Genomic DNA, 115,343 nt, shown 5'->3' with positions numbered 1-115,343 from the left:
AGGCAAGCCAGCTCCCACATTTTGGATCGCGGGGTGGCAGTTAGAGAGCGGCCGGCTGTCAGGCCGTCTTCGCAGGCAAGCCAGCTCCCACATTTGGATCGTGGGGCAACAGTCAGAGAGTGGTCGGCTGTTAGGCCGCTTTCGCAGGCAAGCCAGCTCCCACATTTTGGACCGTGGGGTGACAGTGGGAGAGTGGTCGGCTGTTAGGCCGCCATCGCTGGCAAGCCAGCTCCTACAGTTAGATCGCGGGGTGACAGTTAGATTGTGGGCGGCTGTCAGGCCGCTTTCGCAGGCAAGCCAGCTCCTACATTTTGACCAGTCGTACGCTCATCAAATCAGGCCGGGCGAGACATCACCGCCAAGCGCACCGCCAACACCGTCAACACCGTCGCCAACCGTGGGTGACGCCATGGCTGATCACAAAGGCCATGTTCGGCCCCGGGGACAACAGCAACAACAGCACAGCACCGGAAAAAACCGCCAGGGTCGCCAAGTCGATCATGCTCAAGCCTTCCACCGGGAAAAGCCTGCAGATTAGTCCGAGCATCCAGGGCTGACAGAAAATTGTGCTGGATACATTGCGCTGCGGCAATTGCGAAGGGTCACGAGCAACGACTAGAATGCGAAACATTATCAATTAAGACAGCTGCGCCAGGATGCCCATGTCGAGCGATCACCCACTGGACCATGCCGCCATCGGCCAGCTTTACCAAGCCCATCATTCATGGCTGCGCGGCTGGCTGAGCCGGCGCACCGGTTGCCGTGAACACGCCGCCGACCTGGCCCAGGAAACTTTCGTGCGCCTGCTCAACGCGCGCAAGCAACAGAGCTTGCAGCAACCGCGCGCGTACCTGAGCAGCATCGCCCGCAGCTTGATGATCGACCAATACCGGCGTCGTGAGCTGGAACGCGCCTACCTGGAAAGCCTCGCGCATTTCCCGCAAGTCGAGGTGCCGTCGGAAGAAACCCGCCTGCTGATCCTCGATAGCCTGGAGCGCATCGACCGCCTGCTCGACCAGCTCAAGCCTCGGGTGCGCGAAGCCTTCCTGCTCGCGCAACTGGACGGCCTGACCTGCGCGCAGATCGCCCTGCGCCTCGGGGTGTCCAAGGCCACGGTGGAGCGCGACCTGTCCAAAGCGCTGCACGCCTGTTACCGGTTGCGTTATGCCGAATGCTGACCCACGCCTGGTGGACCAGGCCATCCAGTGGATGATCACGCTGCGCTTCAATGTGGCTGACGACGCCAGCACCGCCGCGTTCGAGCGCTGGCTGCACACCAGCGCCGAGCACCAGCAGGTGTGGCAGCGGGTGGCGACCATGAATGACGATTTCAATCAGCTGCCGGCGCAGGTCGGCCGGCATGCCCTGCGCGGCGCGCGTCAACGCATCAGCCGTCGTGAAGGCCTGAAACTGCTGGGCCTGTTTGCCGGGGCCGCCGGCTTGACCTGGCTTGGCCGCGACTACACGCCCCTGCCCGCCCTGATGGCCGAGCACCGCACCGCCACCGGCGAGCGACGCTGGGTGGGGTTGAGCGACGGCAGCCGGATCCAGCTCAACAGCGCCAGTGCGATCGACACGGCGTTCACCTCCGAACGCCGCCTGGTGCAGTTGCGCCAGGGTGAAATACTCGTGGATACCGGGGTCGACAAACGCCCTTTCTGGGTGCAGACCCGCGACGGGCACCTGCGCGCCCTTGGCACGCGTTTTCTGGTACGCGAGGAGGCCCAGGGCACGCTGTTGGCGGTGCAACAGGGCGCGGTGGCGGTGTTTGCCAATGGCAATGAAACCAACGCCCGCCAGGTACTCAATCCCGGCGAGCACGTGGTGTTCAACCGCAACGGCATTCGCCCGGCCGTCGCCAATGGCCTTGATCCATGGGCCTGGAGCGACGGCGTGATCAGCGCCCACAACATGCGCCTGGACGACTTCCTCGCCGAACTGGGCCGCTACCGCAACGGCCTGTTGCGCTGCAGCGAAGCCGTGGCCGGCTTGCGCGTGTCGGGGACTTATCAGTTGGAGGACACCGATCAAGTACTGGGCCTGGTGGCGCAATCGCTCAAGCTTGATGTCACCTACCGCAGCCGCTACTGGGTGACCGTTTCACCGCGCGTGTAATTTCTCAAAAATAAATGAGGTGAATGCCGATTGCCGCTCGACCTGTAAGAAAAGGCCGATCAACAGGCCGGATCTGTCCACTTTCTTCAGGAGCATTCCGCGGTCATGCAAGCGTTCCCCTCCCCCCGTTCCCCCCTCAAGCGCGCGGTACAGGCCGCCTTGCTTGGCGTCTGCCTGAGCGGCGCCGCGCCACTGGCGGTGATGGCCGACACACCGGCCAGCGACACCCAGGCCCGCGACTGGACCATCGCGTCGGGCCCCCTGGCCAGTACGTTGGACCAGTTCGCGCGCCAGGCCGGCATCAGCCTGTCGTACGATGCCACCAGCGTTGCCGGCAAGACCAGCCCGGGTTTGAGCGGCCGCTTCGATGCTCAGCAGGCACTCGAACAGTTGCTGCGCGGCCAGGGCCTGCAAGCCCAGCGCCAGAGCAACAGCACATCGCTGTTATTGCCGCAAGTGGCCGACAGCGGCTCGCTGAACCTGGGCGCCACCCTCATCAACGCTGAACGCCTGGGCGCCACCACCGACGGCACCGGTTCCTATACAACCGGCGCGGTCACTATCGGCAAGGGCGAACACAGCCTGCGGGAAACCCCGCAATCAGTCAGCGTGATGACCCGCCAATTCATGGACGACCAGAACGTCACCACCATCGATGACGTGATGGAACGCACACCCGGCATCACCACTTACGAGTCGCCCATGGGCGGCAAGTATTTCTATTCCCGTGGTTTCAAGATGCTCGGCCAGTACCAGTACGACGGCGTCCCCCTGGACATGGGCAAGGACTACGTCCAAGCCGACAGTTTCAGCGCGAACATGGCGATTTATGACCGCGTGGAAGTGCTCAAGGGCGCCGCCGGTATGCTCAAGGGGGCCGGCACCGCCAGCGGCGCGGTGAACTTCGTGCGCAAGCGGCCACAGGCCCAGCCCACCACCAGCCTGTCGTTGTCCGCCGGCACCTGGGACAACTACCGCGCCGACGTCGACACCGGCGGCCCGCTGAATGACAGCGGCACCCTGCGTGGACGCGCGGCCGTCAGCCAGCAGACGCGCGGCTCCTATATGGACATCGCCAAGCGCCAGGACCAGGCTTTCTATGGCGCGCTGGATTTCGACCTCACGCCGGACACCACCCTGGGCGTCGGTGCCAGCTATGAAGATGTCGACGCCACCCCGTGCTGGGGCGGCCTGCCGCGCTATGCCGATGGCAAAAGCGCCAACCTGAGCCGCTCGACCTGCCTGGGCCAATCCTGGAACGACTGGCAGAGCCGGCGCACCACATTCTTCGCCGACGTCACCCACCACTTCAACGATGACTGGAAACTCAAGGTCGCGGCGGTCCACAGCCGCAACCTGCAAGACACCAAGTATGCCGCCAGCGAAGGCACCATCAACTATGGCAACCCGGCGCCCACGGCCAACTCCTATGCAGCGTTGATGGACTACGACCACAAGGATTTCGGCCTCGACGCCTACGTGGACGGCAAGTTCGAAGCCTTCGGCCTGCAACACGAACTGATCCTCGGCGCCAACGGCAGCCGTGGCACCCAGGACGACGTATACGCGATCCAGAACCTGCCCAAGCGCCAGAGCATCTACCAACCCGACCACCACTTCCCGGAACCGGCCGACAACACCTTCTGGCCGAACATGTATCGCGGTGGCACGGTCAAGGAAACCGCCACGCAATACGGCACCTACGCCACCTTGCGCCTGCGCCTGGCCGAGCCCTTGATGTTTATCGTCGGCAGCCGCGTGAGCTGGTACGAAAACCGTCGCCAGTCCAACAACCTGGCCTGGGGCGAATGGGCTGTGCAGGACGCACGAACCAAGGAAACCGGCGAAGTCACACCATTTGCCGCACTGATCTACGACCTTGACGAGCACCTGTCGGTGTACGCCAGCTACGCGGATATCTTCCAACCGCAAAGCTCCTACGCCACCGTCGATGGCGCGGCGCTCAAGCCCAAGATCGGTGACAACTACGAGCTGGGGATCAAGGGTGAATGGTTTGACGGGCGCCTCAACAGCTCCCTGGCATTGTTCCGCGCCATCGAGAAAAACGGCGCCGAGTCCGACTACACCACGATGTGCCCGACCTCCGCCGATGGCTATTGCTACACCGACACGGGCAAGGTGCGCGCCCAAGGTGTGGAGACCGAAATCAGCGGCGAATTGCTCGAACGCCTGCAGCTTTTCGGCGGCTACACTTACACCCAGACCAAGTCCCTGAAAAACATCGACAGCAAGGTCGAAGGCGGCTCATCCAACACCTACGTGCCTCGGCATATGCTGCGCGTGTGGGGTGACTACCAGCTTGACGGTACGCTGTCGAAATGGAGCGTCGGTGCCGGGGTCAATGCCCAGAGCAGCAACTACCGCGTGCAGACCATCAAGCTGGAACAGGCCGGTTACGCGACCTGGAGCACTCGCGTGGCATACCGCATCGACGACACTTGGACGGTCGCGCTAAACGGCAACAATTTGTTCGACAAAAGCTATTACAACACGGTCGGCACCGCCTCCTGGGGCAACTTCTACGGTGAACCACGCAATTTCACCGTTAGTTTGAAAGGCAACTTCTGATCCGGCGAAAGCCCCGGTGGCAGGGCACTAAGTGCGCCCTGCCACACCCTCTTTGTCCCCCTTTCCTACCTCGCCTCAAAAAAGGTTTTTCCTTTAAGCAGGAAAAATCTCACATTTGTTCCTACACTCAAAAACACAGCCAATGACCGAGTGTCCGGACAAGGAATGTCAATAAAATGCCGCAAAAAAGACTGATTAACCTGTCTAGCATGCCGCCTCCGCAACACCGTCAATTAGTTGACTGAACACCCAAAGGAAACACTCCTTAAGCCACTACACCCGCGAAATCCACTCAAATGGATAACTGCATTTGGATTGTGCATTTGGATCGGAAAGTTGCGTATTACCCAGCGTAGTCGTTCGACCCGTGTTCTAAGCAGCCTTCTGCTTAATTGAACAAACACTCGAACACTGATGCCTGGAGTGCAATGAGGGATGTTTGTATGCGAGAAAAGTCGTCCGTTGACAGCCTGTTTCTAACGCGCGCCGGTTTTGTTGAGTTCTTTGTTGTTTTCGTCAAATTGATCCATGGCCTCACCGCCATTTTGCCCCCACTGGTCCTGGTGCTCTTCCTGGACCCGATGGACCCTGAACTGCGCGCCCACTTCCTGGGCCTGCTGGTTTTTTTTGCGGTCCTGACCATCATTCTGTTCCAGGCCCTGGGTATCTATTCCGAGGAATTGTTCAGCAACCGCCTGCGCCTGAAAACCAAGATCAAGGCCTGGACGGCGGCTTTTTGCATCCTGCTGTTCATGTACCAGATCCTGCAGTTCTTCCCGCAATTGACCCCGCGCAACCTGGCGGTGTGGTACGTCGTAAGCCTGGGGCTGTTTTGCCTGGAGCGCCTGGTGATGCTGCGCCTGTACAGCCGGCTGATGCGCGCCGGCAAATACCTGCAACGTACCGTGATCCTGGGCTTTACCGACACTGCCGTGCACGTCGCCGATCACTTGCAACGCAACGGTGACATCCGCTCCGGCCTGATCGGCTTCATCGATGACCGCACCGAGCGCATTCCCAAGGAACTGAGCAGCCTGCCCCTGCTGGGCAACACCCGTGACTTGGAAAAGCTGATCCGCGCCGAGCAGGTCAACCAGGTGATGATCTGCCTGCCCTGGGCCGCCGAGCAGCGTATCCATGGGCTGGTCAACCGCCTGCGGCAGTTGTCGGTGAACGTCATGCTGGTGCCAGACATGGCGGCCCTGCGCTACGGCCACAGCAAGATCACCGATGTGGGCGGCATCCTGATGTTCAACACCTCGCAATTGCCACTGCGCGGCTGGTCGCCGGTGATCAAGCGCTGCGAGGACTTCCTGCTCGCCAGCCTGGCGCTGGTGTGCCTGTCGCCAGTGATGGTGGCGACGGCGATCGCGATCAAGCTCGACTCCAAGGGGCCGGTGCTGTTTCGCCAGAACCGTTATGGCTACAACGACAACGAAATCCGCGTGTTCAAGTTCCGCTCCATGTACACCGACCAGAGCGATTTCACCGCTGAACGCCAGACCACCCGCGCAGACCCGCGCATCACTCGCGTGGGCCGCATCATCCGCAAGACCAGCATCGACGAGTTGCCGCAACTGTTCAACGTGCTGCTGGGCAACATGTCCATGGTCGGCCCACGTCCGCATGCCACCGCGACCAAGGCGGCGGGCATTCCCTTCGAGGTGGCGGTAAGCGAATACAGCTCGCGGCACCGGGTAAAACCGGGCATCACCGGTTGGGCGCAGATCAATGGTTACCGGGGTGAAACCGACACCCTGTTCAAGATCCAGAAACGTGTCGAGTACGACCTGGAGTACATCTCCAGGTGGTCGGTGTGGTTTGACTTGTACATCGTCTTCATGACGGTCCCAGCCGTCCTTTCCACCAAGGAAGTCTATTGATGAACACACTCAACGGATTAATTCCCTGCATCATTTCCGGTGGGTCGGGCACGCGGCTGTGGCCGGTGTCCCGGCAGAATATGCCCAAGCCGTTCATGCGCATGCGTGATGGCCAGAGCCTGCTGCAGAAAACCTTCCAGCGCGCCGCCAAACTGCCCGGCGTGGAAAGCGTGCTGACGGTGACCAACCGCGACCTGCTGTTCCGCACCCTGGATGACTACCGCCTGGTCAACAAGGCCCACCTGCCCCTGGACCTGCTGCTCGAACCGTTCGGACGCAACACGGCGGCGGCGATTGCCGTGGCGGCGCTGCATGTGCAGGAACACTTCGGCGGTGAGGCGCAGTTGCTAGTGATGCCTGCCGATCATTTGATCCTCAATGAAGTGGCGTTCGCCGAGGCCGTGACCCAGGCCCGCGACCTGGCCGAAGCCGGCTACCTGGTGACCTTTGGCATCCAGCCCGACCACCCGGAAACCGGCTTTGGCTATATCGAACAAGGCGAGCCGCTGGGCACGGGCAACCGGGTCAAACGCTTTGTGGAAAAACCCGACCTGGCCACGGCCCAGGGTTACCTGGATGGCGGCAAGCACCTGTGGAATGCCGGCATGTTCTGCTTCAAGGCCAGCACCCTGGTGGACGAACTCGCCGCCCATGCGCCCGATGTATTGGAAGCCGCCCGCGCCGCGCTGGAACACAGCCAGAGCCTGCAAAACAAAACCTCACGCCAGCGCGAGCTGGACGCCGAAGCGTTCGGCAGCGCGCCGGATGTGTCCATCGATGTGGCGCTGATGGAGAAGTCCAAGCAAGTCGCGGTGGTGCCGTGCGACATCGGCTGGAGCGACATCGGTTCGTGGGAGGCCCTGCGCCAGCTCACGCCGAGTGACGCCCATGGCAACCAGGTCAACGGCGAAGCGATCTTGCATGACGTGCACAACTGCTACATCGACTCGCCCAAGCGCGTCCTCGGCGCCGTGGGCGTGCGCGACCTGATCATCGTCGACACACCCGACGCCCTGCTGATCGCCGACGCCCACCGCAGCCAGGACGTACGCTACATCGTCGCCGAGCTCAAGCGCCAGAATCACCCGGCGTACAGCCTGCACCGCACGGTCACCCGGCCGTGGGGCACCTACACCGTGCTGGAAGAAAGCAGCCGCTTCAAGATCAAGCGCATCGTGGTCAAGCCCCAGGCCTCGCTGTCACTGCAGATGCACCACCACCGCAGCGAACACTGGGTGGTGGTCAGCGGTGCGGCGCAAATTACTAATGGCGAGCGCGAATTCCTGATCAACGCCAACGAGTCCACCTACATCCCGGCCGGGCACAAACACCGGCTGACCAACCCCGGCATCATCGACCTGGTGATGATCGAGGTGCAGAGCGGCGAATACCTGGGCGAGGACGATATTGTGCGCTTCGATGACATCTACGGGCGCGCCCCCGCAGAAGTGAAAAAATAACATGCGCACCTCACTGATCATCCCGACCCGTAACGCATCCAGCCACTTGGCACGCCTGCTGCCGGCGCTGAAGATGCAAACCCTGCAACCCGACGAAACGCTGGTGGTGGACAGCGCCTCCAGCGATGACACCGTGGCGCGCTTTCGCGCGTTCGGTGCACGGGTGGAGGTGATCGACGCGCGCGACTTCAACCACGGCGGCACCCGGCGCTGGGCCAGCGAACAAGTGGGCGGCGACGCATTGATCGTGATGACCCAGGACGCGATCCCCGCCACCCCGGAAACCTTCGCTAACCTGCTCGCCGAACTGCAGCAGGACCCGCTCAACGGCGTGGCCTACGGGCGCCAGTTGCCACACCCCGACGCCGGTGTGCTGGGTGCGCAGTCGCGGCATTTCAATTACCCGGAGCAGAGCCGCAGCAAGAGCCTGGCCGATGCACCGGAACTGGGGATCAAGACCTGTTTCAGCTCCGACTCGTTTTCCGTCTACCGGCGCAGCGTGCTGCAGGCGGTGGGCGGTTTCCCGGCCGACGTGATCGGCAGCGAAGACGCCTATGTGGCCGCCCGCATGCTGCTCGAAGGCTACAAGGTGCGCTACGCCGCCTCGGCGCTGGTGCATCACTCCCACGATTACACACTCATGGATGAGTTTCACCGCTACTTCGACATCGGCGTGTTCTATGGCCGCGAGCCGTGGATCCGGCAGGCCTTTGGCGACGCGGGGGGCGAAGGCAAGCGCTATGTGGCGGCCGAGCTCGCTGCGTTGCGCAAGGCAGGTGCCTTGCACCGTGTCCCCGAAGTACTGGTGCGCAGTGCGTTCAAACTGCTCGGCTACCGGCTGGGCCATCTGGAGCGCCGCCTCCCCCTCGCCCTCAAGCGGCGCATCAGCATGTTTCCCGGTTATTGGAGGTGAGCATCATGACCTACAGGAAGTCCCCCTTGATGAAACGAACCCTGCTCGTCGTGGCCATGATGGCCCTGGCCGCCTGCAACACGCCGGCACGCATCGTGCCGCCGGACAGCGACACCGTCGAGGCCGGCAAGCGCGCCCTCGACCAGCTTGCCCAACTGCCGCCGGCGGTGGAACGCATCCGCATCGGCGACCAGTTGCGCATCGTGCGCGATGCCGGTGAGATGCCGACGCTGTCGGCGTTCAACGTCAGCACCATCTACGAGCTGACGCTGTACACCGTGCAAACCGACGGCAAGATCAACTACCCGTTCCTGGGGCCGATCCAGGTCGCCGGGCGCCAGCCTTCGGAGTTGGCCAACGAGCTGACCAGCAAGCTCGCCCCGGTGTACCGCGAGCCCCGCGTGACGGTGAACATCAACCAGGCGCCGGGCAGTTCAATCATTGTCGGCGGCGCGGTGAACAACCCGACGGCGGTGCAGATCGCCACGGCCAATACCTTGGAACAAGCGATTATCGGTGCCGGCGGGGTCAGCCCGGCAGGCAACGCCAGCATGGTCGCCCTGCTGCGCGAGGACGCCCAGGGCGCGTATCGCGCGTATTTCCTGGACTTCAGCCAACTGCTCAAGACCGGCCCGAATGGGCGCAAACCCGTGCACCTGCAACGTGGCGATGTGGTGTTCGTGCCCAAGTCCAACGTCGGCGAGCGGATCCAAGGGGTGGACACCTACATGAACCAGCTGATTCCGTTTACCAAGTCCATTGGGGTTGGCTACAACTACACCCGAACCAGCGGCGGCAACAACTAAAGGAGCGACATCCCAATGATCGAGATCCGTTCTTTTCGTGATCTTCTGCGCTTGTTCTTTATCTTCCGGCACGAGTTCAAACTGGCGGCGATTGCCGCGCTGGTGATCATCCTGCTGGGGGCGTTCCTGCTGCCGGCCAAGTACGAGTCCACCGCGCGCCTGCTGGTCAAGCCGGGGCGTGATTCGACCCTGCCCATCGAGATCAGCAACCGCCAGGCGCTGGTAATGCCCAGCACCCAGCGTGACCCGATTGTCGACGAAGAGCGTTTGCTCACCGGTCGCCCCATCGTGCGCGCCGTGGCCGAGCATTACCTGGAAGTGATCGACAGCGCACCGCCACCGGAAGGTTTCTGGAAGCGCACCAAGTACTACGTCAAGAGCGGCGTGGGTGCGATATTCGACGGCATCCGCGTGGTGCTTGAAACCGTCGGCGTGGTGGAAAAAACCACCCCGGTGGAACGCCTGGCCGCCAGCCTGGAAAAGAACTTTGAGGTGAGCCACGCCGCAGGTTCGACGGTGATGGACATCAGCTTCAAGTGGGGCGACCCGGAGATCGCCCAGGCGGTGGTCAAGGATTGGGTCGAGACTTACATCAACGAACGCACCCAGGCACTGGGGCGCAAGAGCCTGTACGCCTTTTATGAAGGCCAGGCGGCCAACAGCGCCACCGAGATCAAGAGCTACAAGCAGCAGATCCTCACCCACTTGAATGAGATCGGTGCGGCGAGCATCACCGACCGTTTGGAAGACCTGTCCGAGCGCATCAACGTGCTGCGCGGCGAGACCTTCAACACCACACGCCTGATCGCCTCGTCCGACAGCGCCATCCAAAGCACGCGCACGCAGCTCAAAGGCCAGCCCAAGGAAGTCACCACGGTGCGCCAGATCGCACTGAACCCGCAGCAGCAGGACTTGCGTCGCCTGCTCAACCAGAAGCTGCTGGAAAAGGCCGACATGATGCGCACCTACACCGACAACGCGCCGCCGGTCAAAGCCCTGGATGCCTCGATCCGTGCGATGCAGGCCCAGGTCGCTAACGAGAGCAATACGGTGCAAGCCTCGGAGAACCGTGCGCCAAACACCCTGGAAATCCACTTGCAGCGCGTGCTGCTGGACGAAACCAGCAACAACCAGGCCCTGCGTACCCAGCTGGTTGAGCAGCAAAAACAACTGCTGAACCTTGAGGCGCAACGCAAGCAAGCCCTGGAGATCGAACCGGAACTGGCACGCCTCTCCCGCGAGCTGAACACCACCGAGCGCAACTACGCGCTGTATGTGGACAACCTGGAAAAATCGCGCATCGACCGCGAGCTGGACAACAGCCAGATCAGCAACATTGCCGTGATCGAAGAAGCCACCCTGAACCCAGGCCGCATCTTCCCGAAAACCCTGGTGATGCTGATCCTGGCGATCCCGTTTGCCATCGTCGTCGGCTTGCTGGTGATCTACCTGTGCTACTTGCTCGACCAGCGCATTCACGATGGCGGCCTGGTGGAACGCAAGTTCGGCCTGCCGCTGTGGACCACCCTGCCGGAGCTGGACACCACCACCGCGCAAAGTACCAACGCGTTCAACGCGAGCATCTACCGGCTGTACAGCCTGCTGCAGCCCAACCGCATTGCCGAACAGGGCCTGGTGCTGGGGCTGACGTCGGCGCGTCACGGCGAAGGGGTGACCTTCGTGGTCGAGCAACTGCGCCAACTGCTGCATGAGAATGGCGTCAATGTGCGAGTCGGTGGGCTGGAAGAAGCTGCGCCGGGCGAGGTGGTGCTGCTGGACGCCTCGGCCCTGCTGGACAACCGCGAAGCCTTTATCACCCTGCGCCGCGCCGATCTGATCGGGCTGGTGGTGGAAGCGCGCAAAAGTACCGTGCCGGTGGTCGAGCATGCGCTGTCGATCCTCAACACCGCGTTCGGCAAGGTCGATGGCATCATCATCAACCGGCGCAAATTCGAAGTGCCGGGCAAAGTGCTGCAGACCATCGGTAAATACCGGGGAGCGTTCTGATGCGCATCGCCCTGCTCGCCCCCTTGCCGCCGGAGAAAAACGGGATCGCCGACTACGCGAACCATTTCCGCACGGCCTTGGAACACCTGGGTGTGACGGTGCTGACGCCGTTGGCCGGTGTGGCGGGCAATGCCGAGGCGATCCAGCAAGCCATCGCCGGCTTCGATTGGCAAACCGTCGACCTGGTGCACGCCGAGCTGGGCGGCGGGCGGCTGGGGGAATTCCTGGCCTTGCGTGAACTGCGCAAGGCTTACCCCCAGTTGCCATTGACGGCCACCGTGCACGACCCGGAGCGCATCGTGTGGCGGCGCGAGCACCTGCCGTTTCCGCTGAACCTGCTGGAGCGCCTGCCCAGCCCGTTGCCCCAGGCAGCCGTGGTGCTGGCCGACCCTCTGACCTTGCGCGAAGAACGCCAGGTCGCCAAGGGCCTGACCCGGCTGGTGACCCTCACCCGCCTGGGCGCCGACTGCCTGAGCCAGCGCATGCACTTGCCTGCCGGCAAGGTGGCGGTGATCAACCACGCCAACCTGGCCATCGCACCGGCCCCGTTGCCGCCGCTCGACACCCTGCACCTGCTGTATTTCGGTTTTATCTACCGGGGCAAAGGCATCGAAGACCTGGTGCAGGCCCTGGCGGAAGTGTTCAAGCAAGACCCCGAATTGCGCGGCCGCGTGCGCCTGACCCTGGCCGGTGGCACCGCTGCGGAAATGGCGTTTGGCGCGGGCGGTAACTACCTGGAGCAGTTGAACGCGCAGATCGCCGCGCTGGGCCTGAGCGACGCCATCGACTGGCGATTGAACCTGCCGGCCGATGACATTGCCCACACCATTCAGGCCCACCATGTGATGGTGCTGCCCTACCGCGAATCGAAAAAACTCGGCCTGCTGGGGCGCCAGCGCGGCACCAGTGGTGCGTTGTCCTGGGCCACTGCCTGCGGGCGCGGCGCGATCACTTCCGATGCGCGTGCGTTTGCCGAGGAAGTCGCCAGCGGCAACGGTGCCATCTACCCCGAGGGCGATGTGGCAGCACTGGGTGAACAGCTCTTGCGCCTTGCGCGCACGCCGCTGCTGGCCCGGGATTGGGCCGAGCGCGCCGGGGAGATTGGCCGCGAACGTGTGTGGCCGTTGACGGCGCAAAAATTCAAGCAGCTCTTTGAGCACGCTATTGCAGGGTCGACCTATGGCGCGTAAGCCCACCTTCTTCGCAACCCTTGCCGTGGTCGCGGCCCTGGGGCTGACGGCGTTCCTGTGGGGGCGCCAGGCGGATGCCGAAAGCCATGTGCTCAAGGGCAGCAAGGAGGTGGTTTGGAAGGATTTCCTGGGAGTGAATGCGCAGTTTCTGTGGTTCAGCCCCGAGCGCTACCAGAAGCAGATTGACCGCCTCAAGGCCCTCGGCCTGGAGTGGGTGCGCCTGGACCTGCATTGGGATCAGCTGGAAACCGCCCAGAACCAATACAAGCTCGCCACCCTCGATGAGCTGGTGGGCAAGCTGCAGCAGAACCAGATCAAGTCGGTGTTCTACCTGGTGGGCTCGGCGCGCTTTATCAGCAGCGCCCCGCCGCTGTCGATGTACCCGGACCAGTACCCGCCGAAAGACCCCGACGTGTTCGCCAACCGCATGGCCTTGCTTTCGCAGCGCTACCCCAGCGTGGATGCCTGGCAAGTCTGGAACGAGCCGAACTTGCTGGGCTTCTGGCGCCCGGCGGCAGACCCGGCAGGCTACGCCACCCTGCTCACCGCCACCGCCCAGGCACTGCGGGCGGTGAACCCGAGCAAACCGGTGGTGGCCGCCGGCATGGCGTTCTTCAGCGAAATGCCCAATGGCCAGACCATGTTCGACGCCCTGGGTGCGCTGGGCGTGGCCAGCCTGAACACGGTGGTGTCCTATCACCCCTACACCCAATTGCCCGAAGGCAATGACCCGGCCAATTTGGACTTCATCGCCAAGACCACCCAGCTCAACCAGGCCCTGCGCAATGGCGGCGTGAACACCCTGTGGAGCACCGAGTGGGGTTGGTCAACCTACAAGGGCCCCAAGGACGCCCAGGACATCATCACCCTGCAGGCGCAGGCCGACTACGTGGTTCGCCGCCTGGCGTTGATGAGCGCGATGGACTTCGACAAGATCTTCCTGTTTACCTTGAGCGACCTCGACCAGCGCGCCAGCGTTCGCGACCGGTCCTACGGCTTGCTGGACATCGACACCAACCCCAAGCCCGTCTACACCGCACTGAAGAACTTCCTCGACGTCAGCGGGCCGAAACTCACGCCGGGCGATCCGCCGGTTGCCGACCAGTTGCCCGACGGCCTGTTCAGCATCGGCTGGACCCGCGCCGATGGCCGCAAGCTGTGGTTCTTCTGGTCGGCCCAGGGTGGCAATGCCCACTTGCCAGGCCTGGCCAGCGCCACCCTGTACGACCCGCTGCGCGGTACCCAAACCCCGGTAAGCGGCACCAGTGGCCTGACCTTGCCGGTCAAGTCGAACCTGCAAATTCTGTTATGGGATTGAGGCCTGCGATGCGCATTTTATGGATCCTGCCCTACTCACCCTGGCCCGCCACCAGCGGCGGCAAGACGCGACAGTTCCACCTGTTGCGCAGCCTGGCCGCGCGTGGGCACCGGATCACCCTGCTGCTGCATGACAAGCACCCCGTGTCACTCACTGACCGCCAGGTGCTGGAGGCGTTTCTCGAACAACTGATCATCCTGCCGCGCCGCCCCTTGCGCAGCATGAAGACGCTGGTGGCCGGGCTGTTCGCGCCCTACCCGCTGCTGGCCAGTGTGAACGGTTTGTCGGGCGCCTTGCAGGACCGGTTCAACCAACTGCTCAACGAGCATTGGGATGTGGTGCAGATCGAGCACACCTACACCTTCCAGCCTTACGAAGATGCGCTGGCGCGCACATCCCAGCCGTTTGTGCTGACCGAGCACAACGTCGAATCGGCCCTGGGCGCGGCCACTTACGACCGCCTGCCGGGCTGGTCGTTGCCGTTCATTCGTTATGACCAATGGCGCTACACGCGCTGGGAACGACGCGTGATGCGCCAGGCCACGCGGGTAGTGGCAGTGACCGACAGCGACGCGCAAACCCTGGAAAAAATCGCCGGCAAACCGGTGTCGGTGGTGGTCAACGGCGTGGACTGCGATCACTTCGCAGCCGCCCGCCCCGACCCGTCGACACGCCGCGTGCTGTTCCTCGGCAACTATGAATACGCGCCCAACGTGGACGCCATCGAATGGGCGCTGGATGAAATCCTGCCCAAGGTCTGGGAACGTTGCCCTGACGCGCGCATGAGCGTGTGTGGCTTTGGTATGCCCGACAGTTGGCGTGAACGCTGGCAGGACCCGCGCATCGAGTGGCAAGGTTTTGTGCCCAACCTGCTGAACCTGCAATCGAGTTGCTCGGTGTTCCTGGCGCCGCTGCGCCATGGCGGCGGTTCCAAGCTCAAGGTGCTTGAAGCGCTGGCCGCGGGCTTGCCGCTGGCGAGCACCGAGCAAGGCGTCTCGGGGTTGGACCTGGTGGAAGGCCTGGACTACCTCGGCGGGCAAACCGCCGCGAGCCTGGCGGACGCCGTGGTGCGCCTGCTGCAATTTCCCGATGCTGCCGCGCCCATGGGTGAAGCCGGCCGCGCCTATGTGCGTCGTGCCCATGACTGGAGCGTCGCCGCCAGCCAATTGGAGCAGGTGTACGCCGCGCTTGCGCCGTTGAATCAAAAGGAGCCGGTATGCGCGTAGGCCTGGATTACCGCACCGTCGGCACCTCGCCGCTATCAGGCATCAGCCGCCAGGTGTACGCGCTGGAAAGCGCCCTGCACAGCCTGCCGGGCATTGAGCTGGAGCGCTTTACCGTGGCGCCCCTGGGCGATGAGACCCGCTTGCGAGCTCACTGCCCCGCCTGGGGCTGCGCCAAGACGGCCATGCACCAACCGCAGAATCGCCTGCGCTTCGAGGCGGGCTTTCTGCCGCGCGCCTTGCGCGAGCAGCGTATCGACCTGTACATCAGCACCTTCAACATGGGCCTGCCGTTGCCGCCCAAACCGAAGGGGCTGCGCACCGTGGTGCTGTTGCACGACCTGTTCCAGATCACCCTCGACAACTATCACGCCAACCGCTTGAAGGCGTTGATCTATAAGACCAGCGATCGCCTGTCGATTGCCTACGCGGTGCACAGTGCCGACCGGGTGTGGACGCCATCGCAGTACAGCGCCGATGAAACCGCGCGGTTGTTCCCCAAGGCCGCGGGCAAGATTCGCGTGCTGCCCAACCAGGTCGATGGTTTTTTCGAACTGGCGGCGGACCTCAGCGCGCGCCAACTGCCCGCACGCTATTGGCTGCTGGTGGGCACCCGTGAGCTGCGCAAGAACGTGCCGTTCCTGGTGGACGCGTGGCAACAGGCGCGACGCCAGTCCCCCGACGTGCCGGAATTGGTACTGGTGGGCAGCCTCGATCATTTGCCCGAAGCCCAGCGTACGCTGCCGGGCATTCGCGCGCTGAGTGGCGTCTCGGATGCCGAATTGCACGCGCTGTACCGCCAGGCCTCTCGCCTGTGGCAACCTTCGTATGCCGAGGGTTTCGGCCTGCCGGTGATCGAGGCCTTGAGCGTCGGCACCCCGGTGGCGGTGGCCAGTGGCACGTCGCTGGATGAAATCACCCCGCCGTCGGCACCGCGTTTTTCGCCCACCGATGGCCCGGCGCTCACGCAATTGATGGTCAACCTTGGCGAGCGGGCCGATGAAGAATCGCCCGAGCAACGCCGCCAATGGGCGGAACGCTTCAACCATCATGCCTATCGCCGGCGCCTGGCCGAACTGATCGAGGAGCTGAAGTGAAAGTGAACCTGCCCGGCCTCTTCGCGATTTTCTTCGGCCTGCTGTTTGGTGCCGTCGCCCTGCTGCTGTCACCGGCCAAGGCGTTCCTTGCCATGATCGGCCTGGCCGGGGCGGTGACTGTCCTGCGCTTTCCGTTCTGGGGCCTGTTGCTGTTTGCCCTGGTTGCCACGTTCATGCCGTACTCCACGGTCAACCTGGGCATTCGCAGCACCGTCAGCGAAGCAATCCTGGCGCTGACCTGGGGCGCGGTGCTGTGGCACAACTTCCTGGCGCGCCTGCCCGATACGCCCAGCCTCACACGCCGGCCCACCGACCAGATGCTGCTGTGGCTGATGCTGTTCAGCGTGTTCCCGTTTATCGTCGGCCAGGTCACCATCCACGCCGACACCAGCGGCGTGGCCAACTGGTTGCGCTGGTTGCTGAGCCTGTCGTCGGTGTTCCTCTGCGCCAAATTGCTGGTGGACCACAAGCACCGCGAATCCCTGGTGATCGCCCTGCTGCTGGGCAGCCTGGCCATGCTGGTACTGTCGATTGCGGTGTTCGTGCGCACACGCTCCGGGGCCGGCATTGCGCCGATCCTGGCGTTGTTCAACTACGGCAACTTCGACATGTTGAAATTCGGCCTGGAGGCCATGTCTTCACGCATGGGCTCACCGTGGATGCACCCGAATGCCATCGGCGGGATCATGGCGTTGCTGTTGCCCCTTGCGTTCTGCTTCGGCATGACCGAGCAAGGCTGGAAACGCGCACTGGGCCTGGGCGTGGCCTGCCTGGGTGCAGCCGCGTTGCTGTTGGCCAGTAGCCGTGGCGCGATGGTCAGCCTGGCGCTGGTGCTGCTGTGGATGGCCACACGCCGGGTACCGTACACCGGGCGCCTGCTGATGATCGGCGCGGCACTGACGGTGGCGCTGGTGATCGCGTATCCGCCGTTGCAGGAACGCCTGGCGACGATATTTTCCTCAAGCAACGCCAGTACCGAAGTGCGTTTCGACGAATACCGCATGTTCCCGCAGGCGGTGGTGTCGTATCCGTTCGGCATCGGCTTCAAGGTCGACCCGCCGGTGCCGGGCACCGATTTGTTGGGCATCTCCAACCTGTGGCTGAACTTCATCTACAAGACCGGCATCGTTGGCATGCTGTTCTTCGTGGCGGTGACCGTGCGCTGGTGGCGTGAAGCGCGCCCGGACAGCGGCCCGATCCGCCTGACCAAGGACAATGCGCTGTGGCTGGGCACCACCGCTGGGATTCTCTCGGCACTGGTCAGCGGCCTGTTTGACCACTACTTCAGCTTTGCCGTGGTGATGGTCGCGCTATTCTGGCTGATGGTGGGCATCAATGTGCTGGAAGCGCGGCGTCTGTTTCCGGCGCGCCTGCCGCAGGTGAAAAACCTGAGCGTGTCCAAACCCGTGCTTGATGGCGCGCAACCCTGATGCTGGGCTCTGCCGTCTGGCTGACGCTGGCGACGCTGCTTGGCCTGTGCCTGGGCTTCGCCCGTGAATGGCTGTTGGTGGCGGCCTGGGGCGCGGGTGAGCGCAGCGATGCGTTCCTGATCGCACTGTTTTTACCCGAAGCGTTGCGCATGTCCTTGGCCGGCGGCGTGCTGAGCGCCGCTGCGTTGCCGCTGTACCTGGCGCGCAAGGACGACGAGCGATTGGGCTGGTTGGCGGTGCTGTTTCCGGCGTTGCTGCTGATCGCACTGGTCACCAGCCTGCTGCTGACACTGTTGGCGCCGTGGCTGGTGCAACTGCTTGGGCCGGGCTTGGCAGCCAGTGCCACGGCGCTCGCCAGCAGTAACTTGCAGATTGTCGCCTGGTGCGTGCCGGGACTGATGCTGCATGCGCTGTTCAGTATTGCGCTGCAAGCCCGCGAACGCTTTGTGCTCGCGGGGTTGGGCTCGTTGCTGTTCAACCTGCCGCCGGTGACCTACCTCGCCCTCGCCGGCACCGCGACCCAACCTCACGCGTTGGCCCTGGCCTGCCTGGCCGGCAGCCTGTTGATGCCGTTGGCGCTGCTGCCGTCGATGTGGTGCCAGGGCTGGCGGCCGTGGCAGTGGCACCTGTCGTTGGCGCCACTGCGGGAGCTGGGCCAACGCATCGGCCCACTGTTGCTGAGCAATGGCGCCAGCCAGGGCCTGGCCTTGATTGAACGGTTGGTGGCGTCGTTGCTGGGTGAAGGCGCGGTGACCTGGGTCAACCTGGCGCGCAAGCTGATGAACCTGCCGCTGATTGCGCTGATGAGCCTTAACCAAGTGTTGCTGGGCATGATGAGCCGCCGCCAGGGCGATGAGCGCCTGGCCCTGCTCAAGCGCGGTCTGGAAACCGCCAGCGTGCTGACCCTGCCCGCCGGCGTCGGCCTGGTGGCAGCGGCCCCGAGCCTGGTGGCGTTGCTGCTGCCCAAGCAATCGCTGGACTCGCCGTTGCCGCTGCTGCTCGCCTGGTTTGCCGTACCACTGGTGTTCGGCGCCTGGAACGCCCTGCTCGCGCGCTACGCCTACGCTGCAGGCGATACGCGCCAGCCATTGCGTTGTGAACTGCTCGGCAGCCTGGCCAATGTGCTGTTGCTGGGCGTGCTGCCGTTTGTGTTCGGCCTGGCCGGGATTCCGCTGGCTGCGCTGGCCGGCGTGCTCTGCACCGCGTTGTTGTTGATGCAACGCCAGGCCTTGCTCGGCGCCCTGCCCTGGGCTCGGAGCTGGCTGCTCAGCGCGGTGCTGATGGGCGTGGCGGCGTTGGCGCTGTTTCGGATTGAAGGCATGTGGCTGCAACTGGGGCTAAGCACCCTGGCTGGCGCGGTGGTATTGCTGGGCATGGCACTCTGGCTGAGACCGTGGCGCAAGGCATGAATGATCGATCAGGACAACTCATATGAAACATCGCTGGATTCAAATGGATATCGCCAAAGGCATCGGCATCCTGGTGATCGTGTTTGCCCACAGTTGGTTCGTCGCCACTTCGCCGGACTTGCTATACCCGGTGCTGGCGTCGTTCATCTTGCCGCTGTTCTTTTTTCTGTCGGGCGTGTTCTTCAAGCCCGAGCAGCCGTTCGTGGAGATGGCGATACGCAAGGCCGATGGCCTGCTCAAACCGTTTTTCTTCACCATGCTCACCTATGTGATCGTGCGCAGCATTCTGCGTGGCCAGCCGCTGTTGCCGGATATCGGCGGTGTGCTGTACGCCTCGGTGGATACCATTCCGTGGCAGGCGCTGTGGTTCCTGCCGCATTTCTGGGTGGCGATCCTGTTCAGTTGGGTGATGCTGCGCCTGATCCAGCGCCTGAAGCTGTCACTGTTGCTCAGTTGCGCGCTGGTAACGCTGCAGTTGATTGTGGGCGTCTGGATGCTGCCGTGGTTCTGGCAGTTGCCAGTCGCGTTCGGCGGGCATACCTGGGTGCTGCCGGGCCTGCCGTTCAGCCTGGATATCACCTTGATCAGCAGCACTTATTTCATTGTCGGCTACCTGCTGCGTGATTGGCTGCGCACCCACGCGGGCTCCTGGCTGACCCTGTTGATTTCGATTGCATTGTTCGTTGTGGTATTCACCTTCACCTGGGACACCATGGACCTGGCGCAGCGACGCTACGACCACTGGTTCTGGACCACCCTGCCGGCCGTGATCGGCGTGTACGCCTGCTGGGCGCTGGCGCGCGTATTGATGGTGTCGACCTGGGTCACGCGGGCCATGACCTATATCGGTCAGAACACCTTGATCCTGCTGATCTTCCACGGCGAGATCCAGCACAAGACGGTCGACCTGCTGGAGCGCCTGGGGCTGCCCGCGTTTGTCGCGGCCTGCGTGGGGTTTGTGGTGGCGGTGGTGGTGCCGTTGTTGATCGGGGAAGTGATCAAGCGGGTGGCGTTCCTGCGGTTTTTCTACTTTCCGTTTCCGGTGCGCAAGGCGCCTGTCGCAAAAACGGCGCCTTGAGGGCGCCGTTCAATCATTGCGTCAGAAAGCGTATTTGACACTGGTCATCAGGTTGCGCGGCGCTCCGTACATGCCGTGGTTGCCGGCGTAGCTGAAGTACTCGCGATCGAACAGGTTATTGACGTTGACCGAGGCGCTCAGCTTGGACGTCAGGTCATAGCGCACCAGCAAGTTGGTGATGGCGTAGCTGCCCTGGCTGAAGGTGTGCAGGTCTTCGCCGACCTTGCTCTGCCAGTTCACTCCGCCGCCCACGGTAAGCTTGTTGAACGCGCCGGGCAAACGGTAGGAAGTGAAGGTCTTCAGGCTCTGGCGCGGCAACGTCGTGACGATGCGTTTGTCGTCGGCATCGGTGCTCACCGCATAGGCATAGCCAGCGGAGGCTTGCCAGCCGTCAGCCAGTTCGCCGTTGAGCTCCAGCTCCACGCCTTCGGTGGTGGTGCCTTGCTCGTTGCGATAGGTGTTGCCGCCCGGGGTGTCGATCCAGATGGCCAGGTTGTCCTGCTCCAGCTTGAACAGCGCCAAGCTGGTGTTCAGCCGCTCGTCGAAGAAGCTGCCTTTGAGGCCGACCTCATACCCTTTGCCCTCCATCGGCGGCAGCGCCTTGTTATTGATGTCGCGCACCCAACTGGCCTGGGGATTGAAGATCTTGGTGTAGCTGGCGTAGGCCGACCAGTTGTCGGTGAGGTCATATACCACGCCGGCGTAAGGGATGTAGACGCCAGTTTCCGATTCGTCAGTGCGGGTCGCCGTGCCGCCGTAGGGTCGATCTTCGGTCTCGCGCTTCCAGTCGATCACCCGGCTGCCGAGGATCACGCTCAAGTCATCGGTCACTCGCAGTCGCGTGCTCAAGTAAGCAGCATATTGGCTCTCATCCACCGAGGATTTACCGGTGACATTGAACGCGGGCTTGACCGACTGGCCATCCCAATTGAACAGGTTGTCGATGGCACCGGCCGGCGAGCCGGAATAGTCGTAATGCCAGCCGCCGTAACTCGGCACGCTTTCATTGTATTTGGACAAGGTGACGCCCGCGATCAGCTCGTGCTCACGCCCGAGCAGGTCAAAGGGGCCGGTGGCGTAGAGGTCGATGTTATCCTGGCGCGGCGTACCGGAGAAACGCACCGGCAATTGAGTGGTACCACTGCCGTTCGCGTTGAGCGAACCGTTGACGTAGTTGAAGACTTCATCGAACTGGTTTTCAGTGTGGGTGAATTCGGCCTTGGCGCTCCAGCCGCTGTCGAACGTCTGCTCAATGGCGGTGAAAAAGCTCGTCTGCTCATGATCGTTGTAGGACCACGCCGGCGCGGTGTTTAGCGAGCGGCTAAGGTTACTGCGCGACTCGTCGGTAAAGCGTGTGGGCAAACCGGAACGCGCCGGCGAATCGACGTCGGTGCGCAGGTAGCTGAAGCCCAGTGTCAGCAGCGTGTCTTCGCTGAGGTCGAACTCGGTGATGCCATAGAGCAGCTGCGTTTCCTGCTTGTAGCGATCGATCCAGGCGTGTTCGGTCTTGTAGTCCGCGACCAGGCGCCCGCGCACATTGCCGGTTTCGGTCAGCGGGCCGGAGACGTCCAGGCCGGTGCCATAGCGGTCCCAGGTGCCGCCTTCCGCCGTGACGCTGGCGCGCGTCTCGGTCGTCGGGCGCTTGCGAATCAAGTTGATGGTCGCCGCCGGGTTGCCCATGCCGCTGATAAGGCCGGTGGCGCCGCGTACGATTTCAACGCGGTCATACATGGCCATGCTCTGGGTGTAGTTGTCCATGCGTGTGGCGGTGGGCACGCCGTCGATTTCGAAGTTCTGGATCTGGAAGCCGCGCGAGAAATAACCGTCACTCTCCGCCCCAAGGCCATCGCGCAACACGATGATGCCGGGAGTGGCATCGAGGGTGTCACTGAGATTGGTGAGACGTTGGTCATCCAGGCGCTGGCGGGTCATTACGGTGAGCGACTGCGGGGTTTCCCGAGGCGTCAGGTTCAGGCGCGTCGAACTGCTGGAGGACTGCGTGGTGTAAGAGCCAGTGCCCTCGGTGGTCGAGCCGGGTGCCTTGCCCGAAATGGACACGGTGCCCAGCTGCAATGCGCCATCGCTCGGGCGCCGCGCCAGTGAGTAAGTGCTGCCGCTGCCATGCACGGCTTGCAAGTTGCTGGTACTGAGCAGGATCGCCAGGCCGGTATCCAGGTCATGCCGCCCGCGCAGGCCTGGGCTGGTCTGGCCGTCGGTGAGCGCGGCCGGATAGGACAGCAGGATCTGGCTGGCCTGGCCGAACTGGTTGAGCGCCTCCGCCAGCGAACCTGGCGGGATGTCGAATTCCACTTGCGGTGCTGCGTGCACCCAGGCCGACGCCAGCAACAGCGGCGTGACCACAGTGACGCTGGCAATGCCCTGCATTACGGCAAGGGCCAATGATGTCTTCAAGCGTATGTTTTTCTTCGGTGTGTGCGGCTGCATGCCCTATTCCCCAGTGAAGGTAGTGTCTGGGGATATAAGTCTCGTGAGATTCGCAAACGGACCACCCAAGCGCGAAATAAATTCACACAAGCTTCTGGCGCGGCTTGAGGGCGACCCAGAAACGGGTGAAATGCTGCACGTCCAGCTTCAGGGTTTGCGCCAGCGCCGCGATAATCCGGTCGGTGTCGGACAGCGGATAGGTGCCGGATACGCGCAAGCCGCGCACCGCGGGATCACACGCCAGGCGCCCGCGACGGTAGCGGCTCAGCTCTTCGAGGAAGTCCTCCAGGCGCATGCCCTGAGCGACGATCATTCCACGGCTCCACGCCAGTTCACCGTCCCGTTGCGGGCGCCGGGCGAGCAAGGTGTGGGCATCAAAACTGATGAGTTCGCCCGCCTGCAGCAGCAGGCTGCGCGACGGGATCTGTGCCGACAGCGCGCCCTGGTCTGCGCCCAATTGGGTAAAGCCATCGCGCTGGCGCACACTGAAGCGACCACTGACCGCACGGGTCAGGCCTTCGGCGGTTTTCACCCACAGCGGGCGGATATCCGTGGGGTTGGGGTCCACCAGGATTTCACCACGCAGCACATGGATCTGGCGTACATCCGCGGTGTATTTGACGTCGATGGCGGTGTCGGTATTGAGCTGCACTTGGGTGTTGTCCGCCAAACCGATGCGCCACTGCTCGCCGACGGTGGTGCTGAAGTCGCTGGTCCAGTGTTGCAGCAGCGCCGCGTCTTTGATGCTCCAAGCGGCGGTGCCTGACGCCAGCAACACGGCGAGGTGCTTGACGACCTGGCGACGTGACAACGCCGGCAACAGCGTCGCGCGGGCCAAGGCTTGATGGGTCGGTGTGCGCACATCCTGCAAACGCTGGAAAAATCGCTGGGAATGTTGCCAGGCCTGTTCATGGGCCGGGTCCTGCTCACGCCAGCGCTGCCATTCGGCGCGGGTCTGCTCGCTGACGTTCGGCACCTGCAGCTCCAGTTGCCAGTGCATCGCTTGCTCGGCGACCTCGATCGATAACGGCACCGGATTCATGACCGCTGGCTGTCCAGCAAGATGCATTGTGCACCCGCCTTGACGATGTAGCGTTTGACCGTGGTGATGCTGGTACCGAGGCGCTCGGCGATCTCGCCGTGGCTCAGGCCATCGAGCTGCGACCACAGGAACGCCTGGCGCACGGGCAAGGCCAGGCGGCTGAGCACTTCATCGAGGGCCATCAGGGTTTCGAGGAGGATCCACTGGGTTTCGGCGTTGGGCGCGGCGTCTTCCGGCAACAGGGCCAAGGCCTGCAAGTAGGCTTTTTCGAGTTTCTGCCGACGGAAGTGGTTGGACAGCACGCTTTGCGCCACTTTCGCCAGGAAGCTGCGCGGCGCGTGGATTTCAAGGGGCTGGTTCTTCGCCAGCAGCCGCAGGAATGTGTCCTGGGCCAGGTCGGCGGCGCTCTGCGGGCAGTTCAAGCGACGCCACAGCCATTGCTGCAACCAACGGTGTTGCTGGCGGTACAAGGTGGCCAGTTCAGTGGGGCTTACCGCAGGAGTCGAAGACATGGAGGCCGCGCGCGAAGAACAAGGCGTAAATGATAACGGTTATCATATTCTTCGCAGAGCTGTTACTGCAAGTTTCTGCTACGGGAGCCGGCTGCCCGGCTCCCGTACAGGGTCAGTCATCCAATGGCTGCGCTGCATGCTTGGCGGGCTTGCCAGGTTTGGCGCCAGCCTTAGCACCCTGCTTCTCCGCTGGTGCGGCAGCGGGTTCAGGCTCGGCCGGTGCAGCGGCTTCTTTCTCGGCCATCGGCATCTGGTCGATGGCGCTGAAGAATGCCTTCAGGTCGAGGGTATCCGGTGGCACGGTCTTCTCGAGTTTTTTCTCGCCGTCCTTGCCCACCAGGATCACTTTGGTACCGCTGCCGGCACCCAGCTTGAGGGCACGGATCAGCGCGTTGGTTTCTGGCGGCGTGAGCTTTTTGCTGTCCTTGGGGTCCTTGGCGAACTTCTCGCCTTCGGCTCCGATGCTGCCGAACTTCACGGTGTAGAACACCATGCTGCGTTCTTCAAAGGACTGCTTGGTCGCAGGCTCGTCCAACTGTTTCTTGAGAGTCGCCAAGGTGTCGTTGCCGGAATCAAGCTCCACCACCACCAGCGGCCGGGCCTTGCCCAAGTCCTGCTTGAGCGGGTTGATATCATCAGCAGCCAACAGCGGCCCCGTAAAAGCCATCAAGGTAGCCAGGGTCAGCGACCGGATGAGCATGCGCACCTCCTTTGAATTCCATGCAGGGTTCTTGAGTTTCATGTCTGCGACAGTCAAATTCAAGGATGATTCCTACACCACTTTAAGAAAGCGTAGGTCAGGACGCCCGCTACGCAAGGGTTTGGTGGCCGCGAGTGTCATTGTTTCTACTGATTGCGGAAACATCATGAGACCTTCCACTGCGGCCAATGCCGAGCAAATACGGGCGCCACAAGGGGGTCGGCATCCACGTGCGCCAGTGACTGGGAAAAGCCCGGCGCCAGGCCGTTCAACACCTCCCGTGCCTCGTCCCAGCGCGACACTGCAGCCGCCATCAAGCCCAGCGCGTTAGGCGTATTGTTGGCGGCAAACAACTGGTCGGCAAACTGATCGGCAAACACCACCCAGGCCTGGTGCAGGTAGCGGCGGGTGCCAGTGACAAGCTGCACCTGCACGGTTTCGTTGACGTTACCGAGCCAGCGTTGCGGGTAGTCGATGATGCCGATGGCCGAGTAGCAATTGGCGGCGATGTACACCAGCCCGCGAATGATCTGCGCGCGGTTGCCGCCCAAGAGCTGGGAGGCGGGAAATTCCAGGCCCAGGTGGATCAGGATCGCAGCGCTTTCCGTCAGCACCTGGCCGTCCGGGGTCACCAGGGTGGGCACCTGTTTGAGCGGGTTGATGCGGGCCAATTCGTCACTGCCCTCGCCCTCCGCCCAGGAGGCTGCGTCTACCCGTCGCCACGGCACCCCACAGCGCTGCAGGGCAATTTCGATCATGCAGGAGCCGGATTCGTCGATGCCATAGAGCGTGTACATGGGCTTTTCCTCCTAGCGTTGCAGTTTGGCCTGCAAGGTGGCCTTCACTTGCGGCCATTCCGAATCGATGATGCTGAAGCGCACCGAGTTGCGCTTGCGGCCATCGGGCATGATGCGTTCGTGGCGCACGATGCCTTCCTGCACGGCGCCGAGCCGCAGGATCGCCGCGCGGGATTTTTCGTTGAGTTCGTCGGTGGTGAATTGCACGCGCACGCAGTCGAGCACTTCGAAAGCGTAGGTCAGCAACAGCAGCTTGGCTTCGGTATTGATGCCGCTTTTCTGCGTGGACAGCGCCAGCCAGGTATGGCCGATCTCCAGCTTGCGATTGACCCGGTCGACCTTCCAGAACCGCGTGCTGCCGACCACTTGGCCGGTATCGCGGCGCACCAGGGTGAAGGGGATCACGCTGCCGGCGTCGCGCCCCGCCAGGGCGGTGTCGATGTATTTATCAACAGTATCCGGGCCCGGTACGTTGGTGACCTTGAGGTTCCACAGTTCGCCATCGGCTGCGGCCTCGAGCAAGGCGGCCTTGTGTTCCCTTTGCAGGGGCAGGAGTTCGACCGTCGTGCCGGTCAGGGTAAGTTGGGTCATGAGGGGCTGCGCCGTCTGGGTGGTCATCAGAGACAGAGAGTGCAGGCTCGCGCCCTGACGAATCAAGCGTTTTAAAACAGGCCCATTTGCCCACCGACCAGGGTGCTGAAATCGTCATTCACGAACGGCAGGATCGCATCGGCGACCGGCTGCAATTGCCGGGTGACGTAGTGGTCGTAGTCGATGGGCGCCTGCCGCACTTCCAAGGGTTCCGGGCCGTTGACGCTGATCACGTAGCTGATCCAGCCGCCGCGCTGGTATTGGCGCGGGCGGTTCAGGCGATCGTTGTACTCATCGGCCAGGCGCGCGGCGCGCACATGGGGCGGCACGTTGCGTTCGTAATCGTCCAGTCGGCGGCGCAGGCGTTTGCGGTAGATCAGCAACTCATCGAACTCGCCGCTGAGGGTACGGCGCACGTAGTCGCGGATGTAGTCTTGGTGGGGCTGGCGATGGAAGATGCGCTGGTAGAGTTCCTGCTGGAACCGGCGAGCCAGGGGCGACCAGTCGCTGCGCACGGTTTCCAGGCCTTTGTAGACCATTTCCTCGCTGCCATCGCTGCGCACCACCAGGCCGGCGTAGCGCTTCTTGCTGCCCTCTTCCGCACCACGGATGGTCGGCATGAGAAAGCGGGTGAAGTGGGTTTCGTACTGCAACTCCAGGGCGCTTTGCAGCCCGAACGCGGTGTGCAGATGCTCGCGCCACCAGTCATTGACGTGCTGCACCAACCCTCGGCCGATGCGGCTGGCGTCCTCCTGGGAATGTGCGCTGCCAAGCCAGACAAAGGTGGAGTCGGTGTCACCGTAGATCACCTCATAGCCTTGGGCTTCAACCAGTTCGCGGGTCTGACGCATGATCTGGTGGCCGCGCATCGTAATCGACGAGGCCAACCGCGTATCGAAGAAGCGGCAGCCGCTCGAACCGAGCACGCCGTAGAAGGCGTTCATAATAATTTTCAGGGCCTGGGACAGCGGTGCGTTGTGTTCACGCTTGGCCACTTCGCGGCCTTCGGAAATCCGCGCGACGATAGAAGGCAGGCAATGCCGTGTGCGAGAGAAACGTGCGCCGCGAAAGCCTTCCACCGACTCGCTGTCGTCAGGGTGCTTGAGGCCTTCGATCAGGCCCACCGGGTCGATCAGGAAGCTGCGGATGATCGACGGGTAAAGGCTTTTGTAATCGAGCACCAGCACGGATTCGTAGAGGCCGGGGCGTGAGTCCATGACAAAGCCACCGGGGCTGGCCTGGGGCGGCTTGTCACCCAGGTTCGGCGCGACGAAGCCCTGGCGGTGCATCAGTGGCATGTACAAATGGGTGAACGCGGCGACGGAGCCGCCGTTGCGATCGGCCGGCAAGCCAGTGACGCTGGCCCGCTCCAGCAGGAACTTGAGCAGTTCGGTCTTGGCGAAAATCCGCGTGACCAGCTCGCAGTCCTTGAGGTTGTAGCGCGCCAGCGCGGGCTTGTCCTCGGCGAACATGCGGTTGATTTCGTCCATGCGCTGGTACGGCGTGGAGATGTCCTTGCCCTCGCCCAACAAGGTCTGTGCGACGTTTTCCAGGCTGAAGGATTCGAAGCTCCAGGTGGCCGAGCGCAGGGCTTCGATACCGTCGATGATCAGCCGCCCCGCCGCAGCGGCGAAGTAATGGTTGCGGCTGCCGTGTTCGCGCCAGGCCATGGGTTCTTCGCCCCGGCCAAGCATGAGCGGCACGTTGAGGCGCTGGGCATGTTCGTGGAGGACGCGCAGGTCGAATTGCACCACGTTCCAGCCGATGATCGCGTCGGGGTCATGCTGGGCGAGCCACGCGTTGAGGCGCTCAAGCAGTTGGGCGCGGGTGTCGCAGTAGTCGAGCTTGAAGTCCACGGCGTCGGTTTTGTTCGGCGGGCCGAGCATGTACACCTGGCGCTCGCCGCAGCCTTCCAGGGCGATGGAATAGAGGTCGCCCTGGGCGGTGGTCTCGATGTCGAGGGACACCAGTTTCAGCGGCGGGCGGTAGTCTGGCGCGGGCTTCATCTGCGCGTCGCAGAGCACGCCGCTGGCGTCGGGCGTGCCGCCAAACCACACGGGTGCGGTGATGAAGCGCTCCATCATGTAGCGCTCGGGTGGGCGCACGTCGCCTTCGTAGACATCAACCCCGGCAGCGCGCAGGCGTTTTTCCACGTCCATCGCCTGGCGGTGCTGGCGCGTGTACAGGCCCAGCACGGGACGGTGATGGAAATCGCACAACTGCAACGGGCGCAATTCGATGTCGCGCTCGCCCTTGAGCAGCCAATCCAACGGTTTGCGATGGGCCTCGGGGATGAACATCACCGAAGTCTGCACGGGTAGGCGGATAAACCTGGGGCCCTGGTCGGTGGCCAGCCAGAAGCTGACCTCCGTACCTGCCGGGGTATCTCGCCAATGCCGGGTCAGGACAAAACCCTGCTGTAAATCCACCGTACCGCACCTCAGGAATCGCTTTCAGGGCGTGATTCTACTCGGCATCCGCGCGCGCAGACCTGAATCTCATAAATTTGTTGCAAGGCGTTAATAATAATTACTATCATTCGCACCGGAGTCGTATCCGCGCAGTGAGGACGCGCAACGCTGTTGCCCTTTTCCTCACATGACGGTTCACCGTCAGGATCGACCATGCCCATCCGTGCCCCCTTCGCTGTGCCATTTCGCCCCACCCTGCTCGCCCTTTGCTGCTCCCTGAGCCTCACGGCCCACGCCGCAACACCCGCCACCCCGCAGGATGCGAACAGCCGTCAGGATGGCAACACACTGGAACTGGGCGCCACCCGTATCAACGCCGAAGCGCCCACTCCAAGCGCTCTGCCCCCGGTATACGCCGGTGGCCAAGTGGCACGCGGCGGTCAGTTGGGTGTGCTGGGTAACCAGGACATCATGGATGTGCCGTTCAGCATGGCCTCCTACACCGAGAAGTTGATTCGCGACCAGCAGGCCGAGACTGTCGGTGATGTGCTGCTCAATGATTCATCCGTGCGCCAGGCGTCAGGGTTTGCCAACCAGGCGCAGACCTTCATGATCCGTGGCCTGCCGCTCAGTGGTGACGACATTTCCTTCAACGGCCTGTACGGCATCCTGCCACGCCAGATCATCTCCACTGACGCCCTGGAGCGCGTCGAAGTGTTCAAGGGGCCCAATGCCTTTATCAACGGCGTAACACCGGGCGGTTCGGGGATCGGCGGTGGCGTGAACCTGCAGCCCAAGCGCGCCGACGATGTCCCGCTGCGTCGCTTCAGCACCGATATCAGCAGCGATGGCCGAGTGGGCGAGCACTTGGACATCGGCCAGCGATTCGGTGAAGACAACCGTTTTGGCGCGCGGGTGAACCTGTCCCAGCGCGAAGGCGATACCGGCATCGATGATGAAAACCAGCGCTCTAAACTGTTTGCGGTTGGCCTGGACTACCGCGGCGATGCGTTGCGTCTGTCCAGTGACTTTGTGTATCAGAAGCAACGCATCAACGGCGGGCGCAACTCGGTGTTCCTGGGCACGGCCACCCATGTCCCGGATGCACCGTCGGCTGACACCAACTATGCGCCGAGCTGGAGCAGCACCAACCTTGAAGACACCCTGGGCATGCTGCGCGCCGAGTACGACTTGAACGACAACTGGACGGTTTATGCGGCAGGCGGGGCCAAGCACACACGTGAAATGGGGCAGTACTCGTCGGTGACGCTGACCGATAACCTTGGCAATGCCCTGGCGAGCCGCTCGACCATTGCCCACGAAGAAGACAACCGCAGCTTGATGGGCGGGCTGAACGGCAAGTTCCAGACTGGCGCTGTCAGCCACCGTCTCAATTTCGGCCTGGCCGGTATCTGGACCCAGGCACGCAACGCTTATGTGTTCAACGCCTCGTCGACAGCGACCCCAACCAATATCTACGACCCGGTGACCGGTGCGCCACCCACCTTGAACAACCCACGCAATACACCGGGCACTGACTTCAGCGACCCCACGATTACCGCCAAGACTTTTGTGCGCAGCGCGGCGGTGTCCGATACCCTCGGCGTCTTCGATGACCGCCTGCTGATCACTCTAGGCGCGCGCCGCCAGCAGATGGTGGTGCAGGGGTACAACTACATGAGTGGCACCCGTACCTCCAACTATGACGAGTCGATCACCACACCGGTCTACGGCCTGGTGTTCAAGCCGTGGGAACATGTGTCCTTCTACGCCAACCGCATCGAAGGCCTCGCGCAAGGCCCGACGACGTCTCCCGTCAACTCGGGAAACCGCACGATCATCGGTGGCGGCCAGGCGTATGCACCTGCGCGCTCCAAGCAGATCGAAGCCGGCGTAAAAGTCGACATGGGCACCTATGGGGCGACGTTGGGTGTGTACCGCATCGAACAGCCTGGAGCCGGTTACGTTCAGGTCATTGATGCTACGACAGCGCGCTACGTGCGGGAGGGCCTGCAGATCAATAAAGGTGTGGAGCTGAATGTCTTCGGCGAGCCGGTCAGCGGCCTGCGCTTGCTGGGCGGTGTGACCGTCATGAAGACCGAGCTCAAAGACACGCAAAACGGTGCCAACGACGGCAACCGCGCGATCGGTGTGCCTTCGTTCCAGCTCAATGCCGGCGTGGATTGGGATGTGCCCGGCCTGCAGGGGGTGACGCTCAACGGCCGCATGCTGCGCACCGGTGGCCAGTACGCCGACGCCGCCAACAACCTGAGCCTGCCCGCGTGGAACCGCTTCGACGTGGGCGCACGCTACAACTTCAAGGTGGCTCAGCGTGATGTCACCCTCGGTGCCACCGTGGAGAACGTCGCCAACGAGAAGTACTGGGAATCGGCCCAGGGCGGTTTCCTCAGCCAGGGCGATCCACGTGTCGCCAAGCTGTCGGCGACTGTGGACTTCTGATCACCCGCGGGTGGCCGCCTTCGCCGCCACCCGCTTGGCGTCACCAATCGTAGGATACTTATAGCGACGCCGTACGCTCCTGCCCGCAGTAGCAACCAAAGGCATAGTTGCAGGACGACACGTACTCGCGATCAAACAGGTTCTGCACGTTCAGGCTCGCTTCCGCGCCATTGAGGGTGGGGCTGACACGGCCCAGGTCGTAGCTGAGGGTGGTGTCGTACACCACGAACGATGGTGTTTTGAAAGTGTTGCCCGAGTCGCCGTACTTCTTGCCGGTGTAACGGGCGCCGCCGCCAAGGGTCAGACCTGCCAGGGCATAGCTGGCAAAGTGGTAATCGACACAGCCACTGGCGGTCCTGGGAGCCTGGGATTCGTGACGGTTGCCCTTATCCCCGTAGTTGCTCTTGGTGTAGAACGAGTCTATGTAAGCCACCGCGCCAATCACTTCGAACTGGCCGATCCGTATCTTGCCTTCAAACTCGACGCCGCGTGAGCGCGCCTCGCCTTCCTGCAGCTGATATTCCGGGTACTCGATATCGCCGGTCAGCACGTTCTTTTGCTTGATCTGGTACACCGACAGGGTCAGCAACGAACTGTCGTTCGGCTGGTACTTCACCCCCGCTTCGTATTGCTCGCCCTCCATCGGTTTGAACGCCGACGCGCCGCGCTGTGGTGCTGACCACCCACTCGGTTGCTGCCGTGCTGGACACCGACGTCGACAAAAGCGCACCGGACGCCAGCGAAAAAACCGGTGTAGTCCGCGCCACCGCCGACAACCCTAACCCGGGCGGTGCAGCCTTCCGCCAAGTGCAGGTGCAATTGAAGATCACCCATATCGACCTGAAGAAAAACCAGGTCACCCTGGAGAATCCGGCCGGTGCGACGAAAGTGCTGAATGTGGAGAAACCGGAGATTCGCGCCGGCCTCAAAGACCTTAAGGTCGGGCAAGGTGTACTGGTGACGTTCACCGACACCCTGGAAATCACCACCGCTCACGAAGGCTGAGTTCGTAGAGCGAGGCGGGCATCAGGTTTGATGCCCGTTGCGGTCAAGCTTGACGGGCTTGGCTCAGGTAAGTTTCGATGTTGCCCATCTGCTCGTCCCAGCCACGGGAATTCATCTTGAAGGCTTTCTGCCGCCGCGCCTCAGGCACTGCGTCAAACCCCGACTCGACCACCCGCAGCAGAATGCCCGGTGCCCGGTCCTCGATGGTGAATTCCACCAGTGTCGGGGTTTCCTGGTCGTAGTCGACGCCCTCCTCCACCGCGAAGGGGTGCCACCAGAACGAGAACAGTGTTTGCGGCAGGATGCGTTCGATTCTGGCCTTCCAGATCACATGCTCGTAACCAGGATAAGTGATCGGCGCCTCAAGGGTTTGCCCGGCAACGAAGGTTTTGCCTCCGAGGGCAATACCAAACCAACTACCGAATTGCTCGGCATCGGTGAGGGCTTCCCACACCTGTTTACGTGAAGCGTTGAGCAGGACTTTTCGTTCGATGCGATCTAATACGTGCATAAGTCACCTCCTCCATTGACAGTAGGCGACATCAAACAATGCGCAACCTTGGGTTGTAAGCAATCATGATGACCCCATCCTTGAACCGGCTATACGTTATGACTGACCCGTTGAATGGAAGTTGCTTCTGTAAAGGCGTGCGCTACCAAGTGGACTGCCTCGACATGCCCATCAGCCACTGCCACTGCGACAGCTGTCGCAAAGTGCATGCGGCAGCATTTGTGGCGACGGCGGGCGTGATGCGGGAGCACTTTCGCTGGACTCAGGGCGAAGCACTGCTGGCGTCATTCGAATCGTCGCCAGGCAAGCTCAGGCATTTCTGTTCGCGCTGCGGCTCGCACCTGATGGCGGAGCGCGGGCACCAACCTCACGTCATTGTGCGGGTGGCGACGCTGGATGATGATCCAGCCGTCAGGCCCACCGCACATATCTGGACATCCCATGCGGTGCCCTGGCTTGCCTATGAAGGCGTAGAGCAGTGGGACGAGTGGAAAAACTGATTAGACCTTCGGGTCTCCGGGTGCTTTAGCCGGCGTCGCGTACTGCGGCTTCAGGTGGCCTTCTTGGTCGAGCAACCAGGCGTCCATGATCTGACGCACTACCGGTCCTGCAACACGACCGCCGGCCTCGCCGTTTTCGATCATCACCGAAATCACGATCTTCGGATGTTCGGCCGGAGCGAAACCGACGAACAAGGCGTTGTCGCGGTGGCGTTCCAGGGTCTTTTCACGGTTGTAACGCTCGCCCTGCTTGATCGCAACGACTTGTGCCGTACCACTCTTACCGGCGATGCGGTATTGCGCGCCTTGTGCGGCAGCGCGGGCAATGCCGCGTGGGTCGTGCATCACCAGCTGCATGCCGTGGTTGACCTGCTCCCAATCATGCGGGTCCTTGAGGACTACGTTGGGCATCGGGTTTTCATCCACGGGGGGCACGCCATTGATGGTCTTGGCCAAGTGGGGCCGATTCCACACGCCCTTGTTGGCGATCAGCGCTGTGGCTTGGGCCAATTGCAGCGGTGTGACCTGCATATAGCCCTGGCCGATGCCGAGGATCACGGTTTCACCCGGGAACCAGGGTTGCCGGCGAGTAGCGCGCTTCCAGGCCTGGGAGGGCATCAGGCCGGCTGACTCTTCGAACATATCCAGCGACACTTTCTGACCCAGGCCGAACTCAGCCAGGTAGTCGTGCAGGCGATCGATGCCGAGTTTGTGGGCTAGGTCGTAAAAGTAGGTGTCGTTGGAGCGCATGATGGCGGCGTCCATGTCTACCCAGCCATCACCGCTGTGGTTCCAGTTGCGGTATTTGTGATCGAAGTCCGGCAGTTGGTAGTAACCCGGGTCGAACACGCGGGTCTGGGCGGTGACGACGCCACTGTCCAGGCCCGCGATGGCGACTTCTGGCTTGATGGTCGAGCCTGGCGCGTAGAGCCCCCGGAGGACGCGGTTGAACAACGGCCGGTCGATGGAGTCATGCAGAGCGGCGTATTCCTTGAAGCTGATACCGGTGACGAACAGGTTCGGATCGAAGCTTGGCTTGCTGACCATGGCCAGCACTTCACCGGTTTGCGGGTCGAGAGCAACCACCGAACCGCGTCGATCACCCAAGGCCTCCTCTGCAGCTTCCTGGAGGTGAACGTCGAGGCTCAGGACAATGTTCTTTCCCGGAATCGGGTCGGTGTGCTTGAGCACGCGCAGTACGCGGCCCTGGGCATTGGTCTCGACCTCTTCATAGCCTACGTGGCCGTGCAATTCGGACTCGTAGAAGCGCTCGATCCCGGTCTTGCCGATGGACTGGGTGCCACGGTACTCCACCGAGTCGAGGGCTTTGGATTCTTTCTCGTTGATCCGCCCTACATAACCGATGGAATGGGCAAAGTGAGCGCCTAGGGGGTAGTGACGAACGAATTGCGGTTCTACGTCCACACCCGGTAGGCGAAACTCGTTCACGGCCAGCAGCGCGATCTGCTCTTCGGTCAGCTCATAAAACAATGTCACAGGAACGAAGGGGTGCCGAGCTTGCTTCAGCGCCTTGTCGAATACAGCACGGTCTTCGGCAGGCAAGTGCAACAAACTGACGATGGCGTCCAACTCGCCCTTGAGGTCGGTGGTGCGTTCACGGGTGATGGTCAGGTTGTAGCTGGGGCGGTTGTCAGCCAGTACGACGCCGTTGCGGTCATAGATCAACCCACGCGTCGGCGTAATAGGCAGTACGTGGACGCGGTTGTTCTCGGAAATTGTGGAGTGGTAGTCGAACTGCACGACCTGCAGGAAGTACATACGCCCTACCAGGGCGCAGGTGATGCCAATAACCAACAACGCGCAGGCAAGCAGGCGCTTGTTGACAAGGCGGTTTTCTTTTTCGTGATCCTTGATCGGTATAGGTTCTGGCATTTCTACAGCATCTCGTTGAAGAAGGTCGACGACGCGTCCTGCGGATGAAAGATCAGTCCCTGTGAAAATGTGCTGCACCATACCAAAAATGCGGAAACACTTTGTATCCATTTGCCCAACGGCAGATTCAACAGTCGCTTTTATGAGGACAATTGTAGGGGAAGAGCTTGCGCTGGCCGGGATGCTACAAGAAGGGATTTTAGGAGAAATGGCGCTTCAGTGGTCTGTTATCGATGACGATGTTGACCAGCAGTGCACGGCAATGATTTTCTACGTACTTTTCGACCGCCCAAAACAAAACCCCATCTGCTTTCGCAAATGGGGTTTCGGAATTTAATCTTGACGATGACCTACTCTCACATGGGGAAACCCCACACTACCATCGGCGATGCATCGTTTCACTACTGAGTTCGGGATGGGATCAGGTGGTTCCAATGCTCTATGGTCGTCAAGAAATTCGGGTACTGAGTCGTGGCCAGATGGCCTCGCTTCAGCAAATTGCGTATGTGACAGCTTTCGGTGTTTTGTGAACGTCGAACTTTCGGTTCATTTCGTCTTCACACACCGCAATCTGATGCTCGTTAGAGTAGTCAAATTGCTTGGGTGTTATATGGTCAAGCCTCACGGGCAATTAGTATTGGTTAGCTCAACGCCTCACAGCGCTTACACACCCAACCTATCAACGTCGTAGTCTTCGACGGCCCTTCAGGGAACTCAAGGTTCCAGTGAGATCTCATCTTGAGGCTAGTTTCCCGCTTAGATGCTTTCAGCGGTTATCTATTCCGAACATAGCTACCCGGCAATGCCACTGGCGTGACAACCGGAACACCAGAGGTTCGTCCACTCCGGTCCTCTCGTACTAGGAGCAGCCCCTCTCAAATCTCAAACGTCCACGGCAGATAGGGACCGAACTGTCTCACGACGTTCTAAACCCAGCTCGCGTACCACTTTAAATGGCGAACAGCCATACCCTTGGGACCGGCTTCAGCCCCAGGATGTGATGAGCCGACATCGAGGTGCCAAACACCGCCGTCGATATGAACTCTTGGGCGGTATCAGCCTGTTATCCCCGGAGTACCTTTTATCCGTTGAGCGATGGCCCTTCCATACAGAACCACCGGATCACTAAGACCTACTTTCGTACCTGCTCGACGTGTCTGTCTCGCAGTCAAGCGCGCTTTTGCCTTTATACTCTACGACCGATTTCCGACCGGTCTGAGCGCACCTTCGTACTCCTCCGTTACTCTTTAGGAGGAGACCGCCCCAGTCAAACTACCCACCATACACTGTCCTCGATCCGGATAACGGACCTGAGTTAGAACCTCAAAGTTGCCAGGGTGGTATTTCAAGGATGGCTCCACGCGAACTGGCGTCCACGCTTCAAAGCCTCCCACCTATCCTACACAAGCAAATTCAAAGTCCAGTGCAAAGCTATAGTAAAGGTTCACGGGGTCTTTCCGTCTAGCCGCGGATACACTGCATCTTCACAGCGATTTCAATTTCACTGAGTCTCGGGTGGAGACAGCGCCGCCATCGTTACGCCATTCGTGCAGGTCGGAACTTACCCGACAAGGAATTTCGCTACCTTAGGACCGTTATAGTTACGGCCGCCGTTTACCGGGGCTTCGATCAAGAGCTTCGCGTTAGCTAACCCCATCAATTAACCTTCCGGCACCGGGCAGGCGTCACACCCTATACGTCCACTTTCGTGTTTGCAGAGTGCTGTGTTTTTAATAAACAGTCGCAGCGGCCTGGTATCTTCGACCGGCATGAGCTTACGGAGCAAGTCCTTCACCCTCACCGGCGCACCTTCTCCCGAAGTTACGGTGCCATTTTGCCTAGTTCCTTCACCCGAGTTCTCTCAAGCGCCTTGGTATTCTCTACCCAACCACCTGTGTCGGTTTGGGGTACGGTTCCTGGTTACCTGAAGCTTAGAAGCTTTTCTTGGAAGCATGGCATCAACCACTTCGCTAACTAAAAGTTAGCTCGTCATCAGCTCTCGGCCTTAAGATCCCGGATTTACCTAAGATCTCAGCCTACCACCTTAAACTTGGACAACCAACGCCAAGCTGGCCTAGCCTTCTCCGTCCCTCCATCGCAATAACCAGAAGTACAGGAATATTAACCTGTTTTCCATCGACTACGCTTTTCAGCCTCGCCTTAGGGACCGACTAACCCTGCGTCGATTAACGTTGCGCAGGAAACCTTGGTCTTTCGGCGTGGGTGTTTTTCACACCCATTGTCGTTACTCATGTCAGCATTCGCACTTCTGATACCTCCAGCAAGCTTCTCAACTCACCTTCACAGGCTTACAGAACGCTCCTCTACCGCATCACTTACGTGATACCCGTAGCTTCGGTGTATGGTTTGAGCCCCGTTACATCTTCCGCGCAGGCCGACTCGACTAGTGAGCTATTACGCTTTCTTTAAAGGGTGGCTGCTTCTAAGCCAACCTCCTAGCTGTCTAAGCCTTCCCACATCGTTTCCCACTTAACCATAACTTTGGGACCTTAGCTGACGGTCTGGGTTGTTTCCCTTTTCACGACGGACGTTAGCACCCGCCGTGTGTCTCCCATGCTCGGCACTTGTAGGTATTCGGAGTTTGCATCGGTTTGGTAAGTCGGGATGACCCCCTAGCCGAAACAGTGCTCTACCCCCTACAGTGATACATGAGGCGCTACCTAAATAGCTTTCGAGGAGAACCAGCTATCTCCGAGCTTGATTAGCCTTTCACTCCGATCCACAGGTCATCCGCTAACTTTTCAACGGTAGTCGGTTCGGTCCTCCAGTTAGTGTTACCCAACCTTCAACCTGCCCATGGATAGATCGCCCGGTTTCGGGTCTATTCCCAGCGACTAGACGCCCTATTAAGACTCGCTTTCGCTACGCCTCCCCTATTCGGTTAAGCTCGCCACTGAAAATAAGTCGCTGACCCATTATACAAAAGGTACGCAGTCACAGAACAAAGTCTGCTCCCACTGCTTGTACGCATACGGTTTCAGGATCTATTTCACTCCCCTCTCCGGGGTTCTTTTCGCCTTTCCCTCACGGTACTAGTTCACTATCGGTCAGTCAGTAGTATTTAGCCTTGGAGGATGGTCCCCCCATATTCAGACAAAGTTTCTCGTGCTCCGTCCTACTCGATTTCATGACTAAGAGATTTTCGCGTACAGGGCTATCACCCACTATGGCCGCACTTTCCAGAGCGTTCCGCTAATCTCAAAGCCACTTAAGGGCTAGTCCCCGTTCGCTCGCCACTACTAAGGGAATCTCGGTTGATTTCTTTTCCTCAGGGTACTTAGATGTTTCAGTTCCCCTGGTTCGCCTCTTGCACCTATGTATTCAGTACAAGATAACCATCTTATGATGGCTGGGTTCCCCCATTCAGACATCTCCGGATCAAAGTCTGTTTGCCGACTCCCCGAAGCTTTTCGCAGGCTACCACGTCTTTCATCGCCTCTGACTGCCAAGGCATCCACCGTATGCGCTTCTTCACTTGACCATATAACCCCAAGCAATCTGGTTATACTGTGAAGACGACATTCGCCGAAAATTCGAATTTCTCAATTAAGAGAACTCACAAATTTTACCTTAGCCTGATCCGTTACCAGTGAAAGTAACGTTCAGTCTATCTTTCTATCACATACCCAAATTTTTAAAGAACGATCTAATCAAAGACTAGAAATCAACATTCACCATCACTTGGATGGAATGCTCATTTCTAAGCTTTCAAAACTTTCAGAAGCAGTAGTGGTGGAGCCAAACGGGATCGAACCGTTGACCTCCTGCGTGCAAGGCAGGCGCTCTCCCAGCTGAGCTATGGCCCCGTATTTCTACAGGCGTTTCCCACACAAAATTGGTGGGTCTGGGCAGATTCGAACTGCCGACCTCACCCTTATCAGGGGTGCGCTCTAACCAACTGAGCTACAGACCCAATTTCGGGCTGCTTCTTATCGTCTTCTTCAATGAATCAAGCAATTCGTGTGGGAACTTATGGAGCAGCTGATGTCGTCGATTAAGGAGGTGATCCAGCCGCAGGTTCCCCTACGGCTACCTTGTTACGACTTCACCCCAGTCATGAATCACACCGTGGTAACCGTCCTCCCGAAGGTTAGACTAGCTACTTCTGGTGCAACCCACTCCCATGGTGTGACGGGCGGTGTGTACAAGGCCCGGGAACGTATTCACCGCGACATTCTGATTCGCGATTACTAGCGATTCCGACTTCACGCAGTCGAGTTGCAGACTGCGATCCGGACTACGATCGGTTTTATGGGATTAGCTCCACCTCGCGGCTTGGCAACCCTCTGTACCGACCATTGTAGCACGTGTGTAGCCCAGGCCGTAAGGGCCATGATGACTTGACGTCATCCCCACCTTCCTCCGGTTTGTCACCGGCAGTCTCCTTAGAGTGCCCACCATAACGTGCTGGTAACTAAGGACAAGGGTTGCGCTCGTTACGGGACTTAACCCAACATCTCACGACACGAGCTGACGACAGCCATGCAGCACCTGTCTCAATGTTCCCGAAGGCACCAATCTATCTCTAGAAAGTTCATTGGATGTCAAGGCCTGGTAAGGTTCTTCGCGTTGCTTCGAATTAAACCACATGCTCCACCGCTTGTGCGGGCCCCCGTCAATTCATTTGAGTTTTAACCTTGCGGCCGTACTCCCCAGGCGGTCAACTTAATGCGTTAGCTGCGCCACTAAAAGCTCAAGGCTTCCAACGGCTAGTTGACATCGTTTACGGCGTGGACTACCAGGGTATCTAATCCTGTTTGCTCCCCACGCTTTCGCACCTCAGTGTCAGTATTAGTCCAGGTGGTCGCCTTCGCCACTGGTGTTCCTTCCTATATCTACGCATTTCACCGCTACACAGGAAATTCCACCACCCTCTACCATACTCTAGTCAGTCAGTTTTGAATGCAGTTCCCAGGTTGAGCCCGGGGATTTCACATCCAACTTAACAAGCCACCTACGCGCGCTTTACGCCCAGTAATTCCGATTAACGCTTGCACCCTCTGTATTACCGCGGCTGCTGGCACAGAGTTAGCCGGTGCTTATTCTGTCGGTAACGTCAAAATTGCAGAGTATTAATCTACAACCCTTCCTCCCAACTTAAAGTGCTTTACAATCCGAAGACCTTCTTCACACACGCGGCATGGCTGGATCAGGCTTTCGCCCATTGTCCAATATTCCCCACTGCTGCCTCCCGTAGGAGTCTGGACCGTGTCTCAGTTCCAGTGTGACTGATCATCCTCTCAGACCAGTTACGGATCGTCGCCTTGGTGAGCCATTACCTCACCAACTAGCTAATCCGACCTAGGCTCATCTGATAGCGCAAGGCCCGAAGGTCCCCTGCTTTCTCCCGTAGGACGTATGCGGTATTAGCGTCCGTTTCCGAACGTTATCCCCCACTACCAGGCAGATTCCTAGGCATTACTCACCCGTCCGCCGCTCTCAAGAGAAGCAAGCTTCTCTCTACCGCTCGACTTGCATGTGTTAGGCCTGCCGCCAGCGTTCAATCTGAGCCATGATCAAACTCTTCAGTTCAAACATCTTTGGGTTTTTAAGAAACCCTAAACTTGGCTCAGCAATCGTTGGTTACATCTTTGATTTCTCGCGGAGTAACTTGTGATGCTGATAATCTTGTTGACTATCAGTCTGACTCCACAAGCACCCACACGAATTGCTTGATTCAGTTGTTAAAGAGCGGTTGGTTAAGATCTTTCGTCTCAACCGAGGCGCGCATTCTACAGCAGCCTCATTTGCTGTCAAGTGATTATTTTCAGAAGTTTTCGAAGATTTCTTCAACAACTTCAACCACTTGCGCTTCCGATCTCTCGTTAGCGGGAGGCGAATTCTACAGCGTTACACGCTGCTGTCAACACCTCTTTTTCTCCGCTTTCGACCGAGAAGATCGAAACGTTAATAGAGCCAAACAACACTGCTCTACCAACTCCTTCTGGGCTTCGATGAACTGAAGCAAGTCACTGTCGAATTCTGCGTAACTCTTTGTTTACCAAGGAGTTTTCCGTTTCGACTGCGCCGGAAGTGGGGCGAATTATAGACTTCCAGAATCTGCCGTCAACCCTTAATTTGGTTTTTCTATCAAAGAACCAGAAAACCTCCAGGACCACCCTTTATAAGCCACCGAATAGGATAATTGAGCAATATATTGCTCAACGTCGAACAGTTAAGCATCATAGCGCCCATGCTTCTCTTAATATGACTTTGGACGAACACCCCCAATGACCACCTCCTCCCGCGGCCTGGCCTCGACGTTATTCCCTGTCGGCCTGCTGTTGATCGCCATGGCGTCCATTCAATCCGGCGCCTCGCTGGCCAAAAGCATGTTCCCTGTCGTCGGTGCACAAGGCACCACCGCCCTACGCTTGATTTTCGCCAGCGTAATCATGTTGCTTCTATTACGCCCGTGGCGCGCAAAGCTGACGGCCAAATCCCTTCGTACCGTCATCGTCTACGGGATGGCGCTCGGTGGCATGAACTTCCTCTTCTATATGTCCCTGCGCAGCGTGCCTCTTGGAATCGCGGTCGCCCTAGAATTCACCGGACCGCTCGCCGTCGCCATCTACGCCTCTCGGCGTGCCGTCGACTTCCTGTGGATCGCCCTGGCAATCGTCGGCCTGCTCTTGCTCATCCCCATGGGGGAAACCAGCAGCGGCATCGACCTATTGGGTGCAAGCTACGCGTTGGGGGCAGGTGTCTGCTGGGCGCTCTACATTCTCTACGGCCAGAAAGCGGGTAATGACAACGGCGTGCAAACAGCGGCTCTCGGCGTGATGATCGCGGCGTTGTTTGTCGCACCTATCGGCATCGTCCACGCAGGCAGTGCATTGCTGACGCCCGCACTGATCCCGGTCGCCATCGGTGTCGCCATCCTGTCCACCGCCCTGCCCTATACCCTGGAAATGGTCGCGCTCACACGCCTGCCCGCCCGTACGTTCGGCACGCTCATGAGCATCGAACCCGCTTTCGGTGCCCTTTCCGGCCTGTTTTTCCTGCACGAGCACCTCTCCCTCGCACAATGGCTGGCAATCACTTGCATCATCCTGGCCTCCGTAGGAGCCACCGTGACGATGCGCAGCGAGTCAAAGCCGTTGGTGCCCGCCGATTGAAGTCTGTTTGAATGTAGCTCTGGTATTTAGCGCGCATTTAGGCCATGTTTAAGCCGTAAACGAATGTCATTCATGGAGAATTTCGACAAGGACAGCGCGAACGCTACACCCGAGAGCGAGTAGAGCCGGCCCATAGCATTGCGAGGCGGCTATTAAGGATAGGAATGAAGCGAATTTTGATACTGTTAATGGTCATGGCCATTGCTGGCTGTGCCGCGACCACCAAGACAGAAGTAAAACGTGGCAAAAAAGGGCTGCATATCAACTGCTCCGGCCTGTCTTCTTCCTGGGACCAGTGCTACACCAGTGCAACCAACTCGTGCGGCGCCAAGGGCTACCGGGTAATCGCAAAGTCCGGTGACAATTCCGAGGAACCCGGGGACTACCCCTTCGGCCTCAACCCCGCCGGCTACACCAGCCGCAGCATGATCGTCATCTGTAAATAGTTGCTCGAGCAGTCACCCCCTGACTGCTCCTATTTAAATTCCAGATACAAATCCAGCCCTTCGCAGCGCTGCGTCTAAACTCCTGCTCGACTATCGAGCCAACGGAGTTCCCATGACGCACAACAAGAAAATCGTATTGGTAGTGGGCGCCGGTGATGCAACCGGCGGCGCCATTGCCAAACGCTTTGCCCGCGAAGGCTATGTGGCCTGCATGACACGCCGCAGTGCCGACAAATTGCAGCCGCTGGTAGACAGTATTCAAGCTGCAGGCGGCGAGGCCCATGGGTTCGCCTGCGATGCGCGCAAGGAAGACGACGTCATCGCACTGATCGAACACATCGAAACCGACCTGGGCCCCATCGAGGCCTTCGTGTTCAACATCGGCGCCAACGTACCGTGCAGCATCCTCGAAGAAACCGCGCGCAAGTATTTCAAGATCTGGGAGATGGCCTGTTTTTCGGGTTTCCTGAATGCACGTGAAGTGGCCAAGCGCATGGTCACTCGTAATCGCGGCACCATCCTGTTCACGGGCGCCACCGCTGGTTTGCGCGGCAGTGCAGGCTTTGCCGCATTCGCCGGGGCCAAGCACGGAATTCGGGCGCTCGCGCAGAGCATGGCGCGGGAATTGGGCCCCAGGAACATCCACGTCGCCCATATCGTGGTCGACGGCGCCATCGACACCGACTTCATTCGCGACAATTTCCCGCAGAAATACGCGCTCAAGGACCAGGACGGCATCCTCAACCCCGAGCACATCGCCGATAACTATTGGTACCTGCATAGCCAGCCACGCGACGCCTGGACCTTCGAACTGGATCTGCGCCCCTGGAATGAAACCTGGTAAGCACGCCCCCATAACAATAAGCAGCGAGCATCAACCATGAGTAAAACCCTGGAATTCTTCTTTGACCTCGGCAGCCCTGCCACTTACCTGGCCTACACCCAACTGCCGGCGTTGTGCGCGGCAACCGGTACGCGGTTGGTGTACAAGCCCATGCTGTTGGGCGGCGTGTTCAAGGCCACTGGCAACGCCTCTCCAATCACCGTTCCTGCCAAGGGCCGCTACATGTTTGATGACTTGGCACGTTATGCCCGTCGCTATAACGTGCCGCTCCAGTTCAACCCGCATTTTCCCATCAACACCCTGGTATTGATGCGCGCGATCACTGGCGTCCAATTGCACCACCCTGAACGTTTCCTGGACGTTATCGATTGCCTGTTCCGCGCCCTCTGGGTCGATGGCCGTCACTTGGGAGACCCCACCGTGGTAGCTGCCGTGCTCACCGAGCACGGATTTGACCCGGATGAGCTGCTGGCACTGGCTAATGACGAACGTATAAAGGCTGCCCTCAAAGACAACACCGAACAGGCCGTTCAACGCGGCGTGTTCGGTGCACCCAGCATGTTTGTAGGCAAACAGTTGTTCTTTGGTCAGGACCGTCTGGATTTCGTGCGCGAAGCCTTGAGTTAGATCTCGATCGCCAAGCGCCCTTGCGCGCCGCTTGCGAGCAGATCGTAAGCGGCGTTTGCGCTGTGCAAATCGAATTGACGCCCATCCATGATCGGCTTGAGCTTGCCGGCATCGATCAATCGCGCGGCCTCGGAAAGGATCTGCCCGTGATGTTCACACCCTTTTGCGGTCAACAACGGTAACAGGGTAAACACGCCAGAGTAGCTCGCCCCACGAAACGACAATGGCGCCAGGCTGTGCTGCCCCCATCCCAGGCAACTCACTACATGACCGTAATAGGTCCTGGCCGCTCGGAAGGATGCATCCAGCGTCTCTCCGCCGACGGTGTCATACACAATGTCGAAACCTTCACCCGCGGTGTACTGCGCGACATAGGCTTCAACCGTCTGCTGCTGATAGTCGATGAACGTTGCGCCCAGCCCCTCGATAACCGAGCGATGCCTGGCAGAGCCAGTGGCATACACCTGAGCGCCATAGGCAAGCGCCAATTGCACCGCGACATGCCCTACACCACCGGCACCACCCTGGATAAACACTTTGTGTCCAGAACCTACCTGGGCCCGGTCCACCAACCCCTCCCATGCCGTAATCAACACCAGCGGCAACACCGCCGCTTCACGCATGCTCAAGGTCCCGGGTTTCTTCGCCAGCAAACGAGCATCAACTGCCGCATATTCCGCCAGCGAGCCCTGTGCGCCGCCAATCCCGGTTGCCAACGCATACACATCATCGCCTACCTGCCACTCACCGGCGCCCGGGCCGACGGCTTCTACGGAGCCCGCCAAGTCCACCCCCAGTACCGCCGGCAAAGGTTGGCGGGCATGGGCAGCCTGGCCTGCGCGAATTTTGCCGTCCAATGGGTTAAGGCCACTGGCGCGAATCCTGACCAGCCCGGACTACCTGGCCGGCCATCCCGCACCGCAAACCCCGCAGGCGCTCAGCCAGCACAACTGCCTGCTCTTCAACCTGCTCAGCAGCCAGAACCAGTGGGTGTACGAAAAGGAGAACACACGGCACAGCGTGCGCATCACCGGCAACGCCCAGAGCAACAATTCCGAAGCGGTGCGGGAAATGGTGTTGACGGGGCTCGGCATTGCGCTGTCGCCCCTATGGTTGTTCTACGACGATTTGAAGGCAGGCCGTGTGGTCGCGCTGTTGCAGGATTACACCGCGCAATCGCTGCCAATCCATGCAGTTTCGGCGCCCAACCGTCGCCAGTCAGCCCGGGTCAAGGCGTTCGTCGACTATATGGCCGACGCCCTGGCCCAAGCCCCTGAACTGCAGCCGATCAAATAGCCGCGGTGCGTACCTGCAGCCACTCAAGCGCGGCACCACTGAGCAAAGGGCTCAACCGCGCACGCACCTCAGCGTGGTAAGCGTTGAACCACTCGCGCTCGTCCGCCGTCAGCAGCGTGGGCTCCAGGCAGCGCGTATCGATCGGGCACAAGGTCAGGGTTTCAAACTTGAGGAACTCGCCGAACTCGGTCTTGCCCGCTTCGCGGTTGAGCACCAGGTTCTCGATGCGCACGCCCCAACGACCCGGACGGTAAGTACCCGGCTCAATGGAGGTGATCATTCCTGGCTGCATCGCCGTTTGCGGCGCCGTGGCAGCCTGATAGGCAATCACTTGCGGACCTTCATGCACGTTGAGGAAATAACCTACGCCGTGCCCGGTGCCGTGGCCGTAGTCCACGCCTTCCGCCCAGATCGGCGCGCGGGCAATGGCGTCCAGCAGGGGCGACAGGATCCCTTTCGGGAAGTGTGCACGGGACAAGGCGATCACGCCCTTGAGTACGCGGGTGCAGTCACGCTTCTGCTCGTCACTCGGCGTGCCGATAGGCACCATCCGCGTGATATCCGTGGTGCCACCCAGGTACTGGCCACCCGAGTCAATCAGCAACAAGCCATCACCTTCGATCAGCGCATGCTCTTCTTCAGTGGCATGGTAATGCGGCATCGCGCCATTGGCGTTGTAGGCCGCGATGGTGTTGAAACTCAGCGATACATAACCGGGGCGCCGGGTGCGCGCGGCGGTCAGGTGCTCGTCGATAGTCAGTTCGGTGATGCGCTCACGGCCCAGTGCGCTGTCCAGCCAGGCGAAAAATTCGCACAGCGCCGCGCCATCCTGCTCCATGGCTTGGCGGATATGTTCCGCGTCGGCCAGGCTCTTGCGGGACTTGGCTAATGTGGTCGGGTTAAGCCCTTCGACCAGCTTGACACCAGCATCCAAGTTTTCCAGCAGGCCAGCGGTGACACGAGCAGGGTCGACCTGCAAGCTGGCGCCCGTAGGCACCGCGCGCAACGCGTCAGCCACTTCGCTGTAATCGCGCAGCGTCACGCCATCCTGCTCCAACACCGCCCGCAGCTCAGCATCGACTTTGCTCAGTGCCACGAACAACGTGGCCTGCTGCTGATTGATCAGCGCAAAGGACACAAACACCGGGTTGAAGGAAACATCACCACCGCGCAAGTTGAACAGCCAGGCGATGTCATCCAGGGTTGCAATGAAATGCCAATCGGCGCCCTTCTCTTTCAAGGCGGCGCGCAGCGCGGCGAGTTTTTCACCTCGGCTGACAGTGGCCTGCGGTGGCAAATGTTGATAGATCGGCTGGTTCGGCAACGCCGGGCGGTCTTGCCAGACTTCATCCAACAGGTCGATATCCGTACGCAGTTGTGCGCCGCGCTCTGCCAGCTTGGCGCCCAGGGTGCGCGCCGAGGCCACGGCCATCACCGCACCGTCCACGGCGACTACGCCACCTTCCGGCGTCTGCTCGGCCAGCCACTCCAGCGGACCGGGTTGGCCCGGCTGCAGCTTGACCAATTCGATGCCGCTGCCCTTGAGTTCCTTGGTCGCCTGTTCCCAGTAGCGGCTGTCGGCCCACACACCGGCGAAGTCTGCAGTGACAATCAGCGTCCCCACCGAACCATGAAACCCCGACAACCATTGCCGCCCCTGCCAGTAACCCGGCAGGTATTCGGACAGGTGCGGGTCGGCCGACGGCACCAGCAGGGCGTGAACGCCCTCGCGGCTCATCAGTTCACGGGTATGCGCCAGGCGCTGGGGAACCGTTCCATGGGTCAAGGGCTGCGTACTCATTGTGTCTCCTGCTAACCACGAATAATTATTATGTGTTGCGATAAATGAATCAGACCGCCCAGAAGGCCGGTGCACTGGCCAGGGATGCTTTGATCAACTGCACCGCCTGGTCGATATCCTGTTCGGTGGTAAACCGGCCCAGGCTCAAGCGAATCGTACGGCCAGCACTGCGTGCATCATGGCCCAGGGCAAGCAGCACATGGGACGGCGCATTGCTCGCCGAATTGCAGGCGGACGTCGCAGAGAACGCGATCCCCGCACTCAACCCAGCGGCATTGAATTCGCCTTCACTGAACGTGAGACTCAGGGTGTGTGGAACACGTTGCGTGGCGCTGCCATTGAGGCGCACGCCGGCTACCGACGCCAACTGGTCCAGCAGGCGTTGGCGCAGAGCCACGATCACCGCCTTTTCTTCGGCAAAAGACGCCGCCGCCAAAGCAAACGCGGTGCCCATGCCGGCAATCTGATGCGTTGCCAACGTACCGGAACGCAGGCCACCTTCGTGGCCGCCGCCGTGAATCTGCGCCAACACTTTCTGCTGCGCCCGCGGGCCGACATACAAAGCACCAATACCTTTGGGGCCATACAGCTTGTGGGCCGAAAACGACATCAAGTCCACCGGCCACTGCGCCAGGTCGATCGCCACCTTGCCCGCCCCCTGCGCCGCATCCACATGCAACAACGCACCGTGCTCACGCACGCGAGCGCCGATGGCAGGGATGTCGTTGAGGGTGCCCAATTCGTTATTCACCAGCATCAGCGACACCAGGAAAGTGTCCTCGCGCATGGCTTCACTGACAGCATCGGGGCTGATCAAGCCATCGGCATCCGGCACCAGGTAGGTCACGGCCACGCCGGCTTCCTGCAGTTGTCGCGCGGTATCCAGGGTGGCCTTGTGTTCGATCTGGCTGGTGATGATATGCCCACCTGCCACGCCCCGCGCCTGGGCCACGCCCTTGATCGCAAGGTTGTTGGATTCCGTGGCGCCGGACGTCCAGACGATTTGTTCCGGGTTGGCACCGACCAACTCGGCCACCTGACGACGCGCCTGTTCAACCGTTTGCCGAGCCGCTTGGCCGAACGCATGGGAACTGGACGCAGGGTTACCGAAATTGGCATTGAAGCCCAGACACTCGACCATCACCTGGATGACCCGCTCGTCCACCGGGGTGGTGGCGGCGTAGTCGAAATACAACGGACGTTTATTCATGACGTTAAAAACTCGCAGAGCAGGTTCCCGAGAGCAGCGTCTCAGGGGCACGGACCGGGACAGAGGTCGTCAGGTTTAACCGATCGAATGCCATTAAAGAAGGACCACTTTATGTAAATGTGCGTAGGAACGCTCCTGAAATTCAGCTTAACAGGCTGAAGTCGCCCCATGGAAAACAAAAAGCCCGAGGTTCCTAAAGGGAAACCTCGGGCTTTTTGCCGCTGGACGCGGGCTCAACTGGGACGACCATGCAGGGTCACGCTGCGTTCGGCATTCATTTCACCCTGGCGATCAAAGCCGAAGGGTTTCTGTGGCTGGCCGGTCAGTGCAGCGCGCTGCTGTTGATATTCATCAAAGGACAAACCACGACGACTCAGCGCTTCCAGGGCCAACTGTTTGGTTTCTTCGGCAGTGTAAGGGCGCAGTTCTGGCGATGGATGGGTCGCACATCCGGCAAGGACAGCACTGACAATCAATAAGGAAACAGCGAGGAATCGGTTCATGGCGGTGGCCCTGCAAAAGGAGGTTTCGAGTCAATGAACACAGGCTACTCCCGCCCTCGCGCAGGGAAAAATCACCTGCCGTGATAGTTGCTATCAACCGCTTGAGCAGCTTCGATAGCGACCCCTTTATATTTCCTTATGATCTATAAATATGGAAATACGTTCATTTACGGAATAAAAGTAACCCTCTATAAATGGTGCTGCACCGCGACAGCACTGTTGCCCACGCAACTGTTGCGCTAGCAACAGTCATTCAACAAATCACCAGGCAGCCAACACCCGCACTTTTCAGCAGTGAGCCTGCAACCCGCGTCTTTCAAGGCCTGCACCCATTGGTACAGCTCTTGCTCAACAGGTTGCACCCACCTGCTATGAACCACTGTTGAAAAAGGAACTGTTCATGACCCGTCCCCTGAATGTCGTTGCCCTCTCTGGCGGAACCTGGCGTCCGTCCCGCACCCTCGTACTGACCCAGGCTGTACTGGCTGAACTCGCTACGTTGCTGCCGATCGAGACCACCCTGATCGAGCTGGGCGACATCGCTCGGCCTCTCGGCGGCGCGTTGTCGCGCAATGAAGTGCCCGCCGACGTCGAGGCGCAACTGTTAGCCATCGAACAGGCCGACCTGCTGATCGTCGCGGCGCCGGTCTATCGCGGCTCCTACCCTGGTTTGCTCAAGCATTTGTTCGACCTGATCGGCCTCAACGCGTTGATCAACACACCCGTGCTCCTGGCTGCAACCGGCGGCAGTGAACGTCACGCGCTGGTCCTCGATCATCAGTTGCGTCCGCTGTTCAGCTTCTTCCAGGCGCTGACCCTACCCATCGGCGTGTACGCCACCGAGGCGGACTTCACCGACTACCAAATAACCAGCGAACTATTAAAAGCCCGTATTCAACTGGCGGCAGAACGTGCAGCACCGTTGTTCACTGCGCACTCCCCCTCTCTGCTGAAAATCGCGTAAGGATTTGTCATGGATGTTTTCTGGTTTTTGCCCACTCACGGCGACGGTCATTACCTGGGCACCACACAAGGTGCAAGGCCGGTCACTCTCAATTACCTGAAGCAAGTCGCACAGGCGGCTGACAGCCTGGGTTACCACGGCGTGCTGATTCCTACCGGGCGCTCGTGCGAAGACTCTTGGGTCATCGCCTCGGCGCTGGTGCCGTTGACCGAACGCCTGCGCTACTTGGTGGCCATTCGTCCGGGCATCATCTCGCCCACTGTCTCGGCGCGCATGGCGGCGACCCTGGACCGCCTGTCCAACGGCCGCCTGCTGATCAACGTGGTGACCGGCGGCGACCCCGACGAAAACCGCGGCGACGGCAGTTTCCTTGACCACAGCGAACGCTACGAAGTCTCCGACGAATTCCTTCAGATCTGGCGCCGCGTATTGCAGGGCGAATCAGTGGATTTTGAAGGCAAACACCTGCGCGTACAGAACGCCAAGGCGCTTTATCCGCCAGTACAGAAGCCCTATCCGCCGCTGTATTTCGGCGGTTCTTCCGATGCCGCCCACGACCTCGCCGCCGAACAGGTCGATGTGTACCTGACCTGGGGCGAACCGCCGGCCGCCGTCGCGGAAAAACTCGCGGATGTGCGTGAGCGCGCCGCACGCCACGGGCGCACCGTGAAATTCGGCATCCGCCTGCATGTTATCGTACGCGAGACCGAAGAGGACGCCTGGAAAGCCGCCGACAAGCTGATCGAGCACATCAGCGACGAAACCATCGCCGCCGCGCAAAAATCCTTCTCGCGCTTCGATTCCGAAGGCCAGCGCCGCATGGCCGCCCTGCATGATGGGCGCCGCGACAACCTGGAAATCGCCCCCAACCTGTGGGCCGGCGTCGGCCTGGTACGCGGCGGTGCCGGCACCGCGTTGGTCGGCAACCCGCAGCAGGTCGCCGAGCGCATCAAGGAGTACGCCGACCTGGGGATCGAGAGCTTCATCTTCTCCGGCTACCCGCACCTGGAAGAAGCCTATCGCTTTGCCGAGCTGGTGTTCCCGTTGCTGCCGGAACCCTATGCCAGCCTTGCCGGGCGCGGCGTCACCAAACTCACTGGCCCGTTCGGCGAAATGATTGCCAACGATGTATTGCCGACGACAAAGGCCTGAACCGCTGCTCTGCTGTAGGAGCCGGCTTGTTGTGGTGAGTGGGGCTTGTCCCCCGACGGGTTCGCCGCCGATGCAAGGGGGCTGCTTCGCAGCCCAGCGCAGGGCAAGCCTGCTCACCACAGCAAGCCTGCTCACCACAGCAAGCCAGCTCACTTCAGCAAGCTTGCTCACCACAGCAAGCCAGCGCCTACAAGGCAAATAGAGGAAACCCCGTGACAGCCAAACCCCACAGCGTCCTGCCCTCCCCCTTGCAGACCGCCAAACTGCTGGCCGCCGAATTCGCCCTCACCGCCGTCGAGCGTGACGAGCGCGGCGGCACGCCCAAAGCCGAACGCGACGCCCTGCGTCAAAGCGGCCTGCTGGCCATGAGTATTCCCACCCAGTACGGCGGCCTCGGCGCGCGCTGGAGTGACACCCTCGGCATCGTGCGCGAATTCGCCAAGGTCGACAGCTCGATCGCCCATGTCTTCGGTTTTCACCACCTGATGCTCGCCACCGTGCGCCTGTTTTCACGCCAGGACCAATGGCAGCCCTGGTTCGAACAGACCGCACGCAAAAACTGGTTCTGGGGCAACGCCCTCAACCCGCTGGACACGCGCACGGTGGTCAAGGATTTCGGCGGCTGGCGCGAGTTTTCCGGTAAAAAGAGCTTCTGCTCCGGCGCCAGCGACTCGGAAATGCTGATCGCCTCGGCGGTGGATGAAACCGCCGGCGGCAAACTGCTGATCGCCGCCATCCCCAGCGGCCGCAGCGGCATCACGTTGCACAACGATTGGAACAACATCGGCCAGCGCCAGACCGACAGCGGCAGCGCGAGCTTCGAACGGGTGCGCGTCGAAGAATCCGAACTGCTGCTCGACCCTGGCCCGCTCAGCACGCCCTTTGCCTGCCTGCGCCCGTTGATCGCCCAGTTGACCTTCACGCATATGTTCCTCGGTATTGCCGAAGGCGCCTTCGAAGAAGCGCGCAACTACACGCTCACCGAAACCCGTTCGTGGCATAAATCCAGTGCCGAAGATGTGCGCCAGGACCCTTACGTACTGCACCACTACGGTGAATTCTGGGTCGCCCTTGAAGGTGTGCGCCTGCTGGTGGAACGCGCCACCGAGTTGCTCGACCAAGCCTGGGCAAAGGGCCCGAACCTCAGCGAAAACGAGCGCGGCCAACTCGCTATCGCCATCGCCACCGCCAAGGTCGCCGCCACCCGCCAAGGCCTCGACCTGTGCAGCCGCTTGTTCGAAGTCACCGGCGCGCGCTCGACCCACGCATCGCTGCGCCTGGACCGTCATTGGCGCAACCTGCGCACGCAAACCCTGCACGACCCGGTGGACTACAAGCTCCACGAACTCGGGGATTGGGCGTTGAACCAATCCCTGCCGATTCCAACGTTCTATTCCTAAGAGAGGTGCCCATGCAGCTTTTGACCCTACCGCCCTCGCCCGCCCTCGCGACGTCGATCCGCGCCACGGCCCAGGTCTTTGAAGACCCCAAATCCCAGGCGCTGCTCGACCATATCCAGCAAGTGGCGCCCAGCGAAGCCAGCGTGCTGATCATCGGCGAGACCGGGACCGGTAAAGAGCTGGTGGCACGGCATATCCACAACCTCAGCGCGCGGCGTAACCGGCCATTCGTGGCGGTAAACTGCGGGGCGTTTTCCGAATCCCTGGTGGAAGCCGAGCTGTTCGGCCACGAAAAAGGCGCCTTCACCGGCGCCCTCAGTGCCAAGGCCGGCTGGTTCGAAGAGGCCGACGGCGGCACGTTGTTCCTGGATGAGATCGGCGATTTGCCGATGGCGATCCAGGTCAAGCTGCTGCGCGTCCTACAGGAACGCGAAGTTGTACGCCTGGGGTCGCGCAAGAGCATTCCGATTGATGTGCGGGTGCTTGCCGCCACCAACGTGCAACTGGAAAAGGCCATCAACGCCGGGCATTTCCGCGAGGACCTCTACTACCGTCTCGACGTGGTCAGCCTGGAGCTCAGCCCCTTGCGTGACCGACCAGGCGATATTCTGCCGCTGACCCGGCATTTCATCGAAGCCTACAGCCAGCGCCTGGGTTACGGGCCGATCACCATCAGCCGCGAGGCCGAGCAAAAACTCAAGAGCTACAGTTGGCCGGGCAACATCCGGGAGCTGGAAAACGTGATCCACCACACCCTGTTGATCTGCCGCGACGGCGTGATCGAACGCGACGATTTGCGCCTGTCGAACATGCGCATCGAACGTCAGGACGACAGCCAGCACGGCACTGACAACAGCGCCGAAGCGTTGCTGGCGCGGGCCTTCCAAAAGCTGTTCGAGGAACAGGCCGGGGCCCTGCATGAAAAGGTCGAGGACGCCCTGCTCCGCGCCGCCTATCACTTCAGCCATTACAACCAGGTGCACACCGCCAACCTGTTGGGCTTGAGCCGCAACGTCACGCGCACACGCCTGATCAAGATCGGCGAGCTGGCGGTGAACAAGCGCCGTCCAGGCGAAAACGTGCAGGGCGAGCGCATGTTGCACCTATCCATTTAGTCGGCAGTGCAACGCGTTGTCATGGCTGCGCTCGAAACTTCGCAGCACCTGGAATGAGCCGAAGGTCACGGCCGTGGCCTGGTGGGCGCGAATCAGCGTCCAGAAATCCTCCTCACCGTGCTCGAAGCATTTGAAGGCCGCCTCGCCATCCTCGCGCGAGCGCCATTGCAGGTAATTGAGCACCCGCCGGCCGTCATCGCTGACTTGCACACTCGCATTGATAAAGCCGCCATGGCCTTGGGCCAGGCGTTCGCTTTGAGTGGTCAACGCCGCCACCAGGGCACGTTGCTGCCGGGGCTCGATCTGAAACTCGATCAATTGAGTGAAGCTGCGACTTTTCTCTGATACCTGCATGAACACTCCCCTTTCTCTGTAGGCAGAATCTTGCGATTCGATGCCAGGCAGGGTAAAACCTCTAGTTAAGTCAAGGTCAAGCGCTGTTTGGGAGTTTTTTCATGCTCAACAAGGAACTCACCGTCGGCCAACTCGCCGCCCGCAGTGGCGTCGCGGTCACGGCCCTGCATTTCTATGAAGCCAAGGGGCTGATCAAGAGCAACCGCAATGCCGGCAACCAGCGCCGCTATCCACGGGATGTGCTGCGCCGTGTGGTGGTGATCAAGATCGCCCAGCGTTTGGGCATACCACTGGCAACGATCGGCGAGGCGTTGCAGGCCTTGCCGGATGGGCGTACGCCCACGGCGCAGGATTGGGATCGTTTGTCCGCACTGTGGCGGGAAGACCTGGATGAGCGCATCAATAAACTGATGCTGCTGCGGGACAAGCTCAATGGCTGTATTGGGTGCGGGTGCCTGTCGATGGAGGCGTGTCCGTTGCGTAATCAGGATGACAAGCTCGGCGAGTGCGGGCCAGGTGCACAGTTGTTGGAGCCCACCCCCAAATCCTGAAGTGACAATCCAATCAAGGTGGGAGCTGGCTTGCCTGCGAAAGCGGTGTATCAGTAGCAGATGTGCAAGCTGACCCACCGCTTTCGCAGGCAAGCCAGCTCCCACAGTTGATCGGTGTTGGACTCAGAACCCAGGGGCGATCTGGCCTTTGTAACGGGTCAGGATGAACTGGCGCACCTCATCGGAATTCAACGCCTTCGCCAGCTTCTGGATACGCGGGTCGTTGATGTTGTCCGGCCGCGCCACCAAATACTCGACGTACAAGGATTTACCCTTCTCCACAATCAACGCACTGTTGGTATCGATCCCCGCCTCCAGCGCGTAGTTGGCAAACACAAACGCCAGGTCCACCTGGCTCACCGAGCGGGCCAGCAAGGCGCCTTCCAGCTCACGAATTTTCAGGTGCTTGGGGTTTTCCACGATATCGCGCGGGGTGCTCAGGGTGTTGCTCGGGTCCTTGAGCTTGATCAGGCCGGCTTCATCCAGCAGCACCAAGGCACGGCCGGTGTTGACCGGGTCATTGGGGATCGACACGGTGGCGCCATCCTTAAGCTCCGAGATGTTCTTGATCCGCGTCGAATACGCACCAAACGGCTCGATATGCACACCCACCACCGGCACCAGGTCGGTGTGACGGGTCTTGTTGTAGTCATCGAGGAATGGGCGGTACTGGTAGTAGTTGGCGTCGATATTCTTCAGCGCCAATTGCTGGTTGGGCTGGATAAAGTCGGTGAAGACCTTGATCTGCAGGTCTACGCCCTCCTTGGCCAGCACCGGTTTGACGAACTCGAGGATTTCCGCGTGAGGCACAGGCGTAGCGCCCACCACCAGCCTTTCATTGGCAAAGGCATTCAACGACAGGACAGCAGCCAAAATGGCCAGGGACTTTTTCATACATGCTCCGAAGGCAGTTGTTATAGGAATCAACGGCGGCTGTAACGCGCCACCAAACGGTCACCGGTCATTTGCAGGGCCTGCACCAGCACCAACAGCAACACCACGGTGACCACCATCACATCGGTCTGGAACCGCTGGTAGCCGTAGCGAATCGCCAAGTCACCCAGGCCGCCGCCACCGATCACGCCGGCCATGGCGGTGTAATCCACCAGCACAATCGCGGTCACGGTCACCGCCGCCAACAGCCCACCGCGAGCCTCCGGCAATAGCGTGTGGCGGATCACCTGCCAGGTACTGGCGCCCATGGATTGGGTGGCCTCGACGACACCGCGATCCACTTCACGCAGCGCGGTTTCCACCAGCCGCGCAAAGAACGGCGTACAGCCCACCACCAGCGGCGGAATGGTGCCCGGCACGCCGAGGGACGTGCCCACCAGCAAGGTGGTCAGCGGGATCAACACAATCAGCAGGATGATGAACGGCAGCGAACGCAGCACGTTGACCACCACTGACAGCAACCGATACACCACCAGCGCCTCATGCAACTGGCGCTTGCCGGTGAGAAACAACAGCACGCCCAGCGGCAACCCCAGCAGCACGGTAAAGCCCAGTGCAGCCACGAGCATGCTCAGGGTTTCCAGGCAGGCTTGGCCGATGTCGGCCCAGTAGATGTTCTTGAACAGTTCGGCCATGCATCACGACCAATCGTGGCGCGGTGGTTTGGCGCCATTGAGCAACCAGTTGCCCACCACGTGGTATTTCCAGCGCACCGGGTCGTGCAGGGTGTGCACCCGTGCGTTGCGCCAGTGGCGGTCGAAGTTGTGCTTTTTCAAGGTCGAGCGAGTGCCGCCCAGTTCGAACAGCTTGTTGCTGGCTTCGATGGCGATTTCGGTGGTGAGCACTTTGGCGCGGGCGACGGCCAGGGAGGCCTGGGCGACATTCTCTTCATTCGGTGCCGGGCGAGCGGCGTCGAGGGCCAGGCCGGCGCGGTCCAGCAGCGCTTCGGCGGCTTCGAGGCGAATGTCCAGGGCGCCCACCTGGATGATGGTCAGCGGATCCTGACTAGCCTTCTCCACGCCGGCATCAATCCATGGGCGGGCGAATTGCTGCACGAACGCCACCGTGTCGCGCAAAGCGGCACGGGCGATGCCGGCGTCGATGGCGGCGGTGGTCAGCTGTGCGAAAGGGCCGGCAAGCGTCGGCGAATCGTAGGATTTATGTGTGGGAAACAGATTGAACGCCGGCACCCGCAGATCCTGTGCCAGCACCGTCCCGCTGGAAGTGGTGCGCTGGCCCATGCTGTCCCAATCGTCGACCACCACCAGCCCGGCAGTGCCGCGCGGAACGAAGGCCAACTGCGCGTTCTGCTGTTCATCCAGCGCCAGCACTGCCAGCCAATGGGCGTACAACGATCCGGTGCAGTAGCCCTTGCGCCCGTTGATCAGATAGCCGTCGCCTTCGCGGCGAATAGTGGCCTGGATGTCCTGCACGTTCTTGCCGCCGGTTTCCGACAGTGCATTGGCAAACCGATGACCTTGCAGCGCCAGGCCGAAGAAATGCGCCTGCTGCTCGGGTGTGCCCTGCAGGCGGATGTCCTCCAGCAAACAGTAGTGGTTCTGCGGGATCTGCCCCAATGACGGGTCGGCCGCCGAAATAATCGCGATCACCTGGGCCAGCACCGCGTAAGACACCTGCGCGCCGCCAAACTCGCGCGGCACGCTGATGCCCCACAGGCCGCTGTTGGAATACAGGTCCACCACCTCGGCGGGCACCTGGCGAGTGCGGTCGCGCTCGGCGTCCTGTTCCAGGAGCACGGCGGCGACGCGGTGGGCGACGGCAATCGCCTCGGCTGCATCGCGGATCAACGCGGCATGGGGCGTGTGGATCGGGTAATCGGCAGACACAGGCAGTACAGACATACAACGCTCTCGGGCGAATGGTTTGCCAGAGGGATTGCAGCTTCTGTGCCGGGCCCGGAAACCGGCAGTTTGCCGGTAAAAACACGCCCCGTGCCCGCTTATAGCGCAGCAATCTGCCTGTTCGCTGTTGCCTGGCAAACACCTCGTCGGTTGCCCGCAGGCCACGCCATACGTGGCCTATAGTGAAAAGGCCGTGCCTCCACAACCACAACAACCCGAGGAGAACGAAATGAGCGTTAAACCCATTCCCGAGGGTTTCCACAGTGTCACGCCCTACCTGGGCGTCGAAAAAGCTGCCGAAGCCATCGAGTTCTACAAGAAAGCCTTTGGCGCCATCGAAGCCATGCGCCTGGACATGCCCGACGGCAGAGTCGGCCACGCCGAGCTGCGCATCGGTGACTCGCCGATCATGCTGGGTTCACCCTGCGATGAAAGTGCGTTTGGCAGCCCGCGTGATGGCCACACCAGCGTCGGTTTACATGTGTATGTCAATGACGTCGACGCGCAATACAAACAAGCCATCGCAGCCGGTGGCACACCGATCTCCGAACCCAAGGACCAGTTCTACGGCGATCGCTCCGGCACGCTGAAGGATCCATTCGGCCATGTGTGGTTCCTGGCCACCCACAAGGAAGACCTGACTGAAGCGCAGATTCGCCAGCGCGCGATGGAGATGTTCAAGCAAGCCTGAATCTACAGAGCCATACACATCAAATGTGGGAGTGGGCTTGCTCGCGAATGCGGTGTGCTAGTTCTGGATGCACTGGCTGATCCACCGCATTCGCGAGCAAGCCCGCTCCCACACTGGATTTTCGATGATCAGGAGATCCACGCTCCTACACACTTCATGAACAACCCCTCCACGTTTTTGCCCTTGCCCCGAACGCCGCGTGATTCCAGGATGCAGGCACTCATTACAAGGAGTCATTCCATGTTCGCCGGATTCCAAAAAGACCAGTGCCACGTCAACGGCGTGGACATCAGCTACCGCAAAGGCGGCACAGGTCCCGGTCTGCTCCTGTTGCACGGGCACCCGCAAACCCACGTCATCTGGCACAAAGTCGCCGAACAACTGGCTGAACACTTCACCGTGGTGGCCGCCGACCTGCGCGGCTATGGCGACAGCAGCAAGCCGCCGGCGAGTGACGACCACTCCAACTATTCAAAACGCGAAATGGCCGGGGACGGCGTCGAGCTGATGAAGGCCTTGGGCTTCGCACAGTTCTCGGTGCTGGCCCACGACCGTGGCGCCCGCGTTGCCCATCGCCTGGCCCTGGACCATCCCACCGCGGTGCAGCGCATGGTGCTGCTGGACATCGCCCCTACCCTGTCGATGTATGCACAGACCGACGAAGCCTTCGCCCGCGCTTACTGGCACTGGTTCTTCCTGATCCGCCCGGCGCCGTTGCCCGAAGCCTTGATCGAAAGCAACCCGGCGCTGTACCTGCGCAGCGTAATGGGCAGTCGCAGCGCCGGGCTCAAGCCGTTTACCGATGAAGCCTTCGCCGAGTACCTGCGCTGCCTGCAACTGCCGGGTGCCGCCACCGGCATCTGTGAGGACTACCGTGCTGCCGCCGGTATCGACCTTGAGCACGACCAGGCGGACATCGACGCCGGTCACCACCTGAACCTGCCGTTGCTGGTGATGTGGGGTGCCGAAGGCACGGTCGGCCGCTGTTTCGAGCCGCTCAAGGAATGGCAGAAAGTCGCCACCGACGTGCGCGGCAAGGCCCTGCCGGCCGGCCATTACATCGCCGAAGAAGCCCCCGAGTTGCTGCTGGGCGAAGTCCTGAGCTTCCTTCGCTGAACCACTTAGTAACCCCGTGACCTGACCCACCCGCCTCGCAGGCTGCCAATGGCCTGCGACGGGTTCGCTTTGCCCCAAGAAACGTACCGAGATAATAACAATGACAATCAGAAAACTGCTGGGAACCCTGTATATCCAGGTGCTCATCGCGATCGCGCTGGGCGTGTTGATCGGCCATCAATGGCCGCAGATCGGCATCGACCTCAAGCCCCTCGGCGATGGCTTTATCAAGCTGATCAAGATGATCATCGGCCCGATTATCTTCTGCACGGTGGTCTCCGGCATCACCAGCATGCACGACGTGAAACAGGTGGGCCGGGTCGGCGGCAAGGCGCTGCTGTACTTCGAGGTGGTCTCGACCATCGCCCTGTTGATCGGCATTCTCGCCGCGCACCTGCTGCAGCCGGGCGTGGGCTTCAATATCGATGTGAAGACCCTCGACAGTTCGGCCATCGCCGGTTTTGTCGGCCAGGCCGAACATGGCGAAGGCGTCACCGGGTTCCTGCTGCATGTGATCCCCGCAACATTCTTCGATGCGTTTTCCAAGGGTGAAATCCTGCCGGTGCTGTTCGTCTCCGTGCTGTTTGGCGTGGGCCTGGTGATGGTCGGTGAAAAGGCCCGGCCACTGGTGGGCGTGATCAATCAGGCCAGCGAAGTGTTCTTCCGCATCGTCGGCATCATCAGCCGGGTCGCACCGATCGGTGCTTTTGGTGCGATCGCCTTCACCATCGGTAAATACGGTGTCGGTTCGTTGCTGCCCCTGCTGAAACTGGTGGGCACCTTCTATGTCACGGCGTTTTTCTTTATTGCCGTGGTGCTGGGCAGCATCGCCCGCAACGCCGGGTTCAGCATTTTCAAGTTGATGGGCTACATCAAGTCGGAGCTGTTGATCGTGCTCGGTACCAGCTCGTCGGAGTCGGCATTGCCGCAACTGATCCAGAAACTCGAAAGCCTGGGCGCCTCCAAGGGCGTGGTGGGCATCGTGGTGCCGACCGGCTACACCTTCAACCTCGACGGCACCAACATCTATATGACCCTGGCGGTGCTGTTCCTGGCCCAGGCCACCAATATCCACTTGCCACTGGAGCAGCAGTTGACCCTGTTGGCGGTGGCCATGCTGACCTCCAAGGGCGCAGGTGCGGTGGTCGGTGCGGGCTTCGTGGCGCTGGCTGCCAGCCTGGCGGTGGTGCCGACGGTGCCGGTGGCGGCGATGGTGTTGATCCTCGGCGTCGATCGCTTCATGGCCGAATGCCGCTCGTTGACCAATATCATCGGCAACGCCGTGGCTGCCCTGGTTGTGGCCGCCTGGGAAGGTGAGCTGGACCGCGAAAAAATGGCCCCCATCGCGCTCAAGCGCGGCCGACATGCTCGGGCTGCCGAGGCTGCGGCCCAGGCCAAGGTGGCCGCCGAGTAAGCGACAACACCCGGGCGTGCCGGAAGGCGCGCCCAAGCGGTGCTATTCTGGCGGCTCATGCCGCCACGCCTGTTTCTGATGACTAACAAGAAAGATACCGTGCCCCTACCCGAAGACCTGCGGGTGTTCCTGACCGTGATCCGCAAGGCCGGCTTCGCAGCGGCAGCCGATGAGCTCGGGCTGTCGCCCGCGTATGTCAGCAAGCGCATCCAGATCCTCGAGACCACCCTGGCCACCCGCTTGCTGCACCGCACCAGCCGGCGCATCGCCCTGACCGAAGACGGCGAGCGAGTACAGCGCTGGGCCGTGCGCATCCTGGAAGACTTCCAGCAACTCTCCGATGAACTCTCCGACGCCCACGACAGCCCCCGTGGGCGCCTGCATTTGTGCAGCAGTTTCGGCTTCGGCCGCAACCATGTGGCCCCGGCCCTGTCGCTGCTGGCAGAACAATACCCGGACCTGGAAATCCGCCTGGACCTGTTCGACCGCGTGGTGGACATCGTCAGCGAAGGCTTCGACCTGGAGATCCGCGTGGGCGATGACATCCCCGGCCAACACATTGGCCGCCGGCTGGTGAGCAACCGCCGCGTACTGTGCGCCGCCCCGGCTTATCTGCAGCGCCGTGGCACACCGCAACAGTTGAGCGACCTGGAACAGCATGACTGCCTGGTGCTCAAGGAGCGCGATAACGCGTTTGGCATCTGGAACCTGGAACGCGACGGCGCCCAGGAAAGCGTGCGGGTGCGTGGGCCGCTGTCATCGAACAATGGCGAGATTGTGCTGCAGTGGGCACTGGATGGGCGCGGGGTGTTGCTGCGCTCGATGTGGGATGTGAAGCCGCTGCTGGAACAAGGCAAGCTGGTGCAGGTACTGCACGGTTACACCCAGAGCGCCAACGTGTGGGCGGTGTACCCGACACGGTTGGCGTATTCCGGGAAGCTGCGCGCCTGCGTGGAGTTCTTGCAGGAGCATTTCAAAGGGTTGTCGATTTAGATGTGTAGACCCGATCAACTGTGGGAGCTGGCTTGCCTGCGATAGCGGTGGGTCAGCTACAGATGCATCAACTGACAGTCCGCCATCGCAGGCAAGCCAGCTCCCACATTGGGATTGAGGTGTGTCAGTTAAGCCAGGGATTGGCTGCCAGGTGCTGGCGTTCGAAGGCCTTGATCTCGTCACTGCGCTGCAAGGTACTGCCGATGGCGTCCAGGCCAAGCAGCAACGCCGTCTTGCGCAACGTATCAATCTGGAACCCGATCACCTCGCCGTTCGCCAGGCGAATCTGCTGGGCTTCAAGGTCGACACTGATCTGCGCCTGGTCTGCCTGGCTGACGGTCTTGCCCAACGTTTGCAGCAGCGCCTCGTCCAGGGTAATCAACAACACCCCGTTGCGCTGGCAGTTGTCATAGAAAATCCCGGCAAAGCTGCTGCCGATCAAGGCGCGGATGCCCATCTGTTTCAGCCCCCACACCGCGTGTTCACGGCTGGAGCCGCAGCCGAAGTTCGGCCCTACCACCATGAAACTTGCGCCCTGCCAGGCCGGCTGGTTCAGCACAAACTCAGGGTTGGGCTCGCCGGAGGGCAAGAAGCGCAAGTCGAAGAACAGCCCACGGTCCAGGCCGCTGCGGTCGATGCCCTTGAGGAACTGCTTGGGCATGATCACGTCGGTGTCGATATTGGCCGCCAGCATCGGCGCGGCCTTGCCGGTGACCAGGGTGAACGGTTGCAGGCTCATGGGCGCGCTCCAAAGTGGCGGATATCAGTGAGGCGGCCAGTAATGGCGGCGGCGGCGACCATCGCCGGGCTCATCAAATGGGTGCGTGCGCCCGCGCCCTGGCGGCCTTCGAAGTTGCGGTTGGTGCTGGAGGCGCAGCGGTCGCCGGGGGCAAGCACGTCATCATTCATCGCCAGGCACATCGAGCAGCCGGACTGGCGCCATTCAAAGCCGGCGTCGATAAAAATCGCGGCCAACCCTTCGGCTTCAGCCTGGTCACGCACTTCGGTGGAGCCCGGCACGATCATCGCCCGTACGTGCTCGGCCACGTGCTTGCCGCGCACCACACTGGCGGCGTCGCGCAGGTCCTCGATGCGGGCATTGGTGCAGGAGCCGATGAATGCATGGCTGATGACGATATCGCTCAGCGGCATGCCGGCTTGCAGGCCCATGTAGTTGAGGGCGCGGCGCATGTCCTGGCGCAGGATCAGGTCACTGACGTCCTGCGGGTCGGGCACGCGGGCGCCGATGGGCGCGGCCTGGTCGGGGCTGGTACCCCAGGTGACCATGGGCTCCAGGGTAGTGGCGTCGAGTTGCACCTCCTGGTCGAACACCGCGTCGGCATCCGAGTGCAGCAAGCGCCAGCCCGCCAGCGCCTGGTCCCACAACTCGCCTTGCGGCGCACGCGGCTTGCCCTTGAGGTAGGCGAAGACTTTTTCATCGGGCGCCATGAACGCGCCCCGCGCACCGGCTTCCACCGCCATGTTGCAGATAGTCATGCGTGCCTCGACGCTCAACGCATCGATGGTCGCGCCGCGAAACTCAATGGCGTAGCCAGTGGCACCCGAGGCGCCGATCTTGCCGATCAGCGCCATGATCACGTCCTTGGACGTCAGGCCCGGCGCCAGTTCGCCGTCGACGCTCACGCGCATTGTCTTCAGGCGCTTGTAGACCAGGGTCTGGGAGGCCAGCAGGTGTTCGATTTCCGAGGTACCGATGCCAAACCCGAAGGCACCCAGGGCACCGTAGGTGGTGGTGTGGCTGTCACCGGCGGCAATCACCATGCCCGGCAGGATAAATCCCTGTTCCGGGGCGATCACGTGCTCGATGCCTTGGCGCTTGTCGAGGATGTCCAGCAGTTCGATGCCGAAGTCCCGGCAGTTCTCGGCCAGGTAGGACACCTGCCGCGCCCCGCCGGCATCCGGCATCGCCGCGATGCGCTTGGGCGTGGTGGGGTTCACATGGTCGACCACGGCCAGTGCCGTGCCGGGGCGCCATACATTGCGCCCGGCTTCGCGCAGGCCGCTGAAGGCCTGGGGGCTGGTGTATTCGTTGATCACCTGGCGATCTATATAAAGCAGGACATGGCCCTGGTCATCCAGGGGGCACACCGTGTGGGAGTCGATGTGTTTGTCGTAGAGGGTTCTGGCAGTCATTTTTCCTGGGCTCACTTTTGTAGGCGCTCACTCAACGGCATGAACTCATCCTACGCAGCCCCACCGCCCCATCAATGGCGCCAGGGTGATGACTGGGAACATGTTTCGTGTTCGATCGAGGCGTTAAAACGCCCTGAATGTGAACCTGAAACATTTTCTTTCATATCCGGGTTAGGGATTTCTCATTCTCATCCGTCTTAATTTAGATACAGCCTGTCGCGTCAGCAAAAGCTACGACTGGCCTTTTCCGGGCCTCCACTGCCCCCCTCCGATCAAGACCCTCATTCACATGTCGAAGAAGTCACGCTCCAAACTCTGGTTTCTCGTACATAGCTGGCTGGCATTGCCCATCTGGTTCTTTGTACTGATCGTCTGCGTCACTGGCACCCTGGCGGTGGTCAGCCAGGAGATCGTCTGGCTGGCCAACCCGGATATCCGCGCGAGCAAGCCGACGGATGATGCCGAACCGCTGAGCTATGACCAGGTGATCGCCGCGATCAAGCGCGATGAACCGCAGGTGTTCGTCCAGTCGATCAGCCGCCCCGACGAATCCCATTTCGCCCTCAGCGTCGACCTCAGCTACCCCGACGGGCGCTCGGTAGAGGTCTACGTCAATCCCTATACCGGTGCGATCCAGGGCATCAGCCCGTCCTTCAACTTCCAGCAATTCACCCGCGCCCTGCACGGCTGGTGGCTGGTGCCATTCACCAATGGCTACAGCTGGGGCTGGTACCTGGTGTCGGCACTCGGCATCCCGCTGCTGGCGTCGCTGGTCACCGGGCTGGTGGTGTACAAGCGTTTCTGGAAGGGCTTCCTGCGGCCGACTCTGCGTATCCGCCACGGCGCACGGATTTTCTGGGGCGACTTCCACCGCTTGAGCGGGATCTGGTCGATCTGGTTCATCGCGGTGATCTCGGTCACCGGCATCTGGTTCCTGATCCGGGCGTTCCTGGGCGACAACCAGATTTCGATTTCCACCGAACCGGTCATCCCGGTGATTGCGCGTGAGAAGGTGCCGATGTCGGCGCCCGGCGTGCCGGCCCCGATGATTCCGGTAGACGAGGCAATCAAGATCGCCACCCAGCGCATCCCTGGCCTGGAGGCGAGTTTTGTCAGCCTGCCGCTCAACGCCTACAGCCACCTGCAGATCGGCGGCCGGGGCTGGTACCCGCTGATGTTCCAGACCGCGCAGATCAACCCGTATGACGGTGAAGTCGCTGCGGCGCATTTGCTGTCCGACCGCTCGAAGCTGGAGTTCGTTACCGAGTCCATGCGCCCCCTGCACACCGGCGACTTTGGCGGGATATGGATCAAGCTGATCTGGGCATTCTTCGGCCTGATCATGAGCATGATGGTATTGAGCGGCCTGCTGATCTGGACCAAGCGCACCGCCCTGGCGACCCTCAATGCCCTCAAGCGCGAAGCCAAGACCCAAAAACAGCCGGCGTCCATCCCGGCCTTGCAGGCTGAAACTTCGGAGGCCAACTCATGAGCAAGGTCGCTGCCGTACCGCCATCGTCACTGCGGGCCTTCTGGCTGAAGTGGCGCTTTCATATCAATGTGCTGCTGTTGCTGGTGCCCCTGGGCTTCATGCCCAAGTACTTCGCCGACGCCGCGTTGTTTCGCGGTGACACCGGCATCGGCGAGCGCGTGGCCGGTGAAGTGCAGGTAGGCCCCTGGAGCCTGACCCTCGCGGAGTTTCGCAATGAAGGCCCGCGCCCCGACCCGGCCGGCCCGATGAAGTTTTTCAATGCCGCCCTGTGCGACACCTGCGCCAACCAGGTCAAGGCCACCTACCTGCGTATCGGCAAGCCTCGCAGCCTGCGCGCCGCCGGGGTGATCTTCTTCGGCACCCCATACCGCATGGGCGCCGGCCTGCCGATCCCGGAACGCACGCCAGCCGATGCCGAACTGTGGGTCACCATGGAAGGCTGGGACGGCAGCATGCACCAGGGTTCCATCCCGTTGAGCCAGGCCTCGCCTGCCACTATTGCCTGGCTGAACAAGCAAGGAGTTAAACCATGACTTTGATGCGCCTGACCCGTGCCTGCGGCGTTCTTTTGCTGAGCGCCGGCTTCAGTACTCTTGCCCTGGCCCACAACCCGATGTGCGAGTGCAAGGAAATCCCCGGCGAGCAGATCCAGTGCAAAGGCGGCTTCTCCGACGGCAGCGGCGCGCCCGGCGTGACCCTGGACGTGATCGGCTACGACGAAACCATCCTGATGCCCGGCAAGCTTGGCGAGGACTCGACCCTGACCTTCAAGAAGCCGTCCGCCGAGTTCTATGTACTGTTTGATGCGGGCCCAGGCCACGTGGTGGAAATCGACCAAGCGGATATCCAGCCGCAATGAGTACCACACAGGTTGTACGCCCCGCCGGTGCCGGCCACGAAACCCTCTATGTACTGTTGTTGTGCCTGATCATCCTTGCGGTGGCGGGTTCGGTGATCGCGCTGCACGGTGAATCCCAGGAAGTGGCGGCAATACCCAGCCACCAATTGGATGCCCGTCGCGACCTGAGCGCCGCCGAGCAAGGCATTTACGCTGACCTGCGGGTGACCCTGGATGAAATCCAGCTGTTGCAGCAGGAACAAAGCGCCCTGCCGAGCCCGGCGCAACTGGCCGAAGAAGGTTTCGCGCCATTTGCCCAGGACGCCAGCTCGGTCAGCCGGGGTGATCATCGTTGGCAGTTGCTGGAACCTTCGGCCTACCTGGGTTTGAGCCAGGCGCCCGCCACCAGCGGCTCGCTGTTGATGCGCGTGCACGGGGCCGAGCCGGATATCTGGCTCAATCGCCAAGCCAACCTCGCCGCTCCCTCCGACCTCACTGACCAGGCGCTGATCGCAGCCGGCTGGCAGCAAGTGGTTGCGCAATTCGATGCCGGCGTCACCCGCCAGCACCGTCACTGAACGAGAAGACCGATTGCCCATGTCCATTTCATCTCCCCTGTTGCGCCTGCTGCTGGTTGGCCTGTTCAGCCTGATGCTCGCCCCGCTCGCCAATGCCGAGGCGAGTAAACGCCTGCGAATCGGCATCACCCTGCACCCTTATTACAGCTATGTGGCCAATATCGTCGGCGACAAGGCCGAGGTAGTGCCGCTGATTCCGGCCGGCTTCAACCCGCATGCCTACGAGCCACGCGCCGAAGACATCAAGCGCATCGGCACCCTGGACGTGATCGTGCTCAACGGGGTCGGCCATGATGATTTCGCCGACCGCATGATCGCCACCAGCGAACGCCCGGATATCCCGGTGATCGAGGCCAACGCCAACGTGCCGCTGCTGGCCGCCACCGGTAACGCCGCGCGCGGTGCGGGCAAGGTGGTCAACCCGCATACCTTCCTGTCGATCAGTGCGTCGATTGCCCAGGTCAATAACATCGCGCGCGAACTGGGCAAACTCGACCCGGACAACGCCAAGACCTACACCCAAAACGCCCGCGCCTACGGCAAGCGCCTGCGCCAGATGCGCGCCGATGCCCTGGCCAAGCTGACCAGCGCCCCCAACCCGGACCTGCGCGTGGCCACCGTGCACGCGGCTTATGACTACCTGTTGCGCGAATTCGGCCTGGAGGTCACTGCCGTGGTCGAGCCGGCCCACGGGATCGAGCCAAGCCCGAGCCAGTTGAAGAAAACCATCGATGAACTGCGGGCCCTGGACGTGAAGGTGATCTTCTCGGAAATGGATTTCCCGTCCACCTACGTCGACACCATCCAGCGTGAATCCGGGGTCAAGCTGTACCCGCTGTCGCACATTTCCTACGGCGAATACAGCGCCGAGAAGTACGAAGTGGAAATGACCGGCAACCTCAACACTGTGGTTCGGGCCATCCAGGAGTCGGGGGCATGACAGCAGCAGAGCAACTGAAGGCGGTCAGCGTCGGCCCGACCCTTGAGTTCGACAGGGTATCGCTGACCCTGGGTCGCACCGTGATCCTCGATAACGTCAGTTTCCAGGTACAGCCAGGCAGCATTCACGCACTGGTCGGCCCCAACGGCGGCGGCAAAAGCTCGCTGATCAAGACACTGCTGGGCCAGACACCTCATCAGGGACGGTTAAGCCTGCACTGGCCAGCCACGCCCGGCACCATTGGCTATGTGCCCCAGGCCCTGGAGTTCGACCGGGGGTTGCCGATGACCGTGGATGATTTCATGGCGGCCATGTGCCAACGGCGTCCGGCGTTTCTGGGCCTGTCCAAGCATTACGCCGGCGCGATTGGCGATGCGCTGGAGCGCGTCGGCATGCAAGACAAACGCAAGCGGCGCATGGGCGCGCTGTCCGGCGGTGAGCGCCAGCGTGTGTTGCTGGCCCAGGGACTGATCCCGGCGCCGCAGTTGCTGGTACTGGATGAACCCATGTCGGCCCTCGACGAAGCGGGCATCCAAGTGTTCGAACGACTGCTCAATGACTGGCGCCTAGCCGGGATCACCGTGCTGTGGATCGAGCATGACCTGGAAGCGGTGGGTCGCCTGGCCGACCGTGTGACCGGCCTGAACCGCCGCGTGCTGTTCGACGCTACGCCTAAAGAGGCGTTGACCCCGGACCGCCTGCTCACCCTGTTCTCCACTCACCCTCGGAGCCCGGCGCAATGAGTTATGAAGCCTTTCGCTTGATGGTCCAGGGCTGGGCCTCTTCCGGCTATTTGCCGGAGGCGCTGGCCTACGGTTTTGTGGTCAATGCCCTGCTCGCCGGTTTGCTGATCGGCCCGGTGCTGGGCGGCCTGGGTACGCTGGTGGTGGTCAAGCGCTTCGCGTTTTTCTCCGAAGCGGTCGGCCACGCGGCGCTGACCGGCGTGGCGGTAGGCATCCTGCTCGGTGAACCCTACACCGGCCCGTATGGCGCGCTGTTCGGCTACTGCCTGCTGTTCGGCATCCTGCTCAACTACCTGCGCAACCGCACCGGCCTGGCGCCGGACACCTTGATCGGTGTGTTCCTGTCGGTGTCCCTGGCGCTGGGCGCAAGCCTGCTGCTGATCCTGGCGGGCAAGATCAACGTGCACATCCTCGAGAACGTGCTGTTTGGCTCGGTGTTGACGGTCAACGGCAACGACCTGCTGGTGCTGGCAGTGGTCGGTTCGCTGGTGATGGCCCTGGCGCTGCCGCTGTACAACCGCATCATGCTGGCCAGCTTCAACCCGCAATTGGCGGCGGTACGCGGTGTAGCGGTGAAGACCCTGGACTACCTGTTCGTGATTCTGGTGACGCTGATCACCGTCGCGGCGGTCAAGGTCATCGGCGCGATCCTGGTGGGTGCGCTGCTGGTGATTCCCGCCGCTGCGGCGCGCCTGTTGAGCCAGTCGCTCAAGGGTTTCTTCTGGGTCTCGGTCGCGATTGCCACCGTCAGCACCCTGTGCGGGATCCTGCTGCCGATCATCTTCGACCTGCCCGTGCCGTCCGGTGCCGCCATCATCCTGGTCGCCGGAATCGCCTTCGCCCTGGCCGCCATCGCGCGCGGCACGGTGCCCAGCCTTAAAGGGAATCTTGGATAATGCGCTCCGTTCTTTCTCCCCTGGCCCTGGCCATCGCTTGTTTGTTCACCACGCCGTTGATGGCGGTTGAAGCGGCCAAACCGGCTGCCCACGCGGCAAAGCCGGTCAAAGTGCTGGCCTCGTTGCCGATCACCTACGGCCTGGCTGAAGTGCTGCTCAAAGGCACCGACGTGCAGCTTGAACGCGCCGCGCCGGCCAATCTGCCCGGTTCGCGACAAGTGTCCTACTTCACCGGCCGTGGCGCCCCAGCCCTGAATAAGTTGGCGCTGGATGCCGACGCCGCCATCGGCCTGCGTTCGCTGTGGGCCGATGACCCGCTGTACCCGGTGGCGCGGCGCAGCAATATCCGCATCGTCGAAGTCGACGCCGCACGCCCGGTGGACGGCGGCTTGCCCGGCATCGCAGTGCAGCCTGGAGTCACCGATGGCCTGAATAGCCAGCCCTGGCAATCGAGCAACAATATGGGGCGCATGGCCGACGTGCTGGCCGCCGACCTGAGCCGCCTGGCCTCCACTGCCAAACCGAAGATCGATGCTAACCTCGCCGCCCTCAAGCAGCGCCTGCTCAAACTCACCGCCGATAGCGAAGCGCGACTGGCCAAGGTGGATAACCTGAGCGTGGTCAGCCTGAGCGATCATTTCGCGTACTTGGTCAGCAGTTTGAACCTGGAAGTGCTGAGTACCGATGCGCGGCCGGACGCTGACTGGACGCCTGAGGCATTGCAGAAACTCAGTGCCGAGTTGAAGGACAACGAGGTGGCGGTGGTGCTGCATCATCGTCAGCCGAGTGAGGCGGTCAAGGCGGCGGTGAGCGCCGGGGGGGCGAAACTGCTGGTGTTGAATGTGGACGGTGCAGAGCCGGTGACAGAGTTGGAGACTAATGTGGACGAGGTGATCAAGGCGCTGATGCCGTAGCCATGTTTCTGAGACCGGTCGGCCTAGCAGCCGACCACTCTCCAACTGCTGCCCCGCAATCCAAATGTGGGAGCTGGCTTGCCTGCGAAGGCGGTCTCACTGCCGACCATTCTCCAACTGCTGCCCCGCAATCCAAATGTGGGAGCTGGCTTGCCTGCGAAGGCGGCCTCACTGCCGACCATTCTCCAACTGCTGCCCCGCAATCCAAATGTGGGAGCTGGCTCCTACACTGCGATCGCTCACCGCTGAATATCAGATCACATCCACGCCAACGTGGATGGCATCATGCCGCCAGAACTCCAGGTCGCAGTCAATCAAACGCTGGTGCTGGTCATAGTTGACCCGGGCGATCCGCAAGCCTGGGCTGCCCACTGAGACGCGCAACGCGGCGGCAGCTTCCACTGGCAGTGATGTCGGCACGATTTCAAAGCGCACGCGCCCGTAGTGGAGGTCGTACTTGCGCGCATACAGTTCAGTCATCGACTGATTCAAATCGCAGTCCAGAATCCCCGGGAAATACTGCGGGTTCAGGTAGTGCTCCACATACAAGACCAAACGCCCATCGATCCGCCGGCCCCGGCAGATCTGGATCACGCTGGACAGCGCCGGTAATTGCAACCAGGCGCACACCGCTGCCGACGCCGGTTGCAGCCGCGCGGAGATCACTTCGGTGGACGCCACCCGCCCCTGGTCGCTGACCATGGCGTGAAAGTGGCTGCGTTGCATCAGGTTGTAGGCCAGCCGTGGCGGCGAGACAAACCAGCCGCGCCGCTCCTCGCGATAGATCTGGCCCTGGGCCTCCAGTTGTAACAAGGCTTCCCGTACCGTAATCCGAGTGGTACCAAACAACTCGCTGAGCTTGCGCTCGGCGGGCAGTTTGCTGGCAGGCGGCAGCAGGCCATGGTCGATCTGCTCTTGCAGCGCCAGGCCGATGGATGTCACCGCCTTGATTGCCTCATCACGCATCAACGTTACCTATCTGGACTAGACCAGCACCGACAAGGTGCACAAACCGCTCCGTAAATGGGCTTGCACGGTTGCCTGCCAGCCTAGGCATTACAGATGACCGACAGATGACAGTCCGTGTGCATCCCCATAGCACACCCTGCAATACATCGGCCAAGTCCCGGCCCTGCGGGCACTTGAGCATGGTCTACGCTAACTCTGCGACTAGCGACATCAGCGATTTAAAAACGACATCGACATGAAACTGTCATCCATCGAGCCTAGATTGGCTCAGGTATTGCTGACCTAGACCAACACCACCGCAAACGTCGACAAAAACGCAGCGTTGAAAACGCCCAAAGGAGCTTCGGATGAAACAGCTTTTCCTGGCATCACTGTTAGGCTCGACCATTGCCATGTGCACCGCCGCCATGGCCGCTGATACCGATCTAAAAACTCTTGAAGCCGCCGCGAAAGCGGAAGGCGCCGTCAACAGCGTCGGCATGCCCGATGACTGGGCCAACTGGAAAGGCACTTGGGAAGACCTCGCCAAGACCTACGGCCTCAAGCACATCGACACCGACATGAGCTCGGCCCAGGAAATCGCCAAGTTCAAGGCCGAGAAAGACAACGCCAGCGCCGACATCGGCGACGTAGGCGCAGCGTTCGGTCCGATTGCGGTGAAGCAGGAAGTCACCCAGCCGTACAAACCGTCCACCTGGGCCCAGGTCCCGGATTGGGCTAAAGACAAGGACGGTCACTGGGCATTGGCCTACACCGGCACCATCGCGTTTATCGTCAACAAGAAGCTGCTGCACGGTTCTGAAGTGCCCACCAGCTGGGCTGACCTGCAGAGCGGCAAGTACAAGGTCTCGATTGGTGACGTAAGCACCGCGGCACAAGCGGCCAACGGTGTACTGGCAGCCGCCATCGCCAATAAAGGCGACGAAAAGAACATCGCCCCCGGCCTGCAGTTCTTCACCAAGATCGCCCAGCAAGGCCGTCTCTCGCTGTCCAACCCGACCATCGCCACCATGGAAAAAGGCGAAGTCGAAGTGGGCGTGGTCTGGGACTTCAACGGCCTGAGCTACAAGGCCAAGATGGCCAACCCGGATGACTACGTGGTGCTGATCCCCTCGGACGGTTCGGTGAAATCCGGCTACACCACCATCATCAACAAATACGCCAAGCACCCGAACGCCGCCAAGTTGACACGCGAATACATCTTCAGCGACGCCGGCCAACTGAACCTGGCGAAAGGCAATGCACGTCCGATCCGTGCCGAAACCGACCTGAAACTGCCGGCTGAAATCGCCAAGAACCTGATCCCCGGCGAGCAGTACACCAAGGCCAACCCGCAGCCGATCAAGGATGCCGATGCCTGGGAAGCCACGTCCAAAAAGCTGCCACAGCTGTGGAATGAACAGGTCATCGTAGAAATGAAGTAATCGAAGCAAACCTCTGTAGGAGCCGGCTTGCCGGCTCCTACCGATCTGATGCCCCCTGATCCAAGCCCATCTGTTGCGGAGCGCCAGCCCCCATGAAGCACACTGTCATCCTTGTCGTGCTCGACGGCCTGAACTTCGAGGTTGCCCGACACGCCATGGGGCACTTGCAGGCCTATGTCGGCGCAGGACGCGCAGCCCTCTACAAGCTGGAATGTGAACTGCCCGCCCTGTCCCGCCCGCTGTATGAATGCATCCTGACCGGCGTACCGCCGATCCAGAGTGGCATCGTCCACAACAACGTCTCGCGCCTGTCCAACCAGCGCAGCATTTTCCATTACGCCACCGACGCCGGCCTTACCACGGCGGCGGCGGCCTATCACTGGGTCAGCGAGTTGTATAACCGCACGCCCTTTCTCGCCGCCCGCGACCGTCACACCGACGACAAGGCGTTGGCGATCCAGCACGGGCATTTCTACTGGAATGACCACTACCCGGATTCCCACCTGTTTGCCGACGCCGAAAGCCTGCGCCTCAGACACGCGCCTGACTTCCTGGTGGTGCACCCGATGAACATCGATGACGCCGGCCACAAGCACGGCCTCGATACCGCGCACTATCGCAACAGCGCACGGGTGGCCGACATCGTCCTGGCCGACTACCTGCAAGGCTGGCTCGATGCCGGTTACCAAGTGCTGGTAACCGCTGACCACGGCATGAACAACGACCGCTCCCACAACGGCCTGCTGCCGGAAGAACGCGAAGTGCCGCTATTCGTGCTCGGCGACGCGTTCAGCCTGGACCCCAGCGCCGCGCCGAAACAGATCGAGCTGTGTGGCACCGTCTGCGAACTGCTGGGCGTGCCCCACGACAAACCTGTCTGTCGGGAGCTGTTGAAATGATCCGTGGCAAATGGCTGGCGCTGATCTGCCTGGTGCCGTTCGCACTGTTCTTTATCGTGTTCGAAATTGCCCCGCTGGTGTGGGTACTGATCAACAGCCTGCAAACCGAGGAAGCTGGCTGGGGCGTGGAAAACTTCACGCGGATCTTCAGCTCGAAGTTCTACCTGCAAGCGATTCAGTTCAGCCTTGAGATCAGTTTCTACTCAAGCATCTTCGGCATCATCATTGCCGTGCTGGGCAGTTACTCGTTGCGCCGGGTGGATTCGCCGTTGCGCAACTTCGTGACGGCCTTTGCCAACATGACCAGCAACTTTTCCGGTGTGCCCCTGGCTTTCGCGTTCATCATCCTGCTGGGGTTCAACGGCAGCATCACCCTCATGCTCAAGCAGGCGGGGATCATTCAGGACTTCAACCTGTACTCCAAGACCGGGTTGATCATCCTCTATACCTACTTCCAGATTCCATTGGGTGTGCTGCTGCTTTACCCGGCCTTCGATGCATTGCGCGAAGACTGGCGTGAGTCAGCGTCCCTGCTGGGCGCTAGCGGCTGGCAGTTCTGGCGGCATATCGGCCTGCCGGTGCTGACCCCTGCCTTGCTCGGCACCTTCGTGATCCTGCTGGCCAATGCCCTCGGCGCCTATGCCACGGTCTACGCCTTGACCACCGGCAACTTCAACGTACTGCCGATTCGCATCGCGGGGCTGGTCTCCGGCGATGTGTCCCTCGACCCGAACCTGGCCAGTGCCCTGGCCGTGGTGCTGGTGGTGCTGATGACCGTGGTCACCGTGGTCCATCAACTGCTGCTCAAGAGGAGCTACCATGTCTCGCGCTGAAGCCGGCCCGGCCTCCCTCTACCACCGCGTGGTGGTGTACCTGTTGTTTGCGATCTTGGTGTTGCCGCTGATCGGCACCTTCGTCTATTCCATCGCCAGCAGTTGGTCGGCGACGATCCTGCCCGCCGGTTTCACGGTGAAATGGTACGTACAGCTGTGGAGCGACCCGCGTTTCCTGATGGCCTTCGGGCAATCGTTGCTGGTGTGCGTGGGCGCACTGGTGCTGTCGGTGGTGTTGATTTTGCCGCTGCTGTTCGTGGTGCATTATCACTTTCCCAAGCTGGATGCGCTGATGAACATCCTGATCCTGCTGCCTTTCGCGGTGCCACCCGTGGTGTCGTCGGTGGGTTTGCTGCAGCTGTATGGCTCCGGGCCGATGGCGATGGTGGGCACGCCGTGGATCTTGATCGGCTGCTACTTCACCGTCGCGCTGCCGTTCATGTACCGGGCGATCACCAACAACCTGCAGGCGATCAACCTGCGCGACCTGATGGACGCCTCCCAACTGCTCGGTGCCAGCACCTGGCAGGCGGCGATCCTGGTGGTGCTGCCCAACCTGCGCAAAGGCCTGATGGTAGCGCTGTTGCTGTCTTTCTCTTTCCTGTTCGGCGAGTTCGTGTTCGCCAACATCCTGGTGGGCACCCGCTACGAAACCCTGCAGGTCTACCTGAACAACATGCGCAACAGCAGCGGCCATTTCACCAGTGCCGTCGTGATTTCCTATTTCTTCTTTGTGCTGGTGCTGACCTGGGCCGCCAATATCTTGAACAAGGACAAAAGCCAATGAGCTTCGTCAGCGTCCAACACCTGCAAAAAGGCTACGCCGGCACCCCGGTGTTCAGTGACATCAACTGCGAGATCGCCAAGGGCGAGTTCGTCACCCTGCTCGGCCCGTCCGGTTGCGGCAAGTCCACGCTGTTGCGTTGCATCGCCGGGCTGACCTCGGTGGACAGTGGCAAAATCCTCCTTGATGGCCAGGACATCGTCCCGTTGAGCCCGCAGAAACGCCATATCGGCATGGTGTTCCAGAGCTATGCACTGTTCCCCAACATGACCGTGGAACAGAACGTTGCCTTCGGCCTGCGCATGCAAAAGGTCAACGCCGACGACAGCCACAAGCGCGTGCAAGAAGTGCTGCAATTGGTCGAGCTCAAGGACCTGGCGGGCCGCTACCCGCACCAGATGTCCGGCGGCCAGTGCCAGCGCGTGGCCCTTGCCCGCTCGCTGGTCACCCGCCCGCGCCTGTTGTTGCTGGATGAGCCGCTGTCGGCGCTGGATGCACGCATTCGCAAGCACCTGCGCGAACAGATCCGCCAGATCCAGCGAGAATTGGGGCTGACCACCATCTTCGTCACCCATGACCAGGAAGAAGCCCTGACCATGTCCGACCGGATCTTCCTGATGAACCAGGGCAAGATCGTGCAGAGCGGCGATGCCGAAACCCTCTATACCGCGCCTGTCGATGTGTTCGCCGCCGGCTTCATCGGCAACTACAACCTGCTGGACGCCGACAAGGCCACCCAGTTGCTGCAACGCCCAATCAACAGCCGCATCGCCATTCGCCCGGAGGCCATCGAACTGAGCCGCGACGGCGAACTGGACGCCCTGGTGCGCAGCCACAGCCTGTTGGGCAACGTGATCCGCTACCGCATCGAAGCGCGCGGCGTGGAACTGGTGGTGGATGTGCTCAACCGATCGGCCGACGACCTGCACCCGGACGGGCAACGCCTGGCACTTTCCATCGACCCCAGTGCCCTGTGTGAAGTAGCCTGATGCAACGTTTCATTTGAGAGAGCATGACGGATGGCATTGGTAATTTTTGATCTGGACGACACCCTCATCCACGGCGACTGCGCCACCCTGTGGAGCGAGCAGATGGGCCGCCTGGGCTGGGTCGACCCCGAGTCGTTCATGCGCAAGAACAACGAGCTGATGGACGCCTACAGCCAGGGCAAGCTACGCATGGAAGACTTCATGGACTTCAGCCTGGAGCCGATGATCGGCCGCACGCCGGAAGAAATCGAGCACTTGGTGGAGCCCTGGGTCGAGGACGTGATCGAGCCTCTGATCTACAGCGACGCCACCAAGACCATCGCGCGCCATCGCGCCAATGGCGACCGGATCCTGGTGATCTCAGCGTCGGGCACGCACCTGGTCACGCCGATTGCGGCGCGGATCGGCATTGATGAAGTGTTGGGGATTGAACTGGACGTCAGCCATGGCGTGTACAGCGGGCGTACCGCGGGTGTACTGACGTACCGTGAAGGCAAGATCACGCGTCTGCTGGCGTGGTTGGAACAGGAAGGTGAAACGCTGGAAGGCGCGTATTTCTATTCGGACTCACGCAATGATCTGCCGTTGCTGCTGAAGGTGGATCATCCGCAGGTGGTGAACCCGGACCCGGTACTGCGCGAACACGCCGAAAAAGCTGGCTGGCCAATCCATCACTGGACCTGAAACCGACTTCACTGATTTGAAATGCGATCAAATGTGGGAGCAACTGTCTTGATGACCATATCTTGGCCATCGCTTTCAAAGACAGCCAAACTCCCACAGCTTCAAGCCGTGTGACCTTCAACGACACATCGCTGCCGATTTAGGCAGCGTGTTCTTTCCATTCAGTCCTATCACGCAGCATTGCGTTCAGCCGGATTAACAAAACACGCATGCATGCGATTAGCGCAACTTTTGCGCATTTTCCTTTGCCACGCAGTGCTTTATAGGGTGCCTGGAATTCAGGCTGGTCCCGAATGACGACCCAGCAGGCCATGTATAGCGAGCGACGTGCGGAAAACCTTCCGCCACGAATGTGACGCGCGCCTATGTGCTTCCCACTGTCGTTGTTATACGGCGCGAGGCCCGCTAGGGCAGCGATCGGACGCTTGCCAACCTCACCCAACTCCGGCAGGTATGCCATAAGGCTAGCCGCCGTAACGAGCCCGATCCCCTTAACTGAACACAGGCGTTCGACTTTTTCGCGGTCTAACACGTTGGCGCTTTGACGAATCAACTGGTCTATCGCGTTCACAGCCTTGATCAGGTAGTCGATATGACTCTGCAACGCTGGTTTTACTACGTCGCATGAGGCCGTTTTCAGGCGCCTTTTGTCATCGTCTCTCTGCTGAATAAAGTTTTCTCGCTGTTGGACTAACGCGCGCAACTCGTCATGTTTCGGGCTGGTGATTCGGCTGTTTGGCGAGTCGAGTACCGCTGCGAACTGTGCAACGGACTTTGCATCTATCGGGTCGGTTTTGGCTTGTTGGCCCATCGCCGTGGAAAAACTCTTGGCTCGACGGGGATTGATGCAGATGACGTTGAGGCCCGCAGCCTGGAGCGCCTTCATGACTTTGCGCTCGTAACCGCCAGTGGCCTCCAACAGCACGCGGCCGACCTGGTGAAGCAATAGCCACCCAATCAACCCAGGGAAATCATCTTCGGCGTTAGCGCAACTTACCCCAACGTCAATCAGATTAACTCGAGCCTCAAGGCTGTCCTTGGAAACATCAATGCCTGCTGGATAGGAAAACATAGCCAAACCCTCTTACACTCAAAGTGAGAGCGCTCTGGCTTGGCCCACGCTTGTAACTGTTCGAGGTGGGCTCGTTCAACTGTTCGGGCTCATGTCCAGAGCGGAGAAGTGAGTGGCAGCATGGGCTCCCACACGTGCTTTAAGCACTTCGGGCATTCAGCTTGCCACTCACCCTCTCACCTTCAGCTTAATCCTGTCTCAAGACACAAGCGGGCTTGCTCGCGAATGCGGTGTGTCAGATGAAACATTCTTCACAGATACACCGCCTTCGCGAGCAAGCCCGCTCCCACATTTGGACTGCATTCCAAATTGAGATCAGTTCAAGGCCTCATCTATCACCAACACCAACTTCCCGGAAATCTGGTTGGTCGCCAACTCGGCAAACGCCGCCTCGGCATCCTTGATCGGGAAGGTCTTGGCCAGTTGCGGGCTCAGCCGCCCTTCGACAAACAGCGGCCATACATGCTGGCTCAAGTCGCTGAACAGGTCCGCCTTGAACTGATCACTGCGGCTGCGCAAGGTCGAGCCTAGTAGCTGGATACGCTTGCCCAGCACCTGGGCCAGGTCCAGTTGCGCGTCGCGACCGCCCATCAATCCGATCAATACCCAGCGCCCATCGAGGGCCAGCAGCTTGATGTCCAGTGCTGCATAGTTGCCACCGACCGGGTCGAGGATCACATCGAACGGCCCGAAATCCCGCAGCCCTTCGAGCCCGTCGGTCCGTACCACACCGCCCTGGGCGCCAAGTTCCTCGCAGTAGGCCAGGCGTTCCGCCGAGCCGACGCTGACCCAGCACGGGCTGCCAAACGCCTTGCACAGCTGGATCGCCGCCGAGCCCACGCCGCTGGCGCCGGCATGCAACAGCACTTTCTCACCCGGCTTGAGGCCCGCCAGTTGGAACAGATTGAGCCACGCCGTGCTGTACACCTCAGGCAGCGCCGCCGCTTCAATCAGCGACAAACCTTCCGGCGCGGGCAGCACGTGGCGCGCATCCACCACCACTTCTTCGGCCATGCCGCCACCGGCGAGCAGTGCGCAGACGCGGTCGCCGACTTGCCAGGATGAGCCCGCCCCCACTTCGCTGATCACCCCGGAACACTCCAGGCCCAGTACGTGACTGGCGCCTGGTGGTGGTGGATAAAGCCCTGCACGCTGTAATAAATCGGCGCGATTGAGGCCCGCTGCCGCCACGCGAATGCGAACTTGCCCTACATCGCAGGTAGGACTGGGTTCTTCCAACCACTCCACATGACCGTCAACGCCTTGCAATGCTTTCACAGTGCCTCCATAGTGAGTCTGGACTGAGCCCGTAGCTGTATCGCCGGGCTTTTTGCATTATGCGACCGGACCATATGGAACCGGCTCCCTCAAAGACGGCCTAATATGCGTTATCAATTGCCCCCGCGTCGAATCAGCATGAAGCATTTGTTCCCCAGCACCGCCCTCGCTCTTTTCATTGGTCTCGGCTTCGCGTCGATGTCGACCAATACGTTCGCAGCCAACAGCTGGGACAACCTTCAGCCGGATCGCGATGAGGTGATTGCCAGCCTTAACGTCGTCGAGTTGCTCAAGCGCCATCACTACAGCAAGCCGCCGCTAGACGACGCGCGCTCGGTGATCATCTACGACAGCTACCTCAAGCTGCTGGATCCGTCGCGCAGCTACTTCCTGGCCAGTGATATCGCCGAGTTCGACAAGTGGAAGACGCAGTTCGACGACTTCCTCAAGAGCGGCGACCTGCAGCCCGCCTTCACTATCTACAAGCGTTACCTGGACCGCGTCAAAGCGCGTCTGGACTTCGCCCTGGGTGAGCTGGACAAAGGCGTCGACAAGCTCGACTTCACCCAGAAGGAAACCCTTCTGGTGGACCGCAAGGACGCGCCTTGGCTGACCAGCACCGCCGCCCTCGACGACCTGTGGCGCAAACGCGTCAAGGACGAAGTGCTGCGCCTGAAGATCGCCGGCAAAGAGCCGAAGGCCATCCAGGAGCTGTTGACCAAGCGCTACAAGAATCAACTCGCGCGTCTGGATCAGACCCGTGCCGAAGATATCTTCCAGGCCTACATCAACACCTTCGCGATGTCCTACGACCCGCACACCAATTATCTGTCGCCAGATAACGCGGAAAATTTTGATATCAACATGAGTCTGTCGCTGGAAGGCATCGGTGCCGTCCTGCAAAGCGACAACGACCAGGTCAAGATTGTGCGCCTGGTGCCGGCAGGTCCGGCGGACAAGACCAAGCAGGTCGCCCCGGCCGACAAGATCATCGGTGTTGCCCAAGGCGACAAAGAGATGGTCGACGTGGTCGGCTGGCGCCTGGACGAAGTGGTCAAGCTGATCCGCGGGCCGAAAGGCAGTGTGGTGCGCCTGGAAGTGATTCCGCACACCAATGCGCCAAACGACCAGACCAGCAAGATCGTGTCCATCACCCGTGAAGCGGTGAAGCTCGAAGACCAGGCTGTGCAGAAGAAAGTCCTCAACCTCAAGCAGGATGGCAAGGACTACAAGCTGGGCGTGATTGAAATCCCGGCCTTCTACCTGGACTTCAAGGCCTTCCGTGCTGGCGATCCGGACTACAAGTCCACCACCCGCGACGTGAAGAAAATCCTCACTGAGCTGCAGAAGGAAAAAGTCGACGGCGTGGTAATCGACTTGCGCAACAACGGCGGCGGCTCCCTGCAGGAAGCCACCGAGCTGACCAGCCTGTTTATCGACAAGGGCCCGACCGTGTTGGTACGCAACGCAGACGGCCGTGTCGACGTGCTCGAAGACGAGAACCCGGGTGCGTTCTACAAAGGCCCGATGGCATTGCTGGTCAACCGCCTCTCGGCGTCGGCCTCGGAGATCTTCGCCGGCGCCATGCAGGACTACCACCGCGCGCTGATCATCGGCGGCCAGACCTTCGGCAAAGGCACCGTGCAGACCATCCAGCCGCTGAACCACGGCGAGCTGAAACTGACGCTGGCCAAGTTCTACCGGGTTTCCGGGCAGAGCACCCAGCATCAGGGCGTACTGCCGGACATCGATTTCCCGTCGATCATCGACACCAAGGAAATCGGCGAAAGTGCCCTGCCGGAAGCCATGCCGTGGGACACCATCCGCCCTGCGATCAAGCCGGCGTCGGATCCGTTCAAGCCATTCCTGGCGCAGTTGAAGGCTGACCACGATACCCGCTCCGCCAAGGATGCCGAGTTCGTGTTCATCCGCGACAAGCTGGCCCTGGCCAAGAAGCTGATGGAAGAAAAAACCGTCAGCCTCAATGAAGTGGACCGCCGTGCGCAGCACTCCGACATCGAGAACAAGCAACTTGTACTGGAAAACATCCGCCGCAAGGCCAAGGGTGAGGATCCACTCAAGGAACTGAAGAAAGAAGACGAAGATGCACTGCCGGCCGAGGCTGACAAAACCAAGCCGGAAGATGATGCCTACCTGGCCGAGACAGGCCGGATCCTGCTGGACTACCTGAAGATCACCAAGCAGGTGGCCAAGCAGTAAATGATGGCGATTTAATGTGAACGCTCCTTGGAGTGTCATCATATAGACATCATTCTGTCGTGAAATGAAGGACCGCAGGTTTCAAGCCTGCGGTCCTTTTTTTTCGATCGAGATCGCCATGACCATGACCGAACAGCTGAATGCATTGGGCTCAATCCTGGCTCAAGGCAGTTTGCACAGCCTGTTCCAACCGATCATCTGCCTTTCTGAACGGCGCATTCTCGGCTACGAAGCCCTCAGCCGTGGCCCCTCCAACAGCCCGCTGCACTCCCCCGTCGCCCTGTTCTCGGTGGCCGGCCATGCCGGGCGCCTCAGCGAACTGGAAATGGCCTGTCGAGAAAGCGCCTGTCGACGCTTCAGCGAACAGAAGCTGCCGGGCAAGCTGTTCCTGAACATTTCGCCGGAATCCTTGATGGAAACCGCGCACCAACCGGGACGCACACTGCAACTGCTGCGCGACTTCGGCATTCCCCCCAGTCAAGTCGTGATCGAACTCACCGAACAAACGCCGACCGATGACTTCGACTTGCTGCAAACCGCCCTGCATCATTACCGTGACATGGGGTTTGCCATCGCACTCGATGACCTGGGCGCCGGGTATTCCAGCCTGCGACTGTGGTCGGAGCTGCGCCCGGATTACGTGAAGATCGACCGGCACTTTATCGATGGCATCCATCAGGACGCGCTCAAGCGCGAGTTCGTCGGCTCCATCCTGCAGATCGCCAAGGCTTCGCGTGCCCAGGTGATTGCCGAAGGCATTGAGTTGCCCGAGGAATTGGCGGTACTGACGGAGATGGGCGTGGACCTGGTCCAGGGCTACCTGCTCTGCCGACCGCAGGAGCAACCGCCACAGGAAGCACGCTTGATGCTGCCTAAGCCCGACAGCGCCAACGTGGCGCTGAATGATGAAGGCAGTGACCTCAGCGCCCTGCTCAGCGAACAACCGGCGATGGACCAGGACACCGCCACCGCCCAGGTGCTCGAAGCGTTCCGGCGCCAGGCCAACCTCAACTCCCTAGCGGTCCTGGATGGGCGTGGGCACCCGATCGGTATCGTGCACCGGCACTTGTTGTCGGACGCGCTGCTCAAGCCGTTCGCCACCGACCTGTTTGCGCGCAAGCCCATCAGCCGCTTGATGAGCACCGACTTCCTGGCGGTGGAGCTGAGCCAGTCCCTGCAACAGGTCAGCCGCTTGCTCACCAGCCGCGCGCGGCAACGTATCGAAGAAGATTTCATCATCACCCTCAATGGCGACTACTTGGGCCTTGGGCGGGTGATCGATGTGCTCAAGCTGATCACTGAACTGAAGATTCAACAGGCGCGCTACGCCAACCCGCTGACCCTGCTGCCGGGCAATGTGCCGATCCAGCAATGCCTGACTCGCCTGCTGCAACAACAGCGGGAGTCGGTGATCTGCTACGTGGATATCGACAGTTTCAAGCCGTTCAATGACATCTACGGCTATGGGCGTGGGGATGAGGTGTTGTTGTGCCTGGCGCAGTGCCTGAACGACCGCGTCGATCCCAGCCGCGACTTTGTCGGGCATATCGGTGGCGATGACTTTTTACTGGTGCTCGGCCCGCAGGATTGGCGCAAGCGCCTCAACCAGCTGCTGGACGACTTCCACACCCAATGCCGACGCTTCTACCGCGCCGAGCACCTGGATGCCGGCTGTTTCGTGGCGCTGAACCGCCAGGGCGTGCGCCAGGAGTTTGCGCTGCTGTCGCTGTCCATCGGCGTGGTGCATTTGTATCCACAGGCCTGTGGACAACTCGATGCCAGCCAGTTGGCGGAACTGGCCTCGCAAGCCAAACACCATGCAAAGGACATGGCCGGCTACAGCATCCATGTGATCGACAGCATGGACGCGCTAGCCCAGGCGCTTTAGGCCTCGGCGGATTCCGGATACTCGTATTCGAACACCCGCACCACTTCCGATGCATGCCAGGAGGCAGCGGCCACGCCATCCGACGGCCCACTGAAACGCCCCAGGCGCTCCACGCATTCAAAAAACCCGGTACGCGGCAAGCGGCTGGCCCCCTGGCTGATCACCAGCGAGCTGCGCAACGGCTGCTCGGCCTTGGCGTCCAGCGCCGCCAGGTGCTCCAGGGCGGCAGCCAGGGTTTGCATGGCCGGTGTGGGAAATTGCAGGCGCTCCAGCAGCGCACGGTAAGTCAGCAGATGGCGCTGGCGGCGCGCCTGGTCCAGTTCGTTGAGTAACCCATCCCAGTGTTGACGGCTGATACGTAGGCTCAAGATTCATCCCTCCAACCTGCAACGCCCAATTCCCAGGCCAGGCTGCGGCGGATCGCGGCATCCGGCTGGCGCTCACCACTTTCAATCAATCCAAGGTATGACGGGCTGATACCCACGGTACGCGCCAGGGTCTCGATCGCCAGGCCCTTGGCTTCGCGCAAGCCGCGCAGGTCTGCGAGCGGGCGCAGGTCCTGGTCGGGGACGGCTTGGGCAGTCGATGCAGACGGAAGTAGCGTTGGTTGTAGCTGACCGGCAGCTTTTAGCAGCGCCTGGTACTGGTCCCATGGCAACACCGCGTATTCGGGTTCGCCATTGCGTGAAATTATCTGAATATCCATGACTGCCCCGTAGGATAACTGCACTTACTTAGTAAGCTCTTTCCTTAGGAGTGTAATCCTAACAGCCACAAAGGTCGCAGGGGGATAGCCACGTCATGGGTTTTTTTGCGGGTTTTCCTTGGCCAGTAGCGATGGCGTCGCAGGCAGGCGCTCAACCACGGCGAGCTTCTCCGGGCGTTGGGCATCACGCCAGGTGCGAAAGGCGCTCAGTTCGCCTTCCAGGGTCTTCATGACCCATGCCAGCACGGCAATGTCATCGAGCATGCCGAACATCGGGATAAAGTCCGGGATCGCATCGATCGGGCTCAGGAAGTACATCAGCCCCGCCACCACCGAGATCAGCGCCTTGGGGCTGATCGACCGGTATTCGCCGCGCCAGTAGGCCAGGCACAGGGCTTGGAGCAACTTGAGATCATCCTTGAGCTTGCCCAGCCGGTTGCCCTGGCTCGAGCCTTTGGCGGCGACCGCGAACAATAGCGTCGGCAAGCGCCCGCGACCCAGGAGGCGTGCGGCCATGGGCAGGAAACGGGTGAAATTGAAGGGTGGTTTCATGGGTCACTCCAGTTCCAGGCGACATAAAAGGTTATCCACACAAATTGTGGATAACCTTGTGAACAGAGCCTATTTTCTGGCCTGAAAGCCACGTAGTACAAGGCTTGCAGTCAGATCGGGCGTTTTTTGCGCACATAAAAAAAACCCAAGATTTCATTGACTTGGCATTGATGTGCGGCTACCCGTACTCGAGTCTTATATCAGACTGTTACCTGCCACAGACGTTCGTTTGGATCTGCACTGGCTTCAATGTGGGAGCTGGCTTGCCTGCGACTGCGGCGTTTTGTCATAGAGGGCTGGCTGATCCACCGCTATCGCAGGCAAACCAGCTCCCCCATTTAGAAATGTGCACCTCCCAGAAACAACAACGCCCCGTCGATACGGGGCGTTGTGTGTTCAGGCGCCGATTACTTCTTGGCGGCAGGTGCAGCAGGCGCTTCAGCCTTGGCTGGGTCCTTGATGGCCAGCAGCTCCAGGTCGAAAACCAGCACGGAGTTGGCTGGAATCGCCGGGCTCGGGCTCTGTGCGCCGTAGGCCAGGTCGGAAGGAATGTACAACTCGACCTTCTCGCCCACGTGCATCAGTTGCAGGCCTTCGACCCAACCCGGGATCACGCCGCTGACCGGCAGGTCAATCGGGCTACCGCGATCCACGGAGCTGTCAAAGGTAGTGCCGTTGGTGAGTTTGCCGGTGTAGTGCACAGTCACCACGTCAGTCGGCTTAGGCTGAGGGCCGTCGGCTTTCTTGACGATCTTGTACTGCAGACCGGAAGCGGTGGTGACGACGCCGTCTTTCTTGGCGTTGTCTTCGAGGAATTTCTTGCCGGCGGCTGCCGACTCTTCGCTCATTTTGGTCATGCGTTCTTCAGCACGCTTCTGCAGTGCGGCGAACGCTTCAACCAGTTCGTCGTCTTTGAGCTTCTGCTCTTTCTTGCCGACAGCATCTTCGATGCCTTGGGCTACTGCTTTGGAGTCCAGGTCATCCATGCCTTCTTGGGCAAGGCTCTTGCCCATGTTCAGGCCGATGCCGTAGGAAGCTTTCTGCGCCGGGGTTTTCAGCTCTACGCTGGTCTGCGAATCACAACCCGCAAGTACCAGGCTAACCAGGGCCACCGCCGCCGCCAACCGATGCTGTTTCATGCTATTTCCTTGTTCATGCGCCAAAAGGGCATTCGAATAAAGTCGCGAGCTTATCAGGCGGCCACGACCAATGGCTACCGGCATGTGAGCAGGAAACTTCTGATAAGTTCACGTGTTTAAAAGCATTTTCATTCATGATGTAGGCCCGCGACGGATCGCGGACCGCCTGTTCCCAGGCTCATGGCCACTTGCCGCACCCGTGGCGTGGTGGCATAACAGCGCTACACCTCGACAAGGCCGAGACAAGGATAGCCATCTTGCGCATTTTTTCCCGTGTTTTACTCCTGATACTCACTGTGCTGGGCATCGTCCTGGCTGTGGTGCTCTACTACACCGTCAACCCCAAGCTGCCGGACTACACGCCCGTGGAGCAGGTCCACTACCAGGACCAATGGAGTGCCGCCGACCGCCAGACCTATTACTTCACGCCCCAGGGCACCCAAGTGAAAGGCCTGCACTACGATTGGTTCACCGCCCTGGAACTGCCGTTTTCCGAGCGACGCTTCGCCGCGCCGGAGTACCTGGCGCGCTTCGGTTTCCTGGTCGACCCCAAACAAGTGCCCACCACGCAAAACCCTGGCAACCTGCCCGTGGGTTTCGCCCGGCATAAAAACCCCGGCAGTAACGTCGACTACCTGGACATCACCTGCGCCGCCTGCCATACCGGCGAACTACGTTTCAAAGGCCAGGCCCTGCGCATCGACGGCGGCTCGGCCCAGCACGTGCTGCCCTCCAGCGTCCCGACCCTGCGCGGCGGCAGTTTTGGCCAGGCCCTGGTCGCCAGCCTTGCCGCCACCTATTACAACCCGTGGAAGTTCGAGCGCTTCGCTCGCCACGTGCTGGGGGATCGCTATGACGCAGAGCACACACAACTGCGCCAAGACTTCAAGCAGTCGCTGAACCAATTCCTTAAGGTGGCCTGGAACGATACCCACCGTGGCCTCTACCCCACCGAAGAAGGCCCTGGCCGCACCGACGCCTTTGGCCGTATCGCCAATGCCAGTTTTGGCGATGCCATTTCCCCGGACAATTATCGCGTCGCCAATGCCCCCGTGGACTACCCGCACTTGTGGGATATCTGGACCTTCGACTGGGTGCAATGGAACGGCTCGGCCCAGCAGCCCATGGCACGCAACATTGGTGAAGCCTTGGGTGTGGGCGCGACGCTGACCTTTTTCGACGCCGCCGGCCAGCCGCTCCAGGGCGATGCGCGTTACCCGTCCAGTGTTCGGGTGCGCGACCTCAACCTGATCGAAGAAACCCTGCAACGCCTCAAGCCACCGACCTGGCCCGAGGACCTGTTCGGCGCCATCGACAAGCCCCTCGCCGCCCAAGGCCGCGCGCTGTTTGCCGAAAACTGCGCCGGCTGCCACGTGCCCAGCATCACCCAGGAAAATGGCCGCCCGGTGCAGGCCCTCAAAATGCTGCCCGTGGACTACATCGGCACCGACCCCGGCACCGCCAGCAACATTGCCGACCAACGCTACGACCTCAGCGCCCTGCAATGGGACCCGGCGGAACTGGCCAGGCTCAACGTCGAGTTGCACCCCACCCCGACCGAGCCGCTGGACCTGAAAAAGATGTCCGTGGCCAAGGGCCTCGCCTACGTCACAGCCTTCGTCGAAGAGCACGCCTACCGCGCCGCCGGCGTGACCCCTGCCGAGCGCCCGCGCCTGGACGGTTACGGCCTGCCCATCGGCGTACGCGAGTTGCGCGCCTACAAGGCACGGCCGCTGGCTGGCGTGTGGGCCACCCCGCCGTTCCTGCATAACGGCTCGGTGCCGACGATCTACCAGTTGCTCTCGCCCCAGGACGAGCGCAGCACCACCTTCTATAAAGGCACGTTCAACTACGACCCGCGTCATCTCGGCTTCGAGACCGAGGCGTTCAAGAATGCCTTCCTGTTCGACACCCGGATCACCGGCAACCACAACAGCGGCCACGAATTCCGTGCTGGCGCTCGTGGCAACGGCGTCATCGGCCGTGGCCTGCTGCCGCAGGAACGCTGGGCGCTACTGGAATACCTCAAAGTGCTGGGCGGCCCGCTGGAGCAACAACTGCCATGATGATTCGATCCCGATACGACCAACCCTCCCTGCTTGCCCGCCTCTGGCTGCGCATCGGCGCGTTCCTGGGCAAGACCTTGCTGTGGCTGGTGGGCCTCGGCCTGCTTGGCTGGCTAGCCGCTACCGCCTGGTACGCCTGGCAGCACAGCGGCCCGGTGTCGCCGAACGAGCAGATTCCGCCCGGCGAGGCCGCCATGACCCAGGGCATCATCCAGACGGCGGTGCGCATCGTTGACCAACACCGCGAAGGCACACGCTACCTGCGCGATGCCCACGCCAAGGCCCATGGCTGCGTGAAGGCCGAAGTCAGCGTGCTGGCCGATCTCGACCCGGCATTGCGCCAGGGTGTGTTCGCCGAGCCGGGCAAGACCTGGCAGGCGCTGATACGGCTGTCCAACGGCAACGCCTATCCGCAGTTCGACAGCATTCGTGATGCACGGGGCATGGCCCTCAAGCTGCTGGACGTGCCGGGCAAGCAACTGCTGGCCGACCAGCAGACACGCACGGAACAGGACTTCGTGATGTTCAGCCACCCGAACTTCTTTGTCAGTGATGTGGCGGAATACGCACAGAACATCGGCGCCCAGGCGGATGGCAAAAAAGTGCTGGCGTTCTTCCCCAAAGTCGACCCGCGCAGCTGGCAAGTGCGCCACTTGTTCATCGCACTGGCCACCTTGGCGCCGGCACCGGCCAGCCCGACGCAGACCACGTACTTTTCGGTCTCGCCCTACAAGTTTGGCGCGGCCAACGCCAAGTTCCGTGTCGCGCCTGACCCGCAAAGCTGCCCGGAGTATGTGTTGCCCAAGCAGAATCAGGACCTGCCGAATTTTCTGCGCAGTGCGTTGAACCAGCAGCTGTCTACCGACCGTGTACCGGCGTGTTTTGTGTTGCAGGTGCAGCGGCAGAATCCGCAGAAGTTCATGCCGATTGAAGACACCAGTATTGAATGGAAGGAGAGTGATGCGCCGTATGAGACGGTGGCCAAGGTGCAGGTCCCGGCGCAGGATTTTGATACACCTGAGCAGAACCTGGCGTGCGACAACCAGTCTTTCAACCCCTGGTTCGGCGTAGCAGAGCATCGCCCCATCGGCGGCATCAACCGCTTGCGCAAGGCGGTGTATGAAGCGGTCAGCGATTACCGCCACAGCCGCAACGCCCCGTAAAAAGTGCGTAACAATAGGCCCGCCCGCATAAGGATTGCGTCGGGTCTATTGAGCCGCTTTCTCCCCACCTCTACCGTGAAGACCTACTCCATCACCTGTAGGAAACCACCGTGGAAAGCTCAACTCTCGGCATGCTCGTACTCACCCTGATTGCAGTGTTCGGCACCGCGTCTTTTTGTTTCGAGCACTTGGCGACGCGTCAGACCCGCAAGAAAAAAACCGGCCAACGTTGACCTTCAGCCAGATCACTCGACCTCGGCAGCCTTGGCCAGTAACCATTGACGAAAACTGCGCGCAGCCGACGGCGGGTTGCGGTGGTGGGGTTGCATCAGATGCAGGCGGCCCCGGCTGTGCATGGTGTGAGGCAAGGCCATTTGCAGGCGCCCGGACGCCAGATCGTCTTCCAGCAGACTCTTCCAGCCCAGGGCAACGCCGTGCCCCATCACCGCCGATTGCATCAACAGTTGATAGCTGTTGGTACGCAATGCATGGCGCGGGGTGTAGTAGTCGGCGCCGGCGTCGGCGAACCAGTCGGTCCAGGTCAGCCAGTCATGGTAGTGGTCCTCGACGATCAACAAGGTGTGAGCGTGCAACAAGTGGTGCAGATCGCGAATCGGGCCGTGGCGTTCAATGTAGCCGGGGCTGCACACGGTGATGACCTGCTCGCTGTCGAACACCGGCGACAACTCCAGGCCAAGGGGCGCGGCCAGTTCATCCAGGTGATAGAACAGGCCCAGGTCATATTCGCTGACGTCCAGGTGGCTGGGGCTTTCGCTGCACAGGATGCGGATGTCCAGGTCCGGGTGCTCGCGCTGGAATTGCGGTAACAGGCCGGCGAGCCAGATCGAACTGATGGTGGGCGTGCTGGCCAGGGTCAGTTGGCGGTCGGCGCCACGCCGGCGCAACTCGGCAGACTCACGGTCGAGCTCACGCAACAGACGCTGGATGGTGCGGAAATATCGGACCCCGGCGGGTGTCAGGCTCAGGCCCTGGGCCAGCCGGTAAAACAGCGGGCGGGCCAGGTCTTCTTCGAGGCGCTTGACCTGGCGGCTGACCGCACTCTGGGTCAGGTTCAGCTCATGGGCCGCCTGGGTAAAGCTCAAATGGCGGGCAGCCGCCTCGAAGGTCTGCAGGCAGTTGAGGGGCGGAAGATCGACGTTTCGGCGCGACATGAGCAGGTCCATTGGCAGTCACGGGCCTGGGTTTGCCCAGGCCCGCAGAGATCACGTTGGCAGGCATCCTGCCAGTTGCCCGCTCACAGCGCGACCCTGGCCACGCGTTTACTCCATTGCCGACGGTGTTCCAACTGGCCGTTTTCCCAGGCGGTCTGCTCCGCTTCGATGTAGAACCACTCGGCATCGGCGTGCACGCTCAGCAGGCTTTCCACTTCCACGGCCCACTGGTCACGGCCCACGCGGTAGTGCCACTGAATATCGGCACGCGTCGACAGCGGGTCCCAGGGCAAGGTGCGGTATTGCTCGGTGCAACGCTGGTCCACCGACAGGCCGTGGTCGATAAAACGCACCGCGCCCAGGTCATCCTCGATTTTGACGCAGACTTCACCACTGCCGACATCTTCGATCAACGTGCGTTTCGGCGCGGCGGCGCGCAGGATTTCCATGGCGACCGGGGTCGCCGCCTGTGGCGCTTCGAACGGGCAGTCCACCGCCGTGCCGTTGAATACCGGCAGTTGCAGGCTTTGCAGCGTCGGCAGCAAGGTCAGGGTGGTCAGCTCGCGACTCGGCCACAGCAGCGGAAAACTCGCGGTGCTCAACGCCAGGCGTAAACGGTAGCCGGTGGGTAGGCGCATGCCGATGTGATCGAGGTTTAACTGCACGTCCATCGGTTCATTCGGAACTACAGGTGTTACGTGGGAAAGGTCCTCGCGCAGCGTGAGATTGAGCACGCCGTAGCTGATCTGCGTGACGTGGCCCTCCGGGGATACTGCGTTCAACCGGGCCACCAACTGACCACAGGATGTGTCACTGGCCACGCGCAGCTTGAGGCGCGCATCACCGAGCAGCGCCAAAGGTTCGGTCAAGGGTTGGGAGTCAAAGCACAGCGAGTGGGCATCATCACGGCGCTGGTCCGTCGGGCCATCGGGGCCAAACCAGATCGCGCAGTATTCACCCTGGTGCAAGCCGGTGGTCAGCGGCGAGCAAATGCTTTGCGGTGCGGCCAAAGGTTGGATGCCCGCATTCAAGCCGTGTTCGCCGAGGCTGAAATCGCGCCATTGCACCTGCGGATCCGGCCAGCCCGCTGTCTGCACCCAGATACCCGGCCGTTCAGCGTAACTGCCCTTCGGCGGCAGAACATCCTGTAGGTAAAAAGTGCAGGCTGCGTCATCCATCACCCCGTTATCGACGCCCTTGAGCCAGTGATCCCACCAGCGTTTGGCTTCTTGCAGAAAGCCGATGGCCGGATTGGGCACGGCGAAATGCGGGTATTTATGAATCCAAGGACCGATCATGGCCTTCTTCGGCCCTGGCAGGTTTTCCATCAGGCGCGAGACGGTATTGCGGTAGGCATCGCCCCACCCGCCCACGGCATAGACCGCTGCCTTGATCTTCGAATAGTCCTCGCACACCGAGCCATGGCGCCAGTAATCATCACGGGTCTGGTGCTGCAGCCAGGTCTCGGCGAGCAACGGCATGGCGTCCAGGCGTTGGTGCCAGAGATCTTTCCAGCCATCGCCGACCAGCACAGGATCGGGCACGGCAGCGCTGAAGTTGAGCATGGTGGCGGCCCAGCCGAAGTTCTCCATCAGCAGGTTGCCGCCCTTGTAATGAATGTCGTCGGCAAAGCGGTCATCGGTGGAGCACAGGGTGATGATCGCCTTCAGCGCCTCGGGCTGGCGCGCCGCGACTTGCAGGCCGTTGAAGCCGCCCCAGGAGATGCCCATCATGCCGACATTGCCATCGCACCAGGGTTGCTGGCACAGCCAGTCGATCACTTCGAGGGCGTCTTCCTGTTCCTGCAGCAGGTATTCATCGGCCATCAACCCCTGGGATTCGCCATTGCCACGCATATCCACACGCACACACACATAGCCCTGCCCCGCCATCCACGGATGGGTCAGCGCATCACGCACGGCAGTGCCATCGCGCTTGCGGTACGGCAGGTATTCCAGGATCGCCGGGAAGGCCTGCGAGCCGGCGACTTCGGGCAGCCAGATACGGGCAGCCAGTTGGGTGCCGTCCTTCAAGGGGATCAGGCAGTGCTCGATTTCACGGACCTTGTAGGCAAACTCGGTAACGATTTCCATCGGTAACTCCAAACGCGTTTATTGCGAACAAACGGCTCCCCCACGCCCGCAGGGGAGCGCGTGGGGAGGCACACAGGTGGTTGGGTCTAGCGGGCAAATTCCGCCACGGGGCTGGTGCCGCGCAGCTCGGGCTCGGTGGCCGGCCGGACGTTTTTCACATCGAGCAGCGCCGGGTTCTTCAGCCAGAAGATCAACGAGGTACTGGCCAGCAACACCAGGATCATGCCCGGCAAGCCGCCGAGGTTGGAGAGCATCTTCACCCCGTCGATGCCGACAAACGCGACCATCACCCACGAGACCGAGCCGATGATCAGGCCCCAGACAATCTTCAGCAGCGGGTTGCCGTCCAGGTCGGAATCGGCGGTCACGCCTTTGCTGCACAGGTTGGCGATCACGTCGGTGCTGGAGTCGGCCGCGGTGACGAAAGAGATGAACGCGACAAACAGCAGGAACGCGATCATCAGGCCACTGGCCGGCAATTGCTGGAACATCTGGTACAGCACATGCTCCACGCCCTGCTCGTTCAACACCCGGTTGAGGCTGCCGTCGCCCAGCGCATCGAAGTACAGGCTGGTGCCGGAGAAGATGCAGATCCACACCGCCGTGAACAACGCCGGGTAGAGCATGTTGATATGGATGAATTCACGCACGGTATAGCCACGGCCTATCTTGCCGAGGAACAGCGCACTCACCGGCGCCCAGGCAAACCACACCGACCAGTAGAACACCGTCCAACTGTACGGCCAGGTGTCGCCACTGGCGGCGCCGGTGAACAGGCTGCGGCTGAAGAAGGTGTCGAGGTACACGCCAAGGGACTCGACGCCGAGGCTGAACATGTACAAGGTCGGCCCGCACAGCAGCACGAACATCCCCAGGGCCAGCATGATCCAGGTGTTGAACGAGGACAGCATCACAATGCCTTTTTGCAGGCCGCTGGCGGCCGAGGCGACAAAGGTGATGACGATGATCGCAATGATGATAGCCAAGCGAAACGGTGTGGTTTCACCGCCAATGTATTGGGCCAGGCCACCGGCCAGGGTCAGCGCACCCGTGCCGAGGGACGAGGCCATGCCGGCCACCAGGGCGAACATCGCCAGGGTGTCGATCAGCCCGGCGTAGCGCTTGACCCGCGCCGCACCCAGCAGCGGCTCAAGCATGGCGCCGATGGAGAAGTTGCTGCGACGGTTATAGAACACCAGCGCAAACACCAGCGAGGGCACCAGGTAGATGGCGTAGGGAGTGATGGTCCAGTGCAGGAACATCGTCGACATGGCAAAGCTCTTGGCCGCCGAGCTGCCCGCTTCGATTGGCTGGCTGGTGGGTGGGCCGTACAGGTGATAGAGCGGTTCGGCGGTGGTCCAGAACAGCACGCCCACTGCCAGCGTGGTGCACAGCGCCACCATGAACCAACGCCATTTGCTCAGCAGGGGCTGGGCTTCTTCACCGCCGATGCGCACCTTGCCCAGCGCGGAGAAGTAGACGATAGCGGTCAGCACGACCATCGCAAACGAGCCGGCGCTGAACAGCCAAGAGAAGTTTTTCAGGATCAGGTTGTTGAGCTGTTTGCTGACCGCCAGGAAGGCATTCAGGTCGACGTAGCTGGCGATCACCGCCGCCAGCAGAATCAGGAAAGTTGGCCAGAACACCAACGGACGCAGTGGATATTTCATGTAGAGCCATTCCCCTTGCAGACTATTTTTATGTGAATGAGCGGGTACGGCAGCATCCTGCTGCCAGTCACTCGCCTGGAAGTCTTCGCGTGGCTATTAATAAACGTTTAAGCGGCCGAGGGCGCAATCAACCAATGTGCATGGGGGTATTCCCTCACGTCATGGCGCACCAGCACAGTTCAGGGCAACTAGGCAGTGCACAATGGCAAGGCGCCAGGAGGATAAATCGCGGACGAAAAAAAGCCCGCTCAATGAGCGGGCTTCTTGTGGTGACCTGGCGTTCAGCGTTCCAGGTAACCGAATATGGCGCAGCGGACGGGACTCGAACCCGCGACCCCCGGCGTGACAGGCCGGTATTCTAACCGACTGAACTACCGCTGCGCGTAACACATGAAGCGAATGGTGGGTGATGACGGGATCGAACCGCCGACCCTCTGCTTGTAAGGCAGATGCTCTCCCAGCTGAGCTAATCACCCTTCGTTTCGGTGTGGGCGGCATCATACACTAAAAATCCGCAATGTCTTGATTTAAATGCACTTTATTTGAAATATTTTCTCGTCCAGAGCAAACCCCAGCAAAAACGGGCTTCTGCGCCCTCAAACGCGAGTCTATTGCGTTTACCCGTGGCTTGGCGGCACAATTAAAAACCATTCTCAATAACGCCTGAGCCACGCCTATGTCTGTGGGTGAACCGCCATTCCAACGGGAAATTACCCAGCTCTACAGCGAGCATCATGGCTGGCTGCTCACCTGGCTACGCCGCAAACTGGGCTGCCGGCAGAACGCAGCCGACCTGGCGCAGGATACCTTTGCACGCATTCTGAACGCGCGCGAGTCTGTCGCCGGCATTCGCGAGCCCCGGGCGTATTTGAGCACCACCGCCAGGCGCCTGCTCATCGACCAGGCGCGGCGCAAGCAGATCGAACAGGCCTACCTGCAGGAACTGGCCCTCACCGTGGACGCGCTGGAAGGGTTTCAATCCCCGGAGCAGATCCACACCACCCTCGAAGCCCTCGAACAGATCGCGTTTATCCTGGAAGGCATGCACGAATACTCGCGCCAGGCATTCGTGCTGTATTACCTCGAAGAAATGACTCAACAGCAAATCGCCCGACAGCTCAAGTTGTCGGAACGCACCGTGCGCAAATACCTGATCAAGGCGCTCATGCATTGCGGCCACAGTATGGACACTGATTGAGCATGCCGGACGCCCACCCACAGATCGAACAACAAGCGGCCGAATGGCTGCTGCGCCTGCACGACGGCGAACTGAACGAGGCCCAGCGACTGGCGTTCGAGTGCTGGAAACAGCAAAGCCCGCAACACGCCGCAGCGGCCGCCCGCATGGAAGCCGTTATCGCCCGCATGCAGGCACTGCGTGGCAAAAAAGCCCCGGCACGGGCGGCGCTGAACGCAGCCTTTGCCCAGCCCAAAAACCGTCGACGCAAGAACGCCGTGCGCGCGCTGGTAGTGGCCTGCAGCCTGGCGATTCCGGCAGCGGCGCTGCTGATCAGCCCTTATCCGCAGCAATGGATGGCCGATGTGCGCAACGGGCCAAGCCAATGGCAAACCCTGCAACTGGCGGATGGCTCAACGCTGACCCTCAACGGTATCAGCGCGGCAAACCTGCATTTCGATAGCAAACAACGCCGTATCGAATTGCTGCAAGGCGAAATCCTGGTGCAGGTGGCCCACGACACCACGCGGCCGTTTGTCGTGCAGACGCCTCAAGGCACCCTGCGAGCGCTGGGCACACGGTTTGTGGTCAAGCGAGACGGTGATGTCACCGTGCTGAGCATGCTCGAATCCCGCGTGGCCGCACACAGTGCCAACGGCGAGCAGACGCTGGAAGTCGACGCAGGCTCACAAGCCTTGATGCGTTCCAGCGACGTTCGCCTGGCCGGCACTGTCGACCCGACCAGCATCAACGAGGCCTGGCGTCGCCATCAACTGGTCGTGGAGAACAAGCCATTGCCCGAGGTCCTGGACGAAATCGCCCGGCATCGCGCCGGCCGCGTGCAATTTGATCGCCGTGCGCTGCAAGGCCTGCGAGTGTCTGCCGTGATCCCGCTGGATAACAGCGACCATGCCTTGCAATTACTCGCGCAAACGTTGCCGATCCAGGTGCAGGCCTTCACCCCTTGGTTGATCGTGGTAAGCCCCGAGACACCGCCCAATAAATAATTATTCGCATTTGCTTCCGGTTTTTTCGAGGCTGCCCGTCAAGGAAGGTAATTCGACACATAAAGGACTGCCTTCACCATGCACACCCCTTCCTACCCGCGCGGACGCTTTCGGCTCCTGAAAAGCGCGCCGCTGTCCCTGGCCATGCTCACCGCCACTACGCTGAACATCAGCATGGCCCAAGCCGATGCCGTCAGCGTCGCAGCCCAGACCTACGACATCCCCGCCGGGCCGCTGGGCAGTTCGCTCAACCGCTTCGCCCAGCAGGCCGGTGTGGCGATCGTGTTCCAGTCCCACGAACTGGAAGGCCTCAAAGGCCCAGGCCTGAAAGGCAATTTCGCGATCCAGGACGGTTTCGACAGGTTGTTGCAAGGCAGCGGCTACCGCGCGGTAAAAGGTGATCAGGTCTATGCTCTGCAACCCGCCCCCACCGCCGGCGACGGCAGCCTGGAACTGAGCCCGACCCAGGTCAGCGGCAACCAACTCGGCAACGTCACCGAAGACACCGGTTCCTACACGCCCGGCACGATCGCCACCGCCACGCGGATGGTGCTGACGCCCAAGGAAACCCCACAGTCGGTGTCGGTGGTCACCCGCCAGCACATGGATGATTTCGGCCTGAACAACGTCGATGACGTGATGCGCCACACACCCGGCATCACCGTTTCAGCCTTCGACACCGAGCGTACCAACTACTACGCCCGGGGCTTCTCGATCAATAACTTCCAGTACGACGGCATTCCGTCCACGGCGCGCAACGTCGCTTACTCGGCGGGCAACACCCTGAGCGACATGGCGATCTATGACCGTGTCGAAGTGCTCAAGGGCGCCACTGGCCTGCTGACTGGCGCAGGTTCGCTGGGCGCGACGATCAACCTGGTGCGCAAGAAGCCCACCGCCGACTTCAAGGGGCATGCGACCCTCGGTGCCGGTTCCTGGGACAATTACCGTAGCGAGCTGGATGTCAGCGGCCCCATGACCGAAAGCGGCAACGTGCGTGGCAGGGCCGTAGCGGCCTACCAGGACAAACATTCGTTCATGGACCACTACTCGCGCCAGAGCCCGACGTACTACGGCATCATGGAGTTCGACCTGTCACCCGATACCCTGCTCACGGTCGGCGGTGACTATCAAGACACGCTGCCAAAGGGCTCTTCGTGGTCGGGCAGTTTCCCGTTGATCAACTCCAGAGGCGACAGCAATAGCGTCAAGCGCTCGTTCAACAACGCTGCCGACTGGAGCAGTTGGGAGCAATACACCCGCACCGTATTTGCCATGCTCGAACACGACCTGGGCAATGGCTGGGTGACCAAGCTGCAACTGGATCACAAGATCAACGGCTACCACGCCCTGATGGGCTCGATCCAGGGTGACCAGCCGCAGCCCGACGGCACCGCGCAACTCACCTCGGGCAAGTACACCGGGGAAACCGTCAGCGATTCCGCCGACCTGTACGTGAGCGGTCCCTTCAGCCTGGGCGGTCGCGAACATGAACTGGTACTGGGCGGCTCTATCAGCGCCTCGGAATGGAAAGGCAAAGGCTACTGGAACCTCTCCCCCAATATCGTCGACTTCAACAACTGGCACGGCCACGCCACGATACCGGACTGGGGCCGCGCGCAATCACTGACCGACGACACCGTGCGCCAGACAGGCGCTTATGTGACTACCCGCCTGAACCTCGCCGACGACCTCAAGCTGCTGCTGGGCGGGCGTGTGGTCAACTATCAGGTCACGGGCTACAACCCCAACTACCGTGAGTCCGGGCGTTTCGTCCCTTACATCGGTGCGGTGTACGACCTCAACGACACCTATTCGGTCTACGCCAGCTACACCGATATCTTCATGCCGCAGGAGAATTACAACCGCGATCGAGACAACAAGCTGCTTGAGCCGGACGAAGGCCAGAACTGGGAACTGGGCATGAAAGCCGACTTTTTCGACGGTCGCTTGAACGCCAGCGCGGCTTACTTTGAAATCCACGAATCCAATCGCGCACTGTCGGATGACGAGTACAACAACCAGACGCCCATCCCGAACAACTACGCCTACAAGAGCAGCAAGGCCGTCACCAAAGGTTATGAGCTGGAGATGTCCGGCGAGATTGCCCCTGGCTGGCAACTCCAGGCCGGCTACACCCACAAGGTGGTGCGCGACGACAAGGACGAGAAGATCTCCACCTTCGAACCTGAAGATCAGGTCAAGCTGTTCACCACCTACAAGCTCAAGGGCAACCTGGACAAGCTGACCGTCGGCGGTGGCGTGCGCTGGCAAAGCGTGGGCTGGCAGGACATCTACAACAACCCGCACAGCCAATACGAAGAGTTCTCCCAGGATGCCTATTGGCTGGTGGACCTGATGACCAAATATCAGGTCAGCAAAAACCTGTCGGCCACGCTGAACGTCAACAACCTGTTCGACAAGCACTACTACACCAACATCGGCTTCTATAACTCCGCCGCTTACGGCGAGCCGCGCAACTTCATGGTGACCACCCGCTGGGATTTCTAGCCCCCAATAAAAAACGCCGCCGATCATTGAAAATGATCGGCGGCGTTTTTATCGGCTTTTGCAAAGCCCAGACAGCAAAAAGCCCGCTCAATGAGCGGGCTTCCTGTGGTGACCTGGCGTTCAGCGTTCCAGGTAACCGAATATGGCGCAGCGGACGGGACTCGAACCCGCGACCCCCGGCGTGACAGGCCGGTATTCTAACCGACTGAACTACCGCTGCGCGTAACACATGAAGCGAATGGTGGGTGATGACGGGATCGAACCGCCGACCCTCTGCTTGTAAGGCAGATGCTCTCCCAGCTGAGCTAATCACCCTTCGTTTCGGTGTGGCGCGCATTCTACGGAGCGACCCTGGGTCTGGCAAGCACTTTCTTAAATCTTTTTTTTGATAGCTTCCAATGGCTTAGGCAGGGTTGGCCTGGGGCGTTATCAAGACAATAATGCCCCCCTTTGTATAAAGGAGAGACTCACCCCATGTGGTTCAAGAACCTGCTTATCTATCGCCTGACCCAAGATCTGCCTGTTGATGCCGAGGCGTTGGAAGCGGCCATGGCCACCAAACTGGCGCGCCCGTGTGCAAGCCAGGAGTTGACCACTTACGGTTTCGTCGCGCCTTTTGGTAAAGGTGAAGACGCTCCCCTGGTTCACGTCAGCGGTGACTTCCTGCTGATCGCCGCGCGCAAGGAAGAACGTATCCTGCCGGGCAGCGTGGTGCGTGACGCACTGAAAGAGAAAGTCGAAGAGATCGAGGCCGAGCAAATGCGCAAGGTCTATAAGAAGGAACGCGACCAGATCAAGGATGAAATCATCCAGGCTTTCCTGCCCCGCGCCTTTATCCGTCGCTCGTCGACCTTCGCGGCCATCGCGCCGAAACAAGGCCTGATCCTGGTCAACTCCGCCAGCCCGAAACGCGCCGAAGACTTGCTGTCGACCTTGCGTGAAGTGATCGGCACCCTGCCCGTTCGCCCACTGACGGTAAAAACCGCACCGACGGCGGTCATGACCGACTGGGTCACCACCCAGAAGCAGGCCGATGACTTCTTCGTCCTCGACGAATGCGAACTGCGCGATACCCACGAAGACGGCGGCATCGTGCGCTGCAAGCGTCAGGACCTGACCGGCGAAGAGATCCAGCTGCACCTGACCACCGGCAAAGTCGTGACCCAACTGGCCCTGGCCTGGCAGGACAAGCTGTCCTTCATGCTCGACGATAAAATGACCGTCAAGCGCCTGAAGTTCGAAGACCTGCTGCAAGACCAGGCCGAACAGGACGGCGGTGAAGAAGCCCTGGGCCAACTGGATGCGAGCTTTACCCTGATGATGCTGACGTTTGGCGACTTCTTGCCGGCGCTGGTTGAAGCATTGGGCGGTGAAGAGACTCCGCAAGGTATCTAAACCGTGTGAAATTCAAAATGTGGGAGGGGGCTTGCCCCCGATAGCATTCTGTCAGTTAAAACACCTATGACTGACAGACTGCAATCGGGGGCAAGCCCCCTCCCACATTTGATCGAATCCAACAAAAAAGGACATCCCCATGCGCGCACTCGCCGCCTTGAGCCGCTTCGTCGGCAATACCTTCGCCTACTGGGTGTTGATTTTCGCCGTCGTCGCCTTCCTCGAACCCGGCTGGTTCATTGGCCTTAAAAGCGCCATTGTCCCGCTGCTGGGCCTGGTGATGTTCGGCATGGGGCTGACCCTCAAACTCGATGACTTCGCCGAAGTCGCCCGCCACCCCTGGCGTGTGGCATTAGGCGTGGTTGCGCATTTCGTGATCATGCCGGGCGTGGCGTGGTTGCTGTGCCAGGCCTTCCATCTCCCCCCGGAAATCGCCGTCGGCGTGATCCTGGTCGGTTGCTGCCCAAGCGGCACCTCGTCCAACGTGATGACCTGGCTGGCCCGTGGCGACCTGGCGTTGTCGGTGGCCATCGCCGCCGTCACCACCCTCCTCGCCCCGCTGCTCACGCCAGCATTGATCTGGCTGCTGGCCTCGGCCTGGCTGCCGGTGTCGTTCATGGAGCTGTTCTGGTCGATCCTGCAAGTGGTGTTGCTGCCGATCGTGCTCGGCGTGCTGGCGCAACGCGTGCTCGGCGATCGGGTTCGGCATGCGGTCGATGTGCTGCCACTGGTGTCGGTGGTGAGCATCGTGATCATCGTCGCGGCGGTGGTTGCCGCCAGCCAGGCGAAGATCGCCGAGTCGGGCTTGTTGATCATGGCCGTGGTGATGCTGCACAACAGCTTTGGCTACCTGCTGGGTTACTTCACCGGCCGCGTGTTCAAGTTGCCGTTGGCGCAGCGCAAGTCGCTGGCGCTGGAGGTGGGCATGCAGAACTCCGGGCTGGGCGCCGCGCTGGCCAGTGCGCACTTTTCGCCGCTGGCGGCGGTGCCGAGTGCCCTGTTCAGTGTCTGGCACAATATCTCCGGTGCATTGCTGTCGACTTACTTCCGCCGCATGAGCGAAAAGGAAGACCGTCGCGCCCTGGAGAACACGCCGCAAACTTGATCAGCCGAGCACTTTTCGGCACTCTAACGCGCTTCGCGGGGACGACCCCGCGACGCGCTCAAGCGACTACTCCGGGGACGACCCCACCTAGTGTTAGGAGGTCATCATGTCCTGGATCATTCTGTTTTTCGCGGGTCTGTTTGAAGTCGGCTGGGCCGTCGGCCTGAAGTACACCGACGGTTTCAGCAAGCCACTCCCCACGGCCCTGACGATTGCCGCCATGGCCATCAGCCTTGGCCTGCTGGGGCTCGCCATGAAGGAACTGCCGCTGGGCACCGCCTATGCCATCTGGACCGGCGTGGGTGCAGTGGGCACCGTGATCGCTGGGATTATCCTGTTTGGGGAATCCATGGCGTTGTTCCGTTTGGCCAGCGTGGCGTTGATCATTTGTGGGCTTATTGGCCTGAAAATCTCCACATAACCCTTGTAGGAGCCCGCTTGCGGGCGATGGCGGCCTAAAGATAGCCATCGCCGGCAAGCCGCGCTCCTACAGGACCGTGCCGCGCAGCTGAGTAACTTTCTCCTGCAACTGCGCCGGGGTCGCCGACTCGACCGCCACCGGCTCGCCCGCCACCAATACCACCCGCGACCAGATGCGATGAAAGAAGCCCTTGTTCGGATCGCGGCTGAAGAAACTCCCCCACAACCCCTGCAACGCCATCGGAATCACCGGAACCGCGGTTTCTTCAAGGATGCGCGTCACGCCCCCGCGAAACTCGTTCATCTCGCCATTGGCAGTCAGCTTGCCCTCCGGGAAGATGCACACCAACTCCCCTTCCTTCAAATACTGCGCAATGCGCGTGAAGGCCTTTTCGTAGATCTGGATATCTTCGTTGCGCCCCGCAATCGGAATCGCCCCGGCGGTGCGGAAGATGAAGTTGAGCACCGGCAAGCGGTAGATCTTGTAGTACATGACGAAGCGAATCGGCCGACGCACCGCGCCGCCAATCAACAGTGCATCCACAAACGACACATGGTTGCACACCAACAACGCCGCGCCTTCATCCGGGATCGCCTGCAGGTTGCGATGCTCCACGCGGTACATGGAATGGCTGAGCAGCCAGATCATGAAACGCATGGTGAACTCGGGGACGATCTTGAAGATGTAGGTGTTGACCGCGATGTTGAGCAGCGACACCACCAGGAACAGTTCCGGGATCGACAGCTTGGCCACGCTCAGCAGCAGGATCGACACGATGGCCGAGACCACCATGAACAGCGCGTTGAGAATGTTGTTCGCGGCGATTACGCGCGCGCGTTCGTTCTCGGCGGTACGCGACTGGATCAATGCATACAGCGGCACGATGTAGAAGCCGCCGAATACACCCAGGCCGAGGATATCGAACAGCACCCACCACGCCTGGCCGTAGCTGAGTACGGCAAGCCAATCGTTGGCCTGGACGTTCTGCGGGAAGCCGCCGGAGTGCCACCACAGCAGCAGGCCGAACACCGTCAGGCCGAATGAACCGAACGGCACCAGGCCGATTTCGACCTTACGCCCGGAGAGCTTTTCGCAGAGCATCGAACCCAGTGCGATACCCACCGAGAACACCGTGAGGATCAGTGTCACCACGGTCTCGTCGCCGTACAACCACTCCTTGGCGTAGGCCGGGATCTGCGTCAGGTAGATCGCACCGACAAACCAGAACCACGAGTTGCCGACGATGGAGCGCGAAACGGCCGGTGTTTGCCCCAGGCCCAAGCGCAGGGTGGCCCAGGATTCGCTGAAGATATTCCAGTTCAAGCGCAGTTCCGGGGTCGACGCGGCCGCGCGCGGAATGCTGCGGCTGGCCAGGTAACCCAGCACCGCTACGCCGACAATCGCCACGGACACCACGGGGGCGTAATGGGTGGACGACATCATGATCCCGGCGCCGATGGTGCCGGCCAGGATCGCCAGGAACGTGCCCATTTCCACCAGGCCGTTGCCGCCGACCAGCTCATCGTCATGCAATGCCTGGGGCATGATCGAGTACTTCACCGGGCCGAACAGCGCCGAGTGAGTGCCCATGGCAAACAGCGCGAGCAGCATCAGCTCCAGGTGGTTGGTGAGGAAGCCCGTCGCGCCCACGGCCATGATCACGATCTCACCGATCTTGATCGCGCGGATCAACGCGTCCTTGTTGAATTTCTCGCCAAACTGCCCGGCCAGGGCCGAGAACAGGAAGAACGGCAGGATAAACAACAATGCGCAGAGGTTGACCCAGATCGAGCGGTCACCGTCGATAGTGAGCTTGTAGAGAATGGCCAGGATCAGCGATTGCTTGAAGATGTTGTCGTTGAAAGCGCCCAGCAACTGGGTGATGAAAAACGGCAGGAAACGCCGTGTGCGCAGCAAGGTGAATTGCGAGGGGTGGCTCATCGTCCGTGTTCCTGCGTGGCCTGTTTTTTGTAAAAGCGTTCAGGCCACGACTTTACCTAATCCTGCTTACTTATTCGCTAGTCCCGCAATGCACGGCGAAACAAAAAGCTCACCTTTATAGGCGCCCTGCACAGTGCGCTTGGCGACGATCAGCCACATCAGCGCCAATGCCACCACCAGCACGCTGCCAAAAACGCTGAAGAACCCAAGGTGCAGCAGGCTCGCCAGCTTCAGCGTCGCCAGGGCATACACGCCCAGCGGGAAGGTGAAACCCCACCAACCGAGGTTGAACGGGATACCGGCGCGCAGGTAACGCAGGGTGATCAGCACCGCAATCAGCATCCACCACAGGCCGAAGCCCCACAACGTAATGCCCGCTACCAGGCCGAGGCCGTTGGCGATCTCACCAACACCCGGCAAGCCATTGGCCGCAAAGATCGCCGGCGCATCGCCCCCCAGCAGCAACATGCCCAGCGCACCAGTGCCGATGGGACCCAGGGCCAGCCAACTCGACGCGGCCATGTTGGCGTGGGGCAGTTTGTGCAGGGCCATGCGCAGCATCAGAATGGTCAGGATGCTGAACGCCACCGGCAACGAAAACGCCCACAGCACATAGCTGGTCACCAGCATCACCAGTTGCGAATGCGCGTCTGCCAGGTGCGGTGCGAGCAGCCCACCACTGGCCGCGGCAACTTCAGCGGCAACCACAGGCAGCAGCCAGACGGCGGTCATCTGGTCGATGCTGTGTTCCTGGCGTGTGAACATCATGAAGGGGATAAGCACGCCGCAGGCCAGGGCCATGGCCACGTCCAGCCACCACAGGGTTTCAGCCAGCGGTATCACACCGGCGCCCCAGCGCGGCAGGCCAAATAACAGCAAGCCGTTGAGAATCGTCGCGAGACCCATGGGGATGGTGCCGAAAAACATCGAGACGGTGGAGTGACCGAAAATGCGCCGCGCCTCGTGGAAAAACATCACCCAGCGGGCCGCGTACAACACGCTGAACAACACAAATAGGCCAACAGTGAACAACCACAACGCCTCGGCGATGGCGTGCAGGCCAGGCAGGTTGACTGGCAACTGCGCCAGGGCCAGTGCGAGCACACCAGTGCCCATGGTGGCGGCAAACCAGTTCGGCGTGAACTGGCGGATCACTTCCCGTGGACGGGTCAGGTGACTGAAGGGTTTGTAACTGATGCTATTCGAACAGGTCATGATGGCAATCCTCTTCCTCGCATGAGGGTGAGACCATGGTAGAACCGAATCGAATATCTATATAACGGGTAATATCTCTATCTGTTATCTACTTTACCTATATATCGTCAGACGCTGCCTTCGCACTCGATCACCAGAATCCGCGCCGGCCCTTGCGGGTGGGCCACGTGTTCGGTGCCGACGCTGGCGTAAAAGATGTCCCCGACGCCCAGCTCCGCCACCTGTTCGAAACCATTGTCGCGGTAGTGCATCTGCACCCGGCCATCGAGCACCACAAACACTTCTTCGCCGTCGTTGATATGCCAGCGATACGGCTGGTCGGTCCAGTGCAGGCGCGTGGTGATGCCATTCATGTTGGCGATGTCCAGCGCCTCCCAGGCACGGCTGCCGGTGAAGTCCTTGCTGCGGATGATCTTCATGCGCGAATCTCGATCAGGCGGATACGGGCACTGATTATTACCCATCAGCCGCCTGTCGTCGCCCGCACGCGCGCCGAATCCTGCAACAGCAAGGCAATGAGCGCACCGACAGCCAGCAGGATGAGGACCGCGCCGTAGCCGTCGGTGGTGGCGATCAGGCCAAAGCTGCGAATCAGGTTGCCCGCCAGTAACGAAGGCAAGCAGAACGCCAGGTAGCTCAGCACATAGAACGCCGACATCAGCCCCGCGCGCTCGTGGGGCAAGGCCAACGGCACCACACTGCGCAAGGCGCCAAGAAAGCCCGCGCCAAAGCCACTGCCGGCGATCAGCGTGGCGATGAAGAACAGGGGCAGGCTGGCGCTGTGCACCGCCGTGAGGATCAGCGTTACACCGATGGCCAGCAAGCCGGCGCCGAGACGCAGCACCTTGTCGGCCGGACGATTACGCAAGGTAAAGATCATCAACGCGCCGCTCAGGGTCAGCACGGCCACCAGGCCGCCACCGATCAGGTTGGAGGTAGACCCGGTGGCGGCCCGCACCAGCGACGGGGCCAGTGACAAGTAGAAGCCACCCATCGCCCACACCGCCACATCCACCGGCAATGAAAGCCACAACGCCCGGCGCGCCTGGGGCGGTACATGCAATGTTGGGCGCAGCGACGCCAGTGCGCCGGGGATGCGGCTCACCGTTTCCGGCAGGCGCCATACGTAGAGGGCCTGCAACAGCATCAAGGCCAGCAACGTCCAGTAGATCAACTGGGTCGGAAGGGGCGCGAATTCCACCAGCAGACTGCTGCCCATCGCCCCGCAAGCCATGCCCAAGAGCGGCGCCACGCTGTTGACCAGCGGGCCCTGTTGGCGGTCGGTGTCGAGCAGTGCCGCGCCCAATACGGCGGTGGCCATGCCAGTGGCAAACCCTTGCAACGTGCGGGCGGCAATCAGCCAGGCCACGCTGCCTTCATTGATAAACAGCAGCATCGCCAGCATATCCAGAAGCAGCGCAGCAAAAATCACCGGCTTGCGCCCCAGGTGGTCCGACAAAGAGCCGACGGTCAACAGTGCCGCCAGCAGGCTGAGGGCGTAGACACCGAAGATCAGCGTCAGCATGCCTGCCGAAAAATGCAGGCCTTCCTGATACAGGTGGTACAACGGCGTCGGCGCACTCGAAGCGGCCAGGAAGGTCAGCAAGGTGATCGCGAGAAACACCAGGCTGGAACGATGGGAAACAGGACTGGACATGCACACGCTCCGCTAAAGCTAATATTTTGCTTTTGCAGAGTGTGCTACCCGCCAGCGCTTAAAGCAAATTCTTTGTGTTAAGGTCACAAACATGGCGATAAAAGAAGGCCTTCGCCCGGGGGGCCGCAGTGCCCGGGTACAAGAATCCGTCCATTCGGCGGTGCGTGAACTGCTGGAAGCCCACGAGCGCTCCAGCGTCACCGTGCCCATGATTGCCACACGCGCAGGCGTCACGCCCTCGACAATCTACCGGCGCTGGGGCGACCTCTCCGTGCTGCTCGCGGACGTGGCCCTGGCACGCATGCGCCCCGACAGCGAACCCGCCAACACCGGCAGCCTGCGCGGCGACCTGCAGGCCTGGGCCGAGCAATACCTGGATGAAATGAGTTCGGAGCCGGGCCGCAACATGATGCGCGACCTGCAGTGCACGATCACGCCGGGATACTGCGTGAGCATCCTGAGTGGGCAGTTGCAGGCGATTGTCGATCGCTACCCGCAAAGCACGCCGCCAAGCGTGGACCACCTGATCAACCTGATCGCAGCGCCAACGGTGTTTCGCATTCTATTTTCGAACGCCCCGCTGACAGTGCAAGAACTGCACGCCCTGATCGAACTGGCACTCAACGCCTGAACCTCCCCTGTAGGAGCCGGCTTGCCGGCAATGGCATAACGCGGGGTGTACCTGCGGTACCGAGCCGCCTGCATCGCCGGCAAGCCAGCTCCTACACCTACCTGCCTTTGATCCAACCACTCAGGCCGGCTGTCAGGCCGCCTTGCTTTTGATTTTGATCTTAGGCGCCCCATCAAACACGCTGGCCGGAATTCGACAGGGATTTGAGGGGTAAACCGGCAGGGATGCCGGTTTAGCCGCCCCGCGCCATGGATGGCGCGTGGCGGCGGCCCCCCAAATCACTGTCGGATTACGGGCACACCGAGCCTAGGCGAGGTGCCGAGTGTTGGGGCAAGAGCCCTTTGGTTACTTTGGGGCTCTTTTCCAAAGTGACCCGCCGTAAGGGCGGAACCCATACCAGCCGTTACCCAAATAACGGATATGTACCCGATCAGATCCAACATCCAGGTCGGCTGTCAGGCCGCCTTCGTAGGCAAGCCAACTCCCACAGCGGTGCAAAAAAAAACGGCCTCATCTGAGGCCGTTTTTTCATTGCAGATCGCTGCTCAGGTACGCATCCCACGCCCGCTCACCAACAACCGCGCACAGCCGATATACAACACCACCGTGGCGACGATCATAAAGGTGATCGCCACGCTGATCTTGATATCCGACACCCCCAGGATGCCGTAGCGAAAGGCGTTGACCATGTGCAATACCGGGTTGGCCAGCGACACAGTCTGCCAGAACGGCGGCAGCAGCGTGATGGAGTAGAACACCCCGCCCAAGTAGGTCAGCGGCGTCAGCACAAAGGTCGGGATGATCGAAATATCATCGAAGTTGCGCGCAAACACAGCGTTGATGAAGCCCAGCAGCGAGAAGATCGTCGCAGTCAGCACCACCACCAGAATGGTGACGCCAAGGTGATGCACCTGCAAATGCGTGAAGAACAACGACAGCAGAGTCACGATCACGCCCACCATCAGCCCGCGCAGCACGCCACCCAGGGTGTAGCCAATCAGGATGGTGTGCGGCGACACCGGCGACACCATCAGTTCTTCGATCGAGCGCTGGAACTTGCTGCCGAAGAAACTCGAGACCACGTTGCCGTAGGAGTTGGTGATCACCGACATCATGATCAGGCCCGGCACGATGTACTCCATGTAGGTGAAGCCACCCATGTCGCCGATCTGCCGGCCAATCAGGTTACCGAAGATCACAAAGTACAAGACCATGGTGATCGCCGGCGGCAGCAGGGTCTGCGGCCAGATCCGGGTAAAGCGTTTCACTTCGCGATAAACGATGGTTTGCAGCGCGACAAGGTTGGGTTGCAGTTCGGAACTCATACCGCCACCTTCGCCAGATTTTTCTCCACCAGGGACACGAACAACTCCTCAAGGCGATTGGTTTTGTTACGCAGGCTCAGCACTTCAATTTGCTGGGCCGCCAACTGGGTGAACAGCGCGGTGATGCCCATGGCCTTGTCCACCTGCACTTCCAGGGTGTGGCTGTCGACAAGCCGGCTCGGGTAGCCCAGCAATTGCGGCGGCACCGACAGATTGTTCTTCAAGTCGAGCAAAAAGGTTTCCACATGCAACTGACCCAGCAGGTTACGCATGCTGGTGTTCTCGACGATGGTGCCGTGGTCGATGATGCCGATGTTGCGGCACAGCTGCTCAGCCTCTTCCAGGTAATGGGTGGTGAGGATGATGGTGATGCCCTTCTCGTTCAGCTCGGTGAGGAAGGTCCACATCGAACGACGCAGCTCGATGTCCACACCAGCGGTAGGTTCATCAAGGATCAGCAGGCGCGGTTCGTGCACCAGTGCGCGAGCGATCATCAGGCGGCGCTTCATGCCGCCGGACAACGAACGCGAAGGCACATCGCGCTTGTCCCACAGGCCCAGTTGGGTCAGGTACTGCTCGGCGCGTTCCTTGGCGACTTTCGCCGGGATGCCGTAGTAGCCCGCCTGGGTCACGACGATGTCGAAGGTCTTTTCAAACTGGTTGAAGTTGAATTCCTGGGGCACCACGCCGATGGAGCGCTTGAGCGCCGCCGGGGATTTGTCCAGGTCGTGACCGAAGATATTCACCGAGCCGCTGGTCTTGTTGACCAGCGTGGAGAGGATACCGATGGTGGTGGATTTGCCGGCGCCGTTAGGGCCGAGCAAGGCGAAGAAGTCACCTTCGGCGACGTCCAGATCGATACCACTCAGGGCCTGGAAACCGTTGCCGTAGGTTTTGGTTAGCTGCCGGATGGACAGAGCGGAACTCATATCGGAATACGCACCAAAGAAGGGAATAGAAAGAGTAGATGGGGGCGCAGCCCAGGTAGTTCAACGGCGGCGCATGACAAGCATGGTGCTTGCCCGCGCCGCACAAGTACAGTCACCCGTATTAATAGTGGGTATTAAGTCAACGCAGTCATGACCGCCTTGCGGTAGGCCGGGCGCTGTTGCAGGCGCTGGTACCAGGCCTCTAGATGGGGCATTGCCGGCCGTTCGATGGGCATTTCAAACCAGGCGTAGATGAAGCTGCCCAGGGGGATATCGCCCATGCCGATCTCCTTACCCGACAGATACGGCTGTGTAGCGAGCGCCTGGTCGACGGTGTTGAGCACATCGATGCAGGCCTGGCGCCCGGCGTGGATGGTGTCCCAGTTCTGTTTTTCCGCCGGGGTGCGCAGTACGCCCCAGAACACGATCTTGAACGGTTCGGCAAAGGTGGAGGTGGTCCAGTCCATCCATTTTTCGGCGTTGGCGCGGGCCTTCAGGTCACTCGGGTACCAGTTGGAGGCCTGCTTGGCGCAGAGGTAGCGCACGATGGTGTTGGACTCCCACAGCACAAAGTCGCCGTCCTCGATCATCGGCACCCGGCCATTGGGGTTCAACGCGCGGTAGTGCGGCGTGTCGACCACACCAAAAGCCCCGCCCGCATCAATTGCCTCATAGTCCAGGCCGAGTTCTTCGGCGCACCACAGTGCCTTCCTGACGTTTGATGAATTTTTACGACCCCAGATTTTCAGCATGACCGCGCCTTATTGTTGATGAACATGGCTTGATGAACGCAGCAGCATACGCCGGTTCACGCGCGGCTTAAATCGCTCTGCATATCGCCCAGCAGGGTCGGCATGTCCTCGCTGAACAAGTGGGGATAACACTGCTGAATATGCGCGAAGAAAAACGCCTCGGGCACGTCAGGAAATTGCCCGTGGTCGACCACGTATTCCATCGAACGCTGGCCCTGGCGGTTGAACGCGTGGAAGACACTGTCGTTGACGCCGTCGAAGTCCAGCGGCGGAACGTCGAACACATCGCACAGTTGCTGGTTGAACGCGGGCGTGGCCTTGACCCAGCGACCCTGCAGGTAAAGCTCGGTATAACCGTGCATGGCAAACACATCACTCTTGAGCAAGGCGAGCAGGCGCGGCGTCGACAAGTGATTGCGCACGTCCGCCAGGCCGATGCGCGCCGGGATGCCGCAGTGGCGGGCGCAGGCCGCCAGCAAGGTGGCTTTGGGCACGCAATAACTTTCGCCGCTGGCCAGGGCGAAGCTGGCGTTCAAGGTGCCTGGGTCACGGCTGAAGGTGTAGGGGTTGTAGCGAATCGCCTCACGCACGGCGTAGTAAAGGCTGACTGCCTGGTCACTAGAAGCCGCGCGGGTTCCGCGATGTTTTTCGGCGAACTCCACCACCGCAGGGTGGTCACTATCGATGAAGCGGCTGGGACTCAGGTACATATCCATGAGCGTGATCTCCGGGGTAAGCCTGGAGTTTAACGACAGGTCTGCCACAGCGATAACGACGAATCGGCCAAATGTCGGCGCCTGTTGCCAGGTGCTCCCAGTACAACTTGTAACACCCTGATCACCCCGCTTGCTCGGATGCCGACTAAGCTCCCTGGTGGTTTCGCCCCTGGTTTCACGGAGGATTGAATATGCTGTTGTTGTGGATACTGGTGCTGGTAATCGGCATTGCCTACCTCGCACACCGCCGCGTCGCCCCGCTGCCCGCACTGGGTGTGGTCGCCGTCTACCTGCTGGCGATGGGTGCCTGGAGCCACGCACCGGGTTGGCTGCTGCTGATCTTCTGGGTGTTGATCGCCGTCGTGGCCGCTCCCCTGCTGCTGCCCGACCTGCGTCGCCAATACTTCACCAAACCGCTGTTCAGCTGGTTCCAGAAAGTCCTGCCGCCGATGTCCGAGACCGAGCGCGACGCTATCGACGCCGGCACCGTGTGGTGGGACGGCGAGCTGTTCAGCGGTCGCCCCGATTGGGACAAGTTGCTGGCCTACCCCAAGGTCCAACTGACCGAAGAAGAACAAGCGTTCATCGACGGCCCTACCGAAGAACTCTGCGCCATGGTCAGCGACTGGGAAATCGGCCAGGCCATGGACCTGCCGCCGGCGGCCTGGGAACACATCAAGACCCACGGCTTCTTCGCCCTGATCATTCCCAAGGAATATGGCGGCAAGGGCTTCTCTGCCTATGCCCACTCCCAGGTCGCGATGAAACTCGCCACCCGCAGCGGCGACCTGGCCTCGACCGTGATGGTGCCCAACTCCCTCGGCCCGGCCGAGCTGTTGCTGCACTACGGCACCGACGAACAACGCAACCACTACCTGCCCCGCCTGGCCCGTGGCGATGACATCCCGTGCTTTGCCCTGACCGGCCCGCTGGCCGGATCCGATGCCGGCGCCATGCCCGACACTGGCGTGATCTGCAAAGGTGAATGGGAAGGCAAGGAAACCCTCGGCCTGCGCCTGAACTGGGAAAAACGCTACATCACCCTCGGCCCCGTCGCGACCCTGCTGGGCCTGGCCTTCAAGGCCCATGACCCGGACCACCTGCTGGGCGAAGAGGAAGACCTGGGCATCAGCCTGGCGCTGATCCCGACCGACACGCCCGGCGTGGAAATTGGCCGTCGTCACCTGCCCCTGGGCGCCGCGTTCATGAACGGTCCCAACTCCGGCAAGGATGTGTTCATCCCCCTGGAGTTCCTGATCGGCGGCCAGGAAATGCTCGGCAAGGGCTGGATGATGCTGATGAACTGCCTGTCCGTGGGCCGTTCGATCTCCCTGCCTGCGGTGGGCACCGGCGCGGCCAAGTTCACCAGCCTGGTGACCGGCCAATACGCCCAGGTGCGCGAGCAATTCAACGTGCCGCTTTCCGCCTTTGAAGGTATCCAGGAAGCCCTGGCGCGCATCGGCGGCAACGCCTGGCTGATGGACAGCGCACGCATGCTCACGGCCAATGCCGTGGACCTGGGGGAAAAACCGTCGGTCCTCTCGGCGATCCTCAAGTACCACCTGACCGAACGCGGTCGCGAGTGCATCAGCCACGCCATGGACGTGCACGGCGGCAAAGGCATCATCATGGGCCCGAACAACTACCTGGGTCGCAGCTGGCAAGGCGCGCCGATCTTCATCACCGTGGAAGGCGCGAATATCCTCTCGCGCAACCTGATGATCTTCGGCCAGGGCGCGATCCGTTGCCATCCATTCGTGCTCAAGGAAATGGCCCTGGCCGGCCGCGAAGACCACGACCAGGCGCTGAAGGAATTCGACGGCCTGCTGATGCAACACATCGGCTTCGCCGTGAGCAACGCCGCCAGCACCCTGGTGCTGAACCTCGGCGTGGGTCATTTCGAGAAGGCTCCGGGCAATCGTTTGAGCCAGGGTTACTTCCGCGCGCTCAACCGTCAGGCTGCCGCCTTCGCGCTGTTGGCCGACCTGAGCATGATGCTGCTGGGTGGCGAGCTGAAGCGGCGCGAACGCCTGTCGGCACGCTTGGGTGATGTGCTGAGCCATATGTACCTGGCGTCGGCTGCACTCAAGCGGTACCACGACCTGGATTCGCCGGACCACCTGGAACCGCTGTTCGCCTGGGCCATGGAAGAAAGCCTTGGTGAATCCGAGCGTGCACTGGATGAACTGCTGAGCAACTTCCCGAACAAGGTGCTGGGTTGCCTGCTGCGGGTCATCGTGTTCCCGTTCGGGCGTCGCCATACCGGGCCGTCCGATGCACTGGATGCCGAAGTGGCCGCGGTGATCGGCCGTGCCAAAGGCGATCCGACCCTGGAAGAGTTGCTGGCCGGCTGCTACCGCCCGCAATCGGCGGAGGACCCGGTGGGCGCCCTGCAACATGCCTACGACCTGCTCGGCGCCAGCCATCCGCTGCAGAAAAAACTGCACACCGCGCTCAAAAGCGGCCAGGTCAAGCCGACTGCCGGGGAACACGCTATCGATGCGGCGCTGCACGCCGGCGTGCTGCAACCCGCCGAAGCGCAAACCCTGCATGACGCTGAAGCAGCGCGGCGCAAGGTGATCGACGTGGATGACTTCAGCAAGGAAGACCTGACCCAGGCTGAGGGCAAGGTCCGCTGAGTCGAGCGGTCATATAAATACGGGCGCGAGAGCTATATACTCTCGCGCCCGTTTTTGCTTTAGAGGACTTATCTCGTGTCCAACGTCGTTGCCGATCATCTCGTCTTGCTCGACCACTTGCGCAGCATCCTGGTTGCCGTCGGCGAAGCCGAACAGGTGCCCGAGGAAAGCCACACATTGTTCCTGGAGCGTTTCGACGAATTGCGCGCCCTGCTGCCGATCGACCCGATCGAAAGCCAATACCTGGGCCAGGACCTGATGAGCCAGGTCATCCTGCGCTACCCGCAAATTGCCCACCTGGTGCCGCGCGACCTGCTGTGGTTCTTTGGCGGTGACTGCCTGCACTTCATGCCCGACGAAGAACTGGACCTGTACCAAGCCCTGGAAGAACGTCGCTTCGAAGCCGAACAGAACGACGAACCGTTCGACTGGAACCAGGAAAAACAGCTGCTGGCCATGCCGGACGACCAAAGCAAGCACTGATTCCCTTGTAGGAGCCGGCTTGCCGGCGATGGCGGCCTTGAGTCCTGCACTGGGTTCAAGGGCCAATCGCCGGCAAGCCGGCTCCTACAGTTTCGACCGCATTCCTACCGTTTGCGCAACGTCGGCTCCTCCGCCATGCACGCCACCAGATAATCAATAAACACCCGCAACTTCGGCGGCAGATACCGCGTGGGCGAATGCAGCAACCATGCCTCGCCATGGTACGACGCAATAAAGTCCCACCCTGGCAACACCTGCACCAACCGCCCCTCCTCCAATGCATGCCGCGCCGTAAAGTACGGCAAGCTGCCAATGCCCACATGTTGCAACACCGCATCCAGCCGCACCCCTGTGTGGTTCGCCGCGTAACGCCCGCGCACTGCGACCGTCACCGCCTTGCCGGCCTGGCGAAACTTCCAGCGTGAATCCCCCGGCGTCTCTCCCAGGTAGATGCAACTGTGTGCCAGCAAGTCCTGGGGGTGGCCCGGTGTTCCATGCTCGGCCAGGTACTGCGGGGTCGCGCACAACAGATGCTCGATCGGCAGCAACTGCCGGCCGACCAATCCCGGTGGCGGGCTGTCGGTGATGCGGATGCTCAGGTCGACGTTGTCATCAATCATGTCCACCTGCCGGTCCTCAAGGATCAGTTGCACATCCACCTTGGGATAACGCCGCAGGAACTCCGGCATATGCGGGTGCACCACAAAGCGCCCCACTGCCTTGGGCACGCTGACCCGCACCAGCCCTTCGGCCTCATGGGTGAACTGGCCGCTGATCTCCATGACCGAACGCGCCGCGTTGACCATCTCCTGGCACCGCTTGAACACCTCTTCACCACCCTCGCTCAAACGCAACTTGCGCGTGGTGCGTTGCAGTAACCGTGTGGCCAGGGCCTTCTCCAGGCGCGAGATGCTGCGGCTCACCGATGAAGGCGAGGCGCCCATTTGCCGGGCGGCTTCGGAGAAGCTGCCGGTTTCCACTACTTTGACGAAAATCGCCATTTCGCCCAGCAATGGCAACGGTAGATTGATGCTCATGGTGCACAGGTCCATTGATAATTGAGCGGATTATCACCCATCTACGCACTATTTATACTGCCGGTAGAACCCTGATGCGGATGTAGATCATGACCGAGCGCCTGTTTTTCACCCACGACCACCTGACTGCCGAGCTGGAGGTGTTGAGTTGTACACCCCATGAAGACCAGTTTGCGGTGATCCTGCAATCGACGATTTTTCACCCACAGGGCGGTGGGCAACCCTTCGATACCGGTTGGCTCGGTGAGAGCAGCGTGCTGCGCGTGATCCAGGAAGGCGATCGCGTGGTGCACTACGTCGACCGCCCGCTGGCACCTGGCCCGATCACTGCGCGGGTGGATGAACAGCGTCGCGCGCTGCACACTCGGCTGCATTCCGCGGGGCACTTGATCGGCAGCGTGGGCGAGACCCTGGGTTGGATGCCGATCA

The 115,343-nt window shown here is 61.0% G+C and carries 96 protein-coding genes, 6 tRNA genes, 3 rRNA genes and 5 pseudogenes (1 of these 110 running past the window's edge); 61 read left to right on the top strand and 49 right to left on the bottom strand.

Annotation, left to right across the window (positions count from 1 at the left end; genetic code table 11):
• Window positions 1-388: 388 nt before the first annotated feature.
• Window positions 389-502 (bottom strand): annotated as a pseudogene (locus KUA23_RS10270) (LysE family translocator); the annotation flags it as partial.
• A 160-nt stretch (window positions 503-662) separates the two neighbouring features.
• On the opposite strand from KUA23_RS10270, the gene KUA23_RS10265 reads away from it, so the two are divergent.
• From KUA23_RS10265 to KUA23_RS10195, 15 genes are all read left to right on the top strand, one after another.
• Window positions 663-1,178: a sigma-70 family RNA polymerase sigma factor gene (locus KUA23_RS10265; protein WP_078047746.1), complete on the top strand. Its 516-nt coding sequence runs from the start codon at window positions 663-665 to the stop codon at window positions 1,176-1,178.
• A complete protein-coding gene (locus KUA23_RS10260; protein ID WP_252993872.1) occupies window positions 1,165-2,115 on the top strand; it encodes a FecR domain-containing protein in 951 nt (316 codons plus the stop codon). Before KUA23_RS10265 ends, KUA23_RS10260 begins: the two co-directional genes overlap by 14 nt.
• A gap of 105 nt (window positions 2,116-2,220) precedes the next feature.
• The gene (locus KUA23_RS10255) at window positions 2,221-4,704 is read left to right on the top strand and encodes a TonB-dependent siderophore receptor (RefSeq protein WP_252993871.1); all 2,484 of its coding nucleotides are present in this window, start codon (window positions 2,221-2,223) and stop codon (window positions 4,702-4,704) included.
• A 443-nt stretch (window positions 4,705-5,147) separates the two neighbouring features.
• Entirely contained in the window at window positions 5,148-6,587 is a 1,440-nt protein-coding gene (locus tag KUA23_RS10250; RefSeq protein WP_078047743.1) for an undecaprenyl-phosphate glucose phosphotransferase, read from the top strand.
• Entirely contained in the window at window positions 6,587-8,047 is a 1,461-nt protein-coding gene (locus tag KUA23_RS10245) for a mannose-1-phosphate guanylyltransferase/mannose-6-phosphate isomerase (protein WP_099493852.1), read from the top strand. Before KUA23_RS10250 ends, KUA23_RS10245 begins: the two co-directional genes overlap by 1 nt.
• A 1-nt stretch (window position 8,048) precedes the next feature.
• The gene (locus KUA23_RS10240; protein ID WP_252993870.1) at window positions 8,049-8,960 is read left to right on the top strand and encodes a glycosyltransferase family 2 protein; all 912 of its coding nucleotides are present in this window, start codon (window positions 8,049-8,051) and stop codon (window positions 8,958-8,960) included.
• 29 nt (window positions 8,961-8,989) lie between these two features.
• Window positions 8,990-9,766 carry a polysaccharide biosynthesis/export family protein gene (locus KUA23_RS10235; RefSeq protein WP_078047740.1) on the top strand — a complete coding sequence of 259 codons (777 nt, stop codon included), beginning with the start codon at window positions 8,990-8,992 and terminating at the stop codon, window positions 9,764-9,766.
• A gap of 15 nt (window positions 9,767-9,781) precedes the next feature.
• A complete protein-coding gene (locus tag KUA23_RS10230; RefSeq protein ID WP_078047739.1) occupies window positions 9,782-11,773 on the top strand; it encodes a GumC family protein in 1,992 nt (663 codons plus the stop codon).
• A complete protein-coding gene (locus tag KUA23_RS10225; protein WP_252993869.1) occupies window positions 11,773-12,963 on the top strand; it encodes a glycosyltransferase in 1,191 nt (396 codons plus the stop codon). Before KUA23_RS10230 ends, KUA23_RS10225 begins: the two co-directional genes overlap by 1 nt.
• Window positions 12,953-14,281 carry a GH39 family glycosyl hydrolase gene (locus KUA23_RS10220; protein WP_100491134.1) on the top strand — a complete coding sequence of 443 codons (1,329 nt, stop codon included), beginning with the start codon at window positions 12,953-12,955 and terminating at the stop codon, window positions 14,279-14,281. Before KUA23_RS10225 ends, KUA23_RS10220 begins: the two co-directional genes overlap by 11 nt.
• Before the next feature lie 8 nt (window positions 14,282-14,289).
• On the top strand, window positions 14,290-15,507 hold the full coding sequence (locus KUA23_RS10215) for a glycosyltransferase family 4 protein (protein WP_252993868.1): 1,218 nt from the start codon (window positions 14,290-14,292) through the stop codon (window positions 15,505-15,507).
• Entirely contained in the window at window positions 15,498-16,601 is a 1,104-nt protein-coding gene (locus tag KUA23_RS10210; RefSeq protein WP_252993867.1) for a glycosyltransferase family 4 protein, read from the top strand. The genes KUA23_RS10215 and KUA23_RS10210 overlap by 10 nt, the downstream gene beginning before the upstream one ends.
• A 2-nt stretch (window positions 16,602-16,603) precedes the next feature.
• Window positions 16,604-18,031, top strand: a complete 1,428-nt coding sequence (locus KUA23_RS10205; protein ID WP_252994270.1) for an O-antigen ligase family protein — start codon at window positions 16,604-16,606, stop codon at window positions 18,029-18,031.
• Window positions 18,031-19,440, top strand: a complete 1,410-nt coding sequence (gene murJ, locus KUA23_RS10200; RefSeq protein WP_214498405.1) for a murein biosynthesis integral membrane protein MurJ — start codon at window positions 18,031-18,033, stop codon at window positions 19,438-19,440. The genes KUA23_RS10205 and murJ overlap by 1 nt, the downstream gene beginning before the upstream one ends.
• A gap of 22 nt (window positions 19,441-19,462) precedes the next feature.
• Complete coding sequence (locus tag KUA23_RS10195) at window positions 19,463-20,518, top strand: acyltransferase family protein (protein ID WP_028619520.1); 1,056 nt, start codon at window positions 19,463-19,465, stop codon at window positions 20,516-20,518.
• 21 nt (window positions 20,519-20,539) lie between these two features.
• On the opposite strand, the gene KUA23_RS10190 is transcribed toward KUA23_RS10195, so the two are convergent.
• From KUA23_RS10190 to KUA23_RS10160, 7 genes are all read right to left on the bottom strand, one after another.
• Window positions 20,540-22,903, bottom strand: coding sequence for a TonB-dependent siderophore receptor (locus tag KUA23_RS10190; RefSeq protein WP_252994269.1), 2,364 nt, complete (start codon window positions 22,901-22,903; stop codon window positions 20,540-20,542).
• Between the two features lie 142 nt (window positions 22,904-23,045).
• Complete coding sequence (locus KUA23_RS10185) at window positions 23,046-24,005, bottom strand: FecR domain-containing protein (protein WP_028619518.1); 960 nt, start codon at window positions 24,003-24,005, stop codon at window positions 23,046-23,048.
• A complete protein-coding gene (locus KUA23_RS10180) occupies window positions 24,002-24,517 on the bottom strand; it encodes a sigma-70 family RNA polymerase sigma factor (protein ID WP_028619517.1) in 516 nt (171 codons plus the stop codon). Before KUA23_RS10180 ends, KUA23_RS10185 begins: the two co-directional genes overlap by 4 nt.
• A 112-nt stretch (window positions 24,518-24,629) precedes the next feature.
• On the bottom strand, window positions 24,630-25,217 hold the full coding sequence (locus KUA23_RS10175) for a DUF4174 domain-containing protein (protein WP_252993866.1): 588 nt from the start codon (window positions 25,215-25,217) through the stop codon (window positions 24,630-24,632).
• 164 nt (window positions 25,218-25,381) lie between these two features.
• A complete protein-coding gene (locus tag KUA23_RS10170) occupies window positions 25,382-26,014 on the bottom strand; it encodes a glutathione S-transferase N-terminal domain-containing protein (RefSeq protein WP_252993865.1) in 633 nt (210 codons plus the stop codon).
• Between the two features lie 12 nt (window positions 26,015-26,026).
• A complete protein-coding gene (locus tag KUA23_RS10165; protein WP_028619514.1) occupies window positions 26,027-26,605 on the bottom strand; it encodes a GNAT family N-acetyltransferase in 579 nt (192 codons plus the stop codon).
• Window positions 26,606-26,676: 71 nt separating this feature from the next.
• Entirely contained in the window at window positions 26,677-29,034 is a 2,358-nt protein-coding gene (locus KUA23_RS10160) for a DNA polymerase II (protein WP_078047730.1), read from the bottom strand.
• A gap of 195 nt (window positions 29,035-29,229) precedes the next feature.
• Between KUA23_RS10160 and KUA23_RS10155 the strand changes: the two genes are divergently transcribed.
• Window positions 29,230-31,476, top strand: coding sequence for a TonB-dependent receptor (locus tag KUA23_RS10155; protein WP_252993864.1), 2,247 nt, complete (start codon window positions 29,230-29,232; stop codon window positions 31,474-31,476).
• Window positions 31,477-31,534: 58 nt separating this feature from the next.
• On the opposite strand, the pseudogene KUA23_RS10150 reads toward KUA23_RS10155, so the two are convergent.
• Window positions 31,535-32,161: pseudogene (locus KUA23_RS10150) on the bottom strand (TonB-dependent siderophore receptor); the annotation flags it as partial.
• Here KUA23_RS10150 and KUA23_RS10145 point away from each other — a divergent pair.
• Window positions 32,149-32,481 (top strand): annotated as a pseudogene (locus KUA23_RS10145) (hypothetical protein); the annotation flags it as partial. The pseudogenes KUA23_RS10150 and KUA23_RS10145 overlap by 13 nt on opposite strands.
• Before the next feature lie 43 nt (window positions 32,482-32,524).
• On the opposite strand, the gene KUA23_RS10140 reads toward KUA23_RS10145, so the two are convergent.
• On the bottom strand, window positions 32,525-32,992 hold the full coding sequence (locus KUA23_RS10140) for an SRPBCC family protein (RefSeq protein ID WP_099493863.1): 468 nt from the start codon (window positions 32,990-32,992) through the stop codon (window positions 32,525-32,527).
• A 98-nt stretch (window positions 32,993-33,090) separates the two neighbouring features.
• On the opposite strand from KUA23_RS10140, the gene KUA23_RS10135 reads away from it, so the two are divergent.
• A complete protein-coding gene (locus KUA23_RS10135; protein ID WP_078047727.1) occupies window positions 33,091-33,492 on the top strand; it encodes a GFA family protein in 402 nt (133 codons plus the stop codon).
• On the opposite strand, the gene mrdA is transcribed toward KUA23_RS10135, so the two are convergent.
• From mrdA to KUA23_RS10105, 6 genes are all read right to left on the bottom strand, one after another.
• Window positions 33,493-35,385 (bottom strand): penicillin-binding protein 2, encoded by a 1,893-nt coding sequence (gene mrdA, locus KUA23_RS10130; protein ID WP_100491140.1) that lies wholly within the window; start codon window positions 35,383-35,385, stop codon window positions 33,493-33,495.
• 337 nt (window positions 35,386-35,722) lie between these two features.
• Window positions 35,723-35,838 (bottom strand): 5S ribosomal RNA (gene rrf / locus KUA23_RS10125).
• A 157-nt stretch (window positions 35,839-35,995) separates the two neighbouring features.
• Window positions 35,996-38,887 (bottom strand): 23S ribosomal RNA (locus KUA23_RS10120).
• Between the two features lie 249 nt (window positions 38,888-39,136).
• Window positions 39,137-39,212, bottom strand: a tRNA-Ala gene (locus KUA23_RS10115).
• 30 nt (window positions 39,213-39,242) lie between these two features.
• A tRNA-Ile gene (locus KUA23_RS10110) sits at window positions 39,243-39,319 on the bottom strand.
• An 82-nt stretch (window positions 39,320-39,401) separates the two neighbouring features.
• Window positions 39,402-40,938 (bottom strand): 16S ribosomal RNA (locus tag KUA23_RS10105).
• Together the 16S, 23S and 5S rRNA genes with 2 tRNA genes alongside form the textbook arrangement of a ribosomal RNA operon.
• 698 nt (window positions 40,939-41,636) lie before the next feature.
• Between KUA23_RS10105 and rhtA the strand changes: the two genes are divergently transcribed.
• The 4 genes from rhtA (at window position 41,637) to KUA23_RS10085 (ending at window position 44,441) form a co-directional block, all read left to right on the top strand.
• Window positions 41,637-42,524, top strand: coding sequence for a threonine/homoserine exporter RhtA (rhtA, locus tag KUA23_RS10100; protein ID WP_214498500.1), 888 nt, complete (start codon window positions 41,637-41,639; stop codon window positions 42,522-42,524).
• 164 nt (window positions 42,525-42,688) lie between these two features.
• On the top strand, window positions 42,689-42,970 hold the full coding sequence (locus KUA23_RS10095) for a hypothetical protein (RefSeq protein ID WP_016980214.1): 282 nt from the start codon (window positions 42,689-42,691) through the stop codon (window positions 42,968-42,970).
• 112 nt (window positions 42,971-43,082) lie between these two features.
• Window positions 43,083-43,814, top strand: a complete 732-nt coding sequence (locus KUA23_RS10090; protein ID WP_099493829.1) for an SDR family oxidoreductase — start codon at window positions 43,083-43,085, stop codon at window positions 43,812-43,814.
• Between the two features lie 36 nt (window positions 43,815-43,850).
• Window positions 43,851-44,441, top strand: a complete 591-nt coding sequence (locus KUA23_RS10085; RefSeq protein WP_078047724.1) for a 2-hydroxychromene-2-carboxylate isomerase — start codon at window positions 43,851-43,853, stop codon at window positions 44,439-44,441.
• Here KUA23_RS10085 and KUA23_RS10080 read toward each other — a convergent pair.
• Window positions 44,438-45,331, bottom strand: a pseudogene (locus tag KUA23_RS10080) (zinc-dependent alcohol dehydrogenase family protein); the annotation flags it as partial. The gene KUA23_RS10085 and the pseudogene KUA23_RS10080 sit on opposite strands and share 4 nt — an antisense overlap.
• Here KUA23_RS10080 and KUA23_RS10075 point away from each other — a divergent pair.
• Window positions 45,324-45,737: pseudogene (locus tag KUA23_RS10075) on the top strand (substrate binding domain-containing protein); the annotation flags it as partial. The pseudogenes KUA23_RS10080 and KUA23_RS10075 overlap by 8 nt on opposite strands.
• Here KUA23_RS10075 and KUA23_RS10070 read toward each other — a convergent pair.
• From KUA23_RS10070 to KUA23_RS10060, 3 genes are all read right to left on the bottom strand, one after another.
• Complete coding sequence (locus KUA23_RS10070; RefSeq protein ID WP_252993863.1) at window positions 45,730-47,538, bottom strand: aminopeptidase P family protein; 1,809 nt, start codon at window positions 47,536-47,538, stop codon at window positions 45,730-45,732. The pseudogene KUA23_RS10075 and the gene KUA23_RS10070 sit on opposite strands and share 8 nt — an antisense overlap.
• Before the next feature lie 49 nt (window positions 47,539-47,587).
• A complete protein-coding gene (locus KUA23_RS10065) occupies window positions 47,588-48,748 on the bottom strand; it encodes a cysteine desulfurase family protein (RefSeq protein ID WP_252993862.1) in 1,161 nt (386 codons plus the stop codon).
• Between the two features lie 233 nt (window positions 48,749-48,981).
• Window positions 48,982-49,251, bottom strand: a complete 270-nt coding sequence (locus KUA23_RS10060; protein WP_252993861.1) for a hypothetical protein — start codon at window positions 49,249-49,251, stop codon at window positions 48,982-48,984.
• A gap of 400 nt (window positions 49,252-49,651) precedes the next feature.
• Between KUA23_RS10060 and msuE the strand changes: the two genes are divergently transcribed.
• The 4 genes from msuE (at window position 49,652) to KUA23_RS10040 (ending at window position 53,882) form a co-directional block, all read left to right on the top strand.
• Window positions 49,652-50,215 carry an FMN reductase gene (gene msuE, locus KUA23_RS10055; RefSeq protein WP_078050890.1) on the top strand — a complete coding sequence of 188 codons (564 nt, stop codon included), beginning with the start codon at window positions 49,652-49,654 and terminating at the stop codon, window positions 50,213-50,215.
• Window positions 50,216-50,224: 9 nt separating this feature from the next.
• Window positions 50,225-51,367, top strand: coding sequence for an FMNH2-dependent alkanesulfonate monooxygenase (gene ssuD, locus KUA23_RS10050; RefSeq protein ID WP_252993860.1), 1,143 nt, complete (start codon window positions 50,225-50,227; stop codon window positions 51,365-51,367).
• 212 nt (window positions 51,368-51,579) lie between these two features.
• The gene (locus KUA23_RS10045; protein ID WP_252993859.1) at window positions 51,580-52,767 is read left to right on the top strand and encodes an acyl-CoA dehydrogenase family protein; all 1,188 of its coding nucleotides are present in this window, start codon (window positions 51,580-51,582) and stop codon (window positions 52,765-52,767) included.
• A gap of 11 nt (window positions 52,768-52,778) precedes the next feature.
• On the top strand, window positions 52,779-53,882 hold the full coding sequence (locus tag KUA23_RS10040) for a sigma-54 interaction domain-containing protein (protein WP_252993858.1): 1,104 nt from the start codon (window positions 52,779-52,781) through the stop codon (window positions 53,880-53,882).
• Here the strand turns inward: KUA23_RS10040 and KUA23_RS10035 are convergent.
• Window positions 53,871-54,236 carry an antibiotic biosynthesis monooxygenase gene (locus tag KUA23_RS10035; RefSeq protein ID WP_078047716.1) on the bottom strand — a complete coding sequence of 122 codons (366 nt, stop codon included), beginning with the start codon at window positions 54,234-54,236 and terminating at the stop codon, window positions 53,871-53,873. The genes KUA23_RS10040 and KUA23_RS10035 overlap by 12 nt on opposite strands.
• A gap of 101 nt (window positions 54,237-54,337) precedes the next feature.
• Here KUA23_RS10035 and soxR point away from each other — a divergent pair, with 101 nt between their 5' ends.
• Window positions 54,338-54,787 carry a redox-sensitive transcriptional activator SoxR gene (gene soxR / locus KUA23_RS10030; RefSeq protein ID WP_078047715.1) on the top strand — a complete coding sequence of 150 codons (450 nt, stop codon included), beginning with the start codon at window positions 54,338-54,340 and terminating at the stop codon, window positions 54,785-54,787.
• Between the two features lie 123 nt (window positions 54,788-54,910).
• On the opposite strand, the gene KUA23_RS10025 is transcribed toward soxR, so the two are convergent.
• From KUA23_RS10025 to KUA23_RS10015, 3 genes are read right to left on the bottom strand one after another with little or no spacing between them, the layout of a single operon-like run.
• Window positions 54,911-55,681 carry a MetQ/NlpA family ABC transporter substrate-binding protein gene (locus KUA23_RS10025; RefSeq protein WP_252993857.1) on the bottom strand — a complete coding sequence of 257 codons (771 nt, stop codon included), beginning with the start codon at window positions 55,679-55,681 and terminating at the stop codon, window positions 54,911-54,913.
• Between the two features lie 29 nt (window positions 55,682-55,710).
• The gene (locus KUA23_RS10020) at window positions 55,711-56,376 is read right to left on the bottom strand and encodes a methionine ABC transporter permease (RefSeq protein WP_099493837.1); all 666 of its coding nucleotides are present in this window, start codon (window positions 56,374-56,376) and stop codon (window positions 55,711-55,713) included.
• Window positions 56,377-56,379: 3 nt separating this feature from the next.
• Window positions 56,380-57,603 (bottom strand): SfnB family sulfur acquisition oxidoreductase, encoded by a 1,224-nt coding sequence (locus KUA23_RS10015; protein ID WP_252993856.1) that lies wholly within the window; start codon window positions 57,601-57,603, stop codon window positions 56,380-56,382.
• Window positions 57,604-57,832: 229 nt separating this feature from the next.
• On the opposite strand from KUA23_RS10015, the gene KUA23_RS10010 reads away from it, so the two are divergent.
• The 4 genes from KUA23_RS10010 (at window position 57,833) to KUA23_RS09995 (ending at window position 61,817) form a co-directional block, all read left to right on the top strand.
• On the top strand, window positions 57,833-58,294 hold the full coding sequence (locus KUA23_RS10010; RefSeq protein ID WP_016980233.1) for a VOC family protein: 462 nt from the start codon (window positions 57,833-57,835) through the stop codon (window positions 58,292-58,294).
• 240 nt (window positions 58,295-58,534) lie between these two features.
• Window positions 58,535-59,410: an alpha/beta fold hydrolase gene (locus tag KUA23_RS10005; protein ID WP_252993855.1), complete on the top strand. Its 876-nt coding sequence runs from the start codon at window positions 58,535-58,537 to the stop codon at window positions 59,408-59,410.
• A 100-nt stretch (window positions 59,411-59,510) separates the two neighbouring features.
• A complete protein-coding gene (locus KUA23_RS10000) occupies window positions 59,511-60,824 on the top strand; it encodes a dicarboxylate/amino acid:cation symporter (protein ID WP_099493840.1) in 1,314 nt (437 codons plus the stop codon).
• A 78-nt stretch (window positions 60,825-60,902) separates the two neighbouring features.
• Window positions 60,903-61,817, top strand: a complete 915-nt coding sequence (locus KUA23_RS09995; RefSeq protein ID WP_218248058.1) for a LysR substrate-binding domain-containing protein — start codon at window positions 60,903-60,905, stop codon at window positions 61,815-61,817.
• 124 nt (window positions 61,818-61,941) lie between these two features.
• On the opposite strand, the gene leuD is transcribed toward KUA23_RS09995, so the two are convergent.
• Both leuD and leuC read right to left on the bottom strand, forming a co-directional pair.
• The gene (gene leuD / locus KUA23_RS09990) at window positions 61,942-62,556 is read right to left on the bottom strand and encodes a 3-isopropylmalate dehydratase small subunit (RefSeq protein WP_078047708.1); all 615 of its coding nucleotides are present in this window, start codon (window positions 62,554-62,556) and stop codon (window positions 61,942-61,944) included.
• Entirely contained in the window at window positions 62,553-63,971 is a 1,419-nt protein-coding gene (gene leuC / locus KUA23_RS09985) for a 3-isopropylmalate dehydratase large subunit (RefSeq protein ID WP_078047707.1), read from the bottom strand. The genes leuD and leuC overlap by 4 nt, the downstream gene beginning before the upstream one ends.
• 289 nt (window positions 63,972-64,260) lie before the next feature.
• On the opposite strand from leuC, the gene KUA23_RS09980 reads away from it, so the two are divergent.
• Genes KUA23_RS09980 through KUA23_RS09945 form a run of 8 tightly spaced genes read left to right on the top strand, consistent with a single transcriptional unit; the run spans window position 64,261 to window position 70,372 of the window.
• Window positions 64,261-65,463: a PepSY-associated TM helix domain-containing protein gene (locus KUA23_RS09980; protein WP_078047706.1), complete on the top strand. Its 1,203-nt coding sequence runs from the start codon at window positions 64,261-64,263 to the stop codon at window positions 65,461-65,463.
• Window positions 65,460-65,996 (top strand): thiamine pyrophosphate-binding protein, encoded by a 537-nt coding sequence (locus KUA23_RS09975; RefSeq protein ID WP_252993854.1) that lies wholly within the window; start codon window positions 65,460-65,462, stop codon window positions 65,994-65,996. The genes KUA23_RS09980 and KUA23_RS09975 overlap by 4 nt, the downstream gene beginning before the upstream one ends.
• Window positions 65,993-66,322, top strand: a complete 330-nt coding sequence (locus tag KUA23_RS09970; RefSeq protein ID WP_078047704.1) for a hypothetical protein — start codon at window positions 65,993-65,995, stop codon at window positions 66,320-66,322. The genes KUA23_RS09975 and KUA23_RS09970 overlap by 4 nt, the downstream gene beginning before the upstream one ends.
• Window positions 66,319-66,879 carry a DUF6162 family protein gene (locus KUA23_RS09965; protein WP_078047703.1) on the top strand — a complete coding sequence of 187 codons (561 nt, stop codon included), beginning with the start codon at window positions 66,319-66,321 and terminating at the stop codon, window positions 66,877-66,879. Before KUA23_RS09970 ends, KUA23_RS09965 begins: the two co-directional genes overlap by 4 nt.
• Window positions 66,880-66,898: 19 nt before the next feature.
• Window positions 66,899-67,819, top strand: a complete 921-nt coding sequence (locus KUA23_RS09960) for a metal ABC transporter substrate-binding protein (RefSeq protein WP_078047702.1) — start codon at window positions 66,899-66,901, stop codon at window positions 67,817-67,819.
• A complete protein-coding gene (locus tag KUA23_RS09955) occupies window positions 67,816-68,562 on the top strand; it encodes a metal ABC transporter ATP-binding protein (protein ID WP_099493843.1) in 747 nt (248 codons plus the stop codon). The genes KUA23_RS09960 and KUA23_RS09955 overlap by 4 nt, the downstream gene beginning before the upstream one ends.
• Window positions 68,559-69,458 (top strand): metal ABC transporter permease, encoded by a 900-nt coding sequence (locus KUA23_RS09950; protein ID WP_010211603.1) that lies wholly within the window; start codon window positions 68,559-68,561, stop codon window positions 69,456-69,458. Before KUA23_RS09955 ends, KUA23_RS09950 begins: the two co-directional genes overlap by 4 nt.
• A complete protein-coding gene (locus KUA23_RS09945; RefSeq protein ID WP_252993853.1) occupies window positions 69,458-70,372 on the top strand; it encodes a metal ABC transporter solute-binding protein, Zn/Mn family in 915 nt (304 codons plus the stop codon). The genes KUA23_RS09950 and KUA23_RS09945 overlap by 1 nt, the downstream gene beginning before the upstream one ends.
• Window positions 70,373-70,624: 252 nt before the next feature.
• Here the strand turns inward: KUA23_RS09945 and KUA23_RS09940 are convergent, their stop codons facing one another.
• Window positions 70,625-71,338: a UTRA domain-containing protein gene (locus KUA23_RS09940; protein WP_078047699.1), complete on the bottom strand. Its 714-nt coding sequence runs from the start codon at window positions 71,336-71,338 to the stop codon at window positions 70,625-70,627.
• Window positions 71,339-71,688: 350 nt separating this feature from the next.
• Here KUA23_RS09940 and KUA23_RS09935 point away from each other — a divergent pair, with 350 nt between their 5' ends.
• The 6 genes from KUA23_RS09935 (at window position 71,689) to KUA23_RS09910 (ending at window position 76,954) form a co-directional block, all read left to right on the top strand.
• The gene (locus KUA23_RS09935) at window positions 71,689-72,765 is read left to right on the top strand and encodes an ABC transporter substrate-binding protein (protein ID WP_078047698.1); all 1,077 of its coding nucleotides are present in this window, start codon (window positions 71,689-71,691) and stop codon (window positions 72,763-72,765) included.
• A 92-nt stretch (window positions 72,766-72,857) separates the two neighbouring features.
• Complete coding sequence (locus KUA23_RS09930) at window positions 72,858-73,664, top strand: alkaline phosphatase family protein (protein WP_252993852.1); 807 nt, start codon at window positions 72,858-72,860, stop codon at window positions 73,662-73,664.
• A complete protein-coding gene (locus KUA23_RS09925) occupies window positions 73,661-74,497 on the top strand; it encodes an ABC transporter permease (RefSeq protein ID WP_252993851.1) in 837 nt (278 codons plus the stop codon). The genes KUA23_RS09930 and KUA23_RS09925 overlap by 4 nt, the downstream gene beginning before the upstream one ends.
• Complete coding sequence (locus KUA23_RS09920; protein WP_025859118.1) at window positions 74,484-75,284, top strand: ABC transporter permease; 801 nt, start codon at window positions 74,484-74,486, stop codon at window positions 75,282-75,284. Before KUA23_RS09925 ends, KUA23_RS09920 begins: the two co-directional genes overlap by 14 nt.
• The gene (locus tag KUA23_RS09915) at window positions 75,281-76,270 is read left to right on the top strand and encodes an ABC transporter ATP-binding protein (protein WP_016980251.1); all 990 of its coding nucleotides are present in this window, start codon (window positions 75,281-75,283) and stop codon (window positions 76,268-76,270) included. The genes KUA23_RS09920 and KUA23_RS09915 overlap by 4 nt, the downstream gene beginning before the upstream one ends.
• A gap of 30 nt (window positions 76,271-76,300) precedes the next feature.
• On the top strand, window positions 76,301-76,954 hold the full coding sequence (locus tag KUA23_RS09910; RefSeq protein WP_100491156.1) for an HAD family hydrolase: 654 nt from the start codon (window positions 76,301-76,303) through the stop codon (window positions 76,952-76,954).
• Between the two features lie 139 nt (window positions 76,955-77,093).
• Here the strand turns inward: KUA23_RS09910 and KUA23_RS09905 are convergent, their stop codons facing one another.
• Together KUA23_RS09905 and KUA23_RS09900 are read right to left on the bottom strand one after the other, a co-directional pair.
• Complete coding sequence (locus KUA23_RS09905) at window positions 77,094-78,026, bottom strand: IS110 family transposase (RefSeq protein WP_252993850.1); 933 nt, start codon at window positions 78,024-78,026, stop codon at window positions 77,094-77,096.
• A 315-nt stretch (window positions 78,027-78,341) separates the two neighbouring features.
• On the bottom strand, window positions 78,342-79,304 hold the full coding sequence (locus KUA23_RS09900; protein ID WP_252993849.1) for a zinc-binding dehydrogenase: 963 nt from the start codon (window positions 79,302-79,304) through the stop codon (window positions 78,342-78,344).
• 138 nt (window positions 79,305-79,442) lie between these two features.
• On the opposite strand from KUA23_RS09900, the gene KUA23_RS09895 reads away from it, so the two are divergent.
• Window positions 79,443-81,524 carry a carboxy terminal-processing peptidase gene (locus KUA23_RS09895; RefSeq protein WP_177075644.1) on the top strand — a complete coding sequence of 694 codons (2,082 nt, stop codon included), beginning with the start codon at window positions 79,443-79,445 and terminating at the stop codon, window positions 81,522-81,524.
• Between the two features lie 118 nt (window positions 81,525-81,642).
• Entirely contained in the window at window positions 81,643-83,412 is a 1,770-nt protein-coding gene (locus KUA23_RS09890; RefSeq protein ID WP_078050889.1) for a bifunctional diguanylate cyclase/phosphodiesterase, read from the top strand.
• Here KUA23_RS09890 and KUA23_RS09885 read toward each other — a convergent pair.
• The 4 genes from KUA23_RS09885 to bamJ all read right to left on the bottom strand — a co-directional run bounded on the left by KUA23_RS09885 (window position 83,409) and on the right by bamJ (window position 85,809).
• Window positions 83,409-83,780, bottom strand: coding sequence for a hypothetical protein (locus KUA23_RS09885; RefSeq protein ID WP_005786715.1), 372 nt, complete (start codon window positions 83,778-83,780; stop codon window positions 83,409-83,411). The genes KUA23_RS09890 and KUA23_RS09885 overlap by 4 nt on opposite strands.
• On the bottom strand, window positions 83,777-84,118 hold the full coding sequence (locus KUA23_RS09880; RefSeq protein ID WP_078047693.1) for a helix-turn-helix domain-containing protein: 342 nt from the start codon (window positions 84,116-84,118) through the stop codon (window positions 83,777-83,779). Before KUA23_RS09880 ends, KUA23_RS09885 begins: the two co-directional genes overlap by 4 nt.
• 93 nt (window positions 84,119-84,211) lie before the next feature.
• The gene (locus KUA23_RS09875) at window positions 84,212-84,670 is read right to left on the bottom strand and encodes a YkvA family protein (protein ID WP_252993848.1); all 459 of its coding nucleotides are present in this window, start codon (window positions 84,668-84,670) and stop codon (window positions 84,212-84,214) included.
• A gap of 407 nt (window positions 84,671-85,077) precedes the next feature.
• The gene (gene bamJ, locus KUA23_RS09870) at window positions 85,078-85,809 is read right to left on the bottom strand and encodes a BamJ family beta-barrel-assembly machinery protein (protein ID WP_078047691.1); all 732 of its coding nucleotides are present in this window, start codon (window positions 85,807-85,809) and stop codon (window positions 85,078-85,080) included.
• 257 nt (window positions 85,810-86,066) lie between these two features.
• On the opposite strand from bamJ, the gene KUA23_RS09865 reads away from it, so the two are divergent.
• From KUA23_RS09865 to KUA23_RS09855, 3 genes are all read left to right on the top strand, one after another.
• Window positions 86,067-87,875 (top strand): di-heme-cytochrome C peroxidase, encoded by a 1,809-nt coding sequence (locus KUA23_RS09865; RefSeq protein WP_252993847.1) that lies wholly within the window; start codon window positions 86,067-86,069, stop codon window positions 87,873-87,875.
• Window positions 87,872-89,038: a catalase family protein gene (locus KUA23_RS09860; RefSeq protein WP_252993846.1), complete on the top strand. Its 1,167-nt coding sequence runs from the start codon at window positions 87,872-87,874 to the stop codon at window positions 89,036-89,038. The genes KUA23_RS09865 and KUA23_RS09860 overlap by 4 nt, the downstream gene beginning before the upstream one ends.
• Before the next feature lie 110 nt (window positions 89,039-89,148).
• Window positions 89,149-89,271, top strand: coding sequence for a hypothetical protein (locus tag KUA23_RS09855; protein WP_256572963.1), 123 nt, complete (start codon window positions 89,149-89,151; stop codon window positions 89,269-89,271).
• Between the two features lie 12 nt (window positions 89,272-89,283).
• Here the strand turns inward: KUA23_RS09855 and KUA23_RS09850 are convergent, their stop codons facing one another.
• The 5 genes from KUA23_RS09850 to KUA23_RS09830 form a co-directional block, all read right to left on the bottom strand.
• On the bottom strand, window positions 89,284-90,210 hold the full coding sequence (locus KUA23_RS09850) for a LysR substrate-binding domain-containing protein (RefSeq protein ID WP_078047688.1): 927 nt from the start codon (window positions 90,208-90,210) through the stop codon (window positions 89,284-89,286).
• Between the two features lie 83 nt (window positions 90,211-90,293).
• Complete coding sequence (locus tag KUA23_RS09845) at window positions 90,294-92,303, bottom strand: CocE/NonD family hydrolase (RefSeq protein ID WP_252993845.1); 2,010 nt, start codon at window positions 92,301-92,303, stop codon at window positions 90,294-90,296.
• Between the two features lie 86 nt (window positions 92,304-92,389).
• Window positions 92,390-93,973, bottom strand: a complete 1,584-nt coding sequence (locus KUA23_RS09840; RefSeq protein WP_252993844.1) for a BCCT family transporter — start codon at window positions 93,971-93,973, stop codon at window positions 92,390-92,392.
• A gap of 304 nt (window positions 93,974-94,277) precedes the next feature.
• Window positions 94,278-94,354, bottom strand: a tRNA-Asp gene (locus KUA23_RS09835).
• Between the two features lie 19 nt (window positions 94,355-94,373).
• Window positions 94,374-94,449: transfer RNA gene (locus KUA23_RS09830), tRNA-Val, on the bottom strand.
• A 200-nt stretch (window positions 94,450-94,649) separates the two neighbouring features.
• Between KUA23_RS09830 and KUA23_RS09825 the strand changes: the two genes are divergently transcribed.
• The 3 genes from KUA23_RS09825 (at window position 94,650) to KUA23_RS09815 (ending at window position 98,668) form a co-directional block, all read left to right on the top strand.
• Entirely contained in the window at window positions 94,650-95,171 is a 522-nt protein-coding gene (locus KUA23_RS09825) for a sigma-70 family RNA polymerase sigma factor (RefSeq protein ID WP_078047685.1), read from the top strand.
• A 2-nt stretch (window positions 95,172-95,173) separates the two neighbouring features.
• Window positions 95,174-96,157, top strand: a complete 984-nt coding sequence (locus tag KUA23_RS09820) for a FecR family protein (protein WP_252993843.1) — start codon at window positions 95,174-95,176, stop codon at window positions 96,155-96,157.
• Between the two features lie 78 nt (window positions 96,158-96,235).
• Window positions 96,236-98,668 carry a TonB-dependent siderophore receptor gene (locus tag KUA23_RS09815; RefSeq protein ID WP_306428777.1) on the top strand — a complete coding sequence of 811 codons (2,433 nt, stop codon included), beginning with the start codon at window positions 96,236-96,238 and terminating at the stop codon, window positions 98,666-98,668.
• Between the two features lie 143 nt (window positions 98,669-98,811).
• On the opposite strand, the gene KUA23_RS09810 is transcribed toward KUA23_RS09815, so the two are convergent.
• Both KUA23_RS09810 and KUA23_RS09805 read right to left on the bottom strand, forming a co-directional pair.
• Window positions 98,812-98,888, bottom strand: a tRNA-Asp gene (locus KUA23_RS09810).
• A gap of 19 nt (window positions 98,889-98,907) precedes the next feature.
• Window positions 98,908-98,983, bottom strand: a tRNA-Val gene (locus tag KUA23_RS09805).
• Window positions 98,984-99,142: 159 nt separating this feature from the next.
• Here KUA23_RS09805 and rdgC point away from each other — a divergent pair.
• The 3 genes from rdgC (at window position 99,143) to sugE (ending at window position 101,589) form a co-directional block, all read left to right on the top strand.
• Complete coding sequence (gene rdgC, locus KUA23_RS09800) at window positions 99,143-100,063, top strand: recombination-associated protein RdgC (protein ID WP_252993842.1); 921 nt, start codon at window positions 99,143-99,145, stop codon at window positions 100,061-100,063.
• Between the two features lie 139 nt (window positions 100,064-100,202).
• Window positions 100,203-101,168 carry a bile acid:sodium symporter family protein gene (locus KUA23_RS09795; protein ID WP_012723140.1) on the top strand — a complete coding sequence of 322 codons (966 nt, stop codon included), beginning with the start codon at window positions 100,203-100,205 and terminating at the stop codon, window positions 101,166-101,168.
• A gap of 106 nt (window positions 101,169-101,274) precedes the next feature.
• Window positions 101,275-101,589, top strand: a complete 315-nt coding sequence (gene sugE, locus KUA23_RS09790; protein ID WP_003237114.1) for a quaternary ammonium compound efflux SMR transporter SugE — start codon at window positions 101,275-101,277, stop codon at window positions 101,587-101,589.
• Window positions 101,590-101,655: 66 nt separating this feature from the next.
• Here sugE and KUA23_RS09785 read toward each other — a convergent pair whose 3' ends face one another.
• The 4 genes from KUA23_RS09785 to KUA23_RS09770 all read right to left on the bottom strand — a co-directional run bounded on the left by KUA23_RS09785 (window position 101,656) and on the right by KUA23_RS09770 (window position 106,402).
• The gene (locus KUA23_RS09785; RefSeq protein ID WP_078047680.1) at window positions 101,656-103,530 is read right to left on the bottom strand and encodes an MFS transporter; all 1,875 of its coding nucleotides are present in this window, start codon (window positions 103,528-103,530) and stop codon (window positions 101,656-101,658) included.
• Window positions 103,531-103,596: 66 nt separating this feature from the next.
• Window positions 103,597-104,745, bottom strand: coding sequence for a TDT family transporter (locus KUA23_RS09780; protein WP_252993841.1), 1,149 nt, complete (start codon window positions 104,743-104,745; stop codon window positions 103,597-103,599).
• A 107-nt stretch (window positions 104,746-104,852) separates the two neighbouring features.
• On the bottom strand, window positions 104,853-105,164 hold the full coding sequence (locus tag KUA23_RS09775; RefSeq protein ID WP_028615765.1) for a cupin domain-containing protein: 312 nt from the start codon (window positions 105,162-105,164) through the stop codon (window positions 104,853-104,855).
• A gap of 44 nt (window positions 105,165-105,208) precedes the next feature.
• Complete coding sequence (locus KUA23_RS09770) at window positions 105,209-106,402, bottom strand: MFS transporter (protein ID WP_028615764.1); 1,194 nt, start codon at window positions 106,400-106,402, stop codon at window positions 105,209-105,211.
• A 91-nt stretch (window positions 106,403-106,493) separates the two neighbouring features.
• Between KUA23_RS09770 and KUA23_RS09765 the strand changes: the two genes are divergently transcribed.
• On the top strand, window positions 106,494-107,033 hold the full coding sequence (locus KUA23_RS09765; RefSeq protein ID WP_028615763.1) for a TetR/AcrR family transcriptional regulator: 540 nt from the start codon (window positions 106,494-106,496) through the stop codon (window positions 107,031-107,033).
• 545 nt (window positions 107,034-107,578) lie between these two features.
• Here the strand turns inward: KUA23_RS09765 and KUA23_RS09760 are convergent.
• The 4 genes from KUA23_RS09760 to KUA23_RS09745 form a co-directional block, all read right to left on the bottom strand.
• Window positions 107,579-108,358 carry an ABC transporter permease gene (locus tag KUA23_RS09760; RefSeq protein WP_005786689.1) on the bottom strand — a complete coding sequence of 260 codons (780 nt, stop codon included), beginning with the start codon at window positions 108,356-108,358 and terminating at the stop codon, window positions 107,579-107,581.
• The gene (locus KUA23_RS09755; RefSeq protein WP_078047677.1) at window positions 108,355-109,287 is read right to left on the bottom strand and encodes an ABC transporter ATP-binding protein; all 933 of its coding nucleotides are present in this window, start codon (window positions 109,285-109,287) and stop codon (window positions 108,355-108,357) included. Before KUA23_RS09755 ends, KUA23_RS09760 begins: the two co-directional genes overlap by 4 nt.
• A gap of 134 nt (window positions 109,288-109,421) precedes the next feature.
• Entirely contained in the window at window positions 109,422-110,039 is a 618-nt protein-coding gene (locus tag KUA23_RS09750) for a glutathione S-transferase family protein (RefSeq protein ID WP_252993840.1), read from the bottom strand.
• A gap of 56 nt (window positions 110,040-110,095) precedes the next feature.
• On the bottom strand, window positions 110,096-110,755 hold the full coding sequence (locus KUA23_RS09745; RefSeq protein WP_099490961.1) for a transglutaminase-like domain-containing protein: 660 nt from the start codon (window positions 110,753-110,755) through the stop codon (window positions 110,096-110,098).
• Window positions 110,756-110,946: 191 nt separating this feature from the next.
• Between KUA23_RS09745 and KUA23_RS09740 the strand changes: the two genes are divergently transcribed.
• Together KUA23_RS09740 and KUA23_RS09735 are read left to right on the top strand one after the other, a co-directional pair.
• Entirely contained in the window at window positions 110,947-113,394 is a 2,448-nt protein-coding gene (locus tag KUA23_RS09740) for an acyl-CoA dehydrogenase (protein WP_252993839.1), read from the top strand.
• A gap of 75 nt (window positions 113,395-113,469) precedes the next feature.
• Window positions 113,470-113,877, top strand: a complete 408-nt coding sequence (locus tag KUA23_RS09735) for a PA2817 family protein (protein WP_025858812.1) — start codon at window positions 113,470-113,472, stop codon at window positions 113,875-113,877.
• A 104-nt stretch (window positions 113,878-113,981) separates the two neighbouring features.
• Here the strand turns inward: KUA23_RS09735 and KUA23_RS09730 are convergent, their stop codons facing one another.
• Entirely contained in the window at window positions 113,982-114,914 is a 933-nt protein-coding gene (locus tag KUA23_RS09730) for a LysR family transcriptional regulator (RefSeq protein WP_252993838.1), read from the bottom strand.
• Between the two features lie 89 nt (window positions 114,915-115,003).
• Between KUA23_RS09730 and KUA23_RS09725 the strand changes: the two genes are divergently transcribed.
• Window positions 115,004-115,343, top strand: the 5' portion of a protein-coding gene (locus KUA23_RS09725) for an alanyl-tRNA editing protein (RefSeq protein WP_252993837.1). Its footprint extends 302 nt past the window's final position; 340 of the gene's 642 nt are visible here — the first part of the coding sequence; the start codon lies at window positions 115,004-115,006; its stop codon lies off the right edge, out of view.

It is taken from the genome of Pseudomonas pergaminensis (genome assembly GCF_024112395.2).
GTDB lineage: Bacteria > Pseudomonadota > Gammaproteobacteria > Pseudomonadales > Pseudomonadaceae > Aquipseudomonas > Aquipseudomonas pergaminensis.
Note: the sequence above shows the minus strand (reverse complement) of the source record. Positions and strands in the feature narration are given on the sequence as shown.

Bases quoted from the DNA above. Each gene is read 5' to 3' on its own strand.
- KUA23_RS10220 (WP_100491134.1), top strand. From the start codon at position 12,953: ATGGCGCGTAAGCCCACCTTCTTCGCAACCCTTGCCGTGGTCGCGGCC.
- KUA23_RS09760 (WP_005786689.1), bottom strand. From the start codon at position 108,358: ATGAGTTCCGAACTGCAACCCAACCTTGTCGCGCTGCAAACCATCGTT.
- KUA23_RS10165 (WP_028619514.1), bottom strand. From the start codon at position 26,605: ATGACCCAACTTACCCTGACCGGCACGACGGTCGAACTCCTGCCCCTG.
- KUA23_RS10260 (WP_252993872.1), top strand. From the start codon at position 1,165: ATGCCGAATGCTGACCCACGCCTGGTGGACCAGGCCATCCAGTGGATG.
- KUA23_RS09915 (WP_016980251.1), top strand. From the start codon at position 75,281: ATGAGCTTCGTCAGCGTCCAACACCTGCAAAAAGGCTACGCCGGCACC.
- KUA23_RS09955 (WP_099493843.1), top strand. From the start codon at position 67,816: ATGACAGCAGCAGAGCAACTGAAGGCGGTCAGCGTCGGCCCGACCCTT.
- KUA23_RS10255 (WP_252993871.1), top strand. From the start codon at position 2,221: ATGCAAGCGTTCCCCTCCCCCCGTTCCCCCCTCAAGCGCGCGGTACAG.
- sugE (WP_003237114.1), top strand. From the start codon at position 101,275: ATGTCCTGGATCATTCTGTTTTTCGCGGGTCTGTTTGAAGTCGGCTGG.
- KUA23_RS10085 (WP_078047724.1), top strand. From the start codon at position 43,851: ATGAGTAAAACCCTGGAATTCTTCTTTGACCTCGGCAGCCCTGCCACT.
- KUA23_RS09945 (WP_252993853.1), top strand. From the start codon at position 69,458: ATGCGCTCCGTTCTTTCTCCCCTGGCCCTGGCCATCGCTTGTTTGTTC.
- KUA23_RS10070 (WP_252993863.1), bottom strand. From the start codon at position 47,538: ATGAGTACGCAGCCCTTGACCCATGGAACGGTTCCCCAGCGCCTGGCG.
- KUA23_RS10235 (WP_078047740.1), top strand. From the start codon at position 8,990: ATGAAACGAACCCTGCTCGTCGTGGCCATGATGGCCCTGGCCGCCTGC.
- KUA23_RS09960 (WP_078047702.1), top strand. From the start codon at position 66,899: ATGTCCATTTCATCTCCCCTGTTGCGCCTGCTGCTGGTTGGCCTGTTC.
- ssuD (WP_252993860.1), top strand. From the start codon at position 50,225: ATGGATGTTTTCTGGTTTTTGCCCACTCACGGCGACGGTCATTACCTG.
- KUA23_RS10190 (WP_252994269.1), bottom strand. From the start codon at position 22,903: ATGCAGGGCATTGCCAGCGTCACTGTGGTCACGCCGCTGTTGCTGGCG.
- leuD (WP_078047708.1), bottom strand. From the start codon at position 62,556: ATGAGCCTGCAACCGTTCACCCTGGTCACCGGCAAGGCCGCGCCGATG.
- KUA23_RS09965 (WP_078047703.1), top strand. From the start codon at position 66,319: ATGAGTACCACACAGGTTGTACGCCCCGCCGGTGCCGGCCACGAAACC.
- KUA23_RS09950 (WP_010211603.1), top strand. From the start codon at position 68,559: ATGAGTTATGAAGCCTTTCGCTTGATGGTCCAGGGCTGGGCCTCTTCC.
- KUA23_RS10245 (WP_099493852.1), top strand. From the start codon at position 6,587: ATGAACACACTCAACGGATTAATTCCCTGCATCATTTCCGGTGGGTCG.
- KUA23_RS09895 (WP_177075644.1), top strand. From the start codon at position 79,443: ATGAAGCATTTGTTCCCCAGCACCGCCCTCGCTCTTTTCATTGGTCTC.
- KUA23_RS10225 (WP_252993869.1), top strand. From the start codon at position 11,773: ATGCGCATCGCCCTGCTCGCCCCCTTGCCGCCGGAGAAAAACGGGATC.
- KUA23_RS09840 (WP_252993844.1), bottom strand. From the start codon at position 93,973: ATGAAATATCCACTGCGTCCGTTGGTGTTCTGGCCAACTTTCCTGATT.
- KUA23_RS09970 (WP_078047704.1), top strand. From the start codon at position 65,993: ATGACTTTGATGCGCCTGACCCGTGCCTGCGGCGTTCTTTTGCTGAGC.
- KUA23_RS09765 (WP_028615763.1), top strand. From the start codon at position 106,494: ATGGCGATAAAAGAAGGCCTTCGCCCGGGGGGCCGCAGTGCCCGGGTA.
- KUA23_RS09845 (WP_252993845.1), bottom strand. From the start codon at position 92,303: ATGGAAATCGTTACCGAGTTTGCCTACAAGGTCCGTGAAATCGAGCAC.
- KUA23_RS09860 (WP_252993846.1), top strand. From the start codon at position 87,872: ATGATGATTCGATCCCGATACGACCAACCCTCCCTGCTTGCCCGCCTC.
- KUA23_RS10005 (WP_252993855.1), top strand. From the start codon at position 58,535: ATGTTCGCCGGATTCCAAAAAGACCAGTGCCACGTCAACGGCGTGGAC.
- KUA23_RS10210 (WP_252993867.1), top strand. From the start codon at position 15,498: ATGCGCGTAGGCCTGGATTACCGCACCGTCGGCACCTCGCCGCTATCA.
- KUA23_RS10170 (WP_252993865.1), bottom strand. From the start codon at position 26,014: ATGTACACGCTCTATGGCATCGACGAATCCGGCTCCTGCATGATCGAA.
- KUA23_RS10095 (WP_016980214.1), top strand. From the start codon at position 42,689: ATGAAGCGAATTTTGATACTGTTAATGGTCATGGCCATTGCTGGCTGT.
- rhtA (WP_214498500.1), top strand. From the start codon at position 41,637: ATGACCACCTCCTCCCGCGGCCTGGCCTCGACGTTATTCCCTGTCGGC.
- KUA23_RS10020 (WP_099493837.1), bottom strand. From the start codon at position 56,376: ATGGCCGAACTGTTCAAGAACATCTACTGGGCCGACATCGGCCAAGCC.
- KUA23_RS09875 (WP_252993848.1), bottom strand. From the start codon at position 84,670: ATGAAACCACCCTTCAATTTCACCCGTTTCCTGCCCATGGCCGCACGC.
- KUA23_RS09880 (WP_078047693.1), bottom strand. From the start codon at position 84,118: ATGGATATTCAGATAATTTCACGCAATGGCGAACCCGAATACGCGGTG.
- KUA23_RS09815 (WP_306428777.1), top strand. From the start codon at position 96,236: ATGCACACCCCTTCCTACCCGCGCGGACGCTTTCGGCTCCTGAAAAGC.
- KUA23_RS10035 (WP_078047716.1), bottom strand. From the start codon at position 54,236: ATGCAGGTATCAGAGAAAAGTCGCAGCTTCACTCAATTGATCGAGTTT.
- KUA23_RS09910 (WP_100491156.1), top strand. From the start codon at position 76,301: ATGGCATTGGTAATTTTTGATCTGGACGACACCCTCATCCACGGCGAC.
- KUA23_RS09920 (WP_025859118.1), top strand. From the start codon at position 74,484: ATGTCTCGCGCTGAAGCCGGCCCGGCCTCCCTCTACCACCGCGTGGTG.
- KUA23_RS10265 (WP_078047746.1), top strand. From the start codon at position 663: ATGTCGAGCGATCACCCACTGGACCATGCCGCCATCGGCCAGCTTTAC.
- KUA23_RS09890 (WP_078050889.1), top strand. From the start codon at position 81,643: ATGACCATGACCGAACAGCTGAATGCATTGGGCTCAATCCTGGCTCAA.
- rdgC (WP_252993842.1), top strand. From the start codon at position 99,143: ATGTGGTTCAAGAACCTGCTTATCTATCGCCTGACCCAAGATCTGCCT.
- KUA23_RS10175 (WP_252993866.1), bottom strand. From the start codon at position 25,217: ATGCTCATCCGGTCGCTGACCCTGGCTACCTTGATGGCTTTTACGGGG.
- KUA23_RS10040 (WP_252993858.1), top strand. From the start codon at position 52,779: ATGCAGCTTTTGACCCTACCGCCCTCGCCCGCCCTCGCGACGTCGATC.
- KUA23_RS09940 (WP_078047699.1), bottom strand. From the start codon at position 71,338: ATGCGTGATGAGGCAATCAAGGCGGTGACATCCATCGGCCTGGCGCTG.
- KUA23_RS09785 (WP_078047680.1), bottom strand. From the start codon at position 103,530: ATGAGCCACCCCTCGCAATTCACCTTGCTGCGCACACGGCGTTTCCTG.
- bamJ (WP_078047691.1), bottom strand. From the start codon at position 85,809: ATGAAACAGCATCGGTTGGCGGCGGCGGTGGCCCTGGTTAGCCTGGTA.
- KUA23_RS10155 (WP_252993864.1), top strand. From the start codon at position 29,230: ATGCCCATCCGTGCCCCCTTCGCTGTGCCATTTCGCCCCACCCTGCTC.
- KUA23_RS10215 (WP_252993868.1), top strand. From the start codon at position 14,290: ATGCGCATTTTATGGATCCTGCCCTACTCACCCTGGCCCGCCACCAGC.
- soxR (WP_078047715.1), top strand. From the start codon at position 54,338: ATGCTCAACAAGGAACTCACCGTCGGCCAACTCGCCGCCCGCAGTGGC.
- KUA23_RS09795 (WP_012723140.1), top strand. From the start codon at position 100,203: ATGCGCGCACTCGCCGCCTTGAGCCGCTTCGTCGGCAATACCTTCGCC.
- mrdA (WP_100491140.1), bottom strand. From the start codon at position 35,385: ATGCCAGAACCTATACCGATCAAGGATCACGAAAAAGAAAACCGCCTT.
- KUA23_RS09980 (WP_078047706.1), top strand. From the start codon at position 64,261: ATGTCGAAGAAGTCACGCTCCAAACTCTGGTTTCTCGTACATAGCTGG.
- KUA23_RS10195 (WP_028619520.1), top strand. From the start codon at position 19,463: ATGAAACATCGCTGGATTCAAATGGATATCGCCAAAGGCATCGGCATC.
- KUA23_RS09930 (WP_252993852.1), top strand. From the start codon at position 72,858: ATGAAGCACACTGTCATCCTTGTCGTGCTCGACGGCCTGAACTTCGAG.
- KUA23_RS09850 (WP_078047688.1), bottom strand. From the start codon at position 90,210: ATGTCGCGCCGAAACGTCGATCTTCCGCCCCTCAACTGCCTGCAGACC.
- KUA23_RS09905 (WP_252993850.1), bottom strand. From the start codon at position 78,026: ATGTTTTCCTATCCAGCAGGCATTGATGTTTCCAAGGACAGCCTTGAG.
- KUA23_RS10230 (WP_078047739.1), top strand. From the start codon at position 9,782: ATGATCGAGATCCGTTCTTTTCGTGATCTTCTGCGCTTGTTCTTTATC.
- KUA23_RS10000 (WP_099493840.1), top strand. From the start codon at position 59,511: ATGACAATCAGAAAACTGCTGGGAACCCTGTATATCCAGGTGCTCATC.
- KUA23_RS09825 (WP_078047685.1), top strand. From the start codon at position 94,650: ATGTCTGTGGGTGAACCGCCATTCCAACGGGAAATTACCCAGCTCTAC.
- msuE (WP_078050890.1), top strand. From the start codon at position 49,652: ATGACCCGTCCCCTGAATGTCGTTGCCCTCTCTGGCGGAACCTGGCGT.
- murJ (WP_214498405.1), top strand. From the start codon at position 18,031: ATGCTGGGCTCTGCCGTCTGGCTGACGCTGGCGACGCTGCTTGGCCTG.
- KUA23_RS10140 (WP_099493863.1), bottom strand. From the start codon at position 32,992: ATGCACGTATTAGATCGCATCGAACGAAAAGTCCTGCTCAACGCTTCA.
- KUA23_RS09730 (WP_252993838.1), bottom strand. From the start codon at position 114,914: ATGAGCATCAATCTACCGTTGCCATTGCTGGGCGAAATGGCGATTTTC.
- leuC (WP_078047707.1), bottom strand. From the start codon at position 63,971: ATGACTGCCAGAACCCTCTACGACAAACACATCGACTCCCACACGGTG.
- KUA23_RS09740 (WP_252993839.1), top strand. From the start codon at position 110,947: ATGCTGTTGTTGTGGATACTGGTGCTGGTAATCGGCATTGCCTACCTC.
- KUA23_RS09925 (WP_252993851.1), top strand. From the start codon at position 73,661: ATGATCCGTGGCAAATGGCTGGCGCTGATCTGCCTGGTGCCGTTCGCA.
- KUA23_RS09750 (WP_252993840.1), bottom strand. From the start codon at position 110,039: ATGCTGAAAATCTGGGGTCGTAAAAATTCATCAAACGTCAGGAAGGCA.
- KUA23_RS10010 (WP_016980233.1), top strand. From the start codon at position 57,833: ATGAGCGTTAAACCCATTCCCGAGGGTTTCCACAGTGTCACGCCCTAC.
- KUA23_RS10025 (WP_252993857.1), bottom strand. From the start codon at position 55,681: ATGAAAAAGTCCCTGGCCATTTTGGCTGCTGTCCTGTCGTTGAATGCC.
- KUA23_RS10065 (WP_252993862.1), bottom strand. From the start codon at position 48,748: ATGAATAAACGTCCGTTGTATTTCGACTACGCCGCCACCACCCCGGTG.
- KUA23_RS09780 (WP_252993841.1), bottom strand. From the start codon at position 104,745: ATGACCTGTTCGAATAGCATCAGTTACAAACCCTTCAGTCACCTGACC.
- KUA23_RS09775 (WP_028615765.1), bottom strand. From the start codon at position 105,164: ATGAAGATCATCCGCAGCAAGGACTTCACCGGCAGCCGTGCCTGGGAG.
- KUA23_RS09745 (WP_099490961.1), bottom strand. From the start codon at position 110,755: ATGGATATGTACCTGAGTCCCAGCCGCTTCATCGATAGTGACCACCCT.
- KUA23_RS10090 (WP_099493829.1), top strand. From the start codon at position 43,083: ATGACGCACAACAAGAAAATCGTATTGGTAGTGGGCGCCGGTGATGCA.
- KUA23_RS10015 (WP_252993856.1), bottom strand. From the start codon at position 57,603: ATGTCTGTACTGCCTGTGTCTGCCGATTACCCGATCCACACGCCCCAT.
- KUA23_RS09820 (WP_252993843.1), top strand. From the start codon at position 95,174: ATGCCGGACGCCCACCCACAGATCGAACAACAAGCGGCCGAATGGCTG.
- KUA23_RS10185 (WP_028619518.1), bottom strand. From the start codon at position 24,005: ATGAATCCGGTGCCGTTATCGATCGAGGTCGCCGAGCAAGCGATGCAC.
- KUA23_RS09995 (WP_218248058.1), top strand. From the start codon at position 60,903: ATGACTAACAAGAAAGATACCGTGCCCCTACCCGAAGACCTGCGGGTG.
- KUA23_RS10240 (WP_252993870.1), top strand. From the start codon at position 8,049: ATGCGCACCTCACTGATCATCCCGACCCGTAACGCATCCAGCCACTTG.
- KUA23_RS10250 (WP_078047743.1), top strand. From the start codon at position 5,148: ATGCGAGAAAAGTCGTCCGTTGACAGCCTGTTTCTAACGCGCGCCGGT.
- KUA23_RS10180 (WP_028619517.1), bottom strand. From the start codon at position 24,517: ATGTCTTCGACTCCTGCGGTAAGCCCCACTGAACTGGCCACCTTGTAC.
- KUA23_RS10060 (WP_252993861.1), bottom strand. From the start codon at position 49,251: ATGAACCGATTCCTCGCTGTTTCCTTATTGATTGTCAGTGCTGTCCTT.
- KUA23_RS10135 (WP_078047727.1), top strand. From the start codon at position 33,091: ATGACTGACCCGTTGAATGGAAGTTGCTTCTGTAAAGGCGTGCGCTAC.
- KUA23_RS09770 (WP_028615764.1), bottom strand. From the start codon at position 106,402: ATGTCCAGTCCTGTTTCCCATCGTTCCAGCCTGGTGTTTCTCGCGATC.
- KUA23_RS09975 (WP_252993854.1), top strand. From the start codon at position 65,460: ATGAGCAAGGTCGCTGCCGTACCGCCATCGTCACTGCGGGCCTTCTGG.
- KUA23_RS09935 (WP_078047698.1), top strand. From the start codon at position 71,689: ATGAAACAGCTTTTCCTGGCATCACTGTTAGGCTCGACCATTGCCATG.
- KUA23_RS09755 (WP_078047677.1), bottom strand. From the start codon at position 109,287: ATGAGTTCCGCTCTGTCCATCCGGCAGCTAACCAAAACCTACGGCAAC.